This is a genomic window from Mesorhizobium sp. M0051, from assembly GCF_040323235.1.
GTDB lineage: Bacteria > Pseudomonadota > Alphaproteobacteria > Rhizobiales > Rhizobiaceae > Mesorhizobium.
Genome location: NZ_JAMYUT010000006.1, coordinates 57,672 through 173,014 on the forward strand (window position 1 = coordinate 57,672; position 115,343 = coordinate 173,014).

98 protein-coding genes, 1 tRNA gene, 1 pseudogene and 1 riboswitch (1 of these 101 only partly in view) are annotated in these 115,343 nt (G+C 62.7%); of the genes and pseudogenes, 44 read left to right on the forward strand and 56 right to left on the reverse strand.

Going from position 1 to position 115,343, the window contains the following annotated elements:
- The first annotated feature begins 98 nt into the window (after window positions 1–98).
- Window positions 99–2,015 carry an ATP-dependent zinc metalloprotease FtsH gene (ftsH, locus tag NKJ90_RS08285; protein ID WP_023757992.1) on the forward strand — a complete coding sequence of 639 codons (1,917 nt, stop codon included), beginning with the start codon at window positions 99–101 and terminating at the stop codon, window positions 2,013–2,015.
- 181 nt (window positions 2,016–2,196) lie between these two features.
- Here the strand turns inward: ftsH and NKJ90_RS08290 are convergent, their stop codons facing one another.
- Window positions 2,197–2,682 carry a DUF2267 domain-containing protein gene (locus tag NKJ90_RS08290; protein ID WP_023757993.1) on the reverse strand — a complete coding sequence of 162 codons (486 nt, stop codon included), beginning with the start codon at window positions 2,680–2,682 and terminating at the stop codon, window positions 2,197–2,199.
- Window positions 2,683–2,880: 198 nt separating this feature from the next.
- The gene (locus tag NKJ90_RS08295; RefSeq protein WP_032907131.1) at window positions 2,881–3,171 is read right to left on the reverse strand and encodes a CBS domain-containing protein; all 291 of its coding nucleotides are present in this window, start codon (window positions 3,169–3,171) and stop codon (window positions 2,881–2,883) included.
- A gap of 336 nt (window positions 3,172–3,507) precedes the next feature.
- Here NKJ90_RS08295 and NKJ90_RS08300 point away from each other — a divergent pair, with 336 nt between their 5' ends.
- The 3 genes from NKJ90_RS08300 to NKJ90_RS08310 all read left to right on the forward strand — a co-directional run bounded on the left by NKJ90_RS08300 (window position 3,508) and on the right by NKJ90_RS08310 (window position 5,560).
- The gene (locus tag NKJ90_RS08300; RefSeq protein ID WP_023757995.1) at window positions 3,508–4,242 is read left to right on the forward strand and encodes a phosphoribosyltransferase; all 735 of its coding nucleotides are present in this window, start codon (window positions 3,508–3,510) and stop codon (window positions 4,240–4,242) included.
- 11 nt (window positions 4,243–4,253) lie between these two features.
- On the forward strand, window positions 4,254–4,931 hold the full coding sequence (locus NKJ90_RS08305) for a dienelactone hydrolase family protein (RefSeq protein WP_023757996.1): 678 nt from the start codon (window positions 4,254–4,256) through the stop codon (window positions 4,929–4,931).
- Between the two features lie 128 nt (window positions 4,932–5,059).
- Window positions 5,060–5,560, forward strand: a complete 501-nt coding sequence (locus tag NKJ90_RS08310; protein ID WP_023757997.1) for a DUF6496 domain-containing protein — start codon at window positions 5,060–5,062, stop codon at window positions 5,558–5,560.
- A gap of 55 nt (window positions 5,561–5,615) precedes the next feature.
- Here the strand turns inward: NKJ90_RS08310 and NKJ90_RS08315 are convergent.
- The 3 genes and pseudogenes from NKJ90_RS08315 to NKJ90_RS08325 form a co-directional block, all read right to left on the reverse strand.
- Window positions 5,616–5,809 (reverse strand): annotated as a pseudogene (locus tag NKJ90_RS08315) (nucleotidyl transferase AbiEii/AbiGii toxin family protein); the annotation flags it as partial.
- A 59-nt stretch (window positions 5,810–5,868) separates the two neighbouring features.
- Entirely contained in the window at window positions 5,869–6,093 is a 225-nt protein-coding gene (locus NKJ90_RS08320) for a hypothetical protein (RefSeq protein ID WP_352485910.1), read from the reverse strand.
- 307 nt (window positions 6,094–6,400) lie between these two features.
- Window positions 6,401–6,724 (reverse strand): DUF982 domain-containing protein, encoded by a 324-nt coding sequence (locus NKJ90_RS08325; RefSeq protein ID WP_023757999.1) that lies wholly within the window; start codon window positions 6,722–6,724, stop codon window positions 6,401–6,403.
- Between the two features lie 294 nt (window positions 6,725–7,018).
- Between NKJ90_RS08325 and NKJ90_RS08330 the strand changes: the two genes are divergently transcribed.
- Both NKJ90_RS08330 and NKJ90_RS08335 read left to right on the forward strand, forming a co-directional pair.
- Complete coding sequence (locus NKJ90_RS08330; RefSeq protein WP_023758000.1) at window positions 7,019–7,459, forward strand: hypothetical protein; 441 nt, start codon at window positions 7,019–7,021, stop codon at window positions 7,457–7,459.
- A 143-nt stretch (window positions 7,460–7,602) separates the two neighbouring features.
- A complete protein-coding gene (locus NKJ90_RS08335; RefSeq protein WP_023758001.1) occupies window positions 7,603–8,742 on the forward strand; it encodes a DUF4432 family protein in 1,140 nt (379 codons plus the stop codon).
- A 142-nt stretch (window positions 8,743–8,884) separates the two neighbouring features.
- Here NKJ90_RS08335 and fhuB read toward each other — a convergent pair whose 3' ends face one another.
- Both fhuB and NKJ90_RS08345 read right to left on the reverse strand, forming a co-directional pair.
- The gene (fhuB, locus tag NKJ90_RS08340) at window positions 8,885–10,933 is read right to left on the reverse strand and encodes a Fe(3+)-hydroxamate ABC transporter permease FhuB (protein ID WP_023758002.1); all 2,049 of its coding nucleotides are present in this window, start codon (window positions 10,931–10,933) and stop codon (window positions 8,885–8,887) included.
- Window positions 10,926–11,801, reverse strand: coding sequence for an ABC transporter substrate-binding protein (locus tag NKJ90_RS08345; protein WP_023758003.1), 876 nt, complete (start codon window positions 11,799–11,801; stop codon window positions 10,926–10,928). Before NKJ90_RS08345 ends, fhuB begins: the two co-directional genes overlap by 8 nt.
- Before the next feature lie 479 nt (window positions 11,802–12,280).
- On the opposite strand from NKJ90_RS08345, the gene NKJ90_RS08350 reads away from it, so the two are divergent.
- Window positions 12,281–12,628, forward strand: coding sequence for a hypothetical protein (locus NKJ90_RS08350; protein WP_032907080.1), 348 nt, complete (start codon window positions 12,281–12,283; stop codon window positions 12,626–12,628).
- Between the two features lie 93 nt (window positions 12,629–12,721).
- Here the strand turns inward: NKJ90_RS08350 and ggt are convergent, their stop codons facing one another.
- The 3 genes from ggt to NKJ90_RS08365 form a co-directional block, all read right to left on the reverse strand.
- Window positions 12,722–14,461 carry a gamma-glutamyltransferase gene (gene ggt, locus NKJ90_RS08355; RefSeq protein WP_023758006.1) on the reverse strand — a complete coding sequence of 580 codons (1,740 nt, stop codon included), beginning with the start codon at window positions 14,459–14,461 and terminating at the stop codon, window positions 12,722–12,724.
- 118 nt (window positions 14,462–14,579) lie between these two features.
- Window positions 14,580–15,872 (reverse strand): L-rhamnose catabolism isomerase, encoded by a 1,293-nt coding sequence (rhaI, locus tag NKJ90_RS08360; protein ID WP_352485911.1) that lies wholly within the window; start codon window positions 15,870–15,872, stop codon window positions 14,580–14,582.
- Between the two features lie 90 nt (window positions 15,873–15,962).
- Window positions 15,963–18,065: a bifunctional rhamnulose-1-phosphate aldolase/short-chain dehydrogenase gene (locus tag NKJ90_RS08365; protein WP_023758008.1), complete on the reverse strand. Its 2,103-nt coding sequence runs from the start codon at window positions 18,063–18,065 to the stop codon at window positions 15,963–15,965.
- 185 nt (window positions 18,066–18,250) lie between these two features.
- On the opposite strand from NKJ90_RS08365, the gene NKJ90_RS08370 reads away from it, so the two are divergent.
- The 7 genes from NKJ90_RS08370 to NKJ90_RS08400 all read left to right on the forward strand — a co-directional run bounded on the left by NKJ90_RS08370 (window position 18,251) and on the right by NKJ90_RS08400 (window position 25,389).
- The gene (locus tag NKJ90_RS08370; RefSeq protein WP_023758009.1) at window positions 18,251–19,054 is read left to right on the forward strand and encodes a DeoR/GlpR family DNA-binding transcription regulator; all 804 of its coding nucleotides are present in this window, start codon (window positions 18,251–18,253) and stop codon (window positions 19,052–19,054) included.
- 55 nt (window positions 19,055–19,109) lie between these two features.
- The gene (gene rhaS / locus NKJ90_RS08375) at window positions 19,110–20,105 is read left to right on the forward strand and encodes a rhamnose ABC transporter substrate-binding protein (protein WP_023758010.1); all 996 of its coding nucleotides are present in this window, start codon (window positions 19,110–19,112) and stop codon (window positions 20,103–20,105) included.
- A gap of 86 nt (window positions 20,106–20,191) precedes the next feature.
- Window positions 20,192–21,733: a sugar ABC transporter ATP-binding protein gene (locus NKJ90_RS08380; protein ID WP_352485912.1), complete on the forward strand. Its 1,542-nt coding sequence runs from the start codon at window positions 20,192–20,194 to the stop codon at window positions 21,731–21,733.
- A complete protein-coding gene (locus tag NKJ90_RS08385; RefSeq protein ID WP_023758011.1) occupies window positions 21,730–22,707 on the forward strand; it encodes an ABC transporter permease in 978 nt (325 codons plus the stop codon). Before NKJ90_RS08380 ends, NKJ90_RS08385 begins: the two co-directional genes overlap by 4 nt.
- Window positions 22,704–23,699: an ABC transporter permease gene (locus NKJ90_RS08390; RefSeq protein ID WP_023758012.1), complete on the forward strand. Its 996-nt coding sequence runs from the start codon at window positions 22,704–22,706 to the stop codon at window positions 23,697–23,699. The genes NKJ90_RS08385 and NKJ90_RS08390 overlap by 4 nt, the downstream gene beginning before the upstream one ends.
- On the forward strand, window positions 23,699–24,016 hold the full coding sequence (rhaM, locus tag NKJ90_RS08395; RefSeq protein WP_023758013.1) for an L-rhamnose mutarotase: 318 nt from the start codon (window positions 23,699–23,701) through the stop codon (window positions 24,014–24,016). Before NKJ90_RS08390 ends, rhaM begins: the two co-directional genes overlap by 1 nt.
- A complete protein-coding gene (locus tag NKJ90_RS08400; protein ID WP_023758014.1) occupies window positions 24,013–25,389 on the forward strand; it encodes an FGGY-family carbohydrate kinase in 1,377 nt (458 codons plus the stop codon). The genes rhaM and NKJ90_RS08400 overlap by 4 nt, the downstream gene beginning before the upstream one ends.
- Here the strand turns inward: NKJ90_RS08400 and NKJ90_RS08405 are convergent, their stop codons facing one another.
- The 3 genes from NKJ90_RS08405 to galE all read right to left on the reverse strand — a co-directional run bounded on the left by NKJ90_RS08405 (window position 25,390) and on the right by galE (window position 29,569).
- Complete coding sequence (locus NKJ90_RS08405; RefSeq protein WP_023758015.1) at window positions 25,390–27,216, reverse strand: alanine racemase; 1,827 nt, start codon at window positions 27,214–27,216, stop codon at window positions 25,390–25,392.
- Between the two features lies 1 nt (window position 27,217).
- Entirely contained in the window at window positions 27,218–28,468 is a 1,251-nt protein-coding gene (locus tag NKJ90_RS08410) for a D-amino acid dehydrogenase (protein WP_352485913.1), read from the reverse strand.
- A gap of 105 nt (window positions 28,469–28,573) precedes the next feature.
- Window positions 28,574–29,569 carry a UDP-glucose 4-epimerase GalE gene (gene galE, locus NKJ90_RS08415; protein ID WP_023758016.1) on the reverse strand — a complete coding sequence of 332 codons (996 nt, stop codon included), beginning with the start codon at window positions 29,567–29,569 and terminating at the stop codon, window positions 28,574–28,576.
- 267 nt (window positions 29,570–29,836) lie between these two features.
- Between galE and hemA the strand changes: the two genes are divergently transcribed.
- Window positions 29,837–31,114, forward strand: a complete 1,278-nt coding sequence (gene hemA, locus NKJ90_RS08420; protein WP_023758017.1) for a 5-aminolevulinate synthase — start codon at window positions 29,837–29,839, stop codon at window positions 31,112–31,114.
- Window positions 31,115–31,162: 48 nt separating this feature from the next.
- Here the strand turns inward: hemA and NKJ90_RS08425 are convergent, their stop codons facing one another.
- Together NKJ90_RS08425 and mscL are read right to left on the reverse strand one after the other, a co-directional pair.
- Window positions 31,163–32,329, reverse strand: coding sequence for a pyridoxal phosphate-dependent aminotransferase (locus NKJ90_RS08425; RefSeq protein WP_023758018.1), 1,167 nt, complete (start codon window positions 32,327–32,329; stop codon window positions 31,163–31,165).
- A gap of 111 nt (window positions 32,330–32,440) precedes the next feature.
- Window positions 32,441–32,863, reverse strand: coding sequence for a large conductance mechanosensitive channel protein MscL (mscL, locus tag NKJ90_RS08430; protein ID WP_023758019.1), 423 nt, complete (start codon window positions 32,861–32,863; stop codon window positions 32,441–32,443).
- 339 nt (window positions 32,864–33,202) lie between these two features.
- Here mscL and NKJ90_RS08435 point away from each other — a divergent pair, with 339 nt between their 5' ends.
- Entirely contained in the window at window positions 33,203–36,712 is a 3,510-nt protein-coding gene (locus NKJ90_RS08435) for a PAS domain-containing hybrid sensor histidine kinase/response regulator (RefSeq protein ID WP_352485914.1), read from the forward strand.
- Between the two features lie 115 nt (window positions 36,713–36,827).
- Here the strand turns inward: NKJ90_RS08435 and NKJ90_RS08440 are convergent, their stop codons facing one another.
- Together NKJ90_RS08440 and NKJ90_RS08445 are read right to left on the reverse strand one after the other, a co-directional pair.
- Window positions 36,828–37,487, reverse strand: a complete 660-nt coding sequence (locus NKJ90_RS08440; protein ID WP_023758021.1) for a response regulator transcription factor — start codon at window positions 37,485–37,487, stop codon at window positions 36,828–36,830.
- 142 nt (window positions 37,488–37,629) lie between these two features.
- On the reverse strand, window positions 37,630–38,058 hold the full coding sequence (locus NKJ90_RS08445) for a hypothetical protein (RefSeq protein ID WP_023758022.1): 429 nt from the start codon (window positions 38,056–38,058) through the stop codon (window positions 37,630–37,632).
- 107 nt (window positions 38,059–38,165) lie between these two features.
- On the opposite strand from NKJ90_RS08445, the gene NKJ90_RS08450 reads away from it, so the two are divergent.
- Entirely contained in the window at window positions 38,166–38,516 is a 351-nt protein-coding gene (locus NKJ90_RS08450; protein ID WP_023758023.1) for a DUF952 domain-containing protein, read from the forward strand.
- Window positions 38,513–39,589 carry a quinone-dependent dihydroorotate dehydrogenase gene (locus NKJ90_RS08455; protein WP_023758024.1) on the forward strand — a complete coding sequence of 359 codons (1,077 nt, stop codon included), beginning with the start codon at window positions 38,513–38,515 and terminating at the stop codon, window positions 39,587–39,589. Before NKJ90_RS08450 ends, NKJ90_RS08455 begins: the two co-directional genes overlap by 4 nt.
- Window positions 39,590–40,129: 540 nt before the next feature.
- Here the strand turns inward: NKJ90_RS08455 and NKJ90_RS08460 are convergent.
- The gene (locus NKJ90_RS08460; protein WP_023758026.1) at window positions 40,130–41,467 is read right to left on the reverse strand and encodes an MATE family efflux transporter; all 1,338 of its coding nucleotides are present in this window, start codon (window positions 41,465–41,467) and stop codon (window positions 40,130–40,132) included.
- Between the two features lie 132 nt (window positions 41,468–41,599).
- On the opposite strand from NKJ90_RS08460, the gene NKJ90_RS08465 reads away from it, so the two are divergent.
- On the forward strand, window positions 41,600–42,505 hold the full coding sequence (locus NKJ90_RS08465) for a histone deacetylase family protein (RefSeq protein WP_023758027.1): 906 nt from the start codon (window positions 41,600–41,602) through the stop codon (window positions 42,503–42,505).
- Here NKJ90_RS08465 and NKJ90_RS08470 read toward each other — a convergent pair whose 3' ends face one another.
- Window positions 42,506–42,769, reverse strand: coding sequence for a DUF6460 domain-containing protein (locus NKJ90_RS08470; RefSeq protein WP_023758028.1), 264 nt, complete (start codon window positions 42,767–42,769; stop codon window positions 42,506–42,508).
- Window positions 42,770–43,045: 276 nt separating this feature from the next.
- Between NKJ90_RS08470 and NKJ90_RS08475 the strand changes: the two genes are divergently transcribed.
- The 6 genes from NKJ90_RS08475 (at window position 43,046) to NKJ90_RS08500 (ending at window position 48,030) form a co-directional block, all read left to right on the forward strand.
- Window positions 43,046–44,035 carry a glycosyltransferase family 2 protein gene (locus NKJ90_RS08475; RefSeq protein ID WP_198032193.1) on the forward strand — a complete coding sequence of 330 codons (990 nt, stop codon included), beginning with the start codon at window positions 43,046–43,048 and terminating at the stop codon, window positions 44,033–44,035.
- Entirely contained in the window at window positions 44,028–44,729 is a 702-nt protein-coding gene (locus NKJ90_RS08480; RefSeq protein ID WP_023758031.1) for a class I SAM-dependent methyltransferase, read from the forward strand. Before NKJ90_RS08475 ends, NKJ90_RS08480 begins: the two co-directional genes overlap by 8 nt.
- A 10-nt stretch (window positions 44,730–44,739) precedes the next feature.
- Window positions 44,740–45,174: a GtrA family protein gene (locus tag NKJ90_RS08485; RefSeq protein ID WP_245266474.1), complete on the forward strand. Its 435-nt coding sequence runs from the start codon at window positions 44,740–44,742 to the stop codon at window positions 45,172–45,174.
- 38 nt (window positions 45,175–45,212) lie between these two features.
- Window positions 45,213–46,694, forward strand: coding sequence for a hypothetical protein (locus NKJ90_RS08490; RefSeq protein WP_023758033.1), 1,482 nt, complete (start codon window positions 45,213–45,215; stop codon window positions 46,692–46,694).
- Window positions 46,695–46,888: 194 nt separating this feature from the next.
- The gene (locus NKJ90_RS08495; RefSeq protein ID WP_023758034.1) at window positions 46,889–47,773 is read left to right on the forward strand and encodes a PDZ domain-containing protein; all 885 of its coding nucleotides are present in this window, start codon (window positions 46,889–46,891) and stop codon (window positions 47,771–47,773) included.
- Between the two features lie 183 nt (window positions 47,774–47,956).
- Window positions 47,957–48,030, forward strand: a tRNA-Gly gene (locus NKJ90_RS08500).
- 7 nt (window positions 48,031–48,037) lie between these two features.
- Here NKJ90_RS08500 and NKJ90_RS08505 read toward each other — a convergent pair.
- Window positions 48,038–49,027, reverse strand: a complete 990-nt coding sequence (locus tag NKJ90_RS08505) for a LysR family transcriptional regulator (protein WP_023758035.1) — start codon at window positions 49,025–49,027, stop codon at window positions 48,038–48,040.
- A gap of 312 nt (window positions 49,028–49,339) precedes the next feature.
- On the opposite strand from NKJ90_RS08505, the gene chvE reads away from it, so the two are divergent.
- The 4 genes from chvE to araD1 all read left to right on the forward strand — a co-directional run bounded on the left by chvE (window position 49,340) and on the right by araD1 (window position 54,551).
- Window positions 49,340–50,410: a multiple monosaccharide ABC transporter substrate-binding protein gene (gene chvE, locus NKJ90_RS08510; RefSeq protein WP_023758036.1), complete on the forward strand. Its 1,071-nt coding sequence runs from the start codon at window positions 49,340–49,342 to the stop codon at window positions 50,408–50,410.
- A gap of 123 nt (window positions 50,411–50,533) precedes the next feature.
- A complete protein-coding gene (mmsA, locus tag NKJ90_RS08515) occupies window positions 50,534–52,066 on the forward strand; it encodes a multiple monosaccharide ABC transporter ATP-binding protein (protein ID WP_023758037.1) in 1,533 nt (510 codons plus the stop codon).
- Entirely contained in the window at window positions 52,063–53,355 is a 1,293-nt protein-coding gene (mmsB, locus tag NKJ90_RS08520) for a multiple monosaccharide ABC transporter permease (protein ID WP_023758038.1), read from the forward strand. The genes mmsA and mmsB overlap by 4 nt, the downstream gene beginning before the upstream one ends.
- Window positions 53,356–53,558: 203 nt before the next feature.
- On the forward strand, window positions 53,559–54,551 hold the full coding sequence (gene araD1 / locus NKJ90_RS08525; protein WP_023758039.1) for an AraD1 family protein: 993 nt from the start codon (window positions 53,559–53,561) through the stop codon (window positions 54,549–54,551).
- 158 nt (window positions 54,552–54,709) lie between these two features.
- On the opposite strand, the gene NKJ90_RS08530 is transcribed toward araD1, so the two are convergent.
- A complete protein-coding gene (locus tag NKJ90_RS08530; protein ID WP_023758040.1) occupies window positions 54,710–55,483 on the reverse strand; it encodes an ABC transporter substrate-binding protein in 774 nt (257 codons plus the stop codon).
- 99 nt (window positions 55,484–55,582) lie between these two features.
- Entirely contained in the window at window positions 55,583–56,677 is a 1,095-nt protein-coding gene (locus NKJ90_RS08535) for a 2'-deoxycytidine 5'-triphosphate deaminase (protein WP_023758041.1), read from the reverse strand.
- 82 nt (window positions 56,678–56,759) lie between these two features.
- Window positions 56,760–56,837: riboswitch (SAM riboswitch) on the forward strand.
- Between the two features lie 57 nt (window positions 56,838–56,894).
- On the opposite strand from NKJ90_RS08535, the gene NKJ90_RS08540 reads away from it, so the two are divergent.
- On the forward strand, window positions 56,895–58,082 hold the full coding sequence (locus NKJ90_RS08540) for an O-succinylhomoserine sulfhydrylase (protein WP_023758042.1): 1,188 nt from the start codon (window positions 56,895–56,897) through the stop codon (window positions 58,080–58,082).
- A gap of 14 nt (window positions 58,083–58,096) precedes the next feature.
- Here the strand turns inward: NKJ90_RS08540 and NKJ90_RS08545 are convergent, their stop codons facing one another.
- Window positions 58,097–59,248 (reverse strand): ceramide glucosyltransferase, encoded by a 1,152-nt coding sequence (locus NKJ90_RS08545; protein WP_023758043.1) that lies wholly within the window; start codon window positions 59,246–59,248, stop codon window positions 58,097–58,099.
- Window positions 59,249–59,500: 252 nt separating this feature from the next.
- Here NKJ90_RS08545 and apaG point away from each other — a divergent pair, with 252 nt between their 5' ends.
- Window positions 59,501–59,893, forward strand: a complete 393-nt coding sequence (apaG, locus tag NKJ90_RS08550; RefSeq protein ID WP_023758044.1) for a Co2+/Mg2+ efflux facilitator ApaG/CorD — start codon at window positions 59,501–59,503, stop codon at window positions 59,891–59,893.
- A 41-nt stretch (window positions 59,894–59,934) separates the two neighbouring features.
- Here the strand turns inward: apaG and NKJ90_RS08555 are convergent, their stop codons facing one another.
- The 3 genes from NKJ90_RS08555 to NKJ90_RS08565 all read right to left on the reverse strand — a co-directional run bounded on the left by NKJ90_RS08555 (window position 59,935) and on the right by NKJ90_RS08565 (window position 63,203).
- Window positions 59,935–60,966, reverse strand: coding sequence for an Hsp33 family molecular chaperone (locus tag NKJ90_RS08555; RefSeq protein ID WP_031259774.1), 1,032 nt, complete (start codon window positions 60,964–60,966; stop codon window positions 59,935–59,937).
- Between the two features lie 108 nt (window positions 60,967–61,074).
- The gene (gene argF / locus NKJ90_RS08560; protein WP_031259776.1) at window positions 61,075–61,986 is read right to left on the reverse strand and encodes an ornithine carbamoyltransferase; all 912 of its coding nucleotides are present in this window, start codon (window positions 61,984–61,986) and stop codon (window positions 61,075–61,077) included.
- Window positions 61,987–62,003: 17 nt separating this feature from the next.
- Window positions 62,004–63,203, reverse strand: a complete 1,200-nt coding sequence (locus NKJ90_RS08565) for an aspartate aminotransferase family protein (protein ID WP_352485915.1) — start codon at window positions 63,201–63,203, stop codon at window positions 62,004–62,006.
- 358 nt (window positions 63,204–63,561) lie between these two features.
- Between NKJ90_RS08565 and NKJ90_RS08570 the strand changes: the two genes are divergently transcribed.
- Entirely contained in the window at window positions 63,562–64,080 is a 519-nt protein-coding gene (locus NKJ90_RS08570; RefSeq protein WP_023758048.1) for a GcrA family cell cycle regulator, read from the forward strand.
- A 154-nt stretch (window positions 64,081–64,234) separates the two neighbouring features.
- Here the strand turns inward: NKJ90_RS08570 and NKJ90_RS08575 are convergent, their stop codons facing one another.
- From NKJ90_RS08575 to NKJ90_RS08585, 3 genes are all read right to left on the reverse strand, one after another.
- Window positions 64,235–65,245, reverse strand: a complete 1,011-nt coding sequence (locus tag NKJ90_RS08575; RefSeq protein ID WP_352485916.1) for a magnesium and cobalt transport protein CorA — start codon at window positions 65,243–65,245, stop codon at window positions 64,235–64,237.
- A gap of 91 nt (window positions 65,246–65,336) precedes the next feature.
- Window positions 65,337–66,062, reverse strand: a complete 726-nt coding sequence (phoU, locus tag NKJ90_RS08580) for a phosphate signaling complex protein PhoU (protein ID WP_023758050.1) — start codon at window positions 66,060–66,062, stop codon at window positions 65,337–65,339.
- A 111-nt stretch (window positions 66,063–66,173) separates the two neighbouring features.
- The gene (locus tag NKJ90_RS08585; protein WP_023758051.1) at window positions 66,174–67,439 is read right to left on the reverse strand and encodes an ATP-binding protein; all 1,266 of its coding nucleotides are present in this window, start codon (window positions 67,437–67,439) and stop codon (window positions 66,174–66,176) included.
- Window positions 67,440–67,658: 219 nt separating this feature from the next.
- Between NKJ90_RS08585 and ppk2 the strand changes: the two genes are divergently transcribed.
- On the forward strand, window positions 67,659–68,567 hold the full coding sequence (gene ppk2 / locus NKJ90_RS08590) for a polyphosphate kinase 2 (protein ID WP_023758052.1): 909 nt from the start codon (window positions 67,659–67,661) through the stop codon (window positions 68,565–68,567).
- A 157-nt stretch (window positions 68,568–68,724) separates the two neighbouring features.
- On the opposite strand, the gene NKJ90_RS08595 is transcribed toward ppk2, so the two are convergent.
- The 3 genes from NKJ90_RS08595 to NKJ90_RS08605 all read right to left on the reverse strand — a co-directional run bounded on the left by NKJ90_RS08595 (window position 68,725) and on the right by NKJ90_RS08605 (window position 70,957).
- The gene (locus NKJ90_RS08595; RefSeq protein ID WP_023758053.1) at window positions 68,725–69,474 is read right to left on the reverse strand and encodes an enoyl-CoA hydratase-related protein; all 750 of its coding nucleotides are present in this window, start codon (window positions 69,472–69,474) and stop codon (window positions 68,725–68,727) included.
- A 14-nt stretch (window positions 69,475–69,488) separates the two neighbouring features.
- Complete coding sequence (locus tag NKJ90_RS08600; protein WP_023758054.1) at window positions 69,489–70,127, reverse strand: acyl-homoserine-lactone synthase; 639 nt, start codon at window positions 70,125–70,127, stop codon at window positions 69,489–69,491.
- Between the two features lie 98 nt (window positions 70,128–70,225).
- Window positions 70,226–70,957 (reverse strand): helix-turn-helix transcriptional regulator, encoded by a 732-nt coding sequence (locus NKJ90_RS08605; RefSeq protein WP_023758055.1) that lies wholly within the window; start codon window positions 70,955–70,957, stop codon window positions 70,226–70,228.
- Window positions 70,958–71,252: 295 nt separating this feature from the next.
- Between NKJ90_RS08605 and NKJ90_RS08610 the strand changes: the two genes are divergently transcribed.
- The gene (locus NKJ90_RS08610; RefSeq protein ID WP_502904889.1) at window positions 71,253–72,065 is read left to right on the forward strand and encodes an ABC transporter substrate-binding protein; all 813 of its coding nucleotides are present in this window, start codon (window positions 71,253–71,255) and stop codon (window positions 72,063–72,065) included.
- Window positions 72,066–72,104: 39 nt separating this feature from the next.
- On the opposite strand, the gene NKJ90_RS08615 is transcribed toward NKJ90_RS08610, so the two are convergent.
- The gene (locus NKJ90_RS08615) at window positions 72,105–72,512 is read right to left on the reverse strand and encodes a tellurite resistance TerB family protein (protein WP_023758057.1); all 408 of its coding nucleotides are present in this window, start codon (window positions 72,510–72,512) and stop codon (window positions 72,105–72,107) included.
- 175 nt (window positions 72,513–72,687) lie between these two features.
- On the opposite strand from NKJ90_RS08615, the gene NKJ90_RS08620 reads away from it, so the two are divergent.
- Window positions 72,688–74,334, forward strand: coding sequence for a lysine--tRNA ligase (locus NKJ90_RS08620; RefSeq protein WP_352485917.1), 1,647 nt, complete (start codon window positions 72,688–72,690; stop codon window positions 74,332–74,334).
- Here the strand turns inward: NKJ90_RS08620 and NKJ90_RS08625 are convergent.
- From NKJ90_RS08625 to NKJ90_RS08655, 7 genes are all read right to left on the reverse strand, one after another.
- Window positions 74,300–75,151 (reverse strand): hypothetical protein, encoded by an 852-nt coding sequence (locus NKJ90_RS08625; RefSeq protein ID WP_031259779.1) that lies wholly within the window; start codon window positions 75,149–75,151, stop codon window positions 74,300–74,302. The genes NKJ90_RS08620 and NKJ90_RS08625 overlap by 35 nt on opposite strands.
- An 8-nt stretch (window positions 75,152–75,159) precedes the next feature.
- Window positions 75,160–75,810, reverse strand: a complete 651-nt coding sequence (locus tag NKJ90_RS08630) for a S24 family peptidase (protein ID WP_023758060.1) — start codon at window positions 75,808–75,810, stop codon at window positions 75,160–75,162.
- An 82-nt stretch (window positions 75,811–75,892) separates the two neighbouring features.
- Complete coding sequence (locus NKJ90_RS08635) at window positions 75,893–78,112, reverse strand: 3-hydroxyacyl-CoA dehydrogenase NAD-binding domain-containing protein (RefSeq protein WP_023758061.1); 2,220 nt, start codon at window positions 78,110–78,112, stop codon at window positions 75,893–75,895.
- Window positions 78,113–78,126: 14 nt separating this feature from the next.
- On the reverse strand, window positions 78,127–79,335 hold the full coding sequence (locus tag NKJ90_RS08640; RefSeq protein ID WP_023758062.1) for an acetyl-CoA C-acetyltransferase: 1,209 nt from the start codon (window positions 79,333–79,335) through the stop codon (window positions 78,127–78,129).
- Between the two features lie 83 nt (window positions 79,336–79,418).
- On the reverse strand, window positions 79,419–80,588 hold the full coding sequence (locus NKJ90_RS08645) for an acyl-CoA dehydrogenase family protein (protein ID WP_023758063.1): 1,170 nt from the start codon (window positions 80,586–80,588) through the stop codon (window positions 79,419–79,421).
- A 113-nt stretch (window positions 80,589–80,701) separates the two neighbouring features.
- Window positions 80,702–82,492 (reverse strand): acyl-CoA dehydrogenase, encoded by a 1,791-nt coding sequence (locus tag NKJ90_RS08650; RefSeq protein ID WP_023758064.1) that lies wholly within the window; start codon window positions 82,490–82,492, stop codon window positions 80,702–80,704.
- 338 nt (window positions 82,493–82,830) lie between these two features.
- Window positions 82,831–83,289 (reverse strand): MerR family transcriptional regulator, encoded by a 459-nt coding sequence (locus NKJ90_RS08655; RefSeq protein ID WP_023758065.1) that lies wholly within the window; start codon window positions 83,287–83,289, stop codon window positions 82,831–82,833.
- A gap of 460 nt (window positions 83,290–83,749) precedes the next feature.
- Between NKJ90_RS08655 and NKJ90_RS08660 the strand changes: the two genes are divergently transcribed.
- The 4 genes from NKJ90_RS08660 to NKJ90_RS08675 all read left to right on the forward strand — a co-directional run bounded on the left by NKJ90_RS08660 (window position 83,750) and on the right by NKJ90_RS08675 (window position 91,201).
- Window positions 83,750–87,766 (forward strand): peptidoglycan-binding protein, encoded by a 4,017-nt coding sequence (locus tag NKJ90_RS08660; RefSeq protein WP_023758066.1) that lies wholly within the window; start codon window positions 83,750–83,752, stop codon window positions 87,764–87,766.
- Window positions 87,767–87,958: 192 nt separating this feature from the next.
- Window positions 87,959–88,882 (forward strand): sulfite exporter TauE/SafE family protein, encoded by a 924-nt coding sequence (locus NKJ90_RS08665; protein ID WP_023758067.1) that lies wholly within the window; start codon window positions 87,959–87,961, stop codon window positions 88,880–88,882.
- Window positions 88,882–89,673, forward strand: a complete 792-nt coding sequence (locus tag NKJ90_RS08670) for a TIGR02186 family protein (protein WP_023758068.1) — start codon at window positions 88,882–88,884, stop codon at window positions 89,671–89,673. Before NKJ90_RS08665 ends, NKJ90_RS08670 begins: the two co-directional genes overlap by 1 nt.
- A 271-nt stretch (window positions 89,674–89,944) precedes the next feature.
- Window positions 89,945–91,201 (forward strand): Hsp70 family protein, encoded by a 1,257-nt coding sequence (locus NKJ90_RS08675; RefSeq protein ID WP_023758069.1) that lies wholly within the window; start codon window positions 89,945–89,947, stop codon window positions 91,199–91,201.
- A gap of 99 nt (window positions 91,202–91,300) precedes the next feature.
- Here NKJ90_RS08675 and NKJ90_RS08680 read toward each other — a convergent pair whose 3' ends face one another.
- Window positions 91,301–91,762 carry a cupin domain-containing protein gene (locus tag NKJ90_RS08680; protein WP_023758070.1) on the reverse strand — a complete coding sequence of 154 codons (462 nt, stop codon included), beginning with the start codon at window positions 91,760–91,762 and terminating at the stop codon, window positions 91,301–91,303.
- Between the two features lie 109 nt (window positions 91,763–91,871).
- On the opposite strand from NKJ90_RS08680, the gene NKJ90_RS08685 reads away from it, so the two are divergent.
- Window positions 91,872–93,422, forward strand: a complete 1,551-nt coding sequence (locus tag NKJ90_RS08685) for a winged helix-turn-helix domain-containing tetratricopeptide repeat protein (RefSeq protein ID WP_023758071.1) — start codon at window positions 91,872–91,874, stop codon at window positions 93,420–93,422.
- A 46-nt stretch (window positions 93,423–93,468) separates the two neighbouring features.
- On the opposite strand, the gene NKJ90_RS08690 is transcribed toward NKJ90_RS08685, so the two are convergent.
- Window positions 93,469–94,386: a LysR substrate-binding domain-containing protein gene (locus NKJ90_RS08690; protein WP_023758072.1), complete on the reverse strand. Its 918-nt coding sequence runs from the start codon at window positions 94,384–94,386 to the stop codon at window positions 93,469–93,471.
- 278 nt (window positions 94,387–94,664) lie between these two features.
- Here NKJ90_RS08690 and NKJ90_RS08695 point away from each other — a divergent pair, with 278 nt between their 5' ends.
- Genes NKJ90_RS08695 through NKJ90_RS08705 form a run of 3 tightly spaced genes read left to right on the forward strand, consistent with a single transcriptional unit; the run spans window position 94,665 to window position 99,264 of the window.
- On the forward strand, window positions 94,665–97,595 hold the full coding sequence (locus NKJ90_RS08695; RefSeq protein WP_352485918.1) for a molybdopterin oxidoreductase family protein: 2,931 nt from the start codon (window positions 94,665–94,667) through the stop codon (window positions 97,593–97,595).
- On the forward strand, window positions 97,592–98,326 hold the full coding sequence (locus tag NKJ90_RS08700; protein ID WP_023758074.1) for a 4Fe-4S dicluster domain-containing protein: 735 nt from the start codon (window positions 97,592–97,594) through the stop codon (window positions 98,324–98,326). Before NKJ90_RS08695 ends, NKJ90_RS08700 begins: the two co-directional genes overlap by 4 nt.
- Window positions 98,327–98,328: 2 nt before the next feature.
- A complete protein-coding gene (locus NKJ90_RS08705; RefSeq protein ID WP_023758075.1) occupies window positions 98,329–99,264 on the forward strand; it encodes a dimethyl sulfoxide reductase anchor subunit family protein in 936 nt (311 codons plus the stop codon).
- A 2-nt stretch (window positions 99,265–99,266) separates the two neighbouring features.
- Here the strand turns inward: NKJ90_RS08705 and pdeM are convergent, their stop codons facing one another.
- The 5 genes from pdeM to NKJ90_RS08730 all read right to left on the reverse strand — a co-directional run bounded on the left by pdeM (window position 99,267) and on the right by NKJ90_RS08730 (window position 105,261).
- Window positions 99,267–99,983 carry a ligase-associated DNA damage response endonuclease PdeM gene (gene pdeM, locus NKJ90_RS08710; protein ID WP_023758076.1) on the reverse strand — a complete coding sequence of 239 codons (717 nt, stop codon included), beginning with the start codon at window positions 99,981–99,983 and terminating at the stop codon, window positions 99,267–99,269.
- Window positions 99,980–102,529: a ligase-associated DNA damage response DEXH box helicase gene (locus NKJ90_RS08715; RefSeq protein ID WP_023758077.1), complete on the reverse strand. Its 2,550-nt coding sequence runs from the start codon at window positions 102,527–102,529 to the stop codon at window positions 99,980–99,982. The genes pdeM and NKJ90_RS08715 overlap by 4 nt, the downstream gene beginning before the upstream one ends.
- A 67-nt stretch (window positions 102,530–102,596) precedes the next feature.
- The gene (locus NKJ90_RS08720; protein ID WP_084025239.1) at window positions 102,597–103,490 is read right to left on the reverse strand and encodes a C40 family peptidase; all 894 of its coding nucleotides are present in this window, start codon (window positions 103,488–103,490) and stop codon (window positions 102,597–102,599) included.
- A complete protein-coding gene (locus tag NKJ90_RS08725; protein ID WP_023758079.1) occupies window positions 103,474–103,824 on the reverse strand; it encodes a MarR family winged helix-turn-helix transcriptional regulator in 351 nt (116 codons plus the stop codon). The genes NKJ90_RS08720 and NKJ90_RS08725 overlap by 17 nt, the downstream gene beginning before the upstream one ends.
- A 72-nt stretch (window positions 103,825–103,896) precedes the next feature.
- Entirely contained in the window at window positions 103,897–105,261 is a 1,365-nt protein-coding gene (locus tag NKJ90_RS08730) for a leucyl aminopeptidase family protein (RefSeq protein WP_023758080.1), read from the reverse strand.
- Window positions 105,262–105,389: 128 nt separating this feature from the next.
- Between NKJ90_RS08730 and NKJ90_RS08735 the strand changes: the two genes are divergently transcribed.
- The gene (locus NKJ90_RS08735) at window positions 105,390–106,211 is read left to right on the forward strand and encodes a tetratricopeptide repeat protein (protein WP_023758081.1); all 822 of its coding nucleotides are present in this window, start codon (window positions 105,390–105,392) and stop codon (window positions 106,209–106,211) included.
- Between the two features lie 89 nt (window positions 106,212–106,300).
- Here NKJ90_RS08735 and NKJ90_RS08740 read toward each other — a convergent pair whose 3' ends face one another.
- The 9 genes from NKJ90_RS08740 to NKJ90_RS08780 all read right to left on the reverse strand — a co-directional run.
- Window positions 106,301–107,320, reverse strand: coding sequence for a type II secretion system F family protein (locus NKJ90_RS08740; RefSeq protein WP_023758082.1), 1,020 nt, complete (start codon window positions 107,318–107,320; stop codon window positions 106,301–106,303).
- A gap of 9 nt (window positions 107,321–107,329) precedes the next feature.
- A complete protein-coding gene (locus NKJ90_RS08745; protein ID WP_023758083.1) occupies window positions 107,330–108,343 on the reverse strand; it encodes a type II secretion system F family protein in 1,014 nt (337 codons plus the stop codon).
- 29 nt (window positions 108,344–108,372) lie between these two features.
- Window positions 108,373–109,875, reverse strand: a complete 1,503-nt coding sequence (locus tag NKJ90_RS08750) for a TadA family conjugal transfer-associated ATPase (protein ID WP_023758084.1) — start codon at window positions 109,873–109,875, stop codon at window positions 108,373–108,375.
- 29 nt (window positions 109,876–109,904) lie between these two features.
- On the reverse strand, window positions 109,905–111,194 hold the full coding sequence (locus NKJ90_RS08755; RefSeq protein ID WP_032907103.1) for a CpaE/TadZ family protein: 1,290 nt from the start codon (window positions 111,192–111,194) through the stop codon (window positions 109,905–109,907).
- 38 nt (window positions 111,195–111,232) lie between these two features.
- Entirely contained in the window at window positions 111,233–111,970 is a 738-nt protein-coding gene (locus tag NKJ90_RS08760; protein WP_023758086.1) for a CpaD family pilus assembly protein, read from the reverse strand.
- Window positions 111,971–111,984: 14 nt separating this feature from the next.
- Window positions 111,985–113,505, reverse strand: coding sequence for a type II and III secretion system protein family protein (locus tag NKJ90_RS08765; protein WP_023758087.1), 1,521 nt, complete (start codon window positions 113,503–113,505; stop codon window positions 111,985–111,987).
- A complete protein-coding gene (gene cpaB, locus NKJ90_RS08770; protein ID WP_023758088.1) occupies window positions 113,502–114,314 on the reverse strand; it encodes a Flp pilus assembly protein CpaB in 813 nt (270 codons plus the stop codon). Before cpaB ends, NKJ90_RS08765 begins: the two co-directional genes overlap by 4 nt.
- Before the next feature lie 211 nt (window positions 114,315–114,525).
- Entirely contained in the window at window positions 114,526–115,044 is a 519-nt protein-coding gene (locus NKJ90_RS08775) for an A24 family peptidase (RefSeq protein ID WP_023758089.1), read from the reverse strand.
- A gap of 176 nt (window positions 115,045–115,220) precedes the next feature.
- On the reverse strand, window positions 115,221–115,343 hold the 3' portion of the coding sequence (locus tag NKJ90_RS08780) for a Flp family type IVb pilin (protein ID WP_023758090.1). 60 nt of this gene lie beyond the right edge of the window; only the last 123 of its 183 coding nucleotides appear in the window; the start codon falls outside the window, past its right edge — the gene reads right to left on this strand; it ends in the stop codon at window positions 115,221–115,223.

The window sequence follows — 115,343 nt, forward strand, 5'->3', positions numbered from 1 at the left end:
GGCGGGTCAGGACATCCTACTTTTTTGCGGCGGACCGGGCCGATAGCGATGCCGCGCGCGCGCAGCGACCTATATCAGTTTTCATGCTGGAGGCTGCCATGGACATGAACAACAGAAAGACGCGGTTCAATATTTGGTACTGGATCGCCGCCTTCTCGGGCGTGATGGTCTTCCAATATTTCTATGCCACGACGCAGCACGTCGCGCAGATCCCGTACAGCGAGTTCGAGACCCTGCTGAACGGCGGCAAAATCGCCGAGGTGCAGGTTTCCGATCGTTTCATCCAAGGCCGCTTCAAGGAGCCACAGGGTGGCAAGCCGCTATTCATCACCACGCGGGTCGAGCCTAACCTCGCCCGTGACCTGCAGGAACACGGTGTCACGGTCACCGGCCAGGTCGAAAGCACTTTCCTGAGCGACCTGCTTTCCTGGGTTGTGCCGGTGCTCGTCTTCTTTGGCCTGTGGATGCTGCTTCTAAGACGCATGGACGGCGGCGTCGGTGGCTTGATGCAGATCGGCAGGAGCAAGGCCAGAATCTACGTCGAAGCCAATACCGGGGTGACGTTCGACGACGTGGCGGGAGTGGACGAGGCCAAGGCCGAGTTGCAGGAGATCGTGGATTTTCTGAAGAACCCGGGCGAATACGGCCGCCTCGGCGGACGCATGCCCAAAGGCGTGTTGCTGGTCGGGCCGCCAGGCACCGGCAAGACCCTGCTCGCCAAGGCTGTCGCGGGCGAGGCCAAGGTGCCGTTCTTCTCGATCTCCGGCTCCGAGTTCGTCGAGATGTTCGTCGGGGTCGGGGCCGCGCGCGTGCGCGACCTCTTCGAGCAGGCTCGGTCCAGGGCTCCTGCGATCATCTTCATAGACGAACTCGACGCACTTGGCCGCGCCCGAGGAACCACGGTCGGCGGCCACGATGAAAAGGAACAAACGCTCAACCAGCTTCTGGTCGAACTCGACGGTTTCGATCCACAGATCGGCGTCGTGCTGCTGGCCGCGACGAACCGCCCCGAGATCCTCGATCCGGCACTTCTGCGGGCTGGCCGCTTCGATCGACAAGTGCTGGTCGACAGGCCGGACAAGCAGGGTCGCATCAAGATCCTGCAGGTGCATATGGCCACGTCGAAGCTGGCGACGGATGTCAATGCGGAAAAAGTGGCCGCACTGACGCCCGGCTTTACCGGCGCCGACCTGGCCAATCTCGTGAACGAGGCGACATTGCTTGCCACGCGCCGCAAGGCGGATGCCGTAACAATGGAGGATTTCAACAACGCGGTGGAGCGCATCGTCGCCGGGCTCGAAAAGCGCAACAGGCTGTTGAACCCGAAAGAGCGCGAGATCGTCGCTTATCACGAAATGGGCCACGCACTGGTCGCCATGGCGCTGCCTGGCGTCGATCCGGTGCACAAGGTATCGATCATACCACGTGGCGTCGGCGCGCTCGGCTACACCATCCAGCGCCCGACCGAAGACCGCTTCCTCATGACGCGCGAGGAGCTGGACAACAAGATGGCGGTGCTGCTCGGCGGCAGGGCGGCGGAGTGGATCGTATTCGACCACCTGTCCACCGGAGCCGCTGATGATCTCGCCAAGGTAACCGACATAGCGCGCGCCATGGTGACGCGTTACGGCATGTCGGCAAGACTCGGCCACGTGGTTCTGGAAAAGGACCCACGTTCCTTCCTGGCCCCCAACCCGCTCGCCGGCGGGCCGCGCGAGCACGATTACGGGGAGGCCGCCGCCGACGCCATCGACACCGAAGTGCGCGGCATTGTCGAGGCGGCTTTCGAACGAACGGTGGGCCTGCTCACCGAACGGCGCGATCTCCTCGAAAAGGCGGCACGCAGGCTGCTCGATACCGAGACGCTCGACGAGAACGAGCTCGCGTCGCTGGTCGGAAAGGTTCAGCCAGGGCATCGCGCCTTTCGGGAGGACGGTCGTCGTGGGACTGCGGCGCTGCGAGCGGCCGAAACCCCGCGTGCAATGCCTCCGCGAGTCGCTGGTCCCGGAGCATAGTAATTCATTCAAAGCAGCAATGAGCCGGAAGCTGTAGACCAGCTGGCAAAGGCGCTGCGGGATCCCGGCCGGATCGAGCGATCACCGTTCCTGATCGAATGGTATTCGAGCCCCGCTTTGCAAGGCGGTGCCAAGCCGGCCCTGTCGGGAGCGCCCGTCTGACAAGAGTGAGTGGCATTTGCTATTTTCCCAGGGAGGATTGCGACCGAGAAGGCCGCGTCGGCACCGTTGGCGCCGCTTGCTGAGCTTCGGCGACGTGTCTGATCTCCCCTGGCAGGGATTCCCAGACCTTGTGCATCTGTCCTTCTCCGACATGATGGGCAAGCACCTTGGACACGACCCTGAATGCATCCTTGGAATCGACCGGACGGGTCAATTCCAGCTCCGCCTCGATTTTGGCGAGAAACTCGTCGAGCGACCGCATCTTCTCGGGAGCTTTGGAAGGCTGATATTGGTCGTAGAAGGCGCCGCGCACCAGAATCGGAAGCTGCGAGCCGAGGTGGGCTGCAAGATCCGGCTGCATGCGGTCCCGCAGCGCGTGCAGTACCGCGCCGAGAACATGCCAGGCGATCTGCCGATCCGGCCCGATCTCGTCCATGATCTCGTCGAGCCAGATATTCGTCGTCTGCAGTGTCTTGTCGAATACGTCGAGTCCGGTGGCACTCATCGAAATCCTCCTTCCAATCAAATCCGATTACGGCTGATGTGACCAAACAGCCGTGCCTGCCTGTTGTTCCCGGTGCGCGTTCCCCGGTCGGCATTCAGCGTCGTCGGCGGCTCCGTCTTGACCGGATTCGAGCTGGTCTTTCGTCTCGACGACAAGAGCAGGACCGGCGAACTCGAAAAGGAGCAGCCGGACAGTCGCCTAGCGGCGGGGATCGTCCGTCGCCTCGGAAACGCCTTCGAGGGCGATCTTGGCGGCTTCCTCGTCGGTGCGACCGAGGTCGGCCAGGGCAATGACGCCGACGAGGCGCTTATCGTGGTTGATCACCGGAAGGCGCCGCACCTGATGCTTGGCCATGATCTTCGCCGCATCACTGATGTCGGCATCGTCGAAGCACCAATAGACATGCTCGGACATGACCTCGCGAACGGTGGTGTTGCCGGCTGAGCGCTCCTCGGCGACGCGGCCGACCAGTTCGGTCCGATGACTCATGATCTCCTGAACTTGCATGGGATATTCCTCTCTCTGATTGCCGAGGCAACAAGTCGCCAAAACGCGGCCGTTGCTGAGGATCGCGAGGTTGCCGGTTCGGACGAGGCTCGTACAGATCGCCATCTGCAGTGTTCTCGATCCGCGCTAATGCGCGTGATGGCACCTCGCGATCGAAACTATTCTTGGAACGTCCAAGCAGCGAGCGAGTTCCAAAAGAGTGTCGGCGCCGCAGGCTTGTTCACGGGAGTAGCCGCAGACTAGCCGTTGAGGCCTAAGGCTCAAGCAGGTTGGGGAAGACATACTCTGGGAAAACAGATGCACGCGGATCGAAAAATCATGGCTATCGTCTTTTCAGATCGCCGCGAGGCCGGGCGGCAACTAGCCGAAGAGCTCGTTCGCTTTGCCGGGCGCGACGACGTGATCGTGTTGGCGCTGCCCCGAGGCGGCGTGCCGGTTGGCTACGAGGTCGCGCAGGCACTCAAGGCACCGCTCGACGTCCTCGTCGTGCGCAAGCTCGGCGTTCCCGGCCACGAGGAACTGGCCATGGGGGCGATCGCGCCCTCCGGCGTACGGGTCCTGAACGACGAAATTGTCGGCGGTCTCGCGATCCCGCCAGATGTCATCGACGCGGTCGCCGCAAAGGAGGAAAAAGAGCTTCTGCGCCGCGAGCACCTTTATAGGGGCGGGCGGCCCCCGCCGCGGTTGAACGGACGAACCATTATCCTCGTGGATGACGGGCTTGCGACCGGTTCAACGATGCGGGCGGGGATCAAGGCGCTCCGAAAAAGCCACGCCGCCCATATCGTCGCGGCCGTTCCCGTCGGCAGCCCCGACACTTGCGACGCGATGCGGGCAGACGCCGACGAGGTGGTTTGCGCGACGACGCCAGAGCCGCTCCTTGGTGTCGGCCGGTGGTACGTGGATTTCTCACAGACGAGCGATCAAGAGGTCCGCGCGCTCCTCGCCAAATCCGTGCCCAAGCCTGCCGCTTCCAAAGAGGTCTCGCTATCCGAAGAGGCATCGGCTGGGCACGCGGCCGCCGGCTCGGCGCGCGGCAAAAGATCAACGTAGCGGAGGTGGGTATGGACGGGGTTTCAGTCAGCGAGCAGGTCGTGCGGGTTGCCGCGGATCGCGTCACGCTTGAGGGCAATCTGTCGATGCCCCCGGATGCTCGCGGCCTTGTGCTTTTCGCCCATGGCAGCGGAAGCAGCCGCCACAGCCCGCGCAACCGCTACGTGGCCGGACGGCTGAACGAGGCGAGCCTCGCCACGTTCCTCGTCGACCTGTTGACGGCCGAAGAGGAGCGGATCGACCAAGTCACTGCCGAGTTGCGCTTCGATATCGGGCTGCTCGCCGACCGGCTGATCAGCGTCACGGACTGGCTCGGCGCCTCGCCGAACACGTCGCTCCTGCCGCTTGGCTATTTCGGCGCAAGTACGGGCGCCGGTGCCGCCCTGGTAGCGGCGGCCGAGCGGCCCGACCAGGCCGCGGCCGTGGTTTCGCGTGGTGGCCGGCCCGATCTTGCAGCGCTCGCCCCGCCGCAAGTCCGGGCGCCGACCTTGCTCGTCGTCGGAGGCGCGGACACGCAGGTGATCGCGCTCAACCGCTCGGCGCTGTCGGCGCTCCACTGCGAAAAGGAACTCGCCATCGTCCCTGGCGCGACGCATCTGTTCGAAGAGCCAGGCGCCCTGGACGAAGTCGCGGACCTCGCGAGCCGTTGGTTCTCGCGCCATCTGAGTTCGGAGAGATCGACATCCTGATTGCCGCGCCTTGGATCACCCGGCCCGGGATCATTTGCGTCCTCAACGCGTTAGGACCTCATGTAGGACAGAGACAGCGAGCACTGCCACCCGAATGGCTGTCGCAACCCTTATGTGGGAGAAAGACAATGCCGGATAAGAAAACCATCGAGAAGGCCCAAAAGGACAAACGTGAGGGCAAGTCGCCGAGCACCCAGGCCGGCGAATTCGTGCACGAGGAGATTGACAAAATCCGCCAGGGCGAACACGGCGCGCGATCGACCCAGCAGGCCATCGCCATCGGACTTTCCGAGGCAAGACGCGCAGGCGTAGACCTGCCCCCGCCCAAAAAGGGCAAGGTGAAGGAGAGCACGCGCAAGAGCGCCGAATACGCCTACGAGGCCGGCCAGGGCGAACGCAGGCCGAAACGCCGCCCGCAGGTCTCGAAAGCCGTCTCCAAGGCGCTGGAGCACGAGCCGAAGAGCACGGCGTCGCACGAGGCGCTCTCGCAGCAGGCCAAGCGTGCGGCCTCGCGCCGGACGGCTGAGGAGCGCTCGGCCGCCGCGAAGAAGGCCGCCGAAACGAAAGGCGCTCGCGGAAGGAAGCAGGCAGCGCAGAAGGCCGCCAGAACGCGGGCACACCACGCATAGCGGATAACGCGTCGGCAAGGATCGGCTGAACAGTCCCAGCCACCCAGTCCGGCTAATGCTTGCGCACCTCACTCGACCAGCGCTTCACCTCGTCTTCGGCAAGGCCTCGCCATCGTCGCCCACCAGTTCGGGCGCGGTCGTCCGGATGTCATGGGCGAGACCGACGTCCTCCGAAAACCGCAGGATGACGATATTAGCGTTCGAGAGCGAGGTGGCTCGCTTGAAGACGAGATGTTCGTCGAGAGGAGAGCCATTCGAGTTGACGCAAAGCCCGCCTGGGCATGCCCGGGCGGGCTAAAGCATGCTTGTCAGCTCTTGCAGGCGGCCAAAACCCTCAGAGCCTTGTCTGCACTCGAATAGCTCGAGTATATTTTTTTGCCGATGGCCGTCATCTTTACTCCGTCGGGCTTCGAAGAGACCACCGTGCATGTCTTCGTGCTCGTGTCCTTGGCGACCCAATAGTGAGTCGCAGCAATTGCGGGAGCACCCAACAAGCCCATCAGTGCGGCGGCGATTACAAGGGTTCGTTTCATAGCTTCCTCCATTTTTCGTCTTTCAACAGCAGGCGCCTGCGCCAAAGATCGAGCAGCGGACGACACGACCGGACGGGTGAGCGACGAGTACGTCCGGGCGGCGAATGAACGATGATGAGGAAGCTTTGTTCCCGCCGAAATTTCTTGCCGGCCCGCAAACTATATCCGCCAGGAGTATGACCTTGCCCGGAATTTCCCGAGCTAAGGATTTCCTCGTAACCGGAGCGAGAGTTGGAAGGGACACGCTACACTCCGTGCGCTCACCATCGCCTTGCCGCACCGTCGGAATGGCACGCCGTCGACGGCGTCATTGTCGTTCACTGAATAGCGCGTCGGGTCGCAGGCCTTCGTTTATTCGGACCGAGCGGGAGGTGCCGCGAGAGTGCGCTTCCGCAGCGATGACCCCTGCACTCCTTGCCGCTTTCAGCAAGGCCTTTTGCGCGTCGCGCGCGCTGCGCCAGCCGTCCAGCGCGTCGCGACAGGCGCGCGAGGCTGCGCGCCAGTTGCGTCCGCGCGCCCATTCGGGCCACTGTTGGTCCAGGCACTCCAACGCCTCGAAGCTGCTTGCGACCTTGCGCGATGCGGTGCGGAACTTAAGGAATACGGGTTCGGAAAAGCGAACGTCGTTCATCACTTCCTCCATCTTTTTCGACGCCTTTTGCGAGCAAGCAATCGGTGCGCCATCGCGGCACGCCCTTCGAGATGGTGATGGTCTGCGCAACGTCAAGTGCACAGCCGGGCCGTCCGCATCCAGGTGCGCAAGGAGGCACGAGAGCCTTTTTCAATGGCTTGGTTTCAAGGGATTTGGTGACGTCAGTAGTGACGGCGAAATCACTTTGCTCACATCAGGCTGCTGGCGGATTTGATTTGCTTGGTGATCCCCCAACCTTAGGGCAAACTGCCTGCCGGGGCGCTAGGAGGAGAAATGAGAGCACGCGCAGCAACGCTTGGGGATCTGGAGGATGTGTTTCACGGCCTCTCCAAGCGGATGTCGGATGAATACGTGGCGGCCGGCAAGGACAGCAAGATCGCCTACGACAATCTGATGATGAATTTGAAAGAAGGCCGTGCTCACGCACTCGTTGAGGGCGACAAGGCCGTGGCGATCATCGCCTGGCATGAGAACAGCGACGCCGCCGATACGCTGTTTGCAGCGCAGGAGGATTTCTTCCGTGCCGCGACCGTTCGCTTCTGCAAGCGGCATATCAGGCACATCCAGGCGCTCGCCGGCAACCTCCCCATCCACTCGCGCAGCTGGCTCCAGGGACCTGACGTCGCCAGATGGTTTCATATCATCGGCTATGTCGAGCGTGGCCAGGAGAGCGGCGCCACTCTGTACGAGCTGCCCCCGGCCTCAGCCAAATAGAAATCGGCGCTTGTTGCAAAGCGCAGCGAGCGATAGAGCCGACGAAGCGCTCTCCCGGGGCGCCGAGACGCTCCGCCATCAGCCGTCCTGGTTGAGCCTGACGCGCTGCCGTTGATTTCCAGAGGTTTCCTGCGACTATCGGCATGCGCCTGCGACAGATCGAGGTCGAAACAATGTATCCCGAGTACTCCGATGACGTTTTCGTCGATCTCGTGCCCGAGCTGTTCGGCCCGTCGGAAACAATCGTGGCCCGCTATCGGGGACTTCTCGCCACCGCCTTTCGCTATCGATCCGGTGTTGCCGGTCTTCGGATCAGCAACGCAAAGGGCGAAATCGTCGTGCTGCCCTTCCAGGGACAGCAGATTTGGGACGCAACGTTCCTCAACCGCTCCCTGACCATGCGCTCGATGTTCGACGAGCCCGTCGCGACCCGGGACTACCTCTCGAACTATGGCGCGTTCTTCATTCACTGCGGCGCCACAGCGATGGGCAATCCTGGCCCGGATGACCGCCACCCGCTTCACGGCGACCTGCCAAATGCGCCCTATGGGCATGTGCAACTGATCGCCGGCAGCAATTCCGAAAGGCCCTTCATGGCGTTGACCGGGCACTGCCGACAGACCGTCGCCTTCAGCCACGACTATCTGATGAAGCCTACCGTGCGGCTGCAGCACGACGCCACAAGCGTGGCCGTCGACATTGCCATCGAGAACCTGAAACGCTCGCCCATGGAGCTGATGTACCTGGCGCACATCAACTTCAGGCCGGCCGATGGCGGGCGCCTGATCGACACCGTCGCCAATGATCACGCCGACATTGTCGTGCGCCAAGTGCTTCCACCCTTTTTTGAACCGAGCGAAAGCTACCTTGCCTATCGCGACGCCGTCGTAGCCGACCCTTCGCGGCATCGCATATTGACCAAGGGCGAGCCGATCGATCCCGAACTCGTGCTGACGATGAAGGCGAAGGCAGACGACGAGGGCTGGGCGCACGCCCTACAGGTCCATCCGGACCGGACAGCGGATTTCGTCAGCTTTCGCCCCGAAGAGCTCAATTATGCCGTGCGCTGGATCACGCGCGGTGCCGATCAGGACGCGCTTGGCCTCGTGCTGCCGGCGACCGCCGAACCCGACGGCTATCTTGCGGCGAAGGAAAGAGGTCGCCTGGTTCGCGTCGCGCCGGGGGAAACATTCCGCTGCGCCCTGCGCTTTGGCGCTATGAACGCGGAGGAGGCCACACAACGAGAACAGGTCATTGCAGCGTTGAAGGGTAACGGCCGGTAGCTGGCGCCCCTCACCGCGCGATTGACGGTGACCGGCAGGATCGACATGTGGTTCTCGCAGGCATGCAGCTCGAAGCTGGGGTGCACGCAGGGAAAAGCATCAAGATGCTTCGCCATCGTCCGCTCGAATTCGTCTGTGCGTCTCACCTTCGCAGCAGCCACATCAGCACCGGGCCGCCGATCAGCGTCGCGACGAGGCCGGCGGGAATCTGGCGTGGGAAGATGGCTGTGCGACCGATCCAGTCGGCGACGACCATGATCAGCGCGCCGACGAGCACCGCGCCAATGGCCTGCGGCAGCGCACGGGAAAGGCCAAGGCGACGGGCAAGGTGCGGCGCCATCAGGCCGATGAAGGTCAGCGGGCCAACGATCAGCGTCGAGGCGGCGGTGAGCGCCGCGACCATCAGCAGCACGAGAAGCCGCGTCCTCTTCAGGTTGATGCCAAGGGCTTGCACGGCGGCGGAGCCGAGCGGCAGGATGTCGAGCCAGCGTATGAAGAGCGGCGCGAGCGCGAAGAGGCAGACGGCGATGCCACCGGTCAGCAGGGCGGCGCCAATATCGACGCCATAGGTCGAACCAGTGAGCCAGTTGAGCAGCAGCATTGCGCGAGGATCGCCGGTGGCGGTGAGCACAAGGATCAGCGCATCGAACAAGGCCGTCAGTGCAATGCCAGCAAGCAGCAACCGCTCCGACGCATAGGCGGCACGGCGGCCGATCGACAGCGTCACCAGAAGAGCGCTGAAGGCGCCGATGGTTGCCGCTGCCGTCTGAACAGGGCGTCCGGCATCGGAGAGCGCAAACAGCGCCACCATCATGCCGAGCGCGGCGCCGGCGCTGATGCCCAGCACTTCGGGACTGGCCATCGGATTGCCGGTCAGCCGCTGCATCATCAGCCCGGCGAGCGCCAGCATGGCGCCGGCGCTCGCCGCGGCAAGCACGCGAGGCCACCGCCACGATAGCATTGGCCGTAGCTCGTCGCCGAAAGCAAAGGTCCAGCCATGCGGCCCCGGGCCATAGAGCAAAGCCAACCCCAGCAGCAAAAGCAGAGCCAAGCCGATCGCCGCCAGCAGGAGGTCGGGCCGGTTTACGCGAGGCAGGCGGGCGGCCGTCAAGGCCGGGGTTTCCAACCCAAGCGCAAGCCGCGGCAGCAGCCAGAGCAGCAGCGGCGCGCCGAGAAGTGCGGTGATCGCGCCGGTCGGCAGCAGGTCGCCTTGCGGTCCGGTGGCGATCTGCACGGCCTGATCGGCGGCCCACAGCAGCGCGCCGCCGACGAGCGGCGCCATCACCAGCTGCTGGCCCAGCCGTCGTGCACCGCCGATGCGCGCAAGGGTGGCTGCGGCCAGGCCGACGAAGCCGATGACGCCTACAGCGGCAACGACGAAGGCGATCAGCGCGACGGCGGCTGCCAGTCCGGCGAAGCGATAGGCGCCGAGCGGCACGCCAAGGCTGCGCGCGCCTTCATCGTCGAGGCCTAGCAAGGTCAGCGGCCGCACCATGAGGAAGATCGCCAGCGCAGCAGTGCCGATGCGTGGCAAAAGCCACAGCGTCGTCGACCAGTCCTGCTGGCCGAGCGAACCGGCGCCCCAGATGAACAGGCTGGCCAGCCATTCATGCCGCAGCACAATGAGCGCGGCACCGATGGCGCCGGCATAGAGGCTGATCACAAGCCCCGCCAGCACGACCGAAAGCGGCGACAGGCCCTTGTGCCAGGACAGAGCGAAGACGGCGGCCAGCGCCGTGAAGGCGCCAGCCAGCGCCACCCATTCGCGGCCGAACGCAAGCAGGGACGGTGACAGAAGCGTCGCCAGTGCCAGCGCCAGATAGGCGCCCGCCGAGACGCCGACCGTTTCGGGCGAGGCGAGCGGATTGCGTAGAACCTGTTGCAGGACCGTTCCGGCAAGCCCGAGTGCGGCGCCGCACAAAAGGCTGACCGCAAGCCTGGGCAGGAAGGCGTAGTGGACGAGCACCTGTCGCATGTCGGCGATGTCGGGGGCGGCGAGCGATTGGAGCCAGAGCGCCGATGGCAGCTGCACCGTGAGGTTTGAGACGGTTGCCGCTAACGCTGCCGCGACCAGCATGGCGCAAAGCAGGATCGCGCCTACCGGCTGGTTGCCGAGAAGGCCCCCTGGCAAGGCTCGGCCGGCCGACGCAGGCTTTCCCTCTTGAGCGATGGTCGCAGCACCGTCAGCCATGAGCAGCTTCCGCGCTCAGTGCCGACGCCAGGACCCGGGCAAAACGGGTCGCGGACGGAAGCGCGCCGAACATCAGGACGGCGGGAAGACGCATGATCGAGCGGTTGCGCACGAAGGGCATGGCGTTCCAGACCGGGCTTTCGGTCAGCGTGCCGCCGGCGCCCTCGGGCAAGGGTTCGAGATAGGCCAGGCGTGCGTCGCTGGCTGTCGCCAAACCTTCGATGCCGACGGTCGAAAACCCCCAATAATTGGTCTCGCCCGTCCAGGCGTTGCTGAGCCCGATACGGTCGAACACCTCCTGAAACAGACTTTTCTTGCCGTAGACGCGCACATTGCGCGGGTCCATGAAGCTGACGACATAGATCGGCTGCGCCGAAAGCGGCGCCAGCTGCTGGCGAACTTCTGAAAAATAAGCATCCGTTGCCGCGATCAGCGCTTCGCCTTCGCTTTCCTTGCCGACAAGCCTGGCGAGTTGGCGCGTCGCCTCGACGGCGCGCCGATAGGGCTGCCCGGCTTCGGTATAGAGCCCGATCGTCGTCACCGGCGCCACGCGTTCGAGCAGCGGCTTGATGCCGTCGATATACGGCACGGACAGGATGATGTCGGGCTTGAGCTGCTGCAGCAATTCGAGATTGGGCTCGAGCAGCGTGCCGACATCGGCGATATCGGCCGGCAGCGGCGGCTCGACGACCCAGGTCTCCCACACTTGACGGTCGGCAATGGCAACCGGCGTCACACCCAGCATAAGCAAGGTCTCGGCCAGCCCGTCATCGAGGCAGACTATGCGCGGCCTGCGGGGTTCGGCCGTCGCCGACGCCATACCCGCGAACGGCAGCGTGAAAAGCCCCAGTGCCTGGCGCCGGGTCATTCGACACGGATGATCGGGCATGGCTCTCGGCTGGAGCTCTCGGTCTCTCTGCACTGCGGCGCGCCTGCTTTTCGATTTGGACTCCCGATTGACTATGAAACATGAACTTAATAGTCAACATTTACGCGCTCCGACAGGCCTGCTTTTTTGCCAGAGGGATTGTCAGGCGCAACCCGTCCGCCGGCCGCAGGCGATTCGGCCTGCGGGAGCCCCGTGCGCATCACGCGAAAATCGCAGTCCGCGAAACGCAATCCACGTGCCGAATCATTTTTCCTCCACGACTGCATTCCATGATAGAGGGACGGCAATCGCCGGGTCCCGGATAGCCAGAGACCCGAAGACGGCCAGGGCGCGAATCAAAAAGGCGGCTGCGAACCGCCGCCAGAAGGCGTCAAAAGACCGGTCGAACGCATCAAGGCAGTGCGATCGGGTTGCGCTCGGCAAGGCTTGATGATTTGTTGCCGCTATACGGAGAACGAATGATGCGAGAGCCTGTCGGTCAAGACGAGTATGGGTCGACCAACCCCTTCGATCCGGACGACCTGCCGACGTTGAACGCGATCGGTCCGAGCATGGGGAGCGGCAACGATTTCGAGAAATACGCCGTTGCCGTGATCATCGTATTCGGCGCGCTGATCATTGGCGGACTGATGGCCGCATCGATGGTCTTCGGGCACCGCAACGGCTTCCTCTTCGCGCTTGGCGGCGCCACGTCCGCCTGGATATCCGGCAACGCGCTGCTGCTCGACCGACCGCGCATCTACGCGCTGTTCGTCGGCATTGCCGCCGTGATGCTGATTGCCTCCACCATCACGCTGGTCTTGTGACGACCATTGCTTCTATGCGCCAACCCGCTTGAGCAGCGGGCGATCAACCCGAATCGCTACGCTGCTCCAAGCCCATCTCCAGCCTTGCCAAGCTCAGTATCCAAGCGCCTCGCCAGAGGCCGCGCGGCTGTCGATGGCGCCATTGTAGCGCGCGCCGCCGCCCTTCTCGATTTCCGCCAGACTTTTGCCGCCGATCAGGATGCCTGCCGCCTGGCCCCAGGTCTGGTCAGCGAGATCGAGGTGATAACCCATGCCGGCCAGCAGCTTCTCGGTATCCGGCGACAGACCGAACGGCTCGATATAGACCTTATCCGGCAGCCACTGGTGATGGATACGCGGCGCGTCGATCGCCTCCTGGATGTTCATGCCATGGTCGATGACATTGACGATGGCTTCCAGTGTGATGGTGATGATGCGCGAGCCGCCGGGGCTGCCTATGACCATGAACGGCTTGCCGTCCTTGGCCACCACGGTTGGACTCATCGACGAAAGCGGCGTCTTCTTGGGCTGGATGGCATTGGCCTCGCCCTGGACCAGACCATAGAGGTTGGGCACGCCGGGCTTCTGGGTGAAATCGTCCATCTCGTTGTTGAGCAGGATGCCGGTGCCATCGGCGACGACGCCGGCGCCGAAGGAGCCGTTCAACGTGTAGGTGACCGCAACCGCGTTGCCGTCACTGTCGATAATCGAATAATGGGTTGTCTCCTTGCTCTCGCCAAAACCCTTCGGCATCAGGTCCTGCGACACGCCGGCCCGGAACGGGTCGATCTTGTCGCGGATATCCTTGGCGTAGGCCTTATCAAGCAGTTTCGTGACCGGGTTGTCGACGAAATCGGGATCGCCGAGGGCCGAATTGCGGTCGACATAGGCGAAGCGCATCGCCTCGACCATGACATGGACCGTCTCGGCCGAACCTGGGCCGAGATAGGACAGCGGATACCCTTCCAGCACGTTGAGAATTTCGCAGATGATGACGCCGCCTGAGCTTGGCGGCGGCGAGGAGGTGATCTCATAGCCGCGATAGGAGCAGGTCACGGGCTTCAGTTCGCGGACGGCATATTGTTCGAAATCCGGCCTGGCCAGGATGCCGCCCTTGGCGCCACTCGCCTTGACGATGGCGTCGGCGATAGCGCCTTTATAGAAGGCATCAGGACCTTTTTCCGAAATGGCGGTGAGCGAGGCCGCAAGATCAGGCTGGATCAGCCGCTCGCCGATGCCGTAGGGCTTGCCGCCGGGTTTCAGGAAAATGGCGGCGGCGGCGGGGTCCTTCGCCAGCCTGTCGGCGCTGCCGGCAAAAGAGGCGGCGTCGCCCTGATTGAGGATGAAGCCATCCTTGGCAAAGCTGATTGCCGGCGCCATCAGATCCTGGCGGGACAATTTGCCGTATTTTTCGCGTGCCATCTCGAAACCAGCCACCGAGCCCGGCACGCCGACGGCGAGATAGCCGTCGAGGCTGGCACCCTTTACCGGGTTGCCGTCCTTGTCGAGATACATGGTCTTGGTCGCCGACAGCGGCGCCCGCTCGCGGAAATCGAGGAAGGTCGATTTGCCATCCTTGAAGCGGATGGTCATGAAGCCGCCGCCGCCGATATTGCCGGCATTGGGGTAGACGACGGCGAGTGCATAGCCGACGGCAACCGCCGCATCGACAGCATTGCCGCCCTTCTTCAAGACTTCGATGCCGACTTCGGAGGCCAGATGCTGGGCCGTCACCACCATGCCGTGCTCGCCTTTGGCCGGCGCCGGCGATGCAGCAAAAGTCAACTGTAGTGGCGCAAGCGCAAAGGCGACGGAGAGACTAACGGCGATCAGGGTTCGACGGTTGAGAGGCATGGCGGTTCTCCGGGCGGGGGGTGCGCCTAGAAGAGCCTCTCGGATCAATCGAGTCCATTCACAAAACGGTCCCTCACGAAGCAAACCGGTGAGGGGCAATATCGGCTGGGAGTTCGCCTCAGACAATGCCGCCCGAACCGCCGGCGACCGCCGGCCGTTCCGCCGCGACCTTGGCCCGGTAACCCGCCGCCCGATAGGCCGCAACCGGGTCGATGGCGCCGCCGGTCTTCAGCCTAGCCATGGCGAGAATCGGCTCGACATCGGTGCGATAGGCCAGTTTTAGCGTCTGCGTCGCCATCAACGCATCGTTGCTGTCCTGGTACCCTTCGAGCGCCTTGCGGTCGACCAGCAGCGCCTGCGCATAGGCGCGCTGCACCTCGACCGCCGACAGCATCAGGCTTTCGATCGGGTCGGTGACATTGTGGCTTTGGTCAAGCATATGCGCGGGATCAAAACCCTCGGCGCCCGAAAGCTCCGCATCGACCAGTTCGTTGAAGACAAGGAACAGCCGGTAGGGGTCGATCGAGCCGGCATCGAGATCGTCGTCGCCATATTTGGAATCGTTGAAGTGGAAGCCGCCAAGTTTTTTGAACTGGATAAGCCGCGAGACGATCATCTCGATGTTGACGTTGGGGGCGTGGTGGCCGAGATCGACCAGGCAGAACGCCTTGTCGCCCAGTTCCCTAGCGATGATGTAGTTGGTGCCCCAATCCTGCACGACGGTGGAATAGAAGGCCGGCTCGTACATCTTGTGCTCGCTGAACAGCCTCCAGTCAGCGGGCAGCCCAGCATAGATCTCCTTCATGGCGTCTAGATAGCGCTCGAAGGCCTTGGCGAAATTCACCTGACCGGGAAAATTCGAGCCGTCGCCGATCCATACCGTCAGCGCCTTCGAACCCAGCGTCTTGCCGATCTCGATGCATTCGAGATTGTGCTCGACCGCTTGCCGGCGCGTGCCGGCGTCGGCATGCGACAGCGAGCCGAATTTGTAGGAGAGTTTCTGGTCCTTCGCATCCGAGAAAGTGTTGGAGTTCATGGCATCGAAGCCGAGGCCAAAGCGCGAGGCTGCCTGCTTCAGCCGGTTCGGGTCGGCCTTGTCCCACGGAATGTGCAGCGACACGGTCGGCGTCGCCTGCGTCAATTGCCTGATAACGGCGCAGTCCTCGATCTTGTCGAAGATGTCGCGGGGCTCGCCGGCGCCGGGAAAGCGGGCAAAGCGGGTGCCGCCGGTGCCGACGCCCCAGGACGGAATCGCCACCGCGAATTTCTCGACCTTGTCGCGGATGGCATCGATGGCGATGCCGCGACGGTCGAGGCGCTCGCCGAGCGAGGCGTAGTCGCGCTCGAGGTTGGCTTTGCGCGCGGCGTTGTCTTTGCCGACGACGTCGGCGGAGATGATGGTTTCGGACACTGCTATTCCTCCCAAAATGCTTTCGGCCGGCGCTGCCCGTCATCCGCCTGCCGGAAGCGCTTCGGCGTCGGCGGCGCCGCCTTCAGATCATTAGCGCGTAAAACTCTGCGCATTGCCCGCGTCGACATTGATGATGTTGCCGGTCGACTTGGCCGACATGTCGGAGGCGAAGAAATAGATCGCTTCGGCGATGTCTTCCGGGAAGACCGAGCGCTTCAGCATCGAACGCGAGCGATAGTGCTCCTCCAGATCGTCGGTCGACATCTTGTACGCCGCGGCGCGCTGTTCCTTCCATTCGCCGCTCCAGATCTTCGAGCCGCGCAGCACCGCGTCCGGGTTGACGACATTGACCCTGATCTGGGCTTCCGCTCCCTCCAGTGCGAGGCATCGAGCGAGATGAATCTCGGCGGCCTTGGCGGTGCAGTAGGCGGCGGCGTTGGGCGAGGCGGCAAGTCCGTTCTTGGAGGCGACGAAGACGACGTTGCCGCCGATGTTCTGCACGCGAAACAGCCGGAACGCCTCCCTGGAGACCAGGAAATACCCGGTCGACAGGATATCCATATTCTTGTTCCACAGCGCCAGCGTCGTCTCCTCGATCGGCGCCGAGGAGGCGAGGCCAGCGTTCGACACCAGAATGTCGATGCCGCCGAACTCGACCGCCATCTCGGCAAAGCCGGAGATAACCTGCTCCTCCGAGGTGACGTTGATCGGCACCGGCCGGACGAAATCCTTGCCATAGGCTTTGGACAATTCGTCGTTGGCGCTGGCGAGCGCTGTCTCGTCGATGTCGGCCAGCACGACGCAGGCGCCTTCGCTCAGCAGCCGGTTGGCGGTCGCGCGACCGATACCGCCGGCGCCACCGGTGACCAGCGCGATCTGGCCGGCAAGAGCTTTTGGTTTCGGCATGCGCTGCAGCTTCAGATCCTCGAGCAGCCAGTACTCGATGTCGAAGGCTTCCTGCGCAGGCAGGCCGACATAGCATGAGACGGTCGAGGCGCCGCGCATGACGTTGATGGCGTTGACATAGAATTCGCCCGAGATGCGCGCCGTCGCCTTATCGCCGGCGAAAGTGAACATGCCGACGCCGGGCATCAGATAGACAACGGCGTTGGGATCGCGGATGGCTGGCGAGTCGGCGTGCTTGCAGCTGTCGTAATAGGCCTGATAGCCAACACGATAGGCCGCGACGTCGTCGGCGAGGCGCGCGATGACGGCATCGACATCGGGCTTTGCCGGATCGAACTCGATGACCAGCGGACGGATCTTGGTGCGCAGGAAGTGGTCAGGGCACGACGTGCCGAGCGCCGCCAGCGGGCGCAGATTCCTGGAGTTGACGAATTCGAGAACGGCGGGCGAATCGTCGAAATGACCTGTCTTGTGGCTCTTTTCCGAGATCAGGCCGCGGATTTTCGGCATCAGTTTCGCGGCAATGGCGCGGCGTGAAGCGGAATCGAGCGACTTGACCGCTTCGCCGCCGAAGATGGCGACGCCTTCGGAGCGGCGCTCGAACCATTCGATCGCCTGATTGATCACCGAGATCGTCGTCTCATAGCATTCCCGAGGAGTGTCGCCCCAGGTGAACAGGCCGTGGCTTTCCAGGATGACGCCCTTGGCCGCGGGATGTTCGAGGCAGAATTTCTCCAGCCACAGGCCGAGTTCGAAGCCGGGACGCTTCCACGGCAGCCAGCCGATGGCGTCGCCGAAGATCTCCCCGGTCAGCGCCTTGGAATCCTTGGCCGCGGCAATGGCGATGATGGCGTCCGGATGCATGTGATCGACAAAAGGCTTCGGCACATAAGCATGCAGCGGCGTGTCGATCGAGGCGGCGCGCGGATTAAGGTTGAAGGTGCAGTGCGGGAGGAAGCCGACCATTTCGTCTTCGTGCTCAACGCCGCGATAGAGGCCTTTGAGCGCGCGCAGCTTGTGCATGTAGAGGGTGGCAAAGCCGTCAAGCTTGATCGAGGCGCTGTCGCCGCCCGAGCCCTTGACCCAAAGCACCTCGACATCCTCGCCGGTGAGCGGGTCTTTCTGCCATATCTTCGAGGAGGTGTTGCCGCCGCCATAATTGGTGACGCGCTTGTCGGAGCCAAGCGTGTTCGAGCGATAGACCAGAAGTTCCGGCTCGCTCATCGCTTGAGCCTTGGCCTCGTCCCACAGATTGGCGAGCCGCGCGCCGGTGCGCTTGTCGAGCATATGTAATCCTCCCGAAGGCACGCAGACGGTGCGGCCAATTTTGCCCAAATTTCCACGGAAGCAGCCCGTTTGTCAATCACAAACGATCAAGATCGATCATATTGCACTGCACAATGAAATTATATGATCGGAAATGATTGACACTGCGCGTTTTGGGTGCCTAGATGCCGAGGCAGGGAGGAACCATGCACGAAAAAGAGCGCCACAGGATCATTCTGTCCGCCGTCCAGGAAAAACCTGTGGTGACGGTGCAGGAGATGGTCGACCTGACGGAGTCCTCCGAGGCGACGATCCGGCGTGACATCGCGGCACTCCATGTCCAGAAGCGCCTGCGCCGTGTGCGTGGCGGCGCTGAAGCAATCTCGCCGCCGCAGTTCATTGGGCTGGCCGGCCGGCCCTTTTCCGTCAATGAAACGATCAACGCCTCGCAGAAGCGGGCAATCGCGCGTGAAGCGGTCGAGCTGTGCAAGGACGGTGAGCCGATCATCATCAATGGCGGCACCACCACCTTCCAGATGGTGCATTTCCTGACCGGCCGCCGCATGCCGATCTTCACAAATTCGTTCCCGATCGCAGAGCACCTGCTCAAGCACTCCAAGAATACGGTGATGCTGTCTGGAGGTACCATTTATCGCGAGCAGAACATCATCCTGTCGCCCTTCGACAATGACGTGACGCGCAATTTCTATGCGCGCCTCATGTTCATGGGCGCGCAAGGGCTTGGGCCGCTCGGTTTGATGGAGGGCGACCCGCTGCTGATCCAGGCGGAGCAGAAACTGATCGACCAGGCCGACGAACTGGTGGTGCTGGTCGATTCCTCGAAATTCCGCAAACGCTCCAGCCTGATCCTGTGCGGCCTGTCGCGCATCGCCACCGTCATCACCGATGACGGCATCGAGGATCGCGAAGCCAAGATGTTAGAGACCGCCGGCGTGACGCTGATCGTCGCCCGCAAGTCGGCAAAGGAAGAATCTTCGCTGCAGGCCTGAGACACTCTCACGCCAGCAGCGGCGATGGAATGCAACGCTCAAGGGAGGATATTCGATGAGCTTCTTGAAGAAATTGATGGTGACCGCGGCTTTTTCAGCCGCCATGTTCGTGAATGCAGCCTATGCCGAGAACGTCAAGATCGCGCTGGTGGTGAAGTCGCTCGGCAACGGGTTCTTCGATGCCGCCAACAAGGGCGCCGAAGAGGCGGCCAAGGAACTTGGCGACGTCGACATCATCTACACCGGCCCGACCAAGGCGACCGCCGAAGCGCAGATCGAAGTGGTCAATTCGCTGATCGCCCAGAAGGTCAACGCCATCGCCATTTCGGCCAATGACGCCGACGCGCTGGTGCCGGTGCTGAAGAAGGCGATGGAACGCGGCATCACCGTCATCTCCTGGGATTCGGGCGTCGCCAAGGAAGGTCGCCAACTGCATCTCAATCCGTCCGACACCGGACTGATCGGCGAGACCATCATCAAGCTTGCCGCCGATTACCTGCCGGAAGGCGGCGAAGTCGCCATCCTGTCGGCCTCCTCGACCGCCACCAACCAGAACGCCTGGATCGATGCGGCCAAGAAAATCCTGCCGGAGAAGTTCCCCAAGATCAAACTCGTCGCCACCGTCTATGGCGATGACGATTCGGCCAAGAGCACGGACGAGGCCAAGGGCCTGTTGAAGTCCTATCCGAACCTCAAGGCGATCATTGCGCCGACCACCGTCGGCGTCGTCGCCGCCGCCCAGGTCGTCACCGATGCAAACCTGATCGGCAAGGTCAATGTCACCGGTCTGGCGCTGCCGTCCGAGTTCAAGAAGTTCATCGACAACGGCGCCAGCCAGGCGGTTGCGCTGTGGAACCCGATCGACCTCGGCTATTCGGCCGTCTACCTCGCCCATGATCTGGCGGTGAAGAAGGAAGAGGCGAAGCCTGGTGCCACGCTGTCGATCGGCCGCGTCGGCAAGGTCACGCTCGACGACACCAACTCGGCTGCGATGGCTCCGCCCTTCCAGTTCGACAAGTCGAACATCGAGAAGTTCTCCAAGATCTATTGATCCCGGACGCTCTTCAAACTGGCGCGGCGGGACCTCAAATCCCGCCGCGACTTCAAACGAACCTTGTTTCAGGGCTTGATACGACTATGGACACGACAGCCCAACACAGCGCGGCAACCGAGCGGCCTCCGGCCTTGGCTCCACGCCTGACGCTGTCCGGTATCTCCAAGAGCTTTCCCGGCGTGCGCGCGCTGCATAATGTCAGCCTGTCGCTCTATCCGGGCCAGGTGACCGCGCTGATCGGTGAGAACGGTGCCGGCAAGTCGACCCTGGTCAAGATCATGACCGGCATCTACCAGCCCGACACGGGCACAATCAGCATCGACGGCCAAGCCGTCACCCTGCCCAGCGCGCACGCGGCTTTCGGACACGGCGTCACCGCCATCCACCAGGAAACCGTGCTGTTCGACGATTTGACGGTTGCCGAGAACATCTTTCTCGGTCACGCCCCGCGCACGCGGTTCGGCACCATCGACTGGCGCACGATGCGCAAGAACGCGCGCGAAGTGCTCGACACCATGCATGCGGGTCATATCCACGCCGATGCCCGGCTGAAGGATCTCGGCATCGCCAACAAGCATTTGGTCGCCGTGGCCCGGGCCATGTCGATCGACGCTCAGATCGTCATCATGGACGAGCCGACCGCCGCCCTTTCGATGAAGGAGATCGAGGAGCTGTTCTTGCTGATCGAGTTCCTCAAGAGCGAAGGCAAGGCGATCCTGTTCATCAGCCACAAGTTCGACGAGATCTACCGCATAGCCGACCGCTACACGGTGTTCCGCGATGGCGAAATGGTCGGCGAAGGCCTGATCAAGGATGCGGGCCAAAGCCAGATCGTGCGCCTGATGGTCGGCCGCGCCGTCGACCATATCTTTCCGCAGCGCAAGGCTGAGATCGGCGCGCCGGTGCTTTCCGTTTCCGGACTGTCGCATCCGACCGAGTTCAACGATATCGGTTTCGAACTGCACAAGGGCGAAATCCTCGGTTTCTACGGCCTTGTCGGCGCTGGTCGCAGCGAGGTGATGCAGGCGATATCGGGCATCACCCGCACCTCAGGCGGCACGATCACGCTCGAAGGCAACAAGATCGCGCCGAAATCGGCGGCGGATTCGATAGAAGCCGGCATCGTCTACGTGCCGGAAGAGCGCGGCAAGCAGGGCGTGGTGATCGGCCTGCCGATCTTCCAGAACGTCTCGCTGCCTTCGCTCAAGCGCACCTCCAGATCCGGCCTGCTGCGACTGTCGGAAGAATTCGCGCTCGCCCGCTCCTTTACGGAGCGGCTCGACCTGCGTGCCTCCTCGCTCAGCCAGGATGTCGGCACGCTGTCGGGCGGCAACCAGCAGAAGATCGTCATCGCCAAATGGCTGGCGACGGCGCCCAAGGTGATCATCCTGGACGAGCCGACCAAGGGCATCGACATCGGCTCCAAGGCCGCCGTGCACGGCTTCATGGCCGAGTTGGTGGCGCAGGGCCTGTCGGTGATCATGGTATCGTCGGAACTGCCGGAAATCCTTGGCATGTCCGACCGCATCGTGGTCATGCGCGAGGGTCTCGTTGCTGCTGTCTTCGACAACAAGGGCCTGGACGCCGAGACGCTGGTCAGGACGGCAGCAGGGATCGTCGCATGAAAGCATTTTTCAAATATCGTGAAATCTGGTTGCTTGCCGCCATCGTCGTGCTGATCGGGCTGATATCGACGCGCTTCCCCGCCTTTGCCGATCCCGGCAATTTGCGCCAGGTGTTCAACGACACCTCGATCCTGATGATCCTGGCGCTTGGCCAGATGGTTGTGATCCTGACCCGGTCGATCGACCTGTCGATGGCGTCCAATCTCTGCTTCACCGGCATGGTAGTGGCAATGCTGAACGCCGCGCATCCGGCAATCCCGATCCCGCTGCTGATTGGCATCGCCCTGGTCGTCGGCCTGGTGCTCGGCGCCATCAACGGCCTTTTGGTCTGGCGGCTGAACATCCCTTCGATCGTGGTGACATTGGGCACGCTCACCATCTATCGCGGTGCCACCTTCGTCCAGTCAGGCGGCGCCTGGGTCAATGCCGACAAGATGAGCTCGGACTTCATCGGCTTTCAGCGGGCGGCGTTCCTCGGCATTCCGGTGCTGTCCTGGATCGCCATCCTGGTCATCGTGCTATTCTTCGTCCTGATGACGCGCACCGCGCTCGGCCGCTCGATCTATGCCATCGGCGTCAACCCGACGGCTTCGGTCTATGCCGGCATCGATGTCGGCCGGACGAAATTCATCGTCTTCTGCATCTCCGGCATGATCGGCGGCCTCTCGGGATATCTCTGGATCTCCCGCTATGTGATTGCCTCGGTCGAGGTCGCCAACGGCTATGAACTCAACATCATCGCCGCCTGCGTCATCGGCGGCATCTCGATCGCCGGCGGCATCGGCTCGGTCGGCGGCGCAGTGCTCGGCGCGCTGTTCCTCGGCATCATCTCCAACGCACTGCCGGTCATCAACATCTCGCCCTTCTGGCAGATGGCGATCTCGGGCAGCGCCATCATTCTGGCCGTCGTGCTCAACGCGCGCGGCGAACGCCGGCAGGGCCGCATCATCCTGAGAAAGGTGGAGGCGGCATGACCGACATCCCTGCCCCGCGCCACATTCCCGACCGGCTCGACAAGCCGCTGCGTTCGGCGATCTTTTCCTGGGAAGCGCTGCTGGTCGTGGTGGCGGTGGCGATCTTCGCCATCAACAGCCTTGCCTCGCCGTATTTCCTCGACCCGTACTCGCTGTCCGATCTCACCTTCAATTTCACCGAGAAGGGTCTGATCGCCTTCGCCATGGCACTGCTGATCATTTCGGGCGAGATCGACCTGTCGGTGGCCGCGATCATCGCGCTGGCGTCGACCATGATGGGCATGGCGGTGCAGGCTGGGGCCGGCATGCCGGTGCTGGTGCTGATCGGCATCGTCGTCGGGCTCGGCTGCGGCGCCTTCAACGGCCTGCTGGTGACAAGGCTCGGACTGCCCTCCATCGTCGTCACCATCGGCACGATGAGCCTGTTTCGCGGCATCGCCTTCATCATCCTCGGCGACCAGGCTTACAAGGGCTATCCCGATAGCTTCGCCTTCTTCGGCCAGGGCTATGTCTGGTGGGTGGTGTCGTTCGAACTGGTGCTCTTCCTCATCGCAGCCGTCGTTTACTGGTTCCTGTTGCACCGCACGAGTTTCGGCCGTCGTGTCTTTGCCATCGGCAACAACCCGGTCGCAGCACAATTTTCCGGCGTGCGCGTCGGCCGCACCAAGTTCATCCTGTTCTGCCTGACCGGCCTGATGTCGGGCATCGCCTCGGTGCTGATCACCTCGCGCCTCGGCTCGACGCGACCCTCGATCGCGCAGGGCTATGAGTTGGAAGTCATCACCATGGTGGTGCTCGGCGGCGTTAGCATCCTCGGCGGCGCCGGCAGTATTCTGGGCGTCGTGCTGGCCGCCTTCATCATGGGGTTGGTGACCTTCGGGCTTGGCCTGCTCAACGTGCCCGGCATCGTCATGTCGATCTTCATCGGCCTGCTGCTGATCATTGTCATCGCGCTGCCGATCGTCTGGCGGCGGCTACGCGGAGGACGTTGATGCCGCAGAAATACGCGTTCAAGATGAAGCTGAAACCCGGCATGAAGGCCGAATACAAGAAGCGCCACGACGAGATCTGGCCGTCGCTGGTCGCGCTCCTGAAGCAGGCCGGCGTTTCCGATTATTCCATCCATCTCGATGATGAGACCAACATCCTGTTCGGCGTGCTGTGGCGCCGAGACGACCACGGCATGGACGACCTGCCTAGGCATCCGGAGATGCAGCGCTGGTGGGCACACATGGCCGACATCATGGAGACGAGGCCGGACAACGAACCGGTGGCCGTGCCGCTGGAAACCGTGTTCCACATGGAATGAGCACGATACGCCACATCGCCGTCATCGATATCGGCAAGACCAACGCCAAGGTGGCACTGGTCGACCTCGCGACGCTGAGCGAGATAGCATTGCGCCGCATAGCCAATGCGCCGGTGCGGCAGGCGCCCTACCCGCATCATGATGTCGAGGCCTTGTGGACATTCATCCTCGACAGCCTTGCCGGCCTCAACCGCGAACAGCGCATCGACGCCGTATCGATCACCACACATGGCGCGACGGCCGCGCTGGTCGACGCCTCGGGCGAACTGGTGCTGCCGGTGCTCGATTACGAATTCGATGGCCCCGACAGGCTGGCAGCGGACTATGACGCGATCCGCCCACCTTTCGCCGAGACCGGCACGCCGCGCCTGCCGCTCGGCCTCAATCTGGGCGCGCAATTCTTCTGGCAGCAGAAAAGCTTCCCGACGCAATTCGCCAAGGCCGCCGCGATGCTGATGTACCCGCAATATTGGGCCTTGCGCTTGACCGGTGTCGCAGCCAACGAGGTGACGTCGCTCGGCTGCCACACGGACCTTTGGAACCCGTGGACGGCCGATTTTTCGTCATTGGTCGACAGCGTGGAATGGCGCGGCTTGATGGCGCCGGTGAGGCCAGCCAGGGACCGCCTCGGCCCGATCCTGCCCAGTGTCGCGGTGCGAACCAGCCTTGACCCGCAAACGCCGGTCTTCTGCGGCCTGCATGATTCCAACGCCTCGCTGCTGCCGCATCTTCTCTCCGACAAGCCGCCCTTCTCCGTCGTCTCGACCGGCACCTGGGTGGTGTCGATGGCGGTCGGCGGCAAACAGATTGCGCTGGATGCGGCACGCGATACGCTGGTCAATGTCAACGCACTCGGCAATCCCGTTCCCTCGGCGCGCTTCATGGGCGGTCGCGAGTTTTCCGTGCTGACGAAGGACCGGCCGGAGCAGTGGAGCGAAGATGATGTCAGCGCCGTGTTGGCGCGAAAAGTGCTGCTGCTGCCATCGACCCAGCAAGGATCGGGGCCGTTCCCGCATCAGGCCGCGACATGGCTCAACGCCGACGACATGAACAATGGCCAGCGCTTTGCCGCCATCTCATTCTATCTGGCGCTGATGACGGCGACCTGCCTCGACCTGATCGGCGCCGACGGCCCGACCATCGTCGAAGGCCCCTTTGCCCGCAACCGGCTCTTTGTCGACATGCTGGCAGCAGCGACGGGGCGCACCGTCGTCGCATCCGAGGCTGCCACCGGCACCAGCATCGGCGCCGCACTGCTGGCGTCGGGTCCGGTAACAGCGCACGGCAAGGGCGAACGAATAGAACGGCCGACCGACCCGGTCTGGGCCGACTACGTCAGCGCCTGGCGCGCGGCGGTCGAAGCGCAAAGCTGACTACAAAATCCGCTTGCCGAAAGCCGACATGACGAAGTTGACCACGTCGGTGCCGATCCGAGGCTCCAGATCCGAGGTCAGTCCGGAAACGTCCATCGACAGCAGTCCGCCGGAGAGCGCGATCGCCTCCATCGCCTGATGCGTTTCGCGCACGGTGAGGCCGCCGGAGCCCGCAGCCCAGCCTGCGAATTCGGTTGCTGTCGGCGAGTAGCTGACATGGAAGCCTTGCGTGCCGGAGGTGGCGATTCGGATCGCTTCGTGCATGAGGTCGCGCATGCCCATGGCGTCGATGTCGGTCATGGTGAAGGCCGACACGCGCGAATCCTTTAGCACCCGCGCTTCGGCCGGATCGGCATGGCGCAAGCCGACGATGACGACATTCTCCGGCGACAGCTGCGGCTGCAGCGCACCGGCCTTGTGGTCGAGACCGAGTGTGCGCGCCAGCACCGAGCCTTCCGGCAGGTCGATGCCGTCCTCTTCCTCGGGCATCAGGGCGGCAATGGAATCGATCCAGATCAGGCCGAAGGAATGCGTCGCGCGCGCCGTTGCGGTCAGCGCCTTGTGAGCGATGCGACGGTCGGCGCCGGCAGTCAGCCGGATCAGTCCCGATGGCGGCCGCTCGACATCGGCCAGTTCCACCACGTCGAAATTCATCGCTTCCAGCCGCGCACCGGTGCCTTCACGGGCCAGGATGCCGGCAGCCCCTTGCTCGGCGGTGATCTGCACCATCTTGCGGCCGGAGAAGTCCTCGACATCGTGCATCGGGGCCTTCTCGACATATTCCGAGGTCATCGCCAGCAGCATGGCGCCATAGCTCATGCGGAAGGCGACGCGGTCGCCAACGGTCGGCGGCGGATCGGCATCGGCAACATCCAGCAACAGGTGGTCGCTGGAGGCGCCGAGCACTCTTATCCCCTTGGCAATCGGCGTCAGGCCCTCGACCAGCACATCCTCGCGGCCGATATTGGCAATGGCGCGCAGCCTGTCGCCCTCGTCGGGGAAGACCGGCTGGTTGCCGAAGGCATCGAAGCCGGATTGGCCGATCGGCCGTGACGGCTTGAGCTTGACCTCGATGATATCGCTGGTCAGCCGGCAGGCATCAGGTTCGAGTTCGGCCCAAGGCGTGTCGCGAAAGGTCTCGACGCCGCCTTGCAGGATCGCCTCGCCGACACGCAGATTGTTGATGCCGGCCGGCAGTCTGCCTTCGAGCAGCAATGGCAGCGACGACGAGGCGCCGCCGGAAATCACGTCGAGGCTTTTGCCGGACAGGCGTTCGGTCTTGTAGGCGTGGGCGACGAGCTGGCCGAGATTTTCCGGCGTCGGCATGATGGCGCCGAAGCAGCCGAGATTGGTGCCGATGCCGGCGATGCGCACCCCTCTGTACTGCAGGATCTGCTCGACCGTCGGGATCAGATCATTCGGCCAGATGCCTTCGCGGAGATCGCCGAGATCGATCATCAGCATGATGTCGTGGACGCGGCCCATGCGCTCGGCGATGCGCGAAATCTCGCGGATGGTGGCGAGTTCCGACTGCAGGCTGATGTCGACGGTGCGCACCACCTCCTCGACACGCGCCATCGGTGGGCTGCGTAGCAGCATGATCGGCGCGTTGATGCCGCTGTCGCGCAGCCGGCGGATGTTTTCGAAGCGGGATTCTGCGATGCCGGCAACGCCACCGCGCAGCATGGCGCGCGCCACCTGCGGCATGCCGCAGGTGCCCTTGGTGACGCCGAAGACCTTGACGCCCGAGAGCGCGCAGCGCTCGACGATAGTGCGCGCATTGCGCTCGATGCGACCAAGGTCGATGGCGACTTGCGGTCCCGACATCCTAGCCCCCGTAGACCAGCCCTTGCGGGTCGATCTCCGGCTTACGGCCGGCGACGAGGTCGGCAAGGAATTTTCCCGAACCGCAGGCCATGGTCCAGCCGACATGGCCGTGGCCGGTGTCGAGATAAAGATTCCTATAGCGCGCCCGGCCGATGACCGGCACGGAGTTCGGCATCATCGGCCGCAGGCCTGCCCACAGCTCCGCCTTCTTCTCGTCGAAGGCACCGGGAAACAGGTCCTTGCCGGTCCTGAACATGGCAGCGAAGTCGCTGGGCTTATGGCTGCGGTCAAAGCCGGTGAATTCGGCGGTCGAGGCGAGCCGCAGCCGGTTGCCAAGCCTGGAATAGGCGATCAACTGGTCCTCGTCGGCGCCGCCCATGGTCGGCCCTTTGCTCTCGTCTTCCAGCGGAATGGTCGCAGTATAACCCTTCACCGGATAGACAGGCAGGTCGATGCCGTAGCGGCGGCCGAGCAGGCCACTTTCCGGTCCCATCGAGATGACCACGGCATCCCCGGTGACCGGTCCGGCCGAAGTCATCACCGCACTCACCCGGTCGCCCTCGATGGCGAGGCCCTCGACCGTCGTTCCGTAGAGAAAGTTCACGCCGAGTTTTTCGGCTGAATAGGCCGCGAGTTTTTCCACGAACTGCCGGGAATCGCCGGTCTGGTCGATCGGCGAATAGACGCCGCCGGCGATCTTCTCCTTCACGCCGGCAAGACCGGGTTCAAGCTCGACCAGCCGCTCGCGGCCGACGATCTCGATCGGCAGGCCATGCTCGGCCAGATAGCGATAATTGTCGGTGCCGGTGTCGAGGCTGTGCTGCGAGCGGAAGAAATAGAGGATGCCCTTCTTGCGCTCGTCATAGGCGATGCCAGTCTCGGCCGAGATGGCGTTGATGCAATCGCGCGAATAGAGCGCCAGGCGCAACTTGACCCGGCTGTTGGCGCGCAGGCGCTCTTTCGTGCACTGGCGCAGGAAGCGCAGGCTCCAGGCGAGGAAATAGGGATCGAAGCGCAGTCGGACCTTGATGCCGAGATCATGGTTGTAGAGCGCGCGCAGGAATGTCTTCAACGCCGCCGGCGAAGCCCAGGCGGTAGCATCCCCCGGAGACACCAGGCCGGCGTTCGACTGGCTGGTGCCGCGCGCCGGCGCCGCATGGCGCTCGATCACGGTGACCTCGTGGCCGTCGCTGGCCAGATAGAAGGCGGCCGCCGTACCGACGACACCGGCCCCGATCACCGTTATTTTCATGCCATCCCCCCAAAGCGCCTCGCGGCGCGGCGCCTCCATGCCGTGCCGCGAATGCCTTCAATAGCGCTTCACTGCCCGCCTTGCGAGCCCTTGCGAGAACCCGGCTCAGCCCCGAGCGGAGTTCTTGCCGGTCAGGATGCGCTCCCAGGCGAGCGCGTCGGCAACGATCTGGTCGAGGTCGTCGCGTTGCGGCTCCCAGCCGAGTTCGGCGCGGGCGAGATCCGAATTGGCAACCACCGCCGCGGCGTCGCCGGGACGGCGATCGCCCATCTTCACCTCGAAATCATGGCCGAAGGCACGCCGCACGCTGTCGATGACCTCGAGCACCGAGTAGCCATGGCTATAGCCGCAATTGGCGACGAGGCTTTGTCCGCCGGCGCGCAGCCGCTGAAGGGCCAGGCGGTGCGCCGCCGCCAGATCGCTGACATGGATGTAGTCGCGCATGCAGGTGCCATCCGGCGTCGGATAATCGGTGCCGAACACCTGCATGAACGGCCGCTTGCCGAGCGCCGTCTCGCAGGCGACCTTGATCAGATGAGTGGCGCCCGGCGTCGACTGCCCGGTGCGGCCCTTCGGGTCGGCGCCGGCGACGTTGAAATAGCGCAGCGCGGTATAGCGCAGGCCGTGCGCGATCGCCGCGTCGCGCAGCATCCATTCGCTCATCAGCTTGGACAGGCCATAGGGCGATTCCGGCGCCAGGCGGGCATCCTCGCGCACCGGCTCCAGTCCGGCGCCGCCATAGACGGCCGCGGTCGAGGAAAAGATGAAATTGGGCACGCCCTCGCGCACCGCGGTTTCGATCAGCGTGCGCGTCTTGCAGGTGTTGTTCTCGTAATAGCCAAGCGGATCGGCGACCGATTCCGGGACCACGATGGAACCGGCGAAATGGATGATCGCTTCGACCTTGTTTTCCCTGATGATCGAGCCGACCAATTCCCTGTCGGCGACATCGCCAACCACCAGCTTTGCCTCCGGCGCTACCGCCCATTCGAAGCCGGTCGAAAGACGGTCGAGAACGACCACGCTCTCGCCGGCATCCAGCAGCTCCCAGACCATATGGCTGCCGATATAGCCGGCGCCGCCTGTTACCAAAACTGTCATCCGCGACCTCGCATCTCAAGATTTATCGGAAACTGTCTCAACCCCCGCCCTACTGGAAAGCCTGCCTGGTGGCCATTAGAACTCATGGTAACCAGCATTGTCTGCACGTGGCATCGTCCTGAAACAAAATTGATCCACATCAAGGGAATAGGCCACGATCCGTGGTCGATAGGAACAGGTCCGGGGCGTGGCATTTTGACCAGAAAGGCCTGGTGGACGACCAATAGGGCAATGATTATGATCCCGCGCAAAAATTGGGAAGCCGACATGAACTACCAGCGGTTCTTCGAGGAAGCGATCGACCAGCTCCATGCTGAGCGTCGCTACCGCGTTTTCGCCGACCTCGAGCGAATCGCGGGCAAGTTTCCGCGCGCCATCTGGCGTTCCAACGGCCGCGCCGAGGAAATCACCGTCTGGTGCTCCAACGATTATCTCGGCATGGGCCAGCATCCCGATGTCATCGCCGCGTTCCAGGATGCAGCCGGCAGGATGGGCTCGGGCGCCGGCGGCACCCGCAACATTTCCGGCACCAGCAACCCGCTGGTAGAGCTCGAACTGGAGCTTGCCGACCTGCACGAAAAGGAAGCGGCACTCGTCTTCACCTCCGGCTTCGTTTCCAACGAAGCCTCGATCTCGACCATCGCGCGGCTTTTGCCCAATTGCCTGATCATCTCGGACGAACTGAACCACGCCTCGATGATCGAAGGCGTACGGCGCTCGGGCGCCGAGAAGAAGATCTTCCGTCACAATGACGTCGCGCACCTGGAAAGCCTGTTGCAGGCGGCGGGCCGCGAACGCGCCAAGCTGATTATCTTCGAAAGCGTCTATTCGATGGATGGCGACATCGCGCCAATCAAGCAGATCGTCGAGCTCGCCGAGCGCTACAACGCCATGACCTATATCGACGAAGTGCATGCCGTCGGCATGTACGGACCACGCGGCGGCGGCATCACCGAGCGCGAAGGCCTGGCCGACCGCATCGACATCATCGAAGGCACGCTGGCCAAGGCATTCGGCACGCTAGGCGGCTACATCGCCGGCACCAGTGCAGTGATCGACGCCGTACGCTCCTATGCGCCGGGCTTCATCTTCACCACCGCGCTGCCGCCGGCGATCGCGGCTGCCGCGACCGCGTCGATCCGCCATCTCAAGCGCTCGCAGGCCGAGCGCGACGCCCAGCAGCAGCAGGCCGCGAGGACCAAGCAGATACTCTCTGCCGCCGGCCTGCCGGTGATGGACTCGCCGACCCACATCGTGCCAGTCTTGGTTGGCGATCCGGAACTTTGCAAGATGGCCAGCGACCGCCTGCTCGGCGTTCACGGCCTTTACATCCAGCCGATCAACTACCCGACCGTGCCGCGCGGCACGGAGCGGCTGCGCATCACGCCGACGCCGTTCCACTCCGATGCACTGATCGCCGAACTGCAGGACGCGCTGGTCGAGACCTGGGACGCGCTCGGCATTCCCTACGGCTCCGCCGGTCGGCCGTCCGTGGCCAAGAGCGACCGGATCATTCCGCTGCTGGTGCCCAAGTCAGGCGGCTGAAAAACTCTCCTCCGGCGGCCATCTGACGCGGGTTTCTGCGTCAACGGCTCAAACAGTCTTCATCCAATTCGCCAGACGATGCGCCGCTTCCTCGATCTGGTCGAGGCGGCGGTGGAAGCACAGCCTGAGGAAGGCTTCGCCGCCGGGGCCGAAAGCCGTGCCGGGAGCCAGGCCGACATTGGCTTTGTCGACGATGTCGAAGGCAGCAGTGCGTGAATCTGTGATGCCGTCGACCGTGAAGAAAAGATAGAACGCACCTTGCGGCACGGTGAACCGGGCACGGCCGGCGGCGCCGAGAATGCCGCAGACCAGATCGCGCGCCTTGCGCGCCCGCTCTACCTGTTCGGCAACGAAGGCATCGCCTTCATCAAGGGCCGCAACCGCGCCGCGCTGCATGAACTGGGCAACGCCGGAATTCGAATACTGGATCAAGTTCTCGAACACCTGCTGCAGGGACGGATGTGTCTTGATCCAGCCGACACGCCAGCCGGTCATCGCCCAGTTCTTGGAAAAACTGTTGACGTAGAGGATGCGATCCTCCGCCGTCGCGATGTCGAGGAAAGACGGCGCGCGGCCAGGGCCATAGTGGAACAGCGAATAGATCTCGTCGGCGATGATCCAGATATTTTTGGCGCGCGCGAGATCGAGGATTGCCTGCAAGGTCTCGTGATCGGCGGTCCAGCCGGTGGGATTGGACGGCGTGTTGATGAACAGTGCCTTTGTGCGCGGCGTGATCGCCGCTGCGATCTTCTCGACGTCGCAGGACCAGCCATTGCCGGAATGGTCCAGCGTGACCGCAACAGGAATGGCTCCCGCTATCGCCGCGGCGGCGTCGAAATTCGGCCAAGCCGGTGACAGATAAACCACCTCGTCGCCGGCGCCGGCGAGCGCGTCGAGCGCCAGCTGGATGGCATGCATGCCGGATCCGGTGACGATGAATTGTTCCTCCGGGAAGGTTTTGCCGAAATGCCTGGCGTAGTAGCGGGAAAGCGCCTGCCTGAGATCGGGGATGCCTTTCTGCCAGGTGTAGAACGTTTCGCCGCCGGCTAGCGCCTTCGACGCGGCATCGGTGATGAACGGAGGCGTCGGCAGGTCGCCCTCACCGGCCCAGAGCGGGATCATGCCCTCGCGCAAGCGGCCGTAATTGACCACGGCGACAATGCCGCTTTCGGGCGCGGCGCGGGCTTCGGCGTGAAGGCTGTCGATCAGGGTCATGGGCGGGTCCGTTCCGATCTCGGGCGTTGATCGGCGCTCCTTAGCAGATGCGAAAACAGAAAACCCCGGCCGCGAACGACCGGGGTTTTGGTCCAGAAGAGCCTGATCCGTCTATCTCCTGGCGAGCAAGTCGCGAATTTCGGTGAGCAGCGCGACATCGGCGGGCGGCGCAGCGGCCGGCGCAGCGGGCTTCTCGCGCTCAAGCCGCTTGCGCATGTTGTTCACCGCCTTGACCATCAGGAAGATGATGAAGGCGAGGATAAGGAAGTTCAACGCTACGGTTATGAAGCTGCCATACGCGAAAACAGCGCCTTGCTTTTTAGCGTCTGCCAGCGAGGTGGCGTTGACGGCCGAGGAGAGCCCCAGGAAATAGTTGTTGAAGTCCAGGCCGCCGAAAATCGCGCCGACGATCGGCATGATGATGTCGTTGACGAGGGAATCGACGATCTTGCCAAAGGCCGCGCCGATGATGACGCCGACCGCAAGGTCCATCACATTGCCCTTGGAAATGAATTCCTGGAACTCTTTCAGCATTCGACCCTCCTTGTCATGACCGGCCGAGCTGCCGTTTCCCGTCCTCAGGCATCGACCCGAGGACGAACATAACAAAAACCTCCGGTTGCAACATCGGCAAAAAGCAGGAAGCAACCGGTTTCTCCTTCCCCGACGGCCGTCCGGTAAAGCGCGTCACGCCGCGCTTTGGGCCTCTTGTTCTTGCGCATGCCGTTGCCCAAAACTGCTGCGCTTCTTGGTCGACATGCATCGGAAATCACAGCCTTCATGCATCCAAAGCCGTGATGGACTCGGAAGCCAAGCTGTGATTGCGTCTGGGCAAGCCGGGTTGAAATTCGGCACAAGGAGGATATTGCCGGCGTGCAGGGCTTGTTCATCGTCATCATCGCGATCGCCTATGTGACGCTGCTGTTCGCCATCGCCAGCCTGGGCGACCGCCGCTCGGCCATTTCCGAGCCAAGCCGGGCCCGGCCCTTCATCTATGCGCTCAGTCTGGCGATCTACTGCACGTCGTGGACATTCTTCGGCTCGGTCGGCCTCTCCTCCGAACGCGGCCTCGAATTCCTCGGCATCTATACCGGCCCGGTGCTGGTGTTCGTGTTCGGCTTTCCGCTGCTCAACCGCATCGTCCGGCTGGCCAAGACCGAGAAGATCACCTCGATCGCCGACTTCCTCGGCGCCCGCTACGGCAAGAGTTTTACTGTCGCTGCGATCGCCACGCTGATCGCCACCATCGGCGCGGTGCCCTATATCGCGCTGCAGTTGAAGGCGATCTCCGGTTCGGTCAGCCTGATGGTCGAGCACTATACGGGATCGCCGCCCTCCTTCGATCCCTTCGTCAGCGACATCTCGCTGGTCGTCGCCATGCTGCTGGCGCTGTTTGCGGTGCTGTTCGGCACACGCCACGCCGACGCCACTGAACACCAGGACGGGCTGGTGCTGGCGGTTGCGGTGGAAACCGTGGTCAAGCTTGCCGCTTTCCTGGCGATCGGCCTGATGGTCACCTTCCTGATCTTCGGCGGCCCGGGCGATATGTTCGCCAAGCTTGCCCAGAATGTGCAGGTTCGGCAGGCGATGAGCTACAACACCTCGCTGGCCACCTGGCTGGTGCTGACTTGCCTGAGCGGCTTTGCCATCGTCATGCTGCCGCGGCAGTTCTACGTCACCATCGTCGAGAACCGTGGCGAGGCCGAATTGCGCACCGCGACATGGGTGTTTCCGCTCTACCTCGTAGCGATCAATCTGTTCGTGCTGCCGATCGCCTTTGCTGGCCTGTCGCTGGTCGGCACGGGGACCAGCAGCGATCTCTACGTGCTGTCGCTGCCCTTGTTCAGCGGCCATGACGTGCTGGCGATGGCGGCCTTTATCGGCGGGCTGTCGGCGGCAACCGCTATGGTGATCGTCGAGAGCGTGGCGCTGTCGATCATGATTTCCAACGACCTCGTCATTCCGCTGTTCGTGCGCCGCCTGCTCAAGACATCGACCTCCGAGAACGAAGATTGGTCGACGCTCATCCTCAACGTGCGGCGCGGGGCGATCTTCATCCTGCTGTTCATCGCCTTCCTCTACTATCGCGAGAGCACCAACAGCGTGCGCCTGTCGTCGATCGGCCTGATGTCGTTCGCGGCCATCGCCCAGTTCGCGCCGGCGCTGATCGGCGGGCTGATCTGGCGCGGCGCCAATGGCCGGGGTGCGGCGCTGGGCATGGTCGCCGGCATCCTCGCCTGGGGCTACACGCTGCTGTTTCCATCGCTTGCCGCATCCGATACCGGCATCATCGTGCACGGGCTGTTTGGCTTCGAGGCGTTACGGCCGCAGGCCCTGTTCGGCACCGTCGCCGAACCGCTGAACCACGGCGTATTGTGGAGCCTGTCGATCAACGCGGTGTTCTTCGTGCTGGGTTCCCTCTCGCGCGCATCGGTTCCGCTGGAACGCATCCAGGCGTCGATCTTCGTGCCTCGCGATGCCGGTCCGATGCCCAGCCTGCGCCGCTTCCGCACCGCCATCACCGTCAACGACCTCAAGGATACGATCGGGCGCTATCTCGGCGTCGAGCGCACCGAGCGCTCCTTCCAGTCGTTCGAAAGGACCAACGGCACTTCGCTGCACGGCAACGAGCAGGCGAGCATGGACGTCATCCGCTTTTCCGAGCAACTGCTGGCCAGCGCCGTCGGTTCCTCCTCGGCACGGCTGATCCTGTCGCTGCTGTTTCGACGCCACGACCGCGAATCCAAGGATGCCTTTCGCTTGCTCGACGACGCCACCGAGGCGCTGCAGCACAATCGCGACCTGCTTCAGATTGCGCTCGACCAGATGGAGCAAGGCATCACAGTCTTCGATCGGGACTTCCGCCTGATCTGCTGGAACCGGCAGTACCGGGCGCTTTTCGACCTGCCCGACGAGATGGGCCAGGTCGGCGTCTCGCTCGACCGCATCCTGCGCCATCTTGCCGAGCGCGGCGACATCCCTGCCGACCAGCGCGTGGCCATGCTCAACCGGCTGACCAGTTTCGTCAGCCCCTGGCAGATGGAGCTGAAGACCAGCGGCCGCATCCTGGAGCTGCGCTCCAACCCAATGCCGGACGGCGGCATAGTCGCGACCTATGCCGACATTTCCGGACGCGTCGAACAGGATCTGGCGCTGAAGCGGGCCAATGAATCGCTGGAGCAGCGCGTCAAGACCCGCACCATGGAGCTGACGCGGGTCAACGAGGAGTTGACTCGGGTCAACGAGGAGCTGGCGCAGGCGCAGATGCTGGCCGAGGAGGCCAATCTCGGCAAGACGCGCTTCCTCGCCGCCGCTGGCCACGACATCCTGCAGCCATTGAACGCCGCACGGCTCTATTGCTCATCGCTGATCGAGAAAGCCGGCAAGGGGCCTGCCGGCAAGGCGGCGGTCAACATCGAATCCTCGCTGGAATCGGTCGAGACCATCCTTGGCGCCGTGCTCGACATCTCCCGCCTCGACGCCGGCGCGATGAAGCCGGACGATAGCGCCTTCAACCTCGATGGATTGCTGCGCCAGATCGGCAACGACTTTCGGCCGCTCGCCGCCGAAAAGAAGCTCGAGCTGACGATCATGCCGTCATCGCTGACCGTGACCACGGACCGTAACCTTTTGCGCCGCCTGATCCAGAACCTCGTCTCCAACGCCATCAAATACACGCGCCACGGCCGTGTGCTGGTCGGCGTCAGGCGGCGCGGCGAACTGGCCGAGATCCAGGTGGTCGACACCGGCATCGGCATCGCCGGCGACAAGCTGAACACCGTCTTTCGCGAATTCACCCGGCTCGACGAAGGCGCGCGCGAAGCCGAGGGCCTCGGCCTCGGCCTCTCCATCGTCGACCGCATCGCCCGGGTATTGCGCCTGGAGATCCGGATCTTTTCCAATCCCGGCAAGGGCACGCGCTTTTCCGTCATCCTGCCGGTGGCGGCCGTGCAGGAGCCGCGACGCGAAATCGAAACCAGGGCTCCTGCCCGCGCGACGGCTTCGCTGGCCGGGTTGCACGTGCTGTGCATCGATAACGACGCCCGCATCCTCGACGGCATGCGGCTCCTGCTCGAAGGCTGGGGCTGCAATGTCGATACGGTGTCCGGCTCAAAGGATCTGGAGAGTTCTGCGATGCCCCGCCCGGACATCGTCCTTGCCGACTACCATCTCGACGGCGAAACCGGTCTCGATATCATCGCCAGACTGCGCGCGATCCATGGCGATGACCTGACGGCCGTGCTGGTCACCGCCGACCGTTCCAACGAGGTGCGCACTGCCGCGGGCGGGCTTGAGATTCCGGTGATCAACAAGCCGCTGAAACCTGCGGTGCTGCGCTCGATGATGGCTAGGGTCAGGCGGCTGGCATCGGCGGCCGAATAGCGTCAAAAGGCGGGCGGCCATCAGTTCCGCGAGTTCCAACGCGCGACCGATCGGGCGGACCGAGGTTCAGTACTCTGATTGAATAGTATTCTGATCGAACAGGGCGCCCTGGCGATCAGCTCGTCGGCTGCAGCGGGTCGCTGCCGATCTTTGACAGGAGGATCACCGCCTGGGTGCGGCTGTCGACGCCGAGCTTCTGCAGGATGGCCGAGACATGCGCCTTGATGGTGGCCTCGGAGACGCCGAGTTCGTAGGCGATCTGCTTGTTGAGCAGGCCCTCGGCCAGCATGCCGAGCACGCGGGTCTGCTGCGGCGTCAGCGCCTGCAGCCGCTTGATCAGGTCTGATATTTCGGGATCCCGCTCGACGCCGAGATCGACCCCGACGGGTGCTGCAATATCGCCGGCAAGCACCGACTGTACGGCGCTACGAATCTCTTCCATGCTGGCCGATTTGGAGATGAAGCCGGAAGCGCCGAGATCGAGCGCCCGCCTGATGGTCGCCGGATCGTCGTGCGCCGACACCACGACGAGTGGCACCGCCGGATGGATACCACGCAGCGAGATGAGGCCGGAGAGGCCGCTGGCGCCCGGCATCGACAGGTCGAGCAGCACCAGATCGACATCCTCGTTGGCCACGACCAGCGCCTTGGCGCTCTCGAAATCGCCGGCCTCGTGGATGGCGGCGACATTGCCGATGCCGGCGAGCGCTTCGCGCAGCGCACCGCGAAACAGTGGATGATCGTCGGCGATGACGAAAGAATAGCCTGCCGGCAAATGTCCCTCCCCGAATCCCACGATGATTTTTTGGCCTTTTTCGGGATCAGTTGAACGATTATGAGGGGCGGCGCGCTGTTTTCAAGCGGCAAAGCCAGCGCGTCGCGTTTCCCCTGCTGAAATCAAAATGCTACAGCGATGCTCAGGTCTTCTGCGAATTGAGCTGGGTGCCGTTGTCCTTGTCCATATCCTTGACGATGCCCATGAAGCCGCGCAGGAAGCGTTCCATGTAGCTCATCGTCTTGTTGAAATCCTCCTCGCTCGGCAGTTTCGATTCGAGGCGGGCGGAGAGCGAATTCTCGAGCTTGGTGACGCGCTCGTCCATCGCCTTCATCGAGGTCTGCAAGCGGTCGACCTCGTCCTGGAAAGCGGCGCGTTCGTCGGCCGCCATCTTGCAGACGAGCTGGCCGGACCGTTCCTCGCAGATCGACATGGCGCCGGTCTGCGTATCCATCCGGACATAGCCGTTATCAGACTTTTCCAGTCGATAGCGGTCGGTTTCTTCCGAATAAGCTGAAGCCGCGACCAGCGAAACGAGCGCGGCGGGGATCAAGATGTGCTGCAGACGCATGTTGTCCTCCATGGCCAAGGCCTGAAATATCGCATGTTTGCGCCGGAAATGGGGAAGACCCTTGGCGTGGCCTTTCCCGCGTGGCTGGTTCGGACTATAGCGCAACCATGTCTCAGATTATCTACAAGATAACCCCGCGAGCGCCTTGGCGCGAGGCCGAAACAAATGGCCGCTTCACCGGCGCGCCGATCGATGTCGCCGACGGCTTCATCCATTTCTCCACGGCAGCGCAGGTCAAGGAAACGGCTGCAAAGCACTTTGCCGGCCAGACCGACCTTCTGCTGGTCGCCATCGACGGCGCTAGCCTGGGTGCTGCTTTGAAATACGAGGTCTCGCGCGGCGGCGCGCTGTTTCCGCATCTCTATGGCGTGCTGGACCTGAAAGCCGTGCTTTGGGTGCGACCGCTGCCGCTTGGTGCCGATGGCGTGCACCAGTTCCCGGCACTGGAGGGGCAATGAGCGTGCTCGACCGGCTTGGCCAGAAGCTGCTGTTCGCCTTCGATCCGGAAACCGCGCATGGCCTGTCGATCGCGGCGCTGCGATGCGGTCTGCCGGTTGGGGCATCGGCTACGCGTGATGCCCAGCTGAAGGTCAGCCTTTGCGGCCTCGATTTCCCCAACCCGCTTGGCATGGCCGCCGGCTACGACAAGAATGCCGAGGTGCCCGACGCGCTGCTTGGCCTGGGCTTCGGCTTTGTCGAGGTCGGCACGATCACGCCGCTGCCGCAGGCCGGCAATTCGAAGCCGCGCATTTTCCGGCTGACGGCGGACGAAGCGGTGATCAACCGGCTGGGCTTCAACAATGAAGGCCATGCAGCGGCTGAAAAACGCCTTGCCGCACGCAAGGGGCGTGGCGGCATCGTCGGCGTCAACATCGGTGCCAACAAGGACAGCACCGACCGCGTCAGTGACTATGAGCGCGGTGTTGCCCGTTTCGCGCGATACGCCAGCTATCTCACCGTCAACATCTCCTCGCCCAACACGCCGGGCCTGCGCAATATGCAGGCGCGCGAGCAGCTTGGTGAGCTCTTGTCGCGGGTCATGGCAGCGCGCGCCGCGGCAACAGCCCAGCCGCCGGTGTTCCTCAAGATCGCCCCGGATCTGCTCGAGGCGGAGTTGGAGGACATCGCCGCCGAGGTCACCGAGAAACGGATCGACGGTGTCATCGTCTCCAACACCACAATCTCCCGGCCGGCGCTGCGCAGCGGCAACGCCGCGCGTGAGACCGGCGGGCTCTCGGGCAAGCCCTTGTTCGATCGCTCGACCATCGTTCTGGCCAGGATGCGCAAACTGCTCGGGCCGGAGCTTGCCATCATCGGTGTCGGCGGCGTCGATTCCACCGACACGGCACTGGAAAAGATCCGGGCTGGCGCCGATCTCGTCCAGCTCTACACCAGCATGATCTACGCCGGGTCGGCACTGCCGGGCCGGATCGTCGCCGGAATGGTGCGATTTGCCGAGACGGAACGGCTGAAGTCGATTTGCGAGTTGCGCGACAGCCGCCTCGACTTCTGGGCGTCCAAGCAACTCTGAACTGCTCTCAGGAGCGTAGATTGCGACTGACGGCCCGCTCGCAGATGGTGCCGCCGATGGCAGGCAAAACCCCGAAGAGAAGCAACTGTGCGGTTCCTCCGATGCCAGAAACCGCGGAGAGAATGAACGCAGAGAGCAATCCCAGCGCCGCGCCCAAGACATATGGCAGGTAGCTTCGCATAAGCTCACCCTGGAACAATTGGTGCATCAAGTCTGTTGGAAGTCGACTGGAAATGCAAGTTCACCCGACGGCGCAGCAGGGCAACGAATTCGGGTTAACGGGTTCCTTCGGAGCCTTCGCCGGCGCGTAGGCTGACGGAGCATTAAACGAAAAACCCGCCTGAGCGGCGGGTCACTGGCGCAAATCAGCACCATGGACGAATATGTACCATAGCTGAGGGCACGAAATCAAGAAAAAATTCCTATCGCAAAAAGCTACCGGCACAAAAGTTGCCGACACCGCCGAACTGGCTGCCGCCAGGCCATTGCTGACCTGGGGTTCGGAGCTCTGGACGGCGCAGGCCCTTCCGGGGACACTGTCTAAAACGCGGTTCGCACCCTGAGCCGCAGGATCGTCAGCAGGCTGAAGCCGCGTGCGAGCAGGAAAACGTGCAACGCCGCCCAAAGTCCATTGTTGCCGAAGGTAGGCGCGAGCGTCAGCAGCGCGGCCGCGAAAACGAGGAACGACAGCAGCATCATGTTGCGCATGTCGCGCGACCAGGTCGCGCCAATGAACACGCCATCCATCTGGAACGCCAGCACACCGCTCAGCGCGGTGAATGCCGCCCACGGCAGGTAGATGTCGGCCATCGAACGGACTTCCTCCGATGTCGTCACAAGAGCAACCAGACCGGCGCCGCCAAACAGCAGCACCAGGGTCGCGGCACCCGCCAGCCCAAACCCCCAGAACAGGGTCAGCCGCACCGCCTGGCGGAAGGGCGCGGCGGCACGCGCGCCGACGGCACGACCGGCCAGCTGTTCGGCGGCGGTGGCAAAGCCATCGAGAAAGTAGCCGGCAACGAGAAAGAAATTCATCAGCACGGCGTTGGCGGCCAGCGTCACCGTACCGAACTGCGCGCCTTGGCGGGTGAACAGTGCGAAGGCGGCGAGCAGCGAGAACGAACGGATCATGATGTCGCGGTTGAGCGACAGCATGCGCACAAAGGCAGCCATGTCGAGCAGGCGATGGCGCGGCAAGGGCGGGGCCGCCCGGAACCGGCGGATGACGATCGCCAGGCCGAGCAGCATGGCAAGGAACTCACCGGTCACGGTCGCCCAGGCGACGCCGACGACGCCCCAGCCGAGTTCCAGGCCGAGCAGGAAGCAGAGCGCGATGTTGATGCCGTTCAGCACCAGTTGCAACATCAGCCCGAGCCCACCCTCGCCGCGCCCCAGCACATAGCCAAGGATGGCGTAGTTGATCAGCGAGAACGGTGCGGCGAGCAGCCTGATCCTGATGTAGACGCCCATCGCCTCGCTGACGCGCGGTTCGGCGCCCATGAATTTCTGCCCGGCAATGGCGACCAGGGGCGCAAGTGCCGCGAGCACTATGCCGGCGACAACCGCGATCAGCACGGCGCGCCAGAACACCGCCTGTTCCTCCAGGGCATCGCCGCGGCCGAAAGCCTGGGCGACAAGGCCAGTGGTGCCCGAGCGCAGGAAATTGAATGTGGTGAAGACAACGTCGAAGATAAGCGCGCCGGCCGCCAGGCCGCCGAGCAAGGCGGCGTCGCCGAACTGTCCGACGACAGCCGTGTCGACCAGGCCGAGCATCGGCGTCGTCAGATAGGCGAGCGTCATCGGCACCGCGATGGCCAGCACGGAACGGTTGGTGACGACAAAGTATCTGGCGTCGGCTGGGATTACACCCTTGTCCAAGGATTGCTGCTTTGCTGATTGCGGCTTGATCGAACCGCCGGTGTGCCCCATTTTCCCGGCATCGCGCAATCACTCTTCCCGCGAAGGCCAACCGAATTACCCGGTCTGGCGCGAGCCCGCCGGATCCAGTTCATGCCTTTGCAGATCGTCCATCACCCCGACTACGACGCCGGCTTCGCGGTCAACCATCGCTTTCCGATGAGCAAATACCCGCTGCTGATGGATACCTTGCGCGCACGCGGACTGGCCGGGCCCGACGCGCTCAACTCCGCGGAACCCGCGCCGGCGTCATGGCTGAAGCTTGCTCATGCGGCCGACTATGTCGACCAGGTCATCAGTTGCTCCGTGCCCGAGAAGATCGAGCGCGAGATCGGTTTCCCGGTGACCCCGCGTGTCTCGCTGCGCGCGCAGCTTGCCACCGGCGGCACGGTGCTGGCGGCGCGGCTCGCCCTGCGCCACGGCATCGCCTGCAACACCGCCGGTGGCAGTCATCATGCGAGGCGTGCGCAAGGTGCGGGCTTTTGCACCTTCAACGATGTTGCCGTCGCATCGCTGGTCTTGCTCGCCGAAGGCGCCGCCACAAACATCCTGGTGGTCGACCTCGACGTGCATCAGGGCGACGGCACGGCGGATATTCTCGCGGACGATCCGCGCGTGTTCACCTTTTCCATGCATGGCGACCGCAACTACCCTGTGCGCAAGGTCGCCTCCGACCTCGATGTCGCGCTGCCCGACGGCACGGGTGACGCCGCTTACATGGAAAGGCTCGCCGCCACCCTGCCGGAACTGTCCGCCAAAGCGCATTGGGACATCGTCTTCTACAATGCTGGCGTCGACGTCCATGCCGAAGACCGGCTTGGCAGGCTGTCGCTATCGGATGACGGGCTACGCAGGCGCGACGATATGGTCATCCGCCATTTTCGCGCGCAGGGCATTCCCGTCTGCGGCGTCATCGGCGGCGGCTATTCCATGGACGTGCCCGCCCTGGCGGCGAGGCACGCCATGCTGTTCGAGGTGGCGTCGGACTATGCCCGGTAGCTACTTCCGATAGTTGGCAAGCCTCAGCAGGATGAAGGCCGGCACGACGACCGCCGCACCGAGCAGGATGTAGCCGAAGAAGCGGTCGATGGCGTGGAAGCCAAGATTCCACAGGTCGATGAAGAACTTCCGGATGCCGTAGAACACATCCATCGGCGACCAGCCGAAGGCATTCATGACCAGGCCGACGAGGAACGACGCGACCAGCAGTTTCAGGATCACCTTGAGCGGCGAGTCGCCGAGAAAGCGTGTCAGTGCGGACAAGGCCCGTCTCCAGATAGAAGCACCCAGACTCGAGGGCGTCAGCCTGACATACGCACTTGGCTTGCCGGCTTCAAGCCGGCAGTTTTGCGGATGGCGAACACCTCGAGCGAGGCATTGGCGTGGCCGCAAGCAGCGCCAAGACGTGGCAGCCGGCCAATGGACACGTCCGATCCCGCTGGCTTATCTGTTTTCTAACCAATTGCCGCTATTGCCAATCGAATAGCGGGAGCAAGGCCTTTGGTGGAGACGCAGAAAAACACCGCGCGACGCGGCGTCATGCTGTCGGTGGTCGTCCCATGCTACAATGAGCTGGACGGGGTGGCCGAACTGCATCGACGGGTGACGGCGGCATGTCTGGAACAGGGCTCCTCGTATGAGATCGTCCTTGTCATCGATGGCGCCACCGACGGCTCGCGAGATGCTATTTTCAAGCTGGCCGAAAAGGACGATCACGTCGTCGCCATCGACCTTGCCCGGAACTACGGCCACCAGATCGCGTTGAGCGCGGGGCTCGAATTCTGCCGCGGCCAGCGCATTCTCATTCTCGATGCCGACCTACAGGATCCGCCTGAATTGCTCGGCGCGATGATGGCGAAGATGAACGAAGGCTTCGATGTCGTTTACGGCCAGAGGCTGAGCCGCGACGGGGAAAGCTGGTTCAAGCTCACCTCCGCTTCGATGTTCTATCGCTTGCTGCGCCGCATGGTCGACGTCGAGATCGCGCCGAATTCCGGGGATTTCCGGCTGATGAGCCGCCGCGCGCTCGACCATCTGAACGCGATGCCCGAGCGCTACAGGTTCATTCGCGGCATGGTGAGCTGGATCGGGCTGAAACAGGTGGCCTTCCCCTATGAGCGGCACCGGCGCTTTGCCGGCACCACCCATTATCCCCTGAAAAGGATGGTTCTTCTGGCGATCGACGCGATGACCAGCTTTTCCATCGCGCCCCTGCGGTTCGCCTCGCTGCTCGGAATGATGTTCGGGCTTCTGGGTCTGTTCGTGCTCGGCTACACGCTGTTGGAATGGTCGGTCGGAAACGTGCTGCCCGGCTGGACCAGCCTTGCCGCGATCATGCTGATCCTCGGCAGCATCCAGCTCATGGTGCTTGGCATCTTCGGCGAGTATCTCGGGCGCATGTACATGGAGACAAAGCGGAGGCCGCTCTACTTCGTCAACGAGGTCGTTTCGCGCAGCCAGGCAGCCGAGGACGAGGAACTGCCCGTCCATCGCCTGCAGGAGATGGCAAAGAGGGCCGCACGTGCTTGAGGCGGAGTTCGACCAGTTTGCGCGGGAATATCAGGAGCAGCATGCCGCCAGCATAAGGCTGAGCGGCGAAACGCCGGATTTCTTCGCCAAGTACAAGATCGACGACGTTGCCGCGACGCTGCGGCGGACTGGTGTGAAACCCCGGCGCATCCTTGACTTCGGCGCCGGTGTCGGCAATTCGCTCGGCCATATGCGCAACGCGTTTCCCGACGCGGAGATCACCTTGCTCGATCCTTCGCGGGAATCGCTCGACATCGCCAGCAAGCGCTTTCCCGGCCTGGCCGCCTTCACGCATTTCAATGGCACGACAATTCCTTTTGCCGACGGCAGCTTCGACCTCGCCTTCGCGGCTTGCGTCTTCCATCACATTCCCGAGGACCTGCAGATCGGGCTGCTCGCGGAGATCGGCAGGGTGCTGGCCGATGGCGGCAGCTTCTTTGTTTTCGAGCACAATCCGTGGAACCCGCTGACCACGCACGCGGTGAGAAACTGCACCTTCGACGAAAACGCGGTCTTGATAACCTCCCGCGAGATGCGCAGGCGTATTGCCCAGGCAGGCCTTGCCAATACAAGGATCATCTACCGGATTTTCTTCCCTCGACTGCTTGCGAGGCTGAGGCCATTCGAACGTTTCCTCACCAAGGTACCTGTCGGAGCCCAATATTTTGCGCATGTGGTCAAGCCTGCCGTTTGACGTCCCGAGGATGCTGCGATTTGGCGCCGTCGGCCTGTTCAACACGGCGCTGGGATACGCGGTCATTCTGGCCGGGCTTGCGCTGGGTCTGGGCGATATCGTTGCCAACGCCTCGGGCTATGCCGCAGGCCTTGTCCTCGGCTTCTTCCTCAACCGCCAATGGACCTTCCGCAGAGCCGATGGCTTCCGGCCCGGAACTGCGCTGCGCTATGGAAGCGTCTTTCTGGTCGCCTACAGCATCAACCTGGCCGTCGTGATCGCCGCCCGTTCGGCTGGCATCTTCGAAAACCCATTGGTCCACCTCGCGGGCATTTGCGTCTATTCGGTTGTCTTCTACCTCGGTTCGGCCCGCTTCGTGTTCGTGGGTGGCGGAGACGACAGCGCCGACCGGACGGTTAGGGTGGCCGATGGCCCCCGGCGGCAGCCGGCCAGTCGAACACCTTGAACCAAACTGTCATCGGAAACGATTAGAGGCGGCGCACCATGAACGACGCTCAGGCCAGCATGGCGGCCGCCACATACAACGATCGGAACAGGCTGATCTTCTGCCTGCTCGCAGCCTGGGCGATGGCGGGAGCACTGGCTGCGCAGGCGGCTTCCACCCTGCAGGATCCCGACAGTTGGTGGCAAGTGAAGGTCGGGCTGGATTTCCTGGCAAACCGGACATTCCCGACAGTCGATCCCTATTCCCACACTTTTGCCGGCCAGCCATGGATTGCCAAGGAATGGCTGGGCCAGGTCCTGTTGGCCCTTGCCTACCGGGCAGCAGGCTGGAACGGGGTGGTCACCCTGATCATCGCCTCGATTTCGCTGACGGTTTTCCTGATGGGGTGGTTTCTCAGCGCGTGGCTGAAGCCGATCCTGGCGATTACGCTCGCCTTCGCCGCAATGTTCCTGATCAACCCGATCTTTACGGCGCGTCCGCATGTCCTCACCTTCCCGATCATCGTCATCTGGACTGCGGTGCTATTTGGTGCGGCAAGGGAAGAACGGGCGCCGCCCTGGTGGTCGCTTGTGCTGGTTGTGCTGTGGGCGAACCTGCACGCCACCTTCACCTTGAGCTTCGTCATCGCAGCGTTCGCCGGTCTCGATCTGCTGGCGCGCACGGGCATGTCAAAACCCGCCCTCCTGGCGAAATGGATCGCCTTCGGCCTGCTTTGCCCGCTGGTCAGCCTGATCCACCCCTATGGCGTCCAGGCCATCCTGGCGACGCTTGGCGTGGCCTACGGCAACGAGGCGGTGTCGCTGATCACGGAATGGAAACCGTTCAGCCAGCCGGACAGCCCCGTCCAGGAAGCTGCGATATTGCTGGCGCTTTTCGGGCTTCTGGTGTCACGGTTGCGGATTGGCTGGGTCAAGGCGTTGTTCGTCGTCTTCACCTTGCATGTCTATCTCGCCCATGTGCGTTTCATGTATCTGTTCTTCCTGCTGATTCCCCTGGTGATCGCAGTCGAGGTCGCACAGCAATTTCCCCGGCTTTCGGCCACCACGTGGCTGGTGGACAAGCGCGACGGATTGGAAAAATTCCTTGCCAGGCGCTTCTACGCGATCTGCGGCGCGGCAGCCGTTTTGCTGATCGTCGCGGTCGCCGTGCTCGGCAGCGCCTACCAGGTCACGCCGAGCCCGAAGACGTCGGCCAGCGGGGCGCTGGCATTCGCCGAAAGTCATCATCTGTCCGGCAACGTGCTGAATTCCTACAATTTCGGCGGCACGCTGATTTTCCACGGGATCAAGACCTATATCGACGGGCGGACGGACCAGCTGTTTCTGGGCGGTTTCACAAAAACCGATGACGAGACGGGACACAGCGACGGCAAGCCGCTCCTCGAAGCCCGGCTGAAGAAATACGCAATAGGCTGGGCATTGCTGTCGACCGGCGACAGCCGCATCCCCTTCTTCGACCAGCTTGGCTGGAACCGGGCCTATGCGGATGATTACGCGGTGATTTACCTGCCCGGCGCCTGATCGTGCCGCGTGCCGGCGCGAACCGGCTTCGCCAGCATTCGAACCTTGGCATGCGGCATGCACTGATCGTCAGAAAAATCAGAGAAATAGTCCCGGAAAGTCGTCGACGTTAACTTCATGCCTAGCTAATTCATGCTAACGCTGCCGGCTGGTGATGCTGGAGGGCTGGCATCCCACAGGGGATGACGTCAATTATGTTCATGTTAAAGCGACGGGCCGGAAAATTTTCCAAGGCCGTTTTCAGTCTGGCCTGGGCGCTGCATCTGGCAGCAATTCCGATTTCCTATTCGACAAACGCATACGCGCTCAACGGCGATGTCAAGCTGCCCAAGCCTTATATTTCCAGGGCGATCGAAGCGGTCCTGCTGCCGATCAATGGCACTGTACGCAAGGAGTTCAAACTCAAGCCACACGCCCACGGCGTCCTTGTGCTGTCGGTGAAGCCTGGTGGCACCGGCGAAAAGCAAGGCATCAAGCCTGGCGACGTGATTGCCAAGGTCCACGGCCACAAGATCTACAAGCCGATCGATGTCGATACGGTGGTCTACCATTGGGCCAAAGCAGGCAAATCCGACTTCCGATTCGACTGCTATCGCGATGGCAAGTCCTACAACTCCAATGGCACGATCACGCTTAGCAGCTACGAAACCGCCGTCGATGTCGTCACTGTCGCGACGTGGACAAGCTGGTCTGTCGCAACTGCCTTCAGCTATTCGGAGTTCTACAGCGAATATAGCCAGGAGATGACTGCCACCTACGAATCATCCGAGACGACGGTGGAGGCGACCGCCTCTTCCGAGGAATTCACCTCCGAGGCCAACAGCGAGGCTACCGACGAGAGCTCGGACAGCAAAGCGGACGCAACAGCTGACGGCGCGAGCGATTCGGCGACGGAGCCGAGCGATCAGGCAGAGGCTTCCGGAACCGACGACACCGATGCTCCCGCCGCGGAAGACAATTCCGACGGCGGCGACGATGGCGATGCCGCCGACGACAGTTCCGGCGACGATGATTCCGGCGGCGGGGATGACGGCGGTGGGGATGACGGCGGTGGCGACGATAGCGGTGACGACGAGTAATCCGCCAGCCTGCCGGCTACCGGATCGGCAGAGATATTCAGATGTTGGGTTCGAGCGCACGGCAATCGCTTCGGGTTAATTTGTCACCTTGCCGATGCTGGCACCCAGTCTGACGCGACTGGCTTGGGTTCGGGCGGCTTTGCGGTTGCCCGAGCCTGTGCCGTCATGATAACCAGAACGCGCGCGGGTATGATGTAATGGTAGCTTGTCAGCTTCCCAAGCTGAACGCGCGGGTTCGATTCCCGCTACCCGCTCCAGCTGCTGTCATCCCACCTCTCTCAGAATGAAATCGTGCAGCATCTTGGCGGCTGGCGACAGCGCGCGGTTCCTCACAGTGATCAGACTGTAGGGCCTGACCTCAATGTCGAATTCGGTTTGGACGACATCGATGGCGCCGGCCAGCCCGTCGGGATTCTGGATGAACTTCGCCACCTGGATCGATACCGGCGCAATGGCATCGGACTGCGCAACCATGACCAGGGTCAAGAGCAGTGAGCTGGTGTTGAGGATGCGATCCGGCAAGGCGATGTTGCGGTTGAGGAAATTGCTCTCCATCGCCTGGCGCAAGGGCGAGCCGCCCGACTGGAAAACCCAATCATAGGCGGCGGTGTCTTCCAGCCGCACCGGCTCGCCCTTGGTGAGCGGATGGCCGCGGCGCACGATCAGGCAGGCCTTCTCGACGCCGATGACGCGCGACTCGAACAGCCGCGGGTTGAGATCATCGGGGATGCGCGCGATGATGAAATCATGGCGCGTGGCGATCAGCTCGCGCGCCAGCACGTTGGAGGTTTCGACCTGCATGGTGATCTCGATGCGCGGATAGATGCGGCGGATTTCGCGGATTGCCGGCACCGCCAGCTCGATCGCCGGCGCCGTTACGGCACCCAGGAACACCGCCCCTCCCTTGCCTGCCTTGAGCTCGGAAATCTCACGATCGACCTCGCGCATCTCCTGCAGGATCGACCGCGCGCGCCTGGCCAAAGCTTTGCCGTAGGGCGTCAAGGTTATGCCGCGCGGCAGTCTCTCGCACAGCTTGACCTCCAGCACCGCCTCCATCTCGCCGATCATGCGCGAGGCCGCCGGCTGCGAAATGTTCATCACCTGGGCCGCCGCGCTGACCCGGCCATGGTCGTCGAGCGCGACGATCATTCGCATGTGACGTAGACTGAGACCGCTGCGCAGAAGGGTTTCGCCATCGCCCGGTTTTTCTTTGTAACGGTTTGAACCTGAACCAGAATTCCGCAGCGCAGGCATTGCGTTTCCCCTACTTGCCCTTACCGTCGCCGGAGAACGCGCCGGTCGATCTCGCCTCTTAGTGCATACCAAATGTGATATAGCAACCATCAAAGATCGCATTTGACAGTTATGGCAAAGGATCACACCCTTCGCGCGTTCCGAGACGTGACGGTCGATGACGAGAAAAATCGTATCGATTGAAATCAGCGCCTCGGGGCCATGGGAGGATACCGGAGATCCAAATGACGGCAGCAGTGCTTTGGCACTTCTGCACGATTGCGCGGCCCGCGACCCCCGGGGTGCCGCGTCCATCAACCAGGGAGAGTTATAGTGAAAATCATCAAGACACTGGCCGCAGTCGCGGCCCTTGGCATCGCTGCCATGACCTACTCGGCGCATGCAGCCGACAAGGGTCTCGTCGGCGTGCTGATGCCGACCAAGACCTCGCAGCGCTGGATCAATGACGGCGACGCCGTCAAGTCCCAGCTCGAGGCTCTCGGCTACACTGTCGACCTGCAGTACGCACAGGACGACATTCCCAACCAGCTCAGCCAGTTGGAAAACGAGATCACCAAGGGGCCGAAGGCGCTGATCATCGCCTCGATCGACGGCACCACCCTGTCGGATGCGCTGCAAAAGGCCGCTGATGCGGGCGTCGTCGTCGTTGCCTACGACCGCCTGATCAAGAAGACCGGCAATGTCGACTACTACACCACCTTCGACAATTTTGGCGTCGGCGTCATCCAGGCGAATTCGCTGGTCAAGGGCCTCAAGGAGCGTTTCCCGAATACCAAGCCGTGGAACGTCGAACTGTTCGGCGGCTCGCCGGACGATAACAATGCCTTCTTCTTCTACAACGGTGCGATATCCGTCCTGCAGCCGCTGATCGACGACGGTTCGGTCAAGATCAAGTCCGGCCAGACCGGCATGGACAAGGTCGGCACGCTGCGCTGGCTCGCCGCCACCGCCCAGGCGCGCATGGACAATCTGCTGTCGGCCAACTATTCGGACGGCAGCCGCGTCGATGGCGTTCTGTCGCCCTATGACGGCCTGTCGCGCGGCATCACCGCCTCGCTGCGCGCTGTCGGCTACGGCACGGACGCACAGCCCTGGCCTGTTGTGACCGGCCAGGATGCCGAGACCGCCTCGGTCAAGCTGATCATCTCGGGCGAGCAGTACTCGACCGTGTTCAAGGACACCCGTGAACTGGCCAAGGCGACCGTCCAGCTCGTCGACAAGGTGCTCTCGGGCGGCAAGCCGGACGGGCTTGATGAAAAGACCTACAACAACGACGTCAAGGTCGTCCCCTCGATCCTCTTGACGCCACATGACGTCGACAAGTCGAACTACCAGGCACTGGTCGTCGACTCCGGCTACATCAAGGCCGACGAACTGAAGTAACCCCGGTTACAAAGTCAGGGGTCCTGCGCAACGCAGGGCCCCTTTTCGTTAACCAGCGAGCCCGGTATTGTTCACCGACCTCGCCGGCAGTGTTTGCCGACCTCTCAAGGAGCGGTAGTCCCCATGGTCTCGACGATTTTGGAGATGCGCGACATCACCAAGACGTTCCCCGGCGTGAAGGCGTTGTCGAATGTCAACCTCAGCGTCGAGGAAGGCGAAATCCACGCCGTGGTCGGCGAGAACGGCGCCGGCAAGTCGACGCTGATGAAGGTGCTGTCGGGCGTCTATCCCACAGGCACCTATGACGGCCAGATCATCTTCAACGCCCAGGAATGCCACTTCAAAGGCATCCACGACAGTGAACACAAGGGCATCGTCATCATCCACCAGGAGCTTGCCCTGGTGCCGATGCTGTCGATCGCCGAAAACATTTTCCTCGGCAACGAGCACGCCAGATACGGCGTCATCGACTGGAATGCCAACGAGGCGCGCACCAGCGCCCTGTTGAAGAAAGTGGGCCTCAAGGAGGACCCCAAGACGCTGATCACCAATATCGGTGTCGGCAAGCAGCAGCTGGTCGAGATCGCCAAGGCGCTGAGCAAGGAAGTCAAGCTGCTGATCCTCGACGAGCCGACGGCATCGCTCAGCGAAAAGGATAGCCAGGCGCTGCTTGACCTTCTGCTCGAATTCAAACGGCAAGGCATGACCTCGATCCTGATCTCGCACAAGCTCAACGAGGTGAACCGGGTCGCCGACAAGGTCACCGTCATCCGCGACGGGCGTACCATCGAGACGCTGGCCAAGAAGGACATCTCGGAAGACCGCATCATCACCTCGATGGTCGGCCGCTCGCTCGACGACCGCTATCCGCCGCGCGAGCCTGACATCGGCGAGGTCGTGTTCGAAGTGAAAAACTGGTCGGTCTATCACCCGCTCCACGCCGAGCGGCAGGTGATCAAGGGCATCGACATCAATGTGCGCAAGGGCGAAGTGGTCGGCATTGCCGGATTGATGGGCGCCGGCCGCACTGAATTCGCGATGAGCTTGTTCGGCCGCTCCTATGGCCGCCATATCACTGGCGAAGTTCTGCTCAAGGGCAAGCCGATCGATGTTTCCTCGGTGAGCAGGGCAGTCGAACACGGCATTGCCTACGTCACCGAGGACCGCAAGACCTTCGGTCTCAACCTCATCGACCATATCAAGCACAACATCACTCTGGCCAATCTCGGCGGCGTGTCGCGCCATGGCGTGATCGATGACCTGGGCGAGCTCTCCGTCGCCAACGACTATCGCGGGAAGACCAATATCCGCGCTTCCAGCGTCTATCAGATGACCGGCAATCTTTCCGGCGGCAACCAGCAGAAGGTGGTCCTGTCGAAATGGCTGTTCGCCGACCCGGAAGTGCTGATTCTCGACGAGCCGACGCGCGGTATCGATGTCGGCGCCAAATATGAAATCTACACGATCATCGCCCGCCTCGCCGCCGAAGGTAAGGCGATCGTGGTCATCTCGTCGGAAATGCCAGAACTGCTCGGCATCACCGACCGCATCTACGTCATGAACGAAGGCCGCATCGTCGGCGAAATGCCCGCGGTGGACGCCAGCCAAGAAAAAATAATGCGCGCCATCGTTCGGGGAGAAGGAAAAGCAGCATGAGTACAGAAAGCGCCCCCGCCCCGCAGAGCAGCGTTGCCGAAGACGTGCAGCAGCGCCCCCGTATCGCCGTCTCGGCGCTGACGACGAACCTGCGCGAATACGGCCTGATACTGGCGCTGATCGCCATCATGGTGTTCTTCCAGTTCACCACCTCCGGAACGCTGTTCAAGCCGGTGAACCTCAGCAATCTGGTGCAGCAGAACTCGTTCATCATCGTGATGGCGCTGGGCATGCTGCTGGTGATCGTCTCCGGCCACATCGATCTCAGCGTCGGCTCCGTCGCCGGCTTCATCGGCGCACTGGCAGCGATGATGATGGTCATCTGGCCGCTCGGCCCATTGAGCAATCCGCTGGTGGTGTCGATCATCTGCCTCATCGTGGGTGGCGCGATCGGCGCGGCGCAAGGCTACTGGATCGCCTATCACCGAATACCGAGCTTTATCGTCACGCTGGCCGGCATGCTGATCTTCCGCGGCATCTGCCAGGCGCTGCTGGGCGGCGGATCCTCGGTGGGACCGCTTCCCGACGGCTTCAAGGCGCTCAGCTCCGGCTTTATCCCGGATGTCATCGGGCCACTGACGCTTATCCCGCCGACGGTGAACGCGGCCGGCAAGACCATCATAGGCAGCGGACTGACGCTGCACATGACGACGATCGTGCTAGGGCTGATCGCTGTGCTGGCCTACGCCTATTTCGGGCTGAGCACACGACGCAAACGCGAACGCCATGGCTATGAGGCCGAGCCTTTTCCCCTGTTCGTCATCAAGACGCTGGTTGGCAGCGCGCTGGCACTGTTCCTGGTCTACCAGTTCGCCAGCTACAGGGGCCTGCCGGTGGTGCTGCTCGTCATGGGCGTGCTGATCTCGCTGTTCGTCTTCGTCACCAAGCGCATGACCATCGGCCGCCGCATCTATGCAATGGGCGGCAACGCCAAGGCGGCGCAGCTGTCGGGTATCAAGACAGAGCGGCTCACGCTGATGGTGTTCGTCAATATGGGCGTGCTGTCTGCGCTTGGCGGCCTGATCATAGCGGCGCGGCTGGGACAAGCTGTGCCGGCGGCCGGCCTCGGCAGCGAGCTCGACGTGATTGCGGCCGTGTTCATCGGCGGCGCCTCGGCGATGGGCGGTGTCGGTCAGGTCATCGGCGCGGTTGTCGGCGGTTTCATCATGGGCGTGATGAACAACGGCATGTCGATCATGGGCGTCAATGTCGACTGGCAGCAGGTGGTCAAAGGCCTGGTGCTGCTCGGCGCCGTGATCTTCGACGTCTACAACAAGAACAAGGCTTGAACAGGTTTTAGGCGAGGCAAGCAGGAGGCAAACGATCGCGGCGCTGCTGGTAAACCTGCCGGCGTAAAGAAGTCCTTCAAGGACCAGGCCCGCGAGCGCAATCCGGACGAAGAGTTCAACCCGTGGCGCGGCGAGATCCGAGCCGCGCAGGTTAAGGTTTGCCAAATGGCAACCGGGCCAAGACAAATGAGAGAGGATCCATCATGCTGATCTCCCAGATTCTCGATGACGCCGAGACCATCCGTGTCGTTGCCCGCAACGGCGGCAAGACCCGGATCATCAATGGCGCCCGCAGCGTGTACTCGCTGGCGATGGAGGCCGCCCGCACCGGCGTCGGCCTCGTCGCGCTGATCGAGCGCAAGGGGCTTGGCGAAACGGTCGATCTCGAGGCCGCCTATAAGAAGGGCCGGCTGCTGTCGCCGATCAACCATCCAGACCCGGCGCATCTGCACCTGACCGGCACCGGGCTAACGCATCTGGGTTCGGCCGCGACACGCGATTCCATGCACAAGAAGCTCAGCGCCGACGGCGAGGAGCAGCTGACCGATTCCATGAAGATGTTTCGCATGGGGCTGGACGGCGGCAAGCCCGCGAAAGGCCAGATCGGCGTGCAGCCGGAATGGTTCTACAAGGGCAACGGCACGATGGCGGTGGCGCCAGGCGCGGCGCTCCTGTCACCGGCCTTCGCCAACGACGCCGGCGAAGAGCCTGAGGTGGCCGGCATCTACGTCATCGGCGATGATGGCGCGCCCTTCCGCGTCGGCTTCACGCTGTCGAACGAGTTTTCCGACCACGTCACCGAGCGCGTGAACTATCTCTTTCTCGCCCATTCCAAGCTGCGCAACGCTTCGTTCGGCCCGGAGATCCTGATCGGCGACCTGCCGTCCGATATCAGAGGCACCTCGCGCATCGTGCGCGACAACGACGTGCTGTGGGAAAAGCCGTTCCTGTCCGGCGAAGCGAACATGTCGCACACGATCGCCAATCTCGAACATCACCACTTCAAATATGCGGCTTTCCGCCAGCCGGGCGACGTGCATGTGCACATGTTCGGCACGGCGACGCTGTCCTTCGCCGACGGCATCAGTACTGAAGCGGGCGACGTGTTCGAGATCGAGGCCAAGGATTTCGGCCTGCCGCTGCGCAATCCGCTCGAGATCGAACAGCCGGTGAAGGTGGCGGTGAAGGCGCTTTGAAAGGGTGATCTCCCCCGGGGGGGATGTCACCAAAGGCGACAGAGGGGGTGCCTCGCGTGAAGCGCCAACCTCCATCTGTCGCAAGAAGGTTGCATCCGGTCGAGCCGACCCCCTCTGGCCTGCCGGCCATCTCCCCCTCAAGGGGGGAGATTTCTGCTTCAATAGATATCGAAGTCGAAATACTTAGCCTGGATCTTCTTGTAGGTGCCATCGGCGACAATCGCGTCGATGGCCGCATTGAGCTTGTCGCGCAGTGCCGTGTCTTCCAGGCGGACGGCAATGCCGGCTTGTGTCTCCGTGCCCTTGACGTCGCCGACCAGCTTGCAGCAGCCCTCGCTTGCCTTCTTCAGCCAGTCCATCAGCACGAACTTGTCCGAGATCACGGCGTCAAGCCGGCCGTTGGTCAGGTCGGTGATCGCTTCTTCCTGGGTCGGGTAGAGTTTGGCCTCGGCGCCCGCTTTGCCATAGGTATTCTGGGCATAGTCGGCCTGAGTGGTCGAGGCCTGGGCGCCGACTGTCTTGCCTGCAAGCGCCGCCGGTTCGGTCGAGGTGAGGTCGCTGTCCTTCGGCGCCACCAGAGCGAGCGGTGTCGTGTAGTATTTGTTGGTGAAGGAGACCTGCTTCTTGCGCTCCTCGGTGATGCTCATCGAGGCGATGATGGCGTCGAACTTCTTCGCTTGCAGGGCCGGAATGATGCCATCCCAGTCCTGTGTGACGATTTCGCACTCGACCTTCATCTGCGCACAGAGCGCGTTGGCGATATCGATATCGAAGCCTTCGACTTTGCCGTCCGAGGTGATGGTGTTGAACGGCGGATAGGCGCCCTCGGTGCCGATCTTGATTTTCTCAGCTGCCTGCACCGACAGAGAGCCAGCCGCCATCGCCAGCATGGCAGCGCCTGCTGCCGATATGATCCATTTCGAAATCTGCATTTTCTTGGTTCCCCTTGAACGCCGCCAGCTTGACGACCAGGAAGGCAACCAAGCATGGCGAGCCAGCCCAGGCAAGTATTTTGCCTGTGGGTAATGGGTTCAGCGCGCGGGGCGGAAATGCTTTGACAGCTTCAAACCCTGCGCCTGGTAGTTGGAGCCGAGATCGGTGCCATAGAGCGCCTGCGGCCGCTTCAGCATGTGCTCGTAGACCAGCCGGCCGACGATCTGGCCATGGTCGAGGATGAACGGCACTTCGTGGCTGCGCACTTCGAGCACCGCCCGGCTGCCGGTGCCACCGGACGCCGAATGGCCGAAGCCCGGATCGAAGAAGCCAGCATAGTGGACGCGGAATTCGCCGACCAGCGGATCGAAGGGCGTCATCTCGGCGGCGTAGAGCGGTGGCACATGCACCGCTTCCTGGCTCACAAGAATGTAGAATTCATCGGGGTCGAGCACCAGTTCGCCAGCGCCGCTCTTGTGGATCGGCTCCCAGAAGTCGACGACCTCCTGCGCGGCGCGCTTGTCGACATCGACGAGACCGGTGTGATGCTTGCCGCGGTAGCCGACCAGACCGCTTTGATCGCCGTTCAGGTCGATCGACAGCGCGATGCCGCCGCCGGAAATGTTGGGCGGATCCGTCGCGACCAATATCTGCGCGCGATGCAACTGGTGCAGTTCGGCTTCCGACAGCAGCGCATTGCCGGTGCGGAAACGGATCTGCGACAGTCGCGAACCGGTGCGCGCGACGATCGGGAAAGTGCGCGGGCTGACCTCCAGAAAGAGCGGGCCTTGATAGCCGGCGGCGATCTTGTCGAACTCGTGGCCGCGATCAGTCATGACGCGGGTAAAGATGTCGAGCCGCCCGGTCGAGCTCTTGGGATTGGCAGAGGCCGAAATCTTGGCTGGCAATGCCAGGCTTTCGAGCAAGGGCACGATATAGACGCAGCCGGTCTCCAGCACCGCGCCCTCGGTCAGATTGATCTCATGCAGCTTCAGCCGGTCAAGCTTTTCCGAAACCTTGTGGTTGGGACCCGGCAGGAAGGAGGCACGCACCCGCCAGGCCTTGTCGCCGAGCCGGAGATCAAGACTGGCCGGCTGGATCTGGTCGGCATCGAGCGCACGCGCCGACTTCAGCGCGCCGGACTGGAAGAGCGCCGAAATGTCCTGATCGGGAAGAATGCCTGTTTGCCGCAAAGCTGACTCCGCTGCAACGCCGCTGGTACAAACCTCTTAATCAAGCCGGCAATTGACGCAAGCGTGGCGCGGGTCTAAAGGGTCGTTATCCCGTGGTGATTTGGCCGGTCGGCTTGCAGCCACGTTAAACAAGTCGCTAAAGGACCGTCGGGCCGCAAGGCCGTATGGACCGGTTGCGACTTTCGCGGCCGGTTTTTTTGTGTCTGGAAGAAGAGCGATGAGCACCAACAAGCGCAACTGGAAGCCTCAGACGGCACTCGTGCACAGCGGAACGCTGCGTTCCGGTTTCGGCGAAACGTCGGAAGCGATTTACCTCACCCAGGGCTACGTCTACGAAACGGCGCAGGCCGCCGAAGCCCGTTTCAAGGGTGAGGAGCCGGGCTTCATCTATTCGCGCTACGCCAATCCGACCGTCGACATGTTCGAAAAGCGCATGTGCGCGCTCGAGGGCGCCGAGGACGCCCGCGCTACTGCCTCCGGTATGGCTGCGGTAACGGCAGCGCTTCTGTGCAGCGCCAAGGCCGGCGACCATATCGTGGCGGCCCGTGCACTGTTCGGCTCCTGCCGGTGGGTGGTCGAGACGCTGGCGCCAAGATACGGCATCGAGGCGACGCTGGTCGACGGCACCGACATCGCCAATTGGGAAAAGGCGGTCAAGCCGAACACCAAGCTGTTCTTTCTGGAAAGCCCGACCAACCCGACGCTGGAGGTGATCGATATCGCCGCGGTTGCCTCGCTCGCCAATTCCATCGGCGCCAGGCTGATCGTCGACAATGTCTTTGCCACGCCCTTGCAACAGAAGCCCTTGCAACTCGGCGCCCACATCGTCGTCTATTCGGCGACCAAGCACATTGACGGCCAGGGGCGCTGTCTCGGCGGCGTCATCCTGTCGGACAAGAAGTGGATCGACGAGAACCTGCATGACTATTTCCGCCACACCGGGCCCAGCCTGTCGCCCTTCAACGCCTGGACGCTGCTGAAGGGCCTGGAGACGCTGCCGCTGCGCGTGCGCCAGCAGACGGAAAGCGCCGGCAAGATCGCGGATTTCCTGGCCGAGCGGCCGGAAATCGCCCGCGTCATCTATCCCGGCCGCGCCGACCACCCGCAGGCTGATGTCGTAGAGAAGCAGATGTCGGGCGGCTCGACGCTGATCTGCCTGGATGTCAAAGGCGGCAAGCAGGCGGCCTTCGCCTTGCAGAACGCGCTCGACATCGTGCTGATCTCCAACAATCTCGGCGATGCCAAGAGCCTGATCACCCATCCGGCGACGACAACTCACAAGAACCTGAGCGATGAGGCGCGCGCCGAACTCGGCATCGGGCCGGGCACGCTCAGACTGTCGGTTGGCCTGGAAGACACCGAAGATCTGCTTGAGGATATCGCGCAGGCGCTAAAGGCCAAATAGCAAGCCTTTGGCTTTCAGGCGCCGGATGGCGTCTCTTCCAGCTTGGCCGCCTTGGTGCCGATGGTCATCGCGTTGCCGCGCCACTCGACGGCACCGCCGAGCCAGCCGCGCGCCCACATCGCAGGCAGGATCAGGTCGCGCGTGGCCATCGCCGCGACCATGCGTGGCGACAGGCACCAGCCCTTTGACCGGGCCAGGACGCACTCGGGAAGGTAGAAGGCTGCCAGTACGGCAATGGCGGTTGCCCAGGGGCTGATGCCTCCGCTTGCCGCCGCGATCAGCGCCAGCACCAGCGGCACCACTGCGCCGGTCAGGATTTCAGGCGTGAAGAACAGCGGAAAGGTGACGCGGCGCAGGCGCGCCCAACGGGCCTGGCGCGACCAGATCTCGCCAAATGTGCGCCGGCCGAGCGGCTGCTCGAAGGGCGCGGCGACGAGATTGACGCGCAGGCCGAGGCCATTGACCAGCTTGGTCGCTGCGGCGTCCTCGGCGATCTCGGCGGCCAGCGCGCGAATGCCGCCATTGGCATCGAGAATCGGCTTGTTCCAGAGCATGCTCTTGCCTTGGGCAAAGCCAAGCCCAAGCGCCTCGCCCGCATATTGCCAGCGCGCCTGCAGCGTGTTGAGGAAAGCGCATTCGACTTCAGCCCAGAAGCCGGCCGGTCGCGAGCCGATTGGCGTCGAGCAGACAAGGCCGGTATTGGGTCGCCATGCAGCCATCAGGTGCTGGACGTAGTCTCTCGGCATCAGCACGTTGGAATCGGCCAGGACAACCCAGTCGTGCCGCGCCGCTTCCCAGCCCTTGACGCAATTGTTGAGCTTCGGATTGGCGCTGATACGGTCGTCGCCGACCAGCAGCCGGGCCGGCACCTTGGGAAACCGGGCAATCGCCCTGTTTATCAGCCTGACCACTGGATCGTCGGCATGGGCAACACAGAAGATCAGCTCGTAACGCGGCCAGTTGAGCGAGAAGGCGCGCTCCAACGTCTCGAGGGTGAACGGCTCAACGCCACGCGACGGCACGACGATCGACACCGGCCGCGGCTTGCCGGCCGGCGGCGCCATAGCGCGGCGCCGTTTCAGACGCGAAGCCGCAAGCACGATGCTGGCGAGATTTGAGAGGATGAGAGCAATTGAAAGCGTGGCGACTACGAGAGTGAGTTCCATCGAGATCCGGTAACTCCAGAAAAACCGGCCCGCCAGAACAATCTAGCCGGCATGACGACTGATCTCAACAGTTCGACAGAGCGCCCGAGTCGCGCGGCATTGATTGGCGCACACCATCATTGATCATTGTCACGTGTCACTTAAATGACATTCTTTGCCGGCACCTGCCCTGCAGACCGCGACGATAGGACGCGCACCGTTGACCGGCCACCACGGAGCGCCGAAAGTTGCCGGATTGTATTGGAGCCGCTTATGTACAGCGCCGTCACGCGCAACATCGAAGTGCAGGTCAGGCCGTTCTATCTGGAGGATCGCTCGGATCCGTCCGAGAACCGCTATGTCTGGGGCTATCAGATAACGATCGACAATCAGTCGGACGATTCCGTCCAGCTGTTGTCGCGCTATTGGCACATCACCGATGGCACTGGGCGGGTCGAAGAGGTACGCGGCCCCGGCGTCGTCGGCGACCAGCCCGAACTCAATCCCGGCGACAGCTACCAGTACACGTCCGGTTGCCCGCTCTCGACACCGTCCGGCATCATGGTCGGGCACTACACGATGCGCAACAAGCGGGGCGAGACGTTCGACATCGCCATCCCCGCATTTTCACTCGACCTGCCGGGGACGCGTCGGACCGTGAATTAGCGTCCTTCTCCCGTCGCTATACGGGAGAAGGAAGGGACACTCTACTGCGCCGCAAACTCCGCCGGGTCGAAGTCATATTGCTTCGAGCAGAATTCGCAGGCGACGTGGATGCCGCCGTCCTCGGTGCTGTCCTTGATCTCCTGGGCGGAAAAACCCTCGAGGATGCCGCGGATCTTGTCCCGGGAGCACGAGCACAGGTCGGCGACCGGAACGCCGCCGAAAACGCGCACGCCATGCTCGTGGAACAGCCTGTAGAGCAGCCGCTCGGCGCCGATGGTCGGATCGATCAGTTCAGTCGGCTCGGTGGTGCCGAGCAGCGCCAGCAACTCCTGCCAGGAATTGTCGGCCGGATCGTGGATCTCCTCGCGCGGATCGCCATCGCCGCCCGGCAGATCCGGCACGCGCATGCGCTCGGGCGACTGTGGCAGGAACTGCGCCAGGATGCCACCGGCGCGCCACTGCTCACGGGTGCCGCCCGGGCCGGGCGTCAAGAGCTTGGCCACCGACAGCCTGAGATCGGTCGGAATCTGCTCCGACTGACGGAAATAGGTACGCGCCGCATCTTCCAGCGTCTCGCCGTCGAGTTGGACGATACCCTGATAGCGCTGCGTGTGGGCGCCCTGATCGATGGTCAGCGCCAGCACGCCCGTGCCGAGCAGGGTCTGCTGGGACGTTTCGCCCGCCGCGACCAGCGCCTCCAGCCGGTCGGCATCGAAACGTGCATAGGCGCGCAGCGCCGAGGGCGTGGAAAAATCCGCGACCAGCATGTCGACAGGCCCGTCGGTGCGGGTCTGCAGGATGAACTTGCCCTCGAATTTGAGCGAGGTGCCGAGCAGCACCGTCAGCACGCACGCCTCCGCCAGCAGCCGGGCGACCGGCTCGGGATAATCGTGGCGGCTGAGGATGGCATCGAGCATCGGCCCGAGTTGGACGGTGCGGCCGCGCACGTCGAGCGGGCCGACTTCGAAGGGCACGACATGATCGTCGCCGGCGTAGCCGAATTCGCCGAGTTTGGGGTGATGTTCAGTCACTCGATAGGTTTCCAACATAACAAAGCTCCAGGGCGCGGCCATGCCGCCCTCTCGGGAGCATGCGTCGAAACGCGCTTGATTTGCGTGATGCGGCGCAAATAGGCATCACGCGCCCGGAGATCAAGCTCCCAGAGATCAAGCTCCCAGAGATCAAGCGCCGAGGCACCAGGCGAGCACGGCCTTCTGGGCATGGAGCCGGTTCTCGGCCTCGTCGAAGACCACCGAGTGCGGCCCGTCGATGACTTCGTCGGTCACCTCTTCGCCGCGATGCGCCGGCAGGCAGTGCATGAACAGCGCGTCCGGCTTGGCCCTGGCCATGAGCTTGGCATTGACCTGGTAGGGCGAGAACACGTTGTGGCCGCGGGCGCGATGCTCCTGGCCCATCGACACCCAGCAATCGGTGACGATGCAGTCGGCCTGGTCGACAGCTTCCTCGGGCGAACGGGTGAAATGCAGCTTGCCGCCATGCGCCTGCGACCAGTCGATATGCTTTTGTGCCGGTTCGCTTCCCTCGGGGACGGCGACGTTGAGATTGAAGCGGAAGCGCGCAGAGGCCTCGAGCAGCGAATGCAGCACATTGTTGCCGTCGCCGGTCCAGGCGATGGTTTTGCCGGCGACCGGACCTCGATGCTCCTCGAACGTCATGATATCGGCCATCAGCTGGCAGGGATGGGTGTCGTCAGTCAGTCCGTTGATCACCGGCACGGTTGCGTTCTCGGTCAGCTCCAGCAGCCGCTCATGCGAGGTGGTGCGGATCATGATCGCGTCGACATAGCGCGACAGCACCTTGGCGGTGTCGGCGATGGTCTCGGAACGGCCGAGCTGCATCTCGGTGCCGGTCAGCATGATGGTCTCGCCGCCAAGCTGGCGCATACCGACGTCGAAGGACACACGCGTGCGCGTCGACGGCTTGTCGAAGATCATCGCCAGCACCTTGCCTTCGAGCGGCTTGGTGCGCTCGCCAGCCTTGAGGCGGGCCTTTCGCACCACCGCATCGTCCAGCATCAGGCGCAGATCGCCTTCGGAGACAGCGGAAAGATCGGTGAAATGGCGAACTGACATCAGCAATGGTTCCGGGATTACTTCGCGGCGGCGGGGGCGCGCGCCGCCCCCAGGCCCTTGGCGCCGGCGCGGATGCGGTTGAGCGCGTCGTGAATCTCGGCGTCGGTGACGGTTAGCGGCGGCAACAGGCGAATGACGTTGTCACCGGCCGGAACCGCCAGCAGGTGCTGGTCACGCAATGCCATGTTCACCTTGGTGTTGGGCATGGCGCATTTGAGGCCGAGCATCAGCCCGGTACCCCTGATGTCCTCGATGACCTCGGGAAACTCGTCGGCGACCGACGCGAGCCCCTGCTTCATCAGCAGCGCCTTGCGTTGGACGTCCTCGAGGAAGCCCTCTTCCAGCACCACGTCGAGCACGGCGTTGCCGACCGCCATGGCCAGTGGATTGCCGCCGAACGTGGTGCCATGCACGCCAGCGGTCATGCCGACGGCCGCTTCGTCGGTTGCAAGGCAGGCGCCCATCGGGAAGCCACCGCCAATGCCCTTGGCGATCGCCATGATGTCGGGGGTGACACCGGCCCATTCATGCGCGAACAGCTTGCCGGTACGGCCAATGCCGCACTGGACCTCGTCGAAGATCAAGAGCAGGCCGTGCTGCTCGCACAATTGCCGCAGCCGCTTCAGCGATTGCGTCGGCACCTGCCTGATGCCGCCCTCGCCCTGCACCGGTTCGATCAGGATCGCCGCCGTCTCTGGCGTGATCGCCTTTTCGGCGGCGTCGATGTCATCGAAGCCGACCTGGTCGAAGCCTTCGACCTTGGGCCCGAAACCCTCGAGGTACTTGTATTGACCGCCCGCCGCGATGGTCGCCAGGGTGCGGCCGTGGAAGGCGCCTTCGAAGGTGATGACGCGAAAGCGCTCGGGATGTCCTTTGACGAAATGGTAGCGTCGCGCCGTCTTGATCGCGCATTCGAGCGCCTCGGCGCCGGAATTGGTGAAGAACACCTTGTCGGCGAAGGTGGCGTCGACCAGCCGCTCGCCCAGCCGGCTCTGCCCCGGAATCTCGTAGAGGTTGGAGACATGCCACAGCTTGGCTGCTTGTGCGGTGAGTGCGGCGACCAGATGCGGGTGGCTGTGGCCCAGCGAATTGACGGCGATGCCGCCCGCGAAATCGAGATATCGCTCGCCCTTGTCGGTAACCAGCCAAGTGCCTTCCCCATGGTCGAAGGCCAGGGGTGCTCGAGCAAAGGTCTCGTAAAGCGCCGAACCGCTCATTATATGCGTCTCCGGTACCGGAAAATCAAAAAAGCCGCCAAAGCGGCGGCTTGTGCGGCTTATCGTGTTTTTCGGCCATGAAGTCAACGAAAACGTCGCGTAGTGGCGCGCGGCAAGCCCTCCGACGAGACGCCAGCTCATAAGCGACCGGGCAAGTTGGGGAAAACCGAAAAAACCGATTCGTGTTGCACTTGGGACTCTTGTCACCGAGTCAGCGCATAAGGTAATTGTAGTTGAGAAATAACTAGATTTCGTGCGGCGGACCTAATCACCAGATATATGTGGTGTCTGCCCCGGTAAATGTTGCCGGGTCGGGAGTGGATTCCGATTGCCGCACGCTTAGCAGGAGCGCGGTCTCATGAACTGGACTGACGAGCGGGTAGAACTTCTCAGGAAATTGTGGTCGGAGGGTCTGAGCGCAAGCCAGATTGCCGCGCAGCTTGGAGGGGTCAGCCGCAACGCGGTCATCGGCAAGGTGCACCGGCTGAAACTGTCGGGCCGCGGCCGTTCGACCGCCACGCCGGCACGCCAAAAGAAGGCGACGCAAGGGGCGACCGTTCAGAAATCGGTATCGCGCGCAGCAACTGCTGTGCGTCACGTCACGACGTCGATCGGCGCGACGGCCCTGCAGACGCAGTTCGACGCCGAACCGGTGGCACGCCACTACATCCGCCCGGTCGAGAATGTCGTGTTGCCGATCTCGCGGCATCTACAACTCGTCGAGTTGACCGAGCGGACCTGCAAATGGCCGAACGGCGATCCGCTTTCGGAGGACTTCCATTTCTGCGGCAACGAGGCCGCCGAAACCGGTCCCTACTGCAAGTACCACGCCCGCGTGGCGTTCCAGCCGGCATCGGAGCGGCGGCGGAGCCGCTGAGCGAATAGCGAATAGCGAATAGCGAATAGCGAATAGCGAATAGAAACGGCTGGTTTTCTGTGACAGGAAGCAAGCCGTCTTTTGCTACTCCCTACTCGCTATTCGCTACTCGCTATTCGCTACTCGCTATAATTCGCTCTCTATTCGCCCTCTTTCACAGCCACCCATTCTTGCGAAATCGCCAGTAGAGGAACGTGCAGATCAGCGCGATCGTGGCCAGCACCATCGGGTAGCCGTATTCCATCTTCAGTTCCGGCATATCGCTGAAATTCATGCCGTAGATGCCGGCGAATGCCGTCGACACCGCCAGGATGGCTGCCCAGGAGGCGAGCTTCTTGGAGATCGCCGTTTCCTGGCTCTGGCCGACCAGCAGGCTGGCTTCGAAGGCGAACGCCAGCACCTCGCGCAGGCTGTCGATCTTCTCTTGAACGGTGCGAATGTGATCGGTGACGTCGCGAAACAGCGGGTGCATGGCTGTATGAATCTGTGGCAGCTCGGCACTGGTCAACCGACGGCAGACTTCGACCAGCGGCAGCGCTGCGTTGCGCAGGCGCAAAAGGTCGCGGCGCAGCATATAGAGCCGCTCGATGTCGGGACCGGTCATCGGCTTCAGCAAAACCCTGTCCTCGATCACCTCGACCTCGTCCTCGATCTGCTCGAGCACCGGCATGTAATTGTCGACGATGAAATCGAGAATGGCGTAGAGGACGAAATCCTCCCCCTTGGCCAGCGAATGCGGGCAGCTTTCCCAGTGCTGACGAACGGCGGCATAGGACGTCGAGGGGCCGTGCCTGACGCTGACAATATAGCCGCTGCCGACGAACAAATGGGTCTCGCCGAAGGTGACCCGACCGTCGATCAGCTGCGCGGTGCGGGCGACGATGAACAAGGCATCGCCATATTGCTCGATCTTCGGCCGCTGGTGCGGGTGCTCGGCATCCTCGATCGCCAGCTCATGCAGGTGAAATTGCGCCTGGACGCGCAGCAGCAGGTTGCGGTCGGGCTCGAGCAGGCCAATCCAGACGACATGACCGGATTTCTTTGCCCATTCGCCGGCTTCCTCGATGGGGATGTCGGCAATGCGACGTCCGGCCGTGTAGACGCCGCAAGCGATGATGCCGGAAGCCGACGCAGCCTCCGGGATCAGGTTCCGAACGTTTTCCATCACGACCTCCCGAAGCAAATCCGCGGACGAGGATAGAGGCAAAGCCCGGAAAGCTTAGCTTAATTCGTGCGCCGGTTCGAGAGGCGGCCGTTCACTTCCCCGGCAGCGTCTCGGAAAGGCCTATCTTGTCGGTCTTGTCGCCCTTGGGCCGCTCAGCCGGCAACTGCTCGCCTGTGACGGTATAGTAGATGGTCTCGGCGATGTTGGTGGCGTGATCACCGATACGCTCGATGTTCTTGGCGCAGAACAGCAGATGCGTGCAGGGCGTGATGTTGCGCGGGTCTTCCATCATGTAGGTGAGCAACTCACGAAACAGCGACGTGTACATAGCGTCGATCTGGTCGTCGCGGTCGCGAACGAAGCCAATTTTCTCCACGGACCGCGATGCGTAGACATCGAGCACTTCCTTGAGCTGGGCCAGCGCAAGGTTGGCCAGGGCCTCAAGGCCGCGGAACAGGCTGGTCGGCTGGCGTCCGTCGGTGACGGCGACCACCCGCTTGGCGACGTTCTTGGCGAGGTCGCCAACCCGTTCGAGGTCGGCGGAGATGCGAATGGTCCCGACGATCTCGCGCAAATCCGTCGCCATCGGCTGACGCCTGGCAATGATGATGATCGCCTTATCGTCGATTTCGCGTTGCCCTTCATCCAGCACGGCATCGTCGCGGATAACCTTCTCGGCCAGGCTAGGATCGGCATTGACCAACGCGGCGATCGCTTGCTCGACCATGCGCTCGGCATGGCCGCCCATCGCAGCGATGCGCTTCGACAGATATTTCAGCTCGTCGTCATAGGCGCTGACGATGTGCACGGACTGCATGGCAATATGCCTTCCCACGGGGTGCTTTTTGAGTCGTTTCCTCGAATCCCCGCTGATACGCTAGCCGGATGACAGAAAAAAGAAACCGTCCCCTCGAAAACTAGGGCGATATCAATGCGTCGGCAAATGAACCGTGAAGGCGGCGCCCTTGCCGACCTCGGACTTGATCGAAAGCCTGGCGTTGTGGCGCGTCAGGATATGCTTGACGATCGATAGGCCGAGGCCGGTGCCCTTCTGGGTCCGGCTGGTCTCGACATCGACGCGATAGAAGCGTTCGGTGATGCGCGGAATGTGCTCCTCGGGAATGCCGGGGCCAAAATCCCTGATGGTCACGTCGATGCCGGGCTCCGAGCCGGCATCGCTGTGCGCGATCGACACCGTCACGCGCCCGCCCGACTGCCCGTATTTGCAGGCGTTTTCCAGGAGGTTCTCGAAAACCTGGAAGATCTCGTCGCGATCGCCGGGTACATCCAGCGGCCCATCGGCATAGTCCCGCTCGATGGCAACGCCGTTTTCCTTGGCCAGCGGTCCGAGTGAATCGATGACGCTGTCGACTGTCTCGCGCAGATCGACCTCGGTTCCAGGCTTCAGATAGGGCTTCATTTCGAGCCGCGACAGCGACAACAAATCGTCGATCAGACGCGCCATGCGACCGGTCTGGCTCTGCATGATCTGCAGGAACTGATCGCGCGCCGCCGGGTCGTTGCGGGCCGGTCCGCGCAGCGTTTCGATGAAGCCGGCGATGGAGGCGAGCGGCGTGCGCAGTTCGTGGCTGGCGTTGGCGATGAAGTCGGCGCGCATGCGGTCTATCCTGCGCGTTTCGCTCTGGTCTTTGAACACCAGCACATACAGGTCGGTGGCGTGACCGACCGAGGATGCGCTCACCCGGTAAGCCCGTTCGACCGGCAGCTTCTCCGTGTAATCGACGACATCGGAGGCGACATCACCCGACAGCACGCCGTCCAGCAGAGCCTGCATTTCCGGCGCCCGGAACTTCAACGACAGCGACATGCCCGGCGCGATCCCGCCGAAGGCGTCGAAGGCGGCGGCATTGGCATGGACGATGGTGGCGGTCCGGTCGAAGATGATCAGCGGATCGGCGACGGCGGCCGCCAGATATTCACCGGAGAGCCGCTGCAAGCCGGTGGCCTCGATGGCGGAGCCGCTCTCGGTGGACTGGCGCGTGCCGGCGGGCGGCAGCATTGCCGCAGCAAGCAGCATCAGCAGTGCCGCGAGGACGACATAGGCTGAAATCGCGGCCAAGGCATAAACAGCGACAACCGCAACGACACCGGCCGCAAGCGGCCAACGGCCGTTCCACAGCCGGGTGGCTAGGGTTTGCGCGATGCTTCTCTGCTCTGCGTCCAGGTCAGCCATTTCTCGCGCGCCCGCACCCCATGCCTTCGCCCTCGGTTGTAGGGCGACGGAACCTTCCGCTGGACCGGTCCAGCGCATGACCCAAAATCGGAGATCGATTTTCTGAAAGGATCATGCGCAAATCAAAAGTGCTACAGCGTCCTTTGCCCGTCCAAAGCGGGCGCGGCGCTGCAGCACTCCCAATAGCATGAGTCCGGAAGCTGGAAAGGGTTCGTCTCGATGAAAAAAGCCAAGGAAGTTTCAGCTGCACCGACTTCGGGGCCGCTGAAGATCAGGGTCGATGGCAAGGAACGGGAGTTCGACATCGAAAACCCCACGCTTCCCGACTGGGTTGAAGACAACAAGCTGACCGCCGGCGGCTATCCCTACGACAAGAAGATGAACAGCGAGGAGTATGACGAGACGCTCGAGAAGTTGCAGATCGAACTGGTCAAGGCCCAGGCGTGGCTGCAATCGACCGGCAAACGGGTGATGGCGCTGTTCGAGGGCCGCGACGCCGCAGGCAAAGGCGGCACGATCTTCGTGGTGCGCCAGTACCTCAACCCGCGCACGGCACGCAACGTGGCGCTGACCAAACCTACCCCGACCGAGATGGGGCAATGGTACTTTCAGCGCTATGTCGACCATTTCCCGACATCTGGCGAATTCGTCACCTTCGACCGATCCTGGTACAACCGCGCCGGCGTCGAGCCGGTGATGGGTTTCTGCACGCCGCAGCAGCACGAGCAGTTTCTTGACGAGACGCCGCATTTCGAACGAATGATCTCCAACGAGGGCATCCACTTCTTCAAATTCTGGCTCAACATCGGCCGGGAAACGCAGCTGGAGCGCTTCCACGATCGCCGCTACAGCCCGCTGAAGAGCTGGAAGTTTTCGCCGATCGACGTTGCCGGCATTACCAAGTGGGACGATTACACCGAGGTGCGCGATACCATGTTCGAGCGTACCCACAAGGAGTTCGCGCCGTGGATCATCGTGCGGGCCAATGACAAGCGGCGCGCGCGGCTGGCGGTCATGCGGCGCATCCTGATGTCGCTGCCCTATGACGGACGCGATCTCGACGTGATCGGCAAGGAGGACAAGAAGCTCATCGGCGAAGGGCCGTCGTTCCTGGGCAAACAGGACTGATGCCCTTGCGCCGCGCAGCCAAGGCCGCGCGGCGATGCTTTTCCCTCGTTTCTCTTAAAGCGCATCGCGTCGAAGCGGATTCATGCGCCGCGCTTTAGATCTTTGTTTCCCTGCACGTCGTTGTCTCAAAACCTGGGGCACTTTTGAGCGACATGCATTAAGCCGCAAGCCGGGCGATGCGCTGCAATCGCCGCAGCGTGGTGCCGTCCTGCAGCGCCTGCTGGAAAAGCGAAATCTCCTGGTCGATACGGTCGCATAGTAGCTGCGTGTTCCCCTTCAGCAGGCCGCGCGTCTGCAGCAGGGCGGCGACCGGCTTCTTGACAAGCTGCCTTGCCCGGCCGAGCGCCGCTTCCTCGACGCTGCCGCCCGGCACGATCTCCGCGACGAGGCCGAGCGCCCTGGCATCTGCAGCGCGAAGCGTGTCGCCGAGGCAAAAGAAGCGGAAAGCACCGGCGTAGCCAAGCTTCTGCGGCGCCAGAATGCTGGTCGCCGCATCCGGCACCAGGCCAAAATCGACGAATGGCACCCGGAACGTGCTTTCATCAGACGCGATCACCATGTCGCAATGAAACAGGATGGTGCAGCCGACCCCGACGGCATCGCCGTCGACGCAGGCAAGGAGGGGCTTTGGAAATGTCGCCAGCGTGCGGAACAGATCGGTGACGGCGGCGATCAGTTTCCGGTGTTTGCTGGCGTCGAGGAATTCGGAGAAGTCGCCGCCGAGACAGAAGCAGCCTGCCAAGCCACGCAGTACGACGACGCGCACCTCCTCATTGTCGGCGGCTTCATGGAAAGTCTTTGCCAGGCTCTCATAGGCTCTCCTGTCCAGCACCGGCCGGCTGTCACTCGACGACACGGTGACCACCAGCGTGTGGTTGCGAAGTTCAGGTTGCGGATGTGTGCTCATGACTGTCTCCGATCTCATGACGCACGCCTTTGCCCAACCATGTCGGGGTACCCCCTGGTCAACACCGGAGCAAAATGATTGCGGCGCGAACGCACCACATCGAGCGTGTGCGCGTTGAAGGTCAGCAAGGTGGCTACGACCTGCTGGTTGCCATAAGTGCGCTGATAGCCCAGCGGGGTTGCCAGGAAATGCAGTTGCAATGCGCGCAGCACCCACATCGGCTCGAACTCGATGATCACCTTGTCGACGCCGCGCTTCAGCCCCCACTCGACGAAGCCGGCGATCAATTCGGTGCCGACGGTTGAAACGCCGCGGCGGCCATCGCGGAAACCGGGAGCCACCGCATAGCGGGTCAATTCCCAGATGTTTGGGCCCGATGGCGGCGTTCCCTCGGAAAGGTCGGTCAAAACCTCGGTCAACAGATGTGGCCGCGTGGTTGGCAACATCCTTTGATAGCCTGCGACTTCGTTACCTCTGACGACGATCTGATGGACGGCCTCGTCATGATCGAACTGGTCGCGTTCGAGTCCGTCGGGGCGCCTGAGATCATCCCACCCCATCTCTTCGACGAATATCTTGTAGCGCAGCCGATGAACGGCCTCCCAAAGTTCGGGACGTTCCATCAATTCCTGGGTTGTAAGGGAAAAAAGCATTTCCGCCGTCTCCTGTGTTCAGAGGAAGATACGGCCGTGCTTCGATGAGAAAATTGCGTGATCGCGTAGGCAAGAATTTCCAGGCCGGCACGGCCGACCTAGCTAATATAGCCGCGCCTTATCGCTTCCGCGACGGCCTGGACCCGGTTGACGGCACCGAGTTTGCTTTTGGCGTTAAGAAGGTGTTTCTCCGAGGTGTGTTCGGAGATGCCGAGGATTTGCGAAATCTCCCATTCGGACTTGCCGACGGCGGCCCATTGCAGGCATTCGCGCTCGCGCGGCGTCAGCACGATATGATCGACGGTCTTGCTCGCCATGGTGTGGAGTTGCATGGCGCGGCCAACCGCGTAGGTCGATACCAGCGACACCTGGCCAAACTCGGCAGCGGACAATTCCACGGCCTCGCCGCCCAGCGACACCATGACGATCTGGCCGTCGAGCGTGATCAGCGGGAAGGCCAGTCCATCGCGCAGTTTGAAGGCACCGGCATCGCCCATCACCTCGCCGCTGCTCTTGTTTATCTGAATGCTCTGCGAGGCGTCGCGCCACTGGAAGGGCGCCTGCAACTGTTTCATATGGCTGACGACCGGGTCGTGATCGACATAGTTGCGCGCGACGTAGCGCTCCAGCCACTCGCCAGGCCAATCGCAGAGAAGCACATGCTGCTTTTGCTGGCCGGCCGGCGTGCCCGGCTGCGGGACGGTTCCCGCCATCAGTGCGGTGAGACCGAAATCCGACGCTATACCCAGCAGCGTTTCGCAGACTGCTGCCGCCGTTGCGGCGTGCTGCAGTTGGTCTATGAATTCCAGCGTGCGATCGAACTGACTCATCGCAACATCAACCCCATGTTGCCTCATGCATTGCAGCCGATGATGCGTGCCTGATTTACACTTTGCCACCGACCACGGATTGCAACCGCATGCTTATTCTGTGGCTTCGACCCTGATCTTCCCACCAAGGCGGCCAAAGCTGATTTGCAAACCGGCTAATTCATATCCTGAAATCGGCGTGTTCAAAATCAAAAACCATTGTGCCTGTCCCATTTTCATACGAAAACCGGTGCGAGCACGACCGTGGCGGAGTTTTATCTTGGCGTTCCAGTGGAGGTCCTTCGCCCTTGCGATGATGATCGGATTGCTGTCGTTCGCCGTTGGCGCGCGCGCCGCGGCGCCTCAAGTTCCGGTTCTATGGGATGCCAAGGAGCGACTGCCCAAGCCAGACCTTTCGGCGCTGCCCCGGCTGAGATTCCTGACGACCACGGATTTCCCGCCCTTCAATTTCCTCGATGGCTCGGGAAAGCTGTCCGGGTTCCATATCGATCTGGCACGCGCCATCTGCGCCGAGCTTGGCATTGTCGAGAAATGCCAGATCCAGGCCTTGCCCTGGGCCGAGCTGGAAGGCGCACTGCAGAAGGGTGAAGGCGAGGCGATCATCGCCGGCATCGCCGCAACGCCGGAATCGCGCGCGACCTATGCCTTCTCGCGCTCCTATCTACAGTTTCCGGCGCGATTCATCATGCCGAAGAGCAAGGCGCTGGCCGAACCTATCTTTGCCAAATTGCGCGACAAGCGTGTCGGCGTGGTCGCCGGCTCAGCGCATGAGCGCATGCTGCGCGACTATTTCAACACCGTTCAGATCGTCCCCTTCGACAGGCCGGAAGACCTCTATGCCGACCTCAAGACCGGCAAACTCGACGCAGCCTTCGGCGACGGCATGCGCCTGGCTTTCTGGCTGGGCGGCTCGGATGCGGCGGGCTGCTGCCGCTTTGCCGGCGGCCCCTACCTGGCGCCCGAATATCTGGGCTCGGGCATGGCCATCGCCACCCGGGCGGACGATCCAGCGCTGGCCGCCGCGCTCGACTACGCGCTGCAGGAGATTTCGATGAAAGGCACGTTCGCGGAATTTTATTTGCGCTATTTCCCGGTCAGTTTTTTCTAATCCGGTCCCCGTCAGATTTTGCTAGGGCGCAGCTGATATTCAGGTCAGCGTGCGCAGCCGCGCCTTGGCCGCGCGGCCGATGGCAGCCACCGTCAGTGTGTCGAGATCGAGCTCACGCCGGATCAGCTGCAGCACCCGCACCTCTTCCATGCGCATTTCAAGATCGACGGCGGCAACCTCGAAGGCGGCAGCATAGGCAGTGTCGCGCAAGCGCTCGGGCAGGGCCTCGGCGACTTCTGCCAGAACGCCTTCCAGCCCATCCTTTTCGTGCAGGCGCTTCTGGCAGGCCTGGGCGACACTGACCAGCCGGTCGTGATTGAAATCCTCGAATACCGGCCAGGAGCGGACAACGTCGCCGATCCTGGCCAGTTCGACATCGGTCATGTCACGATCGGAGGCCGAGGTGATGACCATCAGGTAGATCAGGGCTTCATGCGGCGTCGGCAATTTTTTCTCCTTCAACCGGGACTCGAACGTAGGAATGCACAATCTGCATCGCAAGGAAAAAGCGCCGCACGCGTTGACGCTCCGGCAATGCACGCCTAGAGACCGGATTGAACAACCCCTGCTCCGGCCCCCGCCTTAAATGACTTGGGCCGGTGGACAATTTGGATAAAGTGACATGGCGGGATCAAACATCATCGATCTCAATCCCGAGGTGCTGGCCGCCGCGACCGAGAGCAAGGCGTGGCCGTTCGAGGAAGCCAAAAAGATAATCGAACGCTACAAAGGCGCCGACTTTCCCCAAACGATCCTGTTTGAGACAGGCTACGGACCGTCCGGCCTGCCGCATATCGGCACATTCGGCGAGGTGGCGCGCACGTCGATGGTGCGCCATGCCTTCCGCGTCCTGACGCAGGACAAGGTTGCGACCAAGTTGCTGTGCTTTTCCGACGATATGGACGGCATGCGCAAGATACCCGACAGCGTGCCGGACCGCGCCGCACTCGAGCCGCATCTGCACAAGCCGCTGTCGTCGGTTCCCAATCCGTTCGGCGGCGACTATGCGAGCTTCGCCGACAACAACAACGCGATGCTTTGCCGCTTCCTCGACACGTTCGGCTTCGACTACGAGTTCGCCAGCGCGACGCAATATTACAAGTCCGGGCGTTTCGACGCGATGCTGCTGCGCGCCGCCGAACGCTATGACCAGATCATGGCGGTGATGCTGCCGACGCTCGGCCCTGAGCGCCAGGCGACCTACAGCCCGTTCCTGCCGATTTCACCGAAGAGCGGCCGCGTGCTTTACGTGCAGATGAAGCATGTCGACGCCAAGGCCGGCACCATAACCTTTGACGACGAAGGCACCGAGACCACGCTTTCGATCACCGGCGGCCGCGTGAAGCTGCAGTGGAAGCCGGATTTCGGCATGCGCTGGGCAGCGCTTGGCGTCGATTTCGAGATGTTCGGCAAGGACCACCAGACCAATGCGGTGGTGTACGACCGCATCTGCAACATACTGGGCGGACGGGCTCCGGAGCACTTCGTCTACGAACTGTTCCTCGACGAGAACGGCCAGAAGATCTCGAAGTCGAAGGGCAACGGGCTGACCATCGACGATTGGCTGACCTATGCGCCGACCGAAAGCCTCGGGCTCTACATGTACCAGCGGCCGCGGCAGGCCAAGAAACTGTATTTCGATGTCATCCCGCGCGCCATGGACGAGTACTACACCTTCCTTGCCGCGTATCCACGGCAGGACTGGAAGGAGCGGCTGGGCAACCCTGTCTGGCATATGCATGACGGCAACCCGCCCGCCATCGACATGCCGGTGCCGTTCTCGCTGCTGCTCAACCTGGTCAGCGCCTCCAACGCGCAGAACAAGGATGTGCTGTGGGGCTTCATTTTACGCCACACGCAAGGCGTGACGCCGGAGACGCATCCCGAGCTCGACCAGTTGGTCGGCCACGCGATCCGCTATTTCGACGACTTCGTGAAGCCGACGAAAACCTTCCGTCCGGCCGACGAAGTCGAGCGCGAGGCATTGCAAGCTCTCGACGCGGCGCTCGGCGCGCTGCCGGATGACGCCAATGGCGAAGCGATCCAGAACGCATCGCTCAACGTCGCACGCAGGATCGAACGCTATCAGGATCATTCCAAGCAAAGCCCGGAAGGCGGCCCCGGCGTCTCTGGTGCCTTTTTCCAGATGATCTACCAGGTGCTGATCGGCCAGGAGCGCGGTCCGCGCTTCGGATCGTTCGCAGCACTCTATGGCATTGCCGAAACGCGGGCGCTCATTGAGCGGGCGCTGGCTGGTCAGCTGGCTTGAGAACGCCGTCCACCTCTTCCAGGATCGAACTCGGCGCCTGAGGCGCCGGGCTTGGCGCGGCCGGCATTGCCGGCATGCCGGACAGATCGGGAGCCGATCCGAAAATGCCCTTCTTCGCCGTGCGTGCCTTGTCGCCGGCCTCGACATAGGGTCCACCGTTGGCGGCGCGCGCCCAGCCGTTTTCGACCAGCCATCGACCGACATCCTGCTTGCCGATCCGGCATTCGGCGGCGATCAGGTCGCGACCACCGTCGGGCGGTACGCTGCAAACCACCGCACGGCCGCGCAGGAAGGCACGGAACGCCGTCCGCGCCCGGACGCCGCATGGCCAGGATTTGCCGTCATCACTGCAAACCTCGTCCTGACTGACGATGTCGATGCCGGAAACCGCGATCGAGTAACCCTTCGCTTCGATCCGGCCGGCGGCCGGCGCGACCGGCTGGAACAGCTTTGTGCCGTTCCAGTCGTCGGGCATTTTCGGTTTGGGCGGCACGGCCAGGGCCAGCTTGCTCAGCGGCTCGCGCGGCTCGACCCGTTCCGGTTCCTCGGCGGCACGCTGAGGCGGTGCAACGAGCTCGGGATCGATCGCCCTCGAATGCGGCGCAAGCTTCGGCGGCTGTGGATCTGAAATGGCCGAAGTGGCCGGCTCGTCGGGCACCGTCTCGGCGCCTTGCTGCGAAATCGTGTCGGCGCCCGCATCAAGCTGGTCCAGCACGACAACGCTGTCGCTTCCTTTCAGCGTGCGGCCGCCCGTAACGACCATGGTCACCATCACCGGGACCATCAGAACCGAAAGGGCAACATGAAGGAGACGCACCAGCCGACCTACTGGCTTGCCCATACGATCCGCGCCACCCATTCGACATCGCGCATGGGAATATCGCGGTCGGGATGATCGGGATTGAGCGAGACCAGCGCAATCGACTTGACGGTCTGGCGCTCCAGCACCTTGGCCATGACCTCGCCGGCGGTGGTCTTGACGACGACGCGATCGCCCTTGCGGGTGATGGCGCCCGGTTCGACGATGAGGACATCGCCATTGCGGTAGAGCGGCAGCATGGAATCGCCCTGCACCTGCAGCGCATAGGAGTTCTCGGTGGATTGCGCCGGCAGTTCGACCAGATCCCAGCCCTGCCCGGCCGGAAAACCGGCATCGTCGAAGTAGCCGCCGGCGCCCGCCTGGGCAAAACCGAGCAACGGCACGGAGCGTGTGCGGGCAAGGGCGGCGGCATGGCTGGTCGCGGCTCGGCCTTCGATCAGGCCGGTGAATTCATCGAGCGAAGCGCCCGTCGCCTCGATGATCTTGGCCAGCGATTCGGTCGAAGGCCAGCGCGGCCGGCCGTCCGACGACAGACGCTTCGACTTGTTGAACGCAGTGGAATCGAGCCCCGCGCGCTTGGCCAAACCCGAGGCCGAAAGCGAATAGCGCTCGGCAAGAGCATCGATGGCGGCCCAGACACGGTCATGCGAGAGCATTCTTGCTCTCCTTCAAACAGGAAAAAATACCTTTTTCGCTTCTAACCCGGAGCCATCCTCTTGTCCACAGTGCAAGGCTGCCTCACGCCGCCTTTCTGGTCTCGCCCTTCGTATAGGGATCGAAGCGCTCGTAGAAGCTTTCGCCCTTCTCGGCCATGTCGAGCAGCAGCTTGGGCGCCTTGAACTCGGCGCCGTATTTCTTCTGCAAGCCCTTGGTGATCTTGACGAATGCCTTGGCGCCGATGCCGTCGATATATGACAGCGCGCCGCCGGTGTAGGGCGCGAAACCGAAGGCCAGGATCGAGCCGACATCGGCCTCGCGCGGGTCGGTGACGATACCCTCTTCCATAACCCGGGCCGCTTCCAGCGCTATGGTGACCAGCAGCCGCTGCTGCAGTTCCTCATAATCGACCTTCTCGGGCGCAAGCTGCGGATAGAGCTCCTTGAGTCCCGGCCACAGCTTCTTCTTGGCCGGCTTGGCGGGATAATCGTAAAAACCTTTGCCGTTCTTGCGGCCAAAGCGGCCGTGATCGTCGACCATGGTGTTGATCAGCGCCATCTGCTTCGGATCGACCGCCTTGTCGCCGAGATCCCTGATGGTCTGCTTCATGATCTTCTGGGCAAGGTCGATGGCCGTCTCGTCGGTCAGCGCCAGGGGTCCGACCGGCATGCCGGCGGCCTTCGCGGCATTCTCGATCATCGGCGCCGGAACGCCTTCGATCAGCATCTTGTAGGCTTCCGACATGTAGCGCAGCACGCAGCGGTTGACATAGAAGCCGCGCGTGTCGTTGACGACGATCGGCGTCTTCTTGATGGCACGGACGAAATCGATCGCCGTGGCCAGCGCCTTGTCGCCTGTCTTCTTGCCCAAAATGATCTCGACCAGCATCATCTTGTCGACAGGGGAGAAGAAGTGGATGCCGATGAAATTCTTTGGCCGCGCCGAATTCTTGGCCAGCGCCGAGATCGGGATGGTGGAGGTGTTCGACGCGAAGATCGCCGATGGCTTCAACACGGCCTCCGCCTGTTCGGTGGCGCTCTTCTTGACACCTGAATCCTCGAAGACCGCCTCGACCACCAGGTCGCAGCCAGCAAGGTCTGCATAGTCGGCTGTCGGCGTGATCAGCGACAGCAACTTGTCCTTCTCCTCGGGCTTGGCGCGGCCCTTCTTCAGTTGATCCGAGATCAGACTGTCGGAATGTGCCTTGCCCTTGGCGGCCGACTCCATGTCACGGTCGAGCAGCACAACCGGGATGCCGGCCTTGGCGGTGACGTAGGCGATGCCGGCGCCCATGAAACCGGCGCCGAGAATGCCGATCTTCTTGAACTTGGTTTCCGGCACGCCGGCCGGGCGGCGGGCGCCCTTGTTCAGTTCCTGCAGCGAGACGAACAGCGAGCGAATCATCGCCGCCGCTTCCCTGGTCTGCATGATCTCGGTGAAATAGCGCTGCTCGATACGCAAGGCGGTGTCGAACGGCACCAGCAGGCCTTCATAGACGCATTTGAGGATCGCGGCAGCCGCCGGATAGTTGCCATAGGTCTCGCGACGCAGGATGGCGATGGCCGGCGGCCACAGATTGAAGCCGGCGGGCGAATAGATCTGGCCACCGGGCAGTTTGAAGCCCTTCTCGTCCCACGGCGCCACCGGCTTCAAGCCATTCCTGATCATCGCCTTGGCGGTATCGACCAGCTTGGCGGGCTCGGCGATCTCATGGATCAGACCCATCGACTTGGCCTTCTGCGGCGACAGCGTCTGGCCGGAGGTCAGCATCTGCAGCGCCTGCTGCTGATCGGTCAGGCGCGGCACGCGCTGGGTGCCGCCGGCGCCCGGGAAGATGCCGATTTTCACCTCGGGAAGCGCCATCTTGACCTTGTCGCTGTCGGCGGCAACGCGTCCGTGGCAGGCCAGCGACATCTCGAAGGCACCGCCCATGCAGGTGCCGTTGATCGCCGACACCCATGGCTTGCCGCAAGTTTCCAGCTTGCGGAACAGGCCGGTCATCATGCCGGCATTGTCGAACAGCGCCTTGGTGGCCTTTTCGGCGTCCTTATCCTTTTCAGCGGCGAACGTGGTCAGCATCTTCTGCAGCAGTGTGATGTCGGCGCCGCCGGAGAAGGTATCCTTGCCGGAGGTGATCACCGCGCCCTTGATGGCGGCGTCACCCGTCACGTGATCGACGATGGCGTTCAGTTCCCGCATGGCTTCTTCGGTGAAGACATTCATCGATCGGCCCGGCATGTCCCAGGTGACAAGCGCAATGCCGTCGGCGTCGACGTCGAGGGTGAAATTTGTATAGCTCATCGTTTCTCTCCCCGTCAGACGCGTTCGATGATCGTTGCGGTGCCCATGCCGGCACCGATACACAGTGTCACCAGGGCGGTGTTCAAATCACGACGCTCGAGTTCGTCCAGCACAGTGCCCAAGATCATCGCACCGGTGGCGCCGAGCGGATGGCCCATGGCAATGGCGCCGCCATTGACGTTGATCCTGTCATGCGGAATGTCGAACGCCTGCATGTAACGCAAAACCACCGAGGCGAAGGCCTCGTTGAGCTCGAAAAGGTCGATGTCGGACAGCTTCATCTTGGCGCGCTTCAACAGCTTTTCGGTGACGTCGACCGGACCGGTCAGCATCAGCACCGGTTCGGAGCCGATGTTGGCGAAGGTGCGGATGCGGGCGCGCGGCTTGATACCCATCGCCTTGCCGGCCTTCTTCGACCCGAGCAGCACGGCCGCCGCACCGTCGACGATGCCGGACGAATTGCCGGCGTGGTGGACATGGTTGACCTCTTCCACCTCAGGATGCTTCTGCACGGCGACGGCATCGAAGCCGCCCATTTCGCCAGGCATGATGAAGGACGGGTTGAGCGAGGCCAGCGACTGCATGTCGGTCGACGGGCGCATATGCTCGTCATGGTCCAGGATGGTCAGGCCGTTTTGGTCCTTGATCGGAATGACGGACTTCTTGAAGCGGCCGTCGGCCCAGGATTTTGCGGCGCGCTTCTGGCTCTCGACCGCATAGGCGTCGACGTCGTCTCTGCTGAAGCCGTATTTGGTGGCGATCAGGTCGGCGGAGATGCCTTGCGGCACGAACCAGCCGGGCAGGCCGACCGAGGGATCCATGAACCAGGCGCCGCCGGAGGCGCCCATGCCGACGCGCGACATCGATTCGACGCCGCCGGCGATGACGATCTCGTCGGCGCCCTGCGCGATCTTGGCGGCGCCGAAATTGATGGCATCTAGCCCCGAGGCACAGAAGCGCGAGATCTGCATGCCCGGCGCCTTGGTGTCGTAGCCGGCCTCGAACGCGGCAGCGCGCGGAATGACCGAGCCCGCCTCGCCGACCGGATCGACGCAGCCGAAGATGATGTCGTCGACAGTGCCGGTGTCCAGCCCATTGCGGTCGCGCAGCGCCTCGAGCGTCTTGGCGGCAAGCCGAACCGCCGGCACCTCGTGCAGCGATCCGTCCTTCTTGCCCTTGCCCCGCGGCGTGCGCACGGCGTCATAGACATAAGCTTCGGCCATCTCTTGCTCCTTGGTTTATCCGACGGTTTTAGATTGATGCATGTCGATCTCCCAAAACCGGAACCACTTTTGGGCGACATGCATTAGAGCGAGCGTCCGATCAGCAATTTCATGATCTCGTTGGTGCCGCCGTAGATGCGCTGGACGCGGGCGTCGCGGAACATGCGGGCGATCGGATATTCATTCATGTAGCCATAGCCGCCATGCAATTGAAGGCATTCGTCGACGACTTTTCCCTGCAGGTCGCTGAGCCAGTACTTGGCCATCGACGCGGTCACCGGATCGAGGCCCCCAGCGATGTGGCGGGTGACGCAATCATTGTAGAAGACGCGGCCGATGGTGGCCTCGGTCTTGAGCTCGGCCAGCTTGAACTGGGTGTTCTGGAAATCGATGATCGCCTTGCCGAACGCCTTGCGCTCCTTGACGTAGTCGATGGTCAGCGCCAGCGCCCGCTCGATCATGGCGATCGCGCCGGTGCCGATCTGCAGCCGCTCCTGCGGCAATTGCTGCATCAGTTGGACGAAGCCCTGCCCTTCCTCGTGGCCGAGCAGGTTTGAAGTCGGCACGCGCATGTCGTTGAAGAACAGCTCCGAGGTGTCGTTGGCTTTCAGGCCGATCTTGTCGAGGTTGCGGCCACGCTGGAAACCCTCGACTTCGTCGGTCTCGACGACGATCAGCGAGGTGCCCTTGGCGCCCTTCTCCGGATCGGTCTTGGTGACGACTATGATGAAGTTTGCAAGCTGGCCGTTGGTGATGAAGGTCTTTGAACCGTTGATCTTGTATTGGTTGCCATCCTTCTGCGCTCGCGTCTTGATGCCCTGCAGGTCGGAGCCGGCGCCGGGCTCGGTCATGGCGATGGCGCCGATCAACTCGCCGGTCGCCAGCTTCGGCAGCCATTTCTTCTTCTGCTCTTCGGAGCCGTAATGGAGGATGTAGGGGGCGACGATCGAGTTGTGCAGGCCGATGCCGAAGCCATCGACACCGACATGGCCGATAGCCTCGATGATGGCACTCTCATGCGCGAAGGTACCGCCCGAGCCGCCATATTCCTCCGGCATCGAGGCGCAAAGCAGGCCGGCCGCACCGGCCTTCAGCCAGCTTTCGCGATCCACCATCTCATTTTTCTCGAACTCGTCGTAGCGCGGCGCGATCTCTTCCGACATGAAGCGGTGCGCCATGTCGTAGAGCATGCCGACCTCGTCCGCTGCCCAGGCGGGCTTGGGAAGGCCAAGGATTTCGGCTGGGTTGGTCATGCTGGTACGATACTCCTCCCAGAGCGCATCTTCAGAATTGAGGTCGGCGCGCTTCACGCAGGCCCCACCAGGCCCTTCGGGCCACCCTCCCCTCAAGGGAGGGGAACCATCTTTTAGAACGCTTCCGCCGGCAGTGCCATCAACGTGTCGGCGCCGCTCGAAATGCGGGCGAGATGCGCTGATGTCTCCGGCATGATCCGCTCCATGAAGAAGCGCCCCGTCACGACCTTGTTGTCGTAGAACGACTGAGCGCCATTGGCGTCCGTCTTGCCAAGTGCCGCCTTGGCCATCTGCGCCCACATGTAGCCCAGCGCCACAAGGCCGAAGAGATGCATATAGTCGGTCGAGGCGGCGCCCGCATTGTCGGGCTTGGCCATGCCGTTCTGCACCAGCCACATGGTGGCGGCCTGCAGGTCGTTGAGGCCCTTCTTCAGTGCCTTGGTGAACGGCGCCATCTTATCGTCGGCGCGGTTTTCCTCGCAGAATTCGCCGACCTCCTTGAAGAAGGCCTGCACCGCGCGGCCGCCGTTCAATCCGAGCTTGCGGCCGACGAGGTCGAGGGCCTGGATGCCGTTGGCGCCTTCATAGATCATGGCGATGCGGGCATCGCGCACGAACTGGCTCATGCCATGCTCTTCGATGTAGCCGTGACCGCCAAACACCTGCTGCGCCATGACCGCATGGTCGAAACCCTTGTCGGTAAGCACGCCCTTGACCACCGGCGTCATCAGGCCGGTGTAGTCGTCGGCCGCCTGACGATCCTTGTCGTCACCGGCGCGGTGGGCGACATCCGACTTGATCGCCGTCCACAGCGCCAGCGCGCGGCCGGCCTCGTTGAACGCCTTCATGGTCATCAGGCTGCGGCGGATGTCGGGATGGACGATGATCGGGTCGGCCTTTTTGTCCGGTGCTTTGGGCCCAGACAGCGAGCGCCCCTGCAGGCGGTCCTTGGCGTAGGCAACGGCGTTCTGATAGGCGATCTCCGACAGCGACAGTCCCTGCAGGCCAACGCCAAGGCGTGCCTCGTTCATCATCGTGAACATCGCCTTCAGGCCGCCATTGGCCTCGCCGAGCAGCGTGCCTTGCGCCTCGTCATAGTTCATGACGCAGGTCGAATTTCCGTGGATGCCCATCTTCTCCTCGATCGAGCCGCAGGAGACAGTGTTCCTGTCGCCTGGATTGCCCGATGCATCGAGCTTGAGTTTAGGCACGATGAACAGCGAGATGCCTTTGACGCCTTCCGGCGCGCCCTCGATGCGGGCCAGCACCAGATGGACGATGTTGTCCGACATGTCGTGTTCGCCGGCCGAAATAAAGATCTTCTGACCTGAAATCTTGTAGGTGCCATCGCCATTCGGCACCGCCTTGGTCCGCAGCAGGCCGAGATCGGTGCCGCAGTGCGGCTCGGTCAGGTTCATGGTGCCGGTCCAGACGCCTTCGATCATCCTGGGCAGCCACTTGGCCTTCTGCTCGTCGGTGCCGTGGGTGATGATTGCCGCGATCGCGCCTTGTGTCAGGCCGGGATACATCATCAGCGACATGTTGGCCGAGACCATGTATTCGGAGACTGCAGTGTGTACGGCGTAGGGCAGACCCTGGCCGCCGAACTCGACCGGTGCGGCCAGTCCCATCCAGCCACCCTCGCGATACTGGTCGAAGGCCTCCTTGAAGCCCTTCGGCGTCGTCACCGAGCCATCATCATGACGAACGCAGCCTTCCATGTCACCGACACGGTTCAACGGGTGCATGACGTTTTCGGCGAGCTTGGCGCCTTCGGCGAGGATCGCCTCGAGCACATCGGGGGTGGCGTCGGAAAATCCGGGAAGGTTCGAATAGCGCTGGTAGCCCAGCACCTCGTTGAGCACGAACAGCGTATCCTGGACCGGAGCCCTGTATGTCGGCATGCGTTTTCTCCACCCTGCGAACCCGGTCCGAACGCCCCGATGACGGCCAGGGGCGGCATGCGGACCGATGTTGAAAGCTGGATAGCAAAAATTGACGTTTGCGTAAACGTCAATTTTTCGGTGCGAAAAGATTTCCCGCCCATCGCAGCAATGAGCGTAGCGGCGCGGCAGCGCACGAGCCGAAACCCTATGGGTCGGGAGGCGAGAAAACGAAAAGCCGCGCGGCATTGCCACGCGGCTTTGATCGTCAGCGGATGACTTTAGGCGTCGCGCAATTCCCAAGGGGAAACGCTATGCGCTTACCGAGAGAACCGTTTCACACTTCTCCCGAAATTGCTTTAGCGAGCGATGCTCGCCTGTGGTGCCGAACGCTCGGCCAGCATCTGGCGCACCGCCGACATCGAGGCGCTCAGCTCGCTAATGGCGTCATCGATCAGCGCCCGTTGCTTCTGCAGACGGGCAAGCTGCTTTTCCGACTTGTCCAGCGCCAGCCGCAGCTGCTTGGTGTTTGAACCAGTCGGATCGTAAAGATCCATCATCTGCTTGACGTCGCGCAGCGAGAACCCGACCTTGCGGCCAAGCAGGATCAGCTTCAGCCGGGCCTTGTCGCGGCGCGTGTAGAGACGGGTCGAACCGTCACGCTGCGGGTTGAGCAGGCCCTTGTCTTCGTAGAAACGCAGCGTGCGCAGCGTCACTCCGTATTTTTTCGCCATCTCGCCGATGCGGACAAGGTCCTCGCCGGCTTCGACAGACATATTGGTATTGGCCGCGGTCTCGCCGGCCGAGATAAGCTTCATGGTCACTGGCTTTCCCCGTCTGGTGGCGTCGCGGTCTCCTGGACCGTGCGTCGCCTGACTGGAAAGCGGGGGCCTGCTTCCAGTCGTGGTTTCAACAAACAAATCGCAAAACGGCACGCTCGACGCGCCTTTTACGTTTACGTCAATTCTATACCGATTGCCGCCTTGTGACGCAAGGGCGTTCTGCGGTCCGAACTTTATGCCGCACTGTCAGGCCGACATCCAACATCCTTGCAACTTCTTAAGTTTGGTTAACGCGTTGTTTACCACGTTGGGCGAAATGTGGGCGCGTCGGCTACCCGTGTTTATCCTGTATCGAATTTTTCACGGTTTTTCGGAGCGCGGGTGGTAACCTGGGAAGCTCGTCTTCCACCGCGGCATTGTCGCCGGTCGCCTTCGTTCCGACAGAGACTTGGGGGAACTGGCCACGAGCCAGCCATTCTGAAAGACGGACGCACCTATGAACAGCAAGCGGTCCTATCTCGATACACTCAACGCCGGCAGGCAGCGCAGGCCGCAGACCACGCTCGAGCAGTTGAACCAGTCGCTGGAGACGCTGGAGCAGCGGCTGGAGCGCACGCGCGAGGACCCGATGGCACGTCCAGATCCCCGTCAATATGGCGCCGACGCGCGTTATCCCGCCGCCCGACCTGCCAGCCAGCAGCGCTGGTATGAGGATCCGCAGGCCGCGCCGCGCCCGAAGACCCAGATGCAGGGAGCCGCCGCTTTCGGGCAGAACTACCAGGCCATTGCCCGCGACATCGATCGCGTGCGCGGCCAGGAAGACGGCGTTGCCATGGTCGGCAAGATCGCCGGCGAACTGCGCGGCATGCGCGAGGAATTGCGCCACCAGATGACATCAGGGCTGCAGCGTGAATTCGAAGCACTGCGCAAGGACATCGAGCGGGCTTTCCAGTCAGGTGCCAAGCCCGGTACCCAGGCCAAGGGCAGTGCCGAACTCGGACTTGAATTCGAGCGGCTTTCCGGTGCCATCCAGACGCTGGCCGAGAAGAGCGACGACAGAAGCGTCAACATGCTGCGGCTCGAACTCGAGCAGGTCAAAGCCGCGCTCGACACGCTGGCGCGCGAAGAGAGCGTGCAGAGGGTCGACCGCCGCTGGGACGATTTCGATCGCCGCTGGACGGCTTTTGAAGACCGTGTCGACGCCGACCAACGCAAGCGTTCGGACGACCCCGGCCTGTCTGTCCTGACCGACCGGCTGGAGCAGATCAGCAACGCCGTCAACAACTTGCCAGAATCGCTGTCGCTGCGTTCGCTGGAGGAGAAGGTGCGCGCACTTGCCGGCGCCGTCGACCATTTCGCCAGCCAGCAGGACAACCGCGGCAGCGACACGCTTGGCCTGATCGACGAGCGGCTGGACGAGATTTCCCGCGCCATCGTTGCCTCGACGGTAGCGGCACAAGCCAATTCATTCGACCACGAGGCTTTCGAGCGCATCGAGAAGCGGATCGACTCGCTTGCCCAGCAGATAGAGGAAGTGGCGCAGGATCGTCCCGGCAACGCGGTCATGGACCGGCTAAGCACTCTGTCGAGCCGGGTCGACGAACTCGCCGGCCGAGCCAATCTGCCCGAGCAGGCTATGGAGCGCCTGGCCAAGCAGATCGCACTCATCGCCGACAAGATCGACCAGGCGCCTACCATGCCTGACGCCGACTACATCTTCCACGGCCTGGATCAACGCTTCGACGTGCTGTCGGTCATGATGGAACGCCGCCAGGGCGACGCCATCGAACAGGGCAACATGCTGTTTCGCGATCTCGAACGCCGGCTTGACGAGGTTGCCGACAGGCTTGACCAGCGGATGCCGCAAATCGACAGCGCCGGCATCATGGACGCCATCGATGCCCGCTTCACCGCACTGGCCAAGCGCATGGAAACGCGCGTTCCCGATCCCGCGGGCGAAGCGGCGATCCGCGGCCTGGAAAGCCGGCTCGAAGACATTTCAAGCCGGCTGGATGCGTCGGCCGCGCACGTCGCCGGCATTGATCCGGCGCTGATCCGCAGCCTGGAGGCGCAGGTCGCAGGCCTGTCCGCCCATCTTTCCAAGCCCAGCACGCCGCTGCCGGAATTCGAAGACATCAGCCCACGTCTCGACGAAATCGAGAAGTCCCTGGCCGGAACGCGTGATTCCATCCTCGGCGCGGCGCGCGAAGCGGCCGAGAACGCGGTGCGATCGTTGGCCGGTTCGAGTGCCAACACGACGGCCGTTTCCGGCCTTGCCCAGGATTTGAAGACGCTTGAAACGCTGACGCGGCGCTCCGACGAGCGCAATTCGCGAACGTTCGAGGCCATCCACGACACGTTGCTCAAGATCGTCGACCGGCTTGGTTCGCTGGAACCTAGCGAGCCGGTCGAGGCGATGAGCGAATTGCTGGACGCTGCTTCGGCCGAACCGAGCAACTGGCGCGGCGCACGGCGACCCAAGATGGCCGTCGAGCCGCCGTCGATGGATATCGATCAGCCCTTGCCATTGACTGGGGACATGGCGGATCTCGATGGCGCCGCCTCCAGCCTGCGCAATGAGCCGGAAGCTCTCAGCGGCCTGGGCACGCATGGCGGCCTGGGCACGCATGGCGGCCACGGTGTCGGCACCCGCACGCCAGCCGAGGCCGCCGCTGCCGCCGCCATGGCTGCGCTGGGCTCCGACACGGGTTCCGAAAAGAACGAACAAGCGGGCCTCAGATCGATCTTCGGCGGGCTGGCCCGCGCATTCAAGGGCAAGAAGGAAGCGGATATTCCGCCACTGGCCGGCTCGGCGCCGAGCACCCCAATACCGAGCGTCGATCTCGACGAGCCGCTCGATCCGAGAATGGCCAATCGGCCGCTGGAGCCGGGCTCGGGCGCACCTGACCTCAACGCCATCATGAAGCGCGTGCGCGACGAGCGCGGCCAGCCGGCCAAGCCCAGCGACACCGATGCCGCGAAATCGGACTTCATCGCCGCGGCCCGGCGCGCGGCGCAAGCTGCGGCTGCCGAGGCCGATGCGCTGAAACGCCAGTCGACGATGACCGGACCGGTGAAGGCGCTGCGGATCGGCGACCTGCTCAAGGCTCGGCGCAAGCCGATCCTGATGGGGACAACCGCGATTTTGCTGGCGCTGGGCGCCTTGCAACTGGGCAAGGCCTTTTTCGCCGATCCCGCCCAGGTGGCAAGCAACGATGTCGCGCCGATCGTCGCCTCGCAGTCGGTGAAAACCGCCTCATTCGATGCAGCTGGCCAGCCAAAGACCGATATTCACCCCACGGCAGTGGAAAGCGCGCCGGATCGTGGCGTGAGACCAGCCGAGCCGTCCGAACCGGCAACCAAGGACGACGTGGCGGCGCAAAGCACGATGACCACGCCGCCAGGCGCCGATCCGTCGACGGCCGCGCCAGCAGCCGAGCCGCTTCCTGCGCCCGTCGATGCCAGCGCGGCGATGTTCGAAACGACAGCTTCGGCTGCGCCGGCCACAACCGCCCCGGCCCCGACTGTTTCAACCGCCACGGATGCAACCGATGCCGACACCGGCACCCAGCCGATGGCGGCCCAGCCGGCCACAGCCAAGGACACTACGGGCGCGGTTCCGCCGACGGACGCTTCACCGGCGGCGACCACGGCCAAGATCGACATTCCAGCTGACGCCGGCCCGGACGCTTTGCGCGACGCCGCCGCCAGTGGCGATGCCAAGGCGCTGTTCGAGATCGGCTCGCGTTATGCCGAGGCGCGCGGTGTCAAGGAAGATATGGTGGCAGCGGCCAAATGGTACGAGAAATCAGCGGAGCTCGGCTTTGCGCCGGCCGAATATCGCATCGGCAATTTCTACGAAAAGGGCATCGGCGTCGCGCGCGACATCAAGAAGGCGAAGACCTGGTACCAGCTTTCCGCGGAGCAGGGCAACGCCAGCGGCATGCACAATCTGGCCGTGTTGTTCGCCATGGCCGCGGACGGCGTGACCGACAATGAATCGGCCGCGCACTGGTTCCAGGCGGCGGCCGACGTCGGCGTCAAGGACAGCCAGTTCAACCTCGGCATCCTCGCCGCCAAGGGCGTCGGCATGAAGCAGAACCTCGAAGAGTCCTACAAATGGTTCGCGCTCGTCGCCAAGACCGGCGACAAGGATGCGGCGGCCAAGCGTGACGAGATCGCCAATGCGCTGCGGCCCGAGCAGCTCGAACGTGCCCGCGCCGCGGTCGAACTGTGGAAGGCCAAGCCGCTGGACGCGGCAGCCAATTCGGCCGACGTTCCCGAATCCTGGCAGAACGGCGCACCGCAGACGACCGCCAGCATCGACATGATGAAGGCCGTCCAGAATATCCAGCGCATTCTCAACAAGAATGGCTATGACGCCGGCGGCGCCGACGGCAAGATGGGCCAGAAGACCAAGATCGCGATCATGGCTTTCCAGACAGATAACAAGATGCCGGCGACCGGCGCGGTCGATGAAAAACTGGTCAAGGCGCTGCTGGCGCGCAAATAACGGCAGAGGCGTCGCTTCCACGACGCCCTTGCCACACATTTGCCTGTTAACTGATTGAGATGTTTTTTGTTTCGGCGGCGTAGCGCGGTTTGACTTCGCAGCACCTCCGGCGCAAGAACGAATTGGCTTGTCGGTCCAAGATGCCCGCAACGGTTGCATTCACCGACAGGCAGAACTGATCGAGACTGACGGGTGGGCATCTATCTCCCGATCGCGGAAATTTCCGTCAACGTCTTCGTCCTGCTGGCCATGGGTGCGGCGGTGGGCTTCCTCTCGGGCATGTTCGGGGTCGGCGGGGGCTTCCTGATCACTCCGCTCTTGATCTTCTACAACATACCGCCGGCGATCGCGGTCGCCACCGGCGCCAACCAGGTCATCGCCTCCTCCGTCTCCGGCGTCCTTTCGCACATGAAGCGGGGGACGCTCGACTTCAAGCTCGGTGGGGTTTTGCTGGCCGGCGGCATCATCGGCTCCACTGCCGGCATCTACGTCTTCGCCTTCCTGCGCCGCCTCGGCCAGCTCGACCTGTTCATCTCGCTGCTCTACGTCGTGCTGCTTGGCACCGTCGGCGGGCTGATGCTGGTCGAAAGCGTCAATGCCTTGCGTGCCACGCGCAGCGGCGCGGCACCAGTGCTGAAGAAATCCGGGCAGCACAACTGGATCCATCGCTTGCCGTTGAAGATGCGCTTCAGGGCCTCAAAGCTGTTCGTCAGCGTCATCCCGGTGCTTGGCCTTGGCGCGGGCATCGGCTTCCTGTCGTCGATCATGGGCGTCGGCGGCGGTTTCATCATGGTGCCGGCGCTGATCTATCTCCTGAAAGTGCCGACCAATGTCGTTATCGGCACATCGCTGTTCCAGATCATCTTTACCTCCGCCTATACGACGCTGGTCCACGCCACCACCAACCAGACGGTCGACGTCGTGCTGGCCTTCCTGCTGATGGCGGGCGGCGTGGCCGGTGCGCAATATGGCGCCAAGGCCGGCCAGAGGCTGCGCGGCGAACAGCTCAGGGCCTTGCTGGCGGTGCTGGTGCTGGCGGTAGCGATACGACTGGCCATCGGTCTCTTCGTCACCCCGCCCAACCTCTATTCGCTGTCTGCCGCGGGCCTCAACTGATGAGGGCTCCGAACGCGTTCGCAACAGCCATTTTCCTGTCGCTGCTTGCGGCCGCCGTGCCGGCGAAGGCACAGGTCCCGATGACGGAAGGCATCCAGATCGGGCTCTCCACCGACAATGTCTCGATCACCGCCGGCTTTTCCGGCGCCGACCTGACCATCTTCGGTTCGCTGGAAAATCCCGATCCACTCGTGGCGCGCCAGGGCCGCTACGATGTCATCGTCGTGCTCGAAGGGCCGCCCAAACCGGTGGTCGTGCGCCGCAAGGACCGGGTTCTCGGCGTCTGGATCAATCTGGACTCCGAGACCTTCGAGAACGTGCCGGTGTCCTATTCGGTGGCGACGACGCGGCCGCTGCAGGACATCACCGAGCCGAACAGCTATAAGCAGCTGTCGCTCGGCGCCTCCAACCTTTACATGCAACCCGCCGATCCCGGCGACAGCCCGGCGACGATCGAGGAATTCACCGCGGCGCTGCGGGAGCGCAAGTCGGCGACCGGCCTCTACAGCGAGAATGTCGGCGGCGTGCAATTCCTGTCGCAGAACCTGTTCCGCGCCACCGTCAGGCTGGCGCCGAACGTTCCGGTCGGCACCCACAAGGCGCGCGCCTTCCTGTTCAAGAGCGGGCTGTTCATCAAGGAAAGCTCGGCCCAGCTCGAAATCCGCAAATCCGGCTTTGAACAGTCGATCTTCCGTGTCGCGCACAATTATTCCTTCCTTTACGGCGTCTTCGCGATATCGCTAGCCATGCTGACCGGCTGGCTCGGAAGGCTGATCTTCCGGCGAGACTAATGCATATCGCCCAAAAGTGGGCCCCGGTTTTGGGAGAACGACATGCATCGAATCGAGAACCTAAAGCGCGTCGCCTGAATCCGTTCAAACACGACACGCTTTAGAACTTTTCCCGAAAAGTGGTTTCCCTTTGCGGGAGCATGCGGTAGACCGCGCTCCCCAGCCAACTGGCAGACACAAACAATTCGGTTCGGCAGAGCAGCCCATCCCCGGGCAGCGCGCGATTTCTCGCGGCCTATCGGCTCGCCGACGACCAATACAGGAACTTGTCATGCGACCAGCCTTCGGCGGCATCGACTTCGGCACTTCCAATTCCACCGTGGGCGTGGTCAGGAACGGACAGCCGCGCCTCGTCACGCTTGAGGACGACCAGGTCACGCTGCCCAGTGCCGTGTTCTTCAACTTCGAGGACAACCGCACCTGTTTTGGCCGCCACGCCATCGCCAACTACACCGACAGCATCGAAGGCCGGCTGATGCGATCGCTGAAGAGTGTGCTCGGCAGTTCGCTTGCGCACGAGAAGACCCGTATCAAGGCGCGCTCGATCGGGTTCATGGAAATCGTCGGCCTGTTCCTCGGCCATCTCAAGAAGAAGCTCGAAGCAGATGCCGGCGATGCCGTCGAGACCGTGGTGCTTGGCCGGCCGGTGCAATTCGTCGATGACGACGCTGAGGCCGACGCGAAGGCGCAAAGCGAACTCGAGAACGCCGCGCGCGCCCAGGGCTTCAAGCACATCGCATTCCAGTTCGAACCGATTGCGGCTGCGCTCGACTACGAGCAGAAGGTGGCGAGGGAAGAGCTGGCGCTGATCATCGACATGGGCGGCGGCACCTCGGACTTCTCGGTCGTGCGCGTTTCACCGCAGCGCTCCCGGTCGCTCGACCGCAAGGACGACATCCTGGCCAGCCGGGGCATCCATATTGGCGGCACGGATTTCGACCGGCTGCTGAGCATCGCCCATGTCATGCCGCAGCTTGGCTATTTGACGCCGACCAAGGACGGCAAGCGCAATCTGCCGGCCAGCTACTTCATCGACCTCGCGACATGGCAGCGCATCAATCTGGTCTACACCGCCAAGGCGATGACGCATCTGCGCCAGATCCGCTACGAGGCTGAGCGCGCCGACCTGGTCGACCGCTTCATCCACATCGTCGAGCACCGCTACGGACACGCGCTGGCGGCGCTTGTCGAAAAAGCCAAGATCGAGCTCACCGACAGCTCGTTCGCAGAGGTCGCGGTGAAGCTGCCGGGCGCGGAGTTCGCCGCCGAGATTACGCGCAGCGGGCTGGAAGCCACGATCGCCAGGGATATCGAGCGGGTCACAGGAACGGTGGCGCAGACCATCCGGGACGCTGAGGTCAGGCCATCCGATATCACCGCGGTGTTCCTGACCGGCGGATCGACCGCGATTCCGCTCGCCAGACGAGAGATCCTGTCGCTGGTGCCGCAGGCATCCGTCATCGAAGGCGACATGTTCGGCTCGGTCGGACTTGGCCTGGCGCTGGATGCTCAGCGAAAGTTCGGCTGAGGCTTTCTTGGAGCGGTTCTGCTTTACCGATCCGCGTTGGACTAGGCCATATGCACATAAACGCCGCAGGCGTGACGCGACGAAGGCCTGGACAGGGACTTACCCGCGCGTTGTCAAAGTCGAGAGCTGGTCAGTGTCGTAGCGGTTTCGCAAATCGGCGAGCGCTTTTGGGTCCGGCGCACCTTGCGCCGCGAGTTTGGCAAGTTCTTCGAAGTAGTGCTCGTGGCCAGGCGGAGAGACGGTCATCAGCACGCGCGCGGGCCCCTCACTGACATTCGTGATGTCGTGCGGTACTCCCGGTGGAATGAACAGATAGGTTCCGGGCGTTGCACGGATCGTCTTGTCGCCGACATGCCACGCACACTCGCCCTCGAGCAGGTAGAACGTCTCTTCCTGGACGCGGTGAACATGCCGTCCGGTGGCGAATCCCGCTGGGATCGTCCAGTCAAACATGCTCGTGTGCTTGGTATTTTCGCCGGTGACGAGGAAGACCATAGGTTGACCACGCAGCATGATACCCTTCTTCTCATCGGGCATGCGAATGACGGCATTGGCACTCATAGGATCCTCCTTTGACTGGGCGCTTACTTCTGGCAAGCACCTGTGCAACATTGGGCGTCGATGCCGGGAAGTCGTGAATTCGTTCCCAAAAATTTGCTAAAAGCGTTGGATGGCACTCGGAGGCGACCTTTATCAGTTTGGCCCGTTCCGTCTCGATCAGGTGGCGGGCATTTTGTACCACGGTGCCGAGCCGACCATGCTTGGGCAACGCGCCGTCTCGCTTTTGCGCTTGCTGCTCCAAAACGCGGGCGTACCGGTATCCAAGGACGCGTTGGTCGAGGCCGGCTGGGGCGAGTTGGCGGTTGCCGATAACAACCTAACGGTCCAGATCGCGGCCTTGCGCCGGGTATTGGCCAACGCAGCGAATGCTGAGAGCTGGATCGAAACACTGCCGCGACGCGGCTATCGCTATGTAGGACCGGCTGTTGCGACGAATGTCCCTGCATCCCGCATCGCGTTGGCGCTGACCTTGCCTGAGAAACCGTCCGTCGCGGTCCTGCCGTTTTCGAACTTGAGCGGAGATCCACAGCAGGAGTATTTCGCTGATGGAATGGTCGACGACATCATCACCGGCCTGGCACGCATAAACTGGCTTTTCGTAATCGCGCGAAATTCGACCTTCACCTACAAGGGCCGCGCCGTGGACGTGAAGCAGGTCGGCAGCGAGCTTGGCGTGCGATATGTCATCGAAGGCAGCGTGCGCAAGGCCGGCGGCAGTGTGCGCGTGACCGGTCAGATGATCGATGCATCGACCGGCGCGCATGTGTGGGCCGAGCGCTACGACCGCAGCTCCGAGGACATTTTCGCGCTTCAGGACGAGATCGCGCTATCAGCGGTGGGCGCGATCGCCCCGAGCATGCGAAAAGCGGAAATTGAACGCGTCAGGCGGAAGCGCCCGGAGAGTCTCGATGCCTACGATCTCGTGCTTCAAGCCCAGCCTGACGTTGACACAGGTATGCCGGCGCAAGTTATTAGAGCGCTGGCGCTTCTTGAGCGTGCCATCGCACTCGAGCCCGCCTATGCCCTTGCACATGGCAATGCCGCGATGTGTCATCATTGTTTGTTCCTTCGCGCCGGGCTGCAGGAGGTCAACCGTACGGCTTCGATCCGGCATGCCCGATGGGCCATTGTTCATGGGCAAGATGATGCGCTCGCTCTGACATGGGCAGGGTTTTCGATCGGCATGGACGCGCATGATCGCGCCGCCGCATTCACAGCATTGGAAGCAGCCCTCGCCATTAGCCCGTCATCGGCGCTGACCTACATTCTTGGCAGCGTCATTCTCGGATGGGGCGGCAAAGCAGAGCGCGCGATAGAATGGAGCGAGAAGGGTATGCGGCTAAGCCCGTTCGATTCGTGGACTTGGGCCGCGTTTGACGCGCAAGCTATGAGCCATTTGCTGCGCGGGCGTTACGAAGAAGCCTGTCGTGCGGCATACAAGTCCGTTCAAGCCAATCAGGCACACAGCATCACCTATGTGCAACTAGCCGCTGCGCTCGCCAAACTCGGGCGGCTGGACGGAGCACGGGCGGCGGCCGCGCGCGTGCGCGAGCTTCAGCCGGGCTTTCGCTACAGCCGCCAGTTTGCTGGCGTGCGCTGCGCGCCAGCGCTCGCGGAAACTCTTGGAAGCGCGCTGCGGGACGCCGGATTGCCGGAGTGACGGTCGAGCGCCGAGGCGGACAGCGCTTGCGATGGTCCAACTTGGGTCATTTCGACGGACTCAGCGGGATTGACGCAGCATCCGCCTTGCCGCCGAGGTGCGCCTTCAGCGCCATCTGGGCAAGGCTTGCCTGGCGATCGCGATGCGTGATCATGGCGAAGTCGCGCTTCGGCAATTCGAGCGGCACGGACCTGAGACTGCCTTCGGCCACTGCACGGGCCACGACAAGCTCCGAAATGATGGTGGCGCCGGCCCCCGCCTCGACCGCCTGGCGAATAGCTTCATTGCTCGGCAGCACCAGGAATATCTGTAAATCGGCGAGCGAAATTCCTTCGCGACGCGCCAGATCCTCCAACACTTCGCGCGTGCCCGAGCCGCCCTCGCGGATGATCCAGCGCAGGCCCTTGATGTCGGGGTGGCCGGGCGCAATCTCGGCGATCTCCGGATGCGAGCTGGCAACCACCAACATGAGCCTGTCGACGTCGACCTTGGCGCGGCGCAAAATGTCGGACTCGGTGCGCCCCTCGACTAGGCCGAGATCGGCCGCACCATCAAGGACATTGGCCTCGACCTGCCTGGTGTTGCCGATGCTGACGCTCAGCCTGACGGCCGGATAGGCTTCATGGAAGGACGCCAGCCGGCGCGGCAGCCAATAACTGGCGATGGTCTGGCTGGCGGCGATCGAGAGGCTGCCGGTGACCGTCTGCGAGACATGCTCCAGTACATTGCGCGCGGCAGCCGCCCGTTCGAGCACTGCCTTGGCTTCGGGCAGGAACCGGTGTCCGGTCTGGGCAAGCTCGATGTTGCGGCCAACCCGGTTGAACAGATGAACGCCATGCTGTTCTTCAAGCGCCCGGATGGCGGCCGATGCTGCCGACTGCGAAATGCCCAGCAGTTCCGCCGCCTTGGTCATATGGCCGCGCTCGGCGACGGCGACGAAAATCCGCAACTGGTCCAGGGTCATGAGCGCATTAAGAACCAATATCGATCGAATTTACAAGAACAACTAATTAGACAGATCGATGCCTCTATTCTAAGTTTTCTGGGGAGTTTAGAACAAATTCGCCGAGATATCGCAGAGAGCAGAATGATCGAGCGGTTCAGATCCCTGTTTGCGCATTGGACCCGCGGCATAAGGCGACGGTTGGCGGGCGATCGCTATCATCCGGAAGAGCACTACATGCGCGGCCCCGGACCGAGGACACGTGCCAAATCCGTTGGCCGTACAGGCACCCCCGGATCATGATGCACAGACCGCCGCGCGGCGCGAATTCGGCACCATCGCAACGCCCGCTTGCCGACACGCGCGCACCGGATGAAGGCGATGGCGTCGACACCTCGCCTGATGTCTCCGACAGCATCGCCAAGACGACCTGCTACATGTGCGCCTGCCGCTGTGGCATCGACGTGCACATCAAGGATGGCAAGGTCCGCTACATCAACGGCAACAAGGACCATCCGGTCAATCGCGGCGTGATCTGCGGCAAGGGCAGCTCCGGTATCATGCAGCACTACAGCCCGGCAAGGCTGAGGAAGCCATTGCTGCGCACCGGTCCGCGCGGCTCTGGCGAGTTCCGGGAAATCGAGTGGGAAGAGGCGTTTTCGATCGCGACGGAGCGGCTGTCGAACATCCGCCGGACCGACCCCAAGAAACTGGCCTTCTTCACGGGCCGCGACCAATCCCCATCCTTGACCGGCTGGTGGGCAAGCCAGTTCGGCACTCCGAACTTCGCCGCCCATGGCGGCTTCTGTTCGGTCAACATGGCGGCGGGCGGCCTTTACACGATCGGCGGCTCGTTCTGGGAGTTCGGCGAACCGGACTGGGACAACACCCGATATTTCATGCTGTTCGGCGTTGCCGAGGACCATGATTCCAACCCGATCAAGATCGGTCTCGGCAAGCTCAAGGCGCGCGGCGCCAAAGTCGTCTCGATCAATCCGTGCCGGACCGGCTACAATGCGATCGCCGATGACTGGATCGGCATCCGGCCCGGCACCGACGGACTGTTCGTGTTCGCGCTTATCCATGAATTGCTCAGGGCGGGCCGCGTCGATCTCGACTATTTGCTGCGCTACACCAACGCTCACGTCCTCGTCGTCCAGGAGCCGGGTGCGGCCGATGACGGGCTGTTCGTCCGTGACGGCGAGGGCAATCCGCTGGCCTGGGACAGGATGGCGAAGATACCGATCAGCGCCACCGATGCCAGCGCGAAACCGGCGCTGACCGGCAGCTTCACGATCGACGGACGCCACTGCGTTCCGGTGTTCCAGTTGATCGCCGACCGCTACCTCGATGAGAGCTATGCACCGGACGCGGTCGCCGAGCGCTGCGGCATTGCCGCCGATACGATCCGCAGGATCGCCGCCGAACTCGCGCACGTCGCCTTCGAACAGACGATCGAACTGCCGATCGCCTGGACCGACTGGGCCGGGCGTCGGCACGAGACGATCAAGGGGCGACCTGTTTCGATGCACGCCATGCGCGGCATCTCGGCCCATTCGAACGGTTTTCATACCTGCCGCGCCCTCCATTTGCTTCAGGTGCTGCTGGGCACGGTGGATGTGCCGGGCGGTTTCCGCTTCAAGCCGCCCTACCCCCGATCTGCGCCGCCCGGTCCGAAGCCGGCCGGCAAGACCGTCAAGCCGATGACGCCGCTTGAAGGCATGCCGCTCGGTTTCGTCTGCGGGCCGGACGACCTGCTGGTCGACGAGGCCGGCGCACCTCTTCGCATCGACAAGGCCTATTCCTGGGATGCGCCGCTGGCCGCGCACGGCCTGATGCACACCGTCATCCGCAACGCCTGGGCCGGTGACCCTTACCCGATCGACACGCTGATGATGTATATGTCCAACATGGCTTGGAATTCCTCGATGAACACCGTCGAGACCATCGCCATGCTGACCGACCATGATGACGCGGGAAAATACAGGATCCCCTTCATCATCTATTCCGACGCCTATTATTCCGAGACCGTGCCGTTCGCCGACCTCGTCCTGCCGGATACGACCTATCTCGAGCGGCATGACTGCATCAGCCTGCTCGACCGGCCGATCAGCCACGCCGATGGCCCGGGCGACGCTATTCGCCATCCCGTCGTCGAACCGGACCGTGATGTCCGGCCGTTCCAGTCGGTGCTGATCGAACTCGGCGCGCGGCTTGGATTGCCAGGGTTTGTCGACGAAGACGGCACGGCCAAGTACCGCGACTATGCCGACTACATCGTCAACCATGAGCGCACATCAGGCATCGGCCCGCTCGCCGGCTGGCGCGGCAAGGATGGGACCTCGATCGGCAGGGGCGAGGCCAACCCGGACCAGTTGCAACGCTACATCGACAATGGCGGCTTCTGGCATCACGATTTCGCTGACGACCAGCGCTACTACAAGATGGCCAATCGCTCCTATCTCGACTTCGCCGTGCAGATGGGCTTCATCCCCAAGGCGGAGCCAATCGTCTTCCAGCTCTATTGCGAGCCAATGCAGCGCTTCCGTCTTGCCGCGCGCGGTCATGGCCGCGCCTTGCCGCCCGAGGGCGATCGCCAGCGCATCGAGACCTACATGGACCCGCTGCCCTTCTGGTACATGCCCTTCGAAGAAGCAGCCATCGACCTCGAAAAATATCCGCTGCACGCGCTGACGCAGCGGCCCATGCACATGTACCATTCGTGGGGGTCGCAGAATGCGTGGCTGAGACAGATCACCAGCCAGAACCGGCTGTTCGTGCATCAGCGGACGGCAGCAGATCTAGGTCTTGTCGATGACGACTGGGTGTGGATCGAAAGCATCAACGGCAGAGTGAAGGGACAGATCAAGCTGATCGACGGGGTGAACGAAAGCACGGTCTGGACCTGGAACGCCGTCGGCAAGCGGCGCGGCAGCTGGGGGCTGAAGGACGACGCGGCTGAATCCAATCGTGGCTTCCTGCTCAACCATATCATCGGCGACCAGACTTCCGCCGATGCTCAGGGCAAACGCTATTCCAACTCCGATCCGGTCACCGGCCAGGCGGCATGGTTCGACCTGCGCGTGCGCATCGTCAAATGCGCGGCCGAGGAAGCCGGCTTCACCGAGCCGCAGTTCGAGCGTTTTCAGCAGCCCCCGCATTTCGAACCCTCGCCCGACAAGTTGACCTTCGGCGCTGAGTTCCGCAGGGCAAGAGAGGCGGCCGAATGACCTGTCTGCCCAGTCAGAGCGGCAAGAAACTAGGGCTAGTCATCGATCTCGACACCTGCGTCGGCTGCCAGGCCTGCGTCACCGCCTGCAAGGAGTGGAACACCGGCGGCCACATGGCGCCGCTGACCGACATCGACCCTTATGGCGGCCATGTCGACGGCGTCTGGTTCAACCGTGTTCACAGCTACGAACACACCACCGAGATGGGCGGCCGCACGGTCAACTTCCCCCGCTCCTGCCTGCATTGCGAGACGCCGGCCTGCGTCACCGTCTGCCCGACCGGCGCCTCCTACAAGCGGGCTTCAGACGGCATCGTGCTGATCGACGAGGACAAGTGCATCGGCTGTAAATTGTGTAGCTGGGCCTGCCCCTATGGGGCGCGCGAATTCGACACCGATGTCGGGGTGATGAAGAAGTGCACGCTGTGCGTCGACCGCATCTATAACGACAATCTGGCAGAGGAAGACCGCGTGCCGGCCTGCGTCGCCGCTTGCCCGACCAGCGCCAGGCATTTCGGCGACCTTGGCGATCCCCTGTCGGCGGTCTCGCAACTGGTGGCGGAGCGCGGCGGTGTCGACCTGATGCCGGAACTCGGCTATCACCCGACCAACAAATACCTGCCGCCGCGCGCCCATACCACGCGTGCCGCTTCGGTGGCCGCGCCGGCCCTCGAACCGGTGCGGGCCGAAGGCGGTTTTCTTGGCTGGGTCGACCGCATGCTTTCGAACTGATCATGCATCCAGCCTTCTCCGTCGTCTTCTTCACCACCGCCACCGGCGCAGGCTATGGGCTGCTCGCGCTACTGGGCGTGCTCGGAGGATTCCAGATCATCCCTCCCGATCTCTGGCTGGGCTTCATCGGCCTTGGGCTGGCACTCGGCCTGATCGCGGCCGGGCTGTTGTCCTCGACCGGCCACCTCGGCAGACCCGAACGGGCTTGGCGGGCCTTCTCGCAATGGCGCAGCTCGTGGCTGTCGCGTGAAGGCGTCGCGTCGGTCATCACCTTCATTCCCGCGGGGCTGTTCGGCATCGGCTGGATATTTTTTGGCCGGACCAATGGCTGGGTGGCCATTGCCGGGTTGTTGGCCACCTGCGGTGCCGTGGTCACCGTCTGCACGACCGGCATGATATACGCGTCGCTGAAACCGATCGCCCAGTGGCACAGCCGCTTCACCCTGCCCGGCTACCTCATTTTTTCGGCAATGACCGGCAGTGTGCTGATGAACGCGCTGTTGCAGGGATTTGCACTTGGTTCGAAGGTGCTCCTGGCGGCTTGCCTGCTGCTAACCATGCTCGGCTGGGGCTGGAAGCTGGCGACCTGGCGCTACAATGACCGGCTGGAGATCGCAACCAACGCCAACACCGCGACGGGGCTGGCCGGCGGCACGGTGCGGTCGCTGGAATGGCCGCATACCGAGGAAAACTACCTGCTCAAGGAAATGGGTTTTCGCATCGCACGCAAACACAGCGCGCGGCTGCGCGAGATCACGCAACTCCTGGCCTTCGCACTGCCCGTCTTGCTGTTGGTCGCCGCTTTTGCCTTGCCATGGCCGTTCGCAGCGGTGGTTTCGGTGATCGCCGCGATGGCACAATTCGCCGGCATGCTGGTCGAGCGCTGGCTGTTCTTCGCCGAAGCGAAGCACACAATTACCCTGTACTACGGATGTTAATCTCAGCCAGGCCTCAGCATTGAGCGGGATATCGCAAAAATGCGGTCCACGCCGAGCATGTAGGCCATCAGAGTATCCAGCCGGAACAGCCCGGCATAGGCGCGGTCGAGCACGTTAAGGGAGCCGGTATAGGCGCCGAATGCCGGCATGATCATGCGGCCCCCGTCGCCGGCAAAGCAGCGCCGCCGCACCGAGCGGCCCTGCTGCACGATGCGGGCGCATGGATGTAGATGTCCTGCTATTTCGCCCTCGACGCGTACCTTCGAAGGCTCATGCCGAAACAGCAGCGAGCCAATGGCGAGTTCGCGCACCGTTTCGCCCGGCAGGTCGGCGGGCGCTTCCGGATCGTGATTGCCGGCAACCCAGAACCAGTCGCGGCCTGACATCAGTGCCTCCAGCCGCTCGCGAAAGCTCGCATGCATGCGTCCGGCGCCGCCGCCATCGTGAAAACTATCGCCCAGGCTGATGACCATGGATGGCTGATAGTCAGCGATCACGGCCTGCAGTCTCAGCAAGGTTGCACCGGTGTCGTAAGGCGGAATCAGCGTGCCGCGCCTTGCCAGCGACGAACCCTTTTCCAGATGCAGGTCGGACACGGCCAGAAGCCTGAACTCGGGAAAATAGAGCACACCGCGCGGATCGCAGACGGCGCGCTCGCCGGCGATGCCGACAAGGTCGGCCTCGCCGATCAGCGATGTGCGCGCCAGCGAAAAATTCATTCCTCGACCATCCCCGGCCCCATTGCCTCCTCGACCAATGTCGCCGCATCCATAAGCAGCGTTTCATCAGCCTCGCCGTTCACCGGCATCTTGCCGATCTCAAGCATGATCGGCACGGCAAGCGGCGAAATCTGTTCAAGCGCCTTATGCACGATTCGACCCTGGATGCGCGAGAGCATGTCGGCAAGTCTGCTGACATCGAGCAGACCGGTCGCCGCATCCGCACGTGTCGCCTGCAGCAGGATGTGGTCCGGCTCATGGCTGCGCAGCACATCGTAAATGAGATCGGTCGACACGGTGACCTGGCGGCCGCTCTTTTCCTGCCCCGGATGGCGTTTTTCGATCAATCCCGAAATCAGCGCGCAGTTGCGGAAGGTGCGCTTGAGAAGCCAGCTGTCGGCCAGCCAGGCTTCGAGGTCGTCGCCAAGCATGTCCTGGTCGAAAAGTGCACTGAGCGAAGGCTTCCGAGCTTTGAACATCGTGCCCATGTCGCCCAGTGACCATATCGCCAGTGCATAGTCGGTGGCGACAAAGCCGAGCGGCCTGGCTCCCGTCCTGTCGAGGCGGCGGGTGAGCAGCATGCCGAGCGTCTGGTGCGCTAGCCTGCCCTCGAACGGGTAGGCCACGAGATAATGGCGATTGCCTCGTGGAAAGGTCTCGATCAGCAGGTCATTGCGTTTGGGCAGCACCGATTTGTCGGCCTGGAACCGCAGCCAGTCGGCGACCTGCTCGGGCAGCTTCTTCCAGCGCTGCGGGTCGTCCAGCATGATGCGGACCTGTTCGGCGAGATAGGTCGAAAGCGGGAACTTGCCGCCGCCATAATAGGGCACCTTGGCATCGCTGCCCGGCGCGTTCGACACGAAGCATTCATTCTCGCGAATGCCTTCGAAGCGCAGCACCTTGCCGGCAAACATGAACGTGTCGCCGTGCGTCAGCGTTTCGAGGAAGGCTTCCTCGATCTTGCCGAGAACCCGGCCGCCGCGCGAAGCCGCGCCTTTGCTGCCGGCCTTGATGTAACGCACGTTGAGGGCCGGCACCTCGATGATGGTGCCGACATTCAGCCTGTATTGCTGGGCAACGCGCGGATTGGACACGCGCCACAACCCATCCTTGTTCAGCCGGATGCGGGCATAGCGCTCATAATTCTTCAGCGCATAGCCGCCGGTGGCGACGAAATCTACGACACGATCGAATGTCGACCGATCGAGGCTGACATAGGGCGCGGCTGTTCGCACTTCCTCGAACAGATCATCGGCACGGAATGGCGCGCCGCAGGCGCAGCCCAGCACATGCTGGGCCAGCACATCGAGGCCGCCATCGATCAGCGGCGGCGTGTCCTGCGCGCCGAGATAATTGGCATCGAGGGCGGCCCGGCACTCCAGCACCTCGAAACGATTGGCCGGGATCAGGATCGCCTTGGACGGCTCGTCCATGCGGTGGTTGGCACGGCCGATGCGCTGCGCCAGCCGGCTCGCCCCTTTCGGCGCGCCGACATGCACGACCAGGTCGACATCGCCCCAATCGATGCCGAGATCGAGCGTCGAGGTGGCGACGATGGCACGCAGCGCATTCTCGCCCATCGCCTTCTCGACGCGCCGGCGCTGGGCAACGTCGAGCGAGCCGTGATGCAACGCAATCGGCAAGGTATCCTCATTGACCCGCCACAATTCCTGGAACAGCAGCTCCGCCTGGCTGCGGGTGTTGACGAACAACAGGGTGGTCTTGTGGCGCTTGATCTCGCGGTAAATCTCCGGCGTGGCGTAGCGCGCCGAATGCCCTGCCCACGGCACGCGCTCTTCCGAATCGAGGATGGAGATCTCCGGCTTCGCACCGCCCGTGACGACGATCAATTCGGCCATCCCCGGGCTTGTCGACTCTTTGGGTGGATTCTGGCTGACCAGCCAGCGCCGCAACTCGTCCGGCTCGGCCACCGTCGCCGACAGCCCGATCGTCTGCAGGCCAGGGACAAAGCTGCGCAACCGCGCCAGCCCGAGCGCCAGCAGATGTCCGCGTTTCGACGTCACCAGTGAATGCAATTCGTCGAGCACGACGTAGCGCAGGTCCTCAAAGAAGCGCCTTGCATCGCCTGCTGCGATCAGCAGCGCCAGTTGCTCGGGCGTGGTCAGCAGAATATCGGGCGGCACCAGTTTCTGGCGCTGGCGCTTGTGCCCGGGGGTGTCGCCGGTGCGCGTCTCGATGGTGACGGGCAGCCCGATCTCCTCCACCGGCTTGCCGAGGTTGCGCTCGATATCGACGGCAAGCGCCTTCAGTGGCGAGATATAGAGCGTGTGGATGCCGCGATGCGCCTGGCCCGGCTTTCGCCTTGGCCGGTTCGCAAGTTCAGTCAGCGAGGGCAGGAACCCGGCCAGCGTCTTGCCGGCGCCGGTCGGGGCGATCAGCAGGACCGACTGCCCGGCCTGGACCATCGCCAGGAGTTCGATCTGATGGGCGCGCGGCGACCAGCCTTTCTCGCCAAACCATCGGATGAATGGTTCTGGCAGGACTACGGTGGCATTCTGTTCGGCAAGGCGCGGCTGCTCTGTCACGTGCCAGAGTTAGCGCGACGGCAGTCAATCGCCAAGAAGAATCGGAACAAAAGGGGATCGTTCGTTCCTACGGCCGCCGAAACCCCGTCGGGCCGCCATAGAGGTAGCCGATGCGGGCGACGGCGTCGCGCAGTCCCTCACGCGACACCAGCATGGTGTGGCCGTTGGCGTGGATCATGGTGTCGGCATCGGTCATAACGGCGACATGGCCCTTCCAAAACGCCAGGTCGCCGCGCCGCAACCCTGAGAAATCAGGTCCCGGTTCCAGCGGCTCGCCGAGCGTCGCCGCCTGCATGTCGGTATCGCGCAGCACGTTCCTGCCGGCCATGCGCATCGCCAGTTGCACCAGGCCCGAACAATCGATGCCGAAGCCGGAAGTGCCGCCCCAGAGATAGGGTGTGCCGAGAAACATCTCAGCCACCGAAGCATAATCGGTGGCCACTTCACCGAGAGGCCGCAGATGACCTGCGATGACCGCCTCGCCGGAGGGCAGGACGGCATAGTGGGTGCCGCGCGTCTCGGCGGCGCCCGTCACCGCTACCGTCGATCCCATCGACAATCGTCCTGAGATCGGAAACCGCAGATCGGGTCCAGGATAGAGAAAAGTGCGTGGTGCCGAGACGATGTGCGTGGGCGCATGTGCCCGCCCGCCCAGCATGGTATCGGCGACATAGCCGACATAGCCGTCACGTTCCGCCTGGACCCATGCCCAGCCCTCAGCGACCTCGAAGACGAGGACATCGTCACCGAACAGGGCTTGCGTGTTGACACCGGCATCCGGCCGCGGCGCCTTGCGGATATCGGCCACGGCTGCAGTGATCCGCGCCGGCCGACCGGCAACGAAGCGGTCTGCGGCGACTTCGCCCTTCAGCCGAGCATCGGCAAGGTCGGAACGGAAAGCGTGAAGGCGGGCATCCCTGGCAGTCAAATCGGCAACTCTGAAATTAGATGGGTAACTCATGGGCCTTGGCGATGATATCATCGCCGAAGCGCTCGACAAAGAGAGCGCCCTCGACCGTGCGTCTGATCAGCACATTTCGCTTGTCGAGTTCGTCGCGATGGCGCGATACCAGTTTCAATGCGCCCATCGTGTCAAGCGCGCGCGTAATCACCGGCTTGGTGACGTTGAGGCGGGCAGCTAGCCCACGCACGGTATGTGGCGGCGGGTCGAGATAGATTGTGAACAGGATCGCGGTCTGGCGCATGGTCAGATCGGGTGCATCGTTGCGCACTTGCGACAGCATCACTTGCTGCCACAGTCGCAAGGCCTGGCTCGGGCGCATCGCAATCGACATCGCGCCAGCATGACGGCAAATTGTTTCGGTTCCGTTTCAGTTTCCGTAATTTGCCCGCTCTGCCTAACTCTATCAGCCAAAGCGCTTCGAGATGATCCGCTCAAGCGCGCGGATGCCTTGTGCCTCGCCGCCAGCAGGACCATGCGGGCGGTCAGCAGGGTTCCAGGCGAAGATGTCGAAATGCGCCCAGGCCACAGTCTTTTCGACAAAGCGCTTCAGGAATAGTGCCGCCGTGATCGAGCCGGCAAAACCGTCCGTGGTGACATTGTTGATGTCGGCGATCTTCGACGACAGTTTTGAATCGTAAGGCCGCCATAATGGCATCCGCCACAGCGGATCCTCGACCGCAACAGAAGCCGCCGCGAGGTCGAATGCGAGCGTTTCGTCGCCGGTATAGAATGGTGGCAGGTCGGGACCGAGCGCGACACGGGCAGCCCCGGTCAGTGTCGCCATGTCGACCAGAAGCTGCGGCTCCTCCTCGTCGGCCAGCGCCAGCGCATCGGCGAGCACCAGCCGCCCCTCGGCGTCCGTGTTGCCGATCTCGACTGACATGCCCTTGCGGCTCGTCAGCACGTCGCCGGGCCGGAAGGCGTTGCCGGCAATCGAATTCTCGACCGCCGGAATGAGCACGCGCAGCCGCACATTCAGCCCGGCAGCCATGATCATCGAGGCCAGGCCAAGCACGTTGGCGGCACCGCCCATGTCCTTCTTCATCAAAAGCATGCCGGACGACGGCTTGATGTCGAGACCGCCAGTATCGAAACAGACACCCTTGCCGACCAGCGTCACCTTCGGCGCGCCTTGCTGCCCCCAACGCATGTCGATCAGGCGCGGCGCGGCGGTCGACGCGCGGCCGACGGCGTGGATCATCGGGAAGTTCTGATCGAGAAGATCGTCGCCCTTGACCACCGAGACTCCGGCCTTGTGCCTGTCGGCAAGGGTCCGCACCGCCTTCTCCAGGTCTTCCGGGCCCATATCGCTGGTCGGCGTGTTGACCAGATCGCGGGCCAGGAAAACGCCATCGACAATACGGCGAACCCGCCCGGTATCGACGCCGGCCGGCAGGCCGAAGCGCAGCGCCTTGCCAGGCTTCTTGCCATAGCGGGTGAAGACATAGCCGCCGAGCACCAGCGCGGTTGCCGCAAGTTCCGGCTCGGCCGGCGTCGAGGCGAAATGCCAGTCGCCTTCCGGCAAGGCTTTCGACAATGCGCCGAGCGCGAGCGCGCCTTCGCCATCGCCGATACCGAAGAGGGCGCCGCCGAGCGCTCCTTTTTCGCCAGGCACGACCAGCGTCCTGCCTGCCTCGCCGGAAAAGCCATTGGCTCTTGCCCAGGCGACAGCCGCTGGCGCAAGACCGGCTGCGTCCAGACCGTCGCTGGCGACCAGATGGACCGGCAATGTGCCCGGCAGCTTCTTCTCGACGAGTTCGACAGGCATTCGATGGTCTCCGTGCGGCGGGCGCCCCGAGTCGGCGTTCTTAACTGTCCGTTAGGGTTAACAGAATATTTCTGCGAGAGGGAAGACGGCCACGCAATGGCCGCGCATGAATGGAGGCTTAGGTAGCCATGCCGACCAACAGCACGATCAACGCCAGGGGAAAGCGGCTCATCACCACGGCCTTTGCGCTGGCGCTCGCGGCGGGCGTCGCCGGTTGCGGAACCGACAAGCTCTCCACCGGCTCGATCGGGCGCACCGGAGGCAAACCGTTGGAACTCATGTCGGCCGGAGAACTGCACAATGCCACCGGCGCCCTTGGCCAATCCTACGCCAGGAACCCCAACGACAAGCGGATAGCGACCAATTATGCGGCGGCACTGCAGATGGATGGTGACGCCGACCAGTCGCTCGCCGTGATGCGCAAGCTGGCGATCGCTCTGCCGAAGGATCGTGACGTGCTTGCCGCCTATGGCAAGGCGCTGGCGGCCAACGGCCAGTTCGAGGCGGCGCTTGACGCCGTACGCCGCGCTCAGACACCGGAATATCCCGACTGGAGGCTGGTGTCGGCCGAAGCGGCCATTCTCGACCAGACCGGCCAGAAGGATAATGCGCGCCAGCTTTACCGCAAGGCGCTCGAACTCAAGCCGAACGAGCCTTCGGTGCTCTCCAACCTTGGCATGTCCTATGTGCTGGAAGGGGACCTGCGCACCGCCGAAACCTATATGCGCTCGGCCGCGCAGCAGCCCAATGCGGACAGCCGGGTCCGCCAGAACCTGGCGCTGGTCGTCGGGCTGCAAGGCCGTTTCGACGAGGCCGAGAAGATCGCCTCACAGGAACTCTCGCCTGAGCAGGCGCAGGCCAACGTCGCCTATCTCAGGCAGATGCTGGCACAGCAGAATGCCTGGAGCCAGCTCAAGGATCAGGACAAGTCAAAGTCCGCGACTAACTGAAACAACAATCCGCAAGGAAGTTGAATGAAAAAGGCCGCGCTGCATCCAGCGCGGCTTTTTCACATGTCGTACAGGGATTTGCCGCGCTGCTACTGAGATGCTGCCGGCGCCGGATGATCTCCGAAGATGCCGCGCTGACTGACCTGAATGCCGGCGGGGCCCAGAATGATGGCGAAAAGCACAGGCAGGAAAAACAGGATCATCGGCACGGTGAGCTTTGGCGGCAAGGCGGCGGCCTTCTTCTCGGCCGCATTCATGCGCATGTCGCGACTTTCGGCGGCAAGCACGCGTAGCGCATGCGCCACCGGCGTGCCGTAACGCTCGGCCTGGACGAGTGCCTGCGACACCGACTTGACCGAATCCAGTCCGGTGCGACTTGCCAGGTTCTCGTAGGCCTGCTTGCGCTCCGGCAGATAGGAAAGCTCGGCATTGGTGAGGATGAATTCTTCCGCCAGCGGCACCGATTGCGCGCCGATCTCATCGGCGACCTTGCGCAGCGCTGCTTCCACCGACATGCCCGATTCGACGCAGATCAGCATCAGATCGAGCCCATCCGGCCATGCCATCTGGATTGACTGCTTGCGCTTGGTGGCACGGTTGTTGACATAGACGACCGGTGCGTAGAAGCCGCCATACGCAACGAGGATACAGACGAACAGCCGGATGACCAATGGCTTGTCGGGCAACGCCCCGAGCACGAAGATGTAGATTGTGGCCAGCGCAAAGCCGACAAAAGGAAGTACCAGACGGAAGAAAAGAAACCGCGTCAGCGGATTCTGGCCCCGAAACCCGGCCACTTTAAGTTTCTGCAACGTGCCCTCGTCGGCGAGCGCGCGCCTCAGATCCAGCCGGTCGACAATGTTGCGCATGCCAACAGACTGTTCCTCGCGCAGGCCCTTGCGACGGCGATCCGCCTCGACGGCAAGCCGGGCGCGCTGTTTGGCACGCAATTCGTCGCGTTCCAGCGCAACGGTTTTCATGCGTGACTTGAGCTGGTTTCCGCCAAACGCCGGCAGCAAAGTGAAGACGGTCGCAAACACCGCTATTCCGACCAGTAGCGCGATCAGGAAGCTTGGATCCGTCAGGGTTTTGACAACTTGCTCGGTCATGCCAGCATCCTAGACTTCGAAGTTCATCATCTTGCGCATCACCAGGATGCCGATCGACATCCAGACCCCAGCGCAACCAAGGATCAGATTTCCGACGCTGGTGGTGAAAAGCGGCATCAGGTAGGCCGGGCTCGACAGGTAGACGAGAAAGGCGACGATGAAGGGCAGCGCACCGATGATCGCGGCGGACGCCTTTGCTTCCATCGACAGCGCCTGCACCTTGGCCTTCATCTTCTTGCGATCGCGAAGCACGCGCGAAAGATTGCCCAGCGCCTCGGAGAGATTGCCACCGGCCTGCGACTGAATCTGGATGACGATGCCGAAGAAACCCGCCTCCGTGCAAGGCATGGTTTCGGGCATGCGCAAGGTTGCGTCGGGGATCGAGAGGCCCATCTGCTGTGAATCGACGATGCGACGAAACTCGGCCTTTACAGGCTCGGGCGATTCGTTGGCGATCAGGCGCACGGCATCGTTCAGCGGCAGGCCGGATTTGACCGCGCGCACGATGATGTCGAGCGCGTTTGGAAATTCGTTGAGGAATGCCTTGACCCGACGCGCGCGACGAAACGAGACGAACCAGCGCGGCAGGCCGAGCGCCCCGGCCAGCAGCACGCCAGGCAAGGCGAGCTTCGGCGCTCCGGCCACAAAGGCGGCCATGGTCAAAACGAGGCCGCATACGGCGGAATATACATAGAAGCGCTCTACCGTGGTCTTCAGGCCGGCCTGGCGGAGTTGGACCTTCAGCGGCGGTTTCTTGACGGCGCTGTCCTTGGTTCTCTGCTTTGCGTCGAGCTCGTTGAGTGAATCCTGAACCGACTTGCGCCGCTTGGTGGCTTCCGCCGCGCGATCGCGCGAGGCCTTGACGACCGAGCGATCCGTCTCGGCGGTCCTGATCGTTTCGAGCCGCTTGCCGACCTGTTTCTCGTTGCTGATCCGAGTGAACAGAAATGCATAGGCGACGGCGCCGGCGCTGAAGCCGGCGAGTACGACAAACGCCAGTACTGTGCCGTCAAATCCAAACATTGGCTCGAACCCTTACGCCCCAAGATGCGTCAGTCAGCGCGTTTCTCCATCGCCTCGAGCGCAATGGCGAGGCGCTGCTCCTCGCCATAGTAGCGGGCACGGTCCCAGAAGTGCGGACGACCGATGCCGGTCGATACATGTTCTCCCAGCAGCCTGCCATTGGCGTCCTCGCCCTTGATGTTGTAGAGGACGATATCCTGAGTAATGATGACGTCGCCCTCCATCCCGATCACCTCGGTGATGTGGGTGATGCGGCGCGATCCGTCGCGCAGGCGTGCCGCCTGGATGATCACATCGATGGAGCCGACGACGATTTCGCGCACTGTCTTCTGCGGCAGTGAATAGCCGCCCATGGCGATCATGGATTCGATACGGTTCAGGCATTCGCGCGGGCTGTTCGAGTGGATCGTTCCCATCGAGCCGTCATGGCCGGTATTCATCGCCTGCAGAAGGTCGAACACTTCGGGTCCGCGCACTTCGCCGACGATGATGCGCTCGGGCCGCATGCGCAGGCAGTTCTTGACCAGGTCGCGCATCGTCACTTCACCCTCGCCCTCCAGATTGGGCGGGCGGGTTTCAAGGCGCACGACGTGCGGCTGCTGCAATTGCAGCTCGGCCGAGTCCTCGCAGGTGATAACGCGCTCCTCGCGGTCGATATAGTTGGTCAGGCAGTTTAGCAGCGTCGTCTTGCCCGAGCCGGTACCGCCCGAGATGACGATGTTGCAGCGAACACGACTGATGATCTTGAGAACTTCGGCGCCCTGCGGCGAGATCGCGCCGAATTTGACCAGCTGATCGAGCGTCAGCTTGTCTTTCTTGAATTTGCGGATGGTGAGCGTGGCACCGTCGATGGAGAGCGGCGGCGCGATGACGTTGACGCGTGAGCCGTCGGGAAGCCGGGCGTCGCAGATCGGGCTGGACTCGTCGACACGACGGCCAACCTGGCTGACAATGCGCTGGCAGATGTTGAGGAGTTGCTGGTTGTCACGGAAGCGAATGCCGGTCTGCTCGACCTTGCCGTTGACTTCGATGTAGACGTTCCTGGAGCCATTGACCATGATGTCGGCGATGTCGTCGCGGGCGAGCAGCGGCTCGAGCGGCCCATAGCCGAGCACATCGTTGCAGATGTCCTCGAGCAGTTCCTCCTGCTCGGCGATCGTCATCGCGAAATTCTTGATCGCGATGATGTCGTTGACGATATCGCGGATTTCCTCGCGCGCGCTTTCAGGATCAAGCTTGGAAAGCTGCGACAGGTCGATGGTGTCGATAAGCGCGGAGAAGACCTGGCTCTTGGTGTCGTAATAAGTCTCGCTCTTTTCGCGCTGTGCCCGCTTCGGCTCAGGCGCCAATGGCGGCGCCTCGACCGCACGGCGCGCCGGCGGCGCGACAGGTGAGCTTGGCGCAGCCGCAGGCCTGGCCAGAACCGCCGTGTCCGTGGAACTTGCAGCCGGCGGCGCAACAGGCGCTGGTGCTGGCGGGCGAAATTCCGGCGTGAACCGGTTGCCGTCGTCGCTACCTCTTTTACCAAACATGATCGACTACCGATTCCACTGCAGAAGCGTCACTTCTTGTTGCGCGAAAGCTTGCCGAGCAAATTGCCGAGCCCGGCCTTCTTCTTGGCCTTGATTTCGCTGCGCCCGGTCAGCACATGCGCCATTTCGTTGATCATTGCGACAACCGGGTTCTTGGCATCCATTTCGCCGAGCATGCGTCCGTTGTTGGCGGCATTGCCGAACAGCAACGGATCAAAAGCAATGACCGACATTGCCGACAGGCCGAGCGGCTCGGCGAAATCGGACGGCGAAATCTCCGGGCGCTTCGGGACGCCGGCCTGGTTGATGATCAGCTTCGGCGGCGGATCGTTGGGACGAAGCCGCTTCAGCATGTCGACGAGGTTCTTGGTGTTGCGCAGATTGGCCAGTTCCGGCGTCGCCGTGATGACGATCTCATCGGCCTTGATCAGGGTGTTCTTGGTCCAGCCCGTCCAGACATGGGGAACATCGAGAACCAAAAGCGGCACGCTGCGCTGAGCGGTGTCAACGAGCTGCGTGAAGGCCTCGGGATCGAAATCATAGACTCGATCGAGTGTCGAAGGCGCTGCCAGCAGCGACAAATGCTCGGCGCATTGAGTCAGCAGCCGGTCAAGATAGACTTCATCGATACGCTCCGGCGAAAACACCGCCTCGGCGATGCCTTGCGCCGGATCCTGGTCGAAGTTGATGTTGGCCGTGCCGAAAGCCAGATCGAGATCGGCAACGACCACTTCGGATTTGAACAGGGTCGACATCGCCCAGGCGATATTATGGGCAATCGTCGAGGAGCCGACACCACCCTTGGCGCCAACAAAGGCGATCGAGCGGCCGAGCGGCTCGGCTTCCGGATCGATGAAGATCGACGATATCACGCTGACGATGTCGGCCATCGACACCGGCGCGATCACATATTCGGAAATGCCGTTGCGGATGAGTTCGCGGTAGAGGCCGACATCATTGTAATGACCGATCACCACCACCTTCGAGGTCGGATCGCAATATTCCGAAAGCTGGGCGAGTTGCTCCAGCAATTGCTTCGGTTCGCTGCGCGATTCCAGCAGGATCAGGTTGGGCGTCGGCGCCGATTGGTAGAATTCTATTGCGGTGGGGACGCCGCCCATATGGACCTTGAGATGCGCCTTCGTCATGCGGCGGTCCTCGCCGGCGCGCTCGACCGGATTGGCAACGCCCTCGGTCTCGCAGAATGCCTGGATCGAGATGCGCGGGATCGGCCGCAATGCCTGCATCGCGGCAATATCCTGCTGCGAGGTATCGCTGCCATCCACCGGGGCATCGTAGGCAAGGTTGCTCATCGTCATGCTCTTTTCCGTGGCCTGTTCAATCCGAGACTGGCGGCTCAGTACGTCACTTCCGAATTACCGAGGAACTCGTCCGAAATGCCTCTTGCACGATAGGCATCGATCACCGCGCCGCGATTTTCAGCATCGATTGTGGAGGGCTTGCGCGGGCCGAGCAGATCGGCCGGATTGGCCATCTGGGCGGCGAGATTATTCTGATAGGAGCAGCCGAAATCGGCATAGTGCTTGTTTTCCGACGTATCGACGAGGTCGTCGGGCCAGCGTCCGCATTTGTCGGTCTGGGCTCTCACCGAGATATAGGAGATGCGAACCGGGGCGGATGTCTCGCTCGAGCCGGCCTGATAGGAGACCACGACGATGCGATTGCGCTTGATGCCACTGGCGACTGCGAGCCTGGCGAAATCACGGCCGGCCGCCGTCGCGGCAACCTCGTTGGCCGAGCCGCTCGGAACCTGGATCGTCAGCGTCGGGGCGGCGCTCTTGTCATAGCCGTCGAGAAAGCCAAGAAGCGTATCGCGCTGCGAGCCGGTCATGCCGCGGTCACCGGCCCCGACAGGCAGGTCGATCTTCTGGTTCTTCTCCGCGATCACGATTGGATGGTTCGTGCGATAGTCATCCGGGATGGCGCCGACCGTGATGCTGTCGCGATGGGCGCAGCCGGCGAGCAGCGCCGCCATTGCAACCGCCACGACCGGAACGGCTCGCCGGCTGACCTGCGAACTGCCAAAGCGCATCCTTGTGGCGATGGTGCTTGCCTTCAATGCTGACTGAGACATGTCCGCTTCCCCGCTTACTTGTAGATGAAGCCGACGACGCCGTGGTAGCGGCCGTTGGGCTTGTCGGTCTGCATGGTGCCGTAGACGCGATTGACGCGGCCGAGGAACATGGCGGCGCCGTCGCTGGCGGCGTTGAAATTGTCGTCTGGCTTGGCAAGGTCGTTGCGTGCGACCGGTTTCACCAGATAGGGCGTGATGATGATGACGAGTTCGGTCTCGTTGCGCACGAAATCCCTGCTGCGGAAGAGCGCGCCGAGCACCGGGATTTTTGTCAACCCGGGCAAGCCGTTGACGGCTTGCCTGACATCGTCGCGAACCAGGCCGGCGATCATCATGGAGCCACCAGATGGCAGTTCCACCGTGGTGTCGGCGAGACGCTTGCGAAGCGAAAGGGCGTTCATGCCGGCGCTCGTCACGCCTTCGGACAACGATACGGATCCCTCGGTTGTTGGTTCGGAAACGGAGGTTCGGACTTTCAGGCTTATGCGGCCGGGAGACAACACCACCGGCTGGAATTCCAGGCCGATGCCGTACTCGATCTTTTCGACAGTGTAGGTCTTCAACCCAGTCTGGTTGTCGGTGGATACCTTCTGGTCGACGTTTGACACCATGTTGTATTCACCACCGACCTTGAAGGTCGCCTTCTCGCCGGAAACCGCGGTCAGGGTCGGCTCCGCCAAGGTCTTCATGACCCCGGACTGCTCCATGGCGTTGACATAAGCCTGCAGCCCCGACGCGCCGATCTGAAAGCCCGAGTTCGACAGCTGCTTGCCGAGACCCATGAAATTATCGCTGATCGCGCCGTAGCTGATGCCGTTGCTGCCACCGCTGCCGACCATGTTGACGCCGAGCTGCTTCATCACCGAACGGCTGACTTCGGCCACCGTCACCTTCAGCGTGACCTGATCGTCGCCGATGATCTGGAGCAGGTTCACGATCTTGCTGGTGCGGCGCTCCTGGTCCGGATTGTTGATGTCGACACCGCTCTGGGCCGAACCGCCGGCCGCCGTCTGCGAATATTGGCCCGTCGTCGCTTCACCGCCCGAAACGAAGATCGTCGCCAGGTCGACCGCGCGTTTTGCGTCCAGCGGCGTATCGACCGTTCCGGTCAGGACGACGTTGTCATTGAGCAGTTCCACCTTGATGGCCGACGTTGGGAGGAAGCGCCTGATATAATCCTCAAGGCCGGCAACGTCGCGTTCGACGGCCAGATCCAGACTGACGATCTGCTCGCCATTCGGGCCAAAGACAAAGATGTTCGTCTCGCCGACTGCTTTGCCGAACAAGTAGATGCGCCTTGCGGTGCGGGTCACCGCATCGGCCACCGCCGGGTTGGCGACGAGAATGTCATAGGCATCGCTCGGCAAATCGATGACCACCGACTTGTTGAGACCGAGCTTGACGCGCTGGGTGGCCGTCGATGCCGTGACCTGAGCGTTCTTTGCCTCGACAACGCTGCCTTGCACATTCGTTCCGGCGAGCAGCAGGCCGAATGCCGCGGCTACAATTGCCGGCAGTTTACCACTTAGCCTCATTTCCTTGCCCCTACCTCGGAAACTTCGCCCGACTTGATCAGCCTCACCGTTCCCCTGCGGCCATTGCCGGAAACGAGATAGTCGGCCTCACCCAGATTCTTTTCCTGCGTGTCCGCGACTGCCCGCAGTGCCAGGGTCAAGCGATCGGCCATTTGTTGGGCGACAGTGATGATCTCTGCCTGCTTGGGCGTCAGTTCCAGCGTGGCCGTCTGGCCCACCCTGGTTTTCTTGCCTTCCTCATCCTCCTGAATGGTCTGGTCGATGGCCAGGACGCGGATGTTCTTGAGGATGGTCTCGGTGTTGAAACCGGCGCCAGCGGCGCTGGCATCGGCCCTGCGGGTCATGATGACATCGACGAAATCGTTCGGAAGAATGAAGCCGCCGGCCGACGTGTCGGCCGAGATAGCCGTGGCGACCGCCCGCATGCCGGAAGGCAGGATCGACGACATGAAGCTCTGCCCCTCGCCGATCAGCTTGGAACGCCGCAGAGGCTCTCCGGCATACATCGCCACACGGGCAACGGAACTCTTCAGCTTCTCCAACGCCTCGGGCTCGGCGGCGCGGGTGATGAAATTCGCATTGACGCCGTCGGCGGGCCAGGATTGCCAGGCGATGTTGCTTTCGATCGGGCTGCCCATCGGAACGTCGCCCGAAAGCACAAGCACATCCTGCAGAGCCACCGCAGGGGCCTGAGGGCCGGATTCGACGACGACCTGGGGCGGCGGTGCCACCATGTTTTTCGCGACATAGCCCGCACCACCCGCCGCGGCCACCGCCACGCTCAGAATTATCAATCGCGATGCTGGCATCTGTCCGAACCCTTGCCCTGGCAAACCACGTAGCCAAGCCGGACTTTGCAGCGGCAATCGTCAAAACAAGGTTAATGTAATGCTTACGATCGTGATTAATTTAAGGTTTACATAAATTAGCCGGATCGCGCCCTGACCGGCCAAAATGGCCGGGCCGGCCCTGTTTCGAGCCGGTTGCGGCAACGCAGGCAGGTAATAAAAAAAATCGTGCTCAGGCCGCCAGCCTTGTGAGCGCCCATACCATCAAGGGCGAATCCGGATAGGTCAGCAACCCGCCAAGGCCTAGCGCGACGCCGTAGGGAACGCCCTTTGCCTCGTCGGCGAAATGGCGCAGAAACGGATTCTGGCCGGTAACGGTCGCAAGCAACGACTTCCGGTAGATGATGATCGCGAGCGTCAGCAGGCCGCCGATGATTGTCGAGGCCACAAGATACTCGACGAGATTGACGTTGAGACCCATCCACATCGCGGTGGCTGCCAGAAGCTTGGCGTCGCCGCCGCCCATCCCGCCCATCGCAAACAAGCCAAACGTCACTGCAAGGACCAGGGCGCCGGCGGCGAAATGTCCGCCATAGGCCGCCCAGTCCATACCCGTCAGAGGCGCAACCAGCGCGAACACAACGACGAGCAGCACCGGCACGCGATTGGCGATCGTCATCGACAGCATGTCGGAGATCGCGGCAAACAGCATGCAGAACGGAAAGACGACGAAGATCAGGGCTTCAAGCATCGGCGCTATGCCTATTGTCCGAAATCACGGGCCTCAATCTAGGCATGTTCGATTAACGATTGATGAGGCCCGGAACGAAAAGACGACTAATGTTGATTGGCAGCGGCATGGAAAAAGGGCCGCCACGTGGCAGCCCTTTTCCAGAACGCAATCCAAGTGCTCGGCGACAAGGCCGATCAGCTGCCGCTCGGCGCGGTGTTCAAGGTGGTTCCGATGGCGGTGAACTTAGCGTTGAGCGAATTGCCGAGCGCGCCGGCGCCAGTGATGATGGCGAGCGCGATGAGAGCGGCGATCAGACC

Coding starts and splice junctions, on each gene's coding strand:
- cpaB (WP_023758088.1), bottom strand. CDS start 114,314: ATGCCAGCATCGCGATTGATAATTCTGAGCGTGGCGGTGGCCGCGGCG.
- NKJ90_RS08350 (WP_032907080.1), top strand. CDS start 12,281: ATGATGCGAGAGCCTGTCGGTCAAGACGAGTATGGGTCGACCAACCCC.
- mmsB (WP_023758038.1), top strand. CDS start 52,063: ATGAGTACAGAAAGCGCCCCCGCCCCGCAGAGCAGCGTTGCCGAAGAC.
- NKJ90_RS08630 (WP_023758060.1), bottom strand. CDS start 75,810: ATGCTCTCGCATGACCGTGTCTGGGCCGCCATCGATGCTCTTGCCGAG.
- NKJ90_RS08445 (WP_023758022.1), bottom strand. CDS start 38,058: ATGCGTCTGCAGCACATCTTGATCCCCGCCGCGCTCGTTTCGCTGGTC.
- NKJ90_RS08690 (WP_023758072.1), bottom strand. CDS start 94,386: ATGACCCTGGACCAGTTGCGGATTTTCGTCGCCGTCGCCGAGCGCGGC.
- NKJ90_RS08390 (WP_023758012.1), top strand. CDS start 22,704: ATGACCGACATCCCTGCCCCGCGCCACATTCCCGACCGGCTCGACAAG.
- NKJ90_RS08320 (WP_352485910.1), bottom strand. CDS start 6,093: ATGAAACGAACCCTTGTAATCGCCGCCGCACTGATGGGCTTGTTGGGT.
- NKJ90_RS08640 (WP_023758062.1), bottom strand. CDS start 79,335: ATGGCCGAAGCTTATGTCTATGACGCCGTGCGCACGCCGCGGGGCAAG.
- NKJ90_RS08455 (WP_023758024.1), top strand. CDS start 38,513: ATGAGCGTGCTCGACCGGCTTGGCCAGAAGCTGCTGTTCGCCTTCGAT.
- NKJ90_RS08745 (WP_023758083.1), bottom strand. CDS start 108,343: ATGTTTGGATTTGACGGCACAGTACTGGCGTTTGTCGTACTCGCCGGC.
- NKJ90_RS08410 (WP_352485913.1), bottom strand. CDS start 28,468: ATGAAAATAACGGTGATCGGGGCCGGTGTCGTCGGTACGGCGGCCGCC.
- NKJ90_RS08720 (WP_084025239.1), bottom strand. CDS start 103,490: ATGAGTTACCCATCTAATTTCAGAGTTGCCGATTTGACTGCCAGGGAT.
- NKJ90_RS08300 (WP_023757995.1), top strand. CDS start 3,508: ATGGCTATCGTCTTTTCAGATCGCCGCGAGGCCGGGCGGCAACTAGCC.
- NKJ90_RS08380 (WP_352485912.1), top strand. CDS start 20,192: ATGGACACGACAGCCCAACACAGCGCGGCAACCGAGCGGCCTCCGGCC.
- NKJ90_RS08565 (WP_352485915.1), bottom strand. CDS start 63,203: ATGAGCGGTTCGGCGCTTTACGAGACCTTTGCTCGAGCACCCCTGGCC.
- NKJ90_RS08605 (WP_023758055.1), bottom strand. CDS start 70,957: ATGAGTCAGTTCGATCGCACGCTGGAATTCATAGACCAACTGCAGCAC.
- NKJ90_RS08330 (WP_023758000.1), top strand. CDS start 7,019: ATGAGAGCACGCGCAGCAACGCTTGGGGATCTGGAGGATGTGTTTCAC.
- NKJ90_RS08530 (WP_023758040.1), bottom strand. CDS start 55,483: ATGCAGATTTCGAAATGGATCATATCGGCAGCAGGCGCTGCCATGCTG.
- NKJ90_RS08555 (WP_031259774.1), bottom strand. CDS start 60,966: ATGGCCGCGCCCTGGAGCTTTGTTATGTTGGAAACCTATCGAGTGACT.
- ggt (WP_023758006.1), bottom strand. CDS start 14,461: ATGCCTCTCAACCGTCGAACCCTGATCGCCGTTAGTCTCTCCGTCGCC.
- rhaM (WP_023758013.1), top strand. CDS start 23,699: ATGCCGCAGAAATACGCGTTCAAGATGAAGCTGAAACCCGGCATGAAG.
- apaG (WP_023758044.1), top strand. CDS start 59,501: ATGTACAGCGCCGTCACGCGCAACATCGAAGTGCAGGTCAGGCCGTTC.
- NKJ90_RS08490 (WP_023758033.1), top strand. CDS start 45,213: ATGAACGACGCTCAGGCCAGCATGGCGGCCGCCACATACAACGATCGG.
- NKJ90_RS08735 (WP_023758081.1), top strand. CDS start 105,390: ATGCCGACCAACAGCACGATCAACGCCAGGGGAAAGCGGCTCATCACC.
- NKJ90_RS08755 (WP_032907103.1), bottom strand. CDS start 111,194: ATGACGATGAGCAACCTTGCCTACGATGCCCCGGTGGATGGCAGCGAT.
- NKJ90_RS08290 (WP_023757993.1), bottom strand. CDS start 2,682: ATGAGTGCCACCGGACTCGACGTATTCGACAAGACACTGCAGACGACG.
- NKJ90_RS08650 (WP_023758064.1), bottom strand. CDS start 82,492: ATGCCGACATACAGGGCTCCGGTCCAGGATACGCTGTTCGTGCTCAAC.
- NKJ90_RS08725 (WP_023758079.1), bottom strand. CDS start 103,824: ATGTCGATTGCGATGCGCCCGAGCCAGGCCTTGCGACTGTGGCAGCAA.
- NKJ90_RS08730 (WP_023758080.1), bottom strand. CDS start 105,261: ATGCCTGTCGAACTCGTCGAGAAGAAGCTGCCGGGCACATTGCCGGTC.
- NKJ90_RS08595 (WP_023758053.1), bottom strand. CDS start 69,474: ATGAGCACACATCCGCAACCTGAACTTCGCAACCACACGCTGGTGGTC.
- NKJ90_RS08370 (WP_023758009.1), top strand. CDS start 18,251: ATGCACGAAAAAGAGCGCCACAGGATCATTCTGTCCGCCGTCCAGGAA.
- NKJ90_RS08660 (WP_023758066.1), top strand. CDS start 83,750: ATGAACAGCAAGCGGTCCTATCTCGATACACTCAACGCCGGCAGGCAG.
- NKJ90_RS08600 (WP_023758054.1), bottom strand. CDS start 70,127: ATGCTTTTTTCCCTTACAACCCAGGAATTGATGGAACGTCCCGAACTT.
- NKJ90_RS08760 (WP_023758086.1), bottom strand. CDS start 111,970: ATGTCTCAGTCAGCATTGAAGGCAAGCACCATCGCCACAAGGATGCGC.
- NKJ90_RS08335 (WP_023758001.1), top strand. CDS start 7,603: ATGCGCCTGCGACAGATCGAGGTCGAAACAATGTATCCCGAGTACTCC.
- mmsA (WP_023758037.1), top strand. CDS start 50,534: ATGGTCTCGACGATTTTGGAGATGCGCGACATCACCAAGACGTTCCCC.
- NKJ90_RS08705 (WP_023758075.1), top strand. CDS start 98,329: ATGCATCCAGCCTTCTCCGTCGTCTTCTTCACCACCGCCACCGGCGCA.
- NKJ90_RS08310 (WP_023757997.1), top strand. CDS start 5,060: ATGCCGGATAAGAAAACCATCGAGAAGGCCCAAAAGGACAAACGTGAG.
- NKJ90_RS08540 (WP_023758042.1), top strand. CDS start 56,895: ATGAGCACCAACAAGCGCAACTGGAAGCCTCAGACGGCACTCGTGCAC.
- NKJ90_RS08635 (WP_023758061.1), bottom strand. CDS start 78,112: ATGAGCTATACAAATTTCACCCTCGACGTCGACGCCGACGGCATTGCG.
- galE (WP_023758016.1), bottom strand. CDS start 29,569: ATGACAGTTTTGGTAACAGGCGGCGCCGGCTATATCGGCAGCCATATG.
- NKJ90_RS08570 (WP_023758048.1), top strand. CDS start 63,562: ATGAACTGGACTGACGAGCGGGTAGAACTTCTCAGGAAATTGTGGTCG.
- NKJ90_RS08400 (WP_023758014.1), top strand. CDS start 24,013: ATGAGCACGATACGCCACATCGCCGTCATCGATATCGGCAAGACCAAC.
- NKJ90_RS08740 (WP_023758082.1), bottom strand. CDS start 107,320: ATGACCGAGCAAGTTGTCAAAACCCTGACGGATCCAAGCTTCCTGATC.
- pdeM (WP_023758076.1), bottom strand. CDS start 99,983: ATGAATTTTTCGCTGGCGCGCACATCGCTGATCGGCGAGGCCGACCTT.
- NKJ90_RS08750 (WP_023758084.1), bottom strand. CDS start 109,875: ATGTTTGGTAAAAGAGGTAGCGACGACGGCAACCGGTTCACGCCGGAA.
- ppk2 (WP_023758052.1), top strand. CDS start 67,659: ATGAAAAAAGCCAAGGAAGTTTCAGCTGCACCGACTTCGGGGCCGCTG.
- ftsH (WP_023757992.1), top strand. CDS start 99: ATGGACATGAACAACAGAAAGACGCGGTTCAATATTTGGTACTGGATC.
- NKJ90_RS08700 (WP_023758074.1), top strand. CDS start 97,592: ATGACCTGTCTGCCCAGTCAGAGCGGCAAGAAACTAGGGCTAGTCATC.
- NKJ90_RS08305 (WP_023757996.1), top strand. CDS start 4,254: ATGGACGGGGTTTCAGTCAGCGAGCAGGTCGTGCGGGTTGCCGCGGAT.
- araD1 (WP_023758039.1), top strand. CDS start 53,559: ATGCTGATCTCCCAGATTCTCGATGACGCCGAGACCATCCGTGTCGTT.
- NKJ90_RS08385 (WP_023758011.1), top strand. CDS start 21,730: ATGAAAGCATTTTTCAAATATCGTGAAATCTGGTTGCTTGCCGCCATC.
- NKJ90_RS08425 (WP_023758018.1), bottom strand. CDS start 32,329: ATGACCCTGATCGACAGCCTTCACGCCGAAGCCCGCGCCGCGCCCGAA.
- NKJ90_RS08610 (WP_502904889.1), top strand. CDS start 71,253: ATGATCGGATTGCTGTCGTTCGCCGTTGGCGCGCGCGCCGCGGCGCCT.
- NKJ90_RS08585 (WP_023758051.1), bottom strand. CDS start 67,439: ATGGCTGACCTGGACGCAGAGCAGAGAAGCATCGCGCAAACCCTAGCC.
- NKJ90_RS08675 (WP_023758069.1), top strand. CDS start 89,945: ATGCGACCAGCCTTCGGCGGCATCGACTTCGGCACTTCCAATTCCACC.
- NKJ90_RS08505 (WP_023758035.1), bottom strand. CDS start 49,027: ATGCCTGCGCTGCGGAATTCTGGTTCAGGTTCAAACCGTTACAAAGAA.
- NKJ90_RS08685 (WP_023758071.1), top strand. CDS start 91,872: ATGGCACTCGGAGGCGACCTTTATCAGTTTGGCCCGTTCCGTCTCGAT.
- NKJ90_RS08575 (WP_352485916.1), bottom strand. CDS start 65,245: ATGGAAAACGTTCGGAACCTGATCCCGGAGGCTGCGTCGGCTTCCGGC.
- NKJ90_RS08765 (WP_023758087.1), bottom strand. CDS start 113,505: ATGAGGCTAAGTGGTAAACTGCCGGCAATTGTAGCCGCGGCATTCGGC.
- NKJ90_RS08485 (WP_245266474.1), top strand. CDS start 44,740: ATGCTGCGATTTGGCGCCGTCGGCCTGTTCAACACGGCGCTGGGATAC.
- NKJ90_RS08655 (WP_023758065.1), bottom strand. CDS start 83,289: ATGAAGCTTATCTCGGCCGGCGAGACCGCGGCCAATACCAATATGTCT.
- NKJ90_RS08345 (WP_023758003.1), bottom strand. CDS start 11,801: ATGACCCGGCGCCAGGCACTGGGGCTTTTCACGCTGCCGTTCGCGGGT.
- hemA (WP_023758017.1), top strand. CDS start 29,837: ATGAACTACCAGCGGTTCTTCGAGGAAGCGATCGACCAGCTCCATGCT.
- NKJ90_RS08295 (WP_032907131.1), bottom strand. CDS start 3,171: ATGAGTCATCGGACCGAACTGGTCGGCCGCGTCGCCGAGGAGCGCTCA.
- NKJ90_RS08365 (WP_023758008.1), bottom strand. CDS start 18,065: ATGCTCGACAAGCGCACCGGCGCGCGGCTCGCCAATCTGTGGGACGAG.
- NKJ90_RS08695 (WP_352485918.1), top strand. CDS start 94,665: ATGATGCACAGACCGCCGCGCGGCGCGAATTCGGCACCATCGCAACGC.
- phoU (WP_023758050.1), bottom strand. CDS start 66,062: ATGCAGTCCGTGCACATCGTCAGCGCCTATGACGACGAGCTGAAATAT.
- NKJ90_RS08465 (WP_023758027.1), top strand. CDS start 41,600: ATGCCTTTGCAGATCGTCCATCACCCCGACTACGACGCCGGCTTCGCG.
- NKJ90_RS08450 (WP_023758023.1), top strand. CDS start 38,166: ATGTCTCAGATTATCTACAAGATAACCCCGCGAGCGCCTTGGCGCGAG.
- NKJ90_RS08645 (WP_023758063.1), bottom strand. CDS start 80,588: ATGACCAACCCAGCCGAAATCCTTGGCCTTCCCAAGCCCGCCTGGGCA.
- argF (WP_031259776.1), bottom strand. CDS start 61,986: ATGTCAGTTCGCCATTTCACCGATCTTTCCGCTGTCTCCGAAGGCGAT.
- NKJ90_RS08325 (WP_023757999.1), bottom strand. CDS start 6,724: ATGAACGACGTTCGCTTTTCCGAACCCGTATTCCTTAAGTTCCGCACC.
- NKJ90_RS08545 (WP_023758043.1), bottom strand. CDS start 59,248: ATGGAACTCACTCTCGTAGTCGCCACGCTTTCAATTGCTCTCATCCTC.
- NKJ90_RS08475 (WP_198032193.1), top strand. CDS start 43,046: ATGCTGTCGGTGGTCGTCCCATGCTACAATGAGCTGGACGGGGTGGCC.
- NKJ90_RS08680 (WP_023758070.1), bottom strand. CDS start 91,762: ATGAGTGCCAATGCCGTCATTCGCATGCCCGATGAGAAGAAGGGTATC.
- NKJ90_RS08495 (WP_023758034.1), top strand. CDS start 46,889: ATGTTCATGTTAAAGCGACGGGCCGGAAAATTTTCCAAGGCCGTTTTC.
- NKJ90_RS08670 (WP_023758068.1), top strand. CDS start 88,882: ATGAGGGCTCCGAACGCGTTCGCAACAGCCATTTTCCTGTCGCTGCTT.
- fhuB (WP_023758002.1), bottom strand. CDS start 10,933: ATGGCTGACGGTGCTGCGACCATCGCTCAAGAGGGAAAGCCTGCGTCG.
- rhaS (WP_023758010.1), top strand. CDS start 19,110: ATGAGCTTCTTGAAGAAATTGATGGTGACCGCGGCTTTTTCAGCCGCC.
- mscL (WP_023758019.1), bottom strand. CDS start 32,863: ATGCTGAAAGAGTTCCAGGAATTCATTTCCAAGGGCAATGTGATGGAC.
- NKJ90_RS08775 (WP_023758089.1), bottom strand. CDS start 115,044: ATGCTTGAAGCCCTGATCTTCGTCGTCTTTCCGTTCTGCATGCTGTTT.
- NKJ90_RS08405 (WP_023758015.1), bottom strand. CDS start 27,216: ATGTCGGGACCGCAAGTCGCCATCGACCTTGGTCGCATCGAGCGCAAT.
- NKJ90_RS08620 (WP_352485917.1), top strand. CDS start 72,688: ATGGCGGGATCAAACATCATCGATCTCAATCCCGAGGTGCTGGCCGCC.